This is a genomic window from Mariniluteicoccus flavus, assembly GCF_054776655.1.
The window spans coordinates 334,242-443,732 of sequence record NZ_BAAHBN010000001.1 but is presented as its reverse complement, the minus strand read 5'-3'; the positions used below and the strand labels follow the sequence as shown (position 1 = coordinate 443,732).

Sequence of the window (109,491 nt, the reverse complement as noted above, 5' to 3'; positions counted from 1 at the left end):
GGTGAAGGCGTCGTCGGTCGGGTTGCCGGCCGAGGAATACCGCGCCGACGGCGTGGTCGAGACCGGGTTCACCGGCATGACCGAGATCGACGTCGCGCCGCAGGTGATCGACGCGCTCTATGAGCACGGCACCGCCGACCTCGACGAGGTGAAGGACCTGCCGGCCAACACCGGCGTGGTGCTGCTGGGAGGTGGCGGCTCCGCGCTCGGCCGCGTGATGGCCGACAAGCAGGTGCGGCTGATCAAGTCCGACCGCGAGGCGTTCGGCCTGCACGGCCGCTCGGCCGAGCAGCGCGTCGCGCTCGACCTTCTGCTCGACCAGAGCGTCGGCATCGTGTCGCTCGGCGGCCGGGCCGGCACCGGCAAGTCTGCGCTCGCGCTGTGTGCGGGGCTCGAGGCCGTCCTCGAGCGGCGGCAGCACTCGAAGGTGATCGTTTTCCGCCCGATGTACGCCGTCGGCGGCCAGGACCTCGGCTATCTGCCCGGCAGCGAGCACGAGAAGATGTCGCCCTGGGCGCAGGCCGTGTTCGACACCCTCGGCGCGGTCACCAACAAGAACGTCATCGACGAGGTGATGGACCGCGGGCTGCTCGAGGTGCTGCCGCTGACCCACATCCGCGGGCGCTCGCTCCACGACGCGTTCGTGATCGTCGACGAGGCCCAGTCGCTGGAGCGCGGCGTCCTCCTGACGGTGCTGAGCCGCATCGGCCAGAACTCGCGTGTCGTGCTGACCCACGACGTCGCCCAGCGCGACAATCTCCGCGTCGGTCGCCACGACGGTGTCGTGGCCGTGGTCGAGAAGCTCAAGGGACACCCGCTGTTCGCCCACGTCACGCTGACGCGGTCGGAGCGCTCGCCGATCGCCGCGCTGGTCACCGAGATGCTCGAGGACCAGCCGAGCTGACCCCAGGCCGTGGCCGGGGAGGGGTGAACGATTCCCCCTCCCCGGCCACTTTCACGAACGGGTGGGCCCCGGGGGCCCAACTTGTGCACCCGGGTGCGCAAGTTGGGGCGACACGCCGGGGCGAAAACGCAACTCGTGCACACGCGACGAGTCGTGCGATTCATCCAGGGGGAACCTCGCGAAAGACCGGGGTACGCGGACTCAGGTCCCGAACTTCACGACACCGGGTACGCGGACTCAGGCCCGCGCGCAGTAGATCGCGTACTCGATCTGGTGTCCCTCGCGCTCGACCGGCACGATGACCTCGCGTACGCCGGGGGCGAGCCGCTCGAGTGTCGCCGCGAGCTCGGGGGCGCGTCCCTGGCACCACACCGCGAGCAGCCCGTCAGGAATGAGCCGCGCCAGCGCAGCCTCGAGGAGCGGGGCCGCGTACAGGTCGGCGTTGCCGGCGTGGATCAGGAAGTCCGGGCCGTTGTCGACGTCGAGCAGGATCGCGTCCCACGGCCCGTCCGGGCCGGTCGAGCCCCGCAACACCTCCGCCACGTCGGCCGCGTGGAGCGTCGCCCGCCGGTCCCCGGCGACCCGCTCCAGCATCGGCGTCAGCCCCTGTCGCGCCCAGTCGAGCAGTGCCGGCTCGAGCTCGACCACGTCGAGGTGGCGTACGCCGTGTTCCAGCAGCCGCGCCGACGTGTAGCCCAGGCCGAGCCCGCCCACCAGCACGCGCCGGGCGTCGGCGGCGCAGTCGGCCAGCGCGATCTCGCTGGCGACCTCACGGCTGTCCATCGCGAAGGCGCCGTTGACGATGAGCTCGTGGACGACCTGCCCCGAGTCGAGCCGCCGTTCGCGGAGCGCGACCTCGTGGTCGCCGCGGCGGGCGCGCCCGAGCGTACGCAGCCCCTCGTCGGACTTCCCGAACCACCTCATGGCCGCACCCTAGCGATGTCGCCGCAGATTTCGCCGTGCCGCGGCGTTCTGTGAGGATGGGGCCGTGGCCGACCAGCAGCGATCCGCGACCGCGGGGGACATGATCCGTTCGATCCTCGTGGTGCTGGTGCCCGTGCTCCTGCTGATGGCGCTGCTCACCCAGACCCCCGACGAGCCCGAGGTGCCCACGGTGCCGTGGCAGCCCGTGCTCGCCAAGGCGCGCTCCGAGGCGCCGTGGCCGGTGGTCGCCCCCGCTGGCCTGCCCGAGGGCAAGAGGCAGTGGCGGCCCACCCGCGCCCACTGGTCGAAGGCCGGCCAGCCCGGCCCGCTCGGCGGTGCGCCGTCACCGCGCAACCAGTGGCTGCTCGGCATGATCGGGCCGGACGGCATCCACTACGCCGTCAATCAGGCCGACGGCGACGTCCCGTCCTTCGTGGCGGAGACGACGCGGGCCGCGATGCCGGCGGGCGACGAGACCATCGCCGGACAGAAGTGGGAGCGGTTCGAGACGGGGGACGGGCGTACGCGGGCGCTCGTGCGCCGCGGCGGCAAGGACGTCGTGACGGTCGTCGCCGACACCGACTTCGGCCACCTCAATCAGTTCGCGCGGACGCTGTCACAGGGCTGAGTGCGGCCGTCGACTCCCGCACCACCAGGTGCGTCGGCAGGAGCCTGTCGCCGGGGGCGGGTTCGGAGCCCACCAGCAGCGCGGCCATCGTCTCGGCGGCGATCCTGCCCGCGTCCCGGCGGGGGAGCTCGACGGTGGTGAGGGGCGGGCGCACCACGGCAGACACGGGAATGTTGTCGATGCCGACCACGGACAGTCGTTCGGGCACCGGGACGCCATAGGCGATCAGGCGGTGCAGCAGGCCGATGGCCATGATGTCGTTGTAGACGATGACGGCGGTGACGCCAGACCCGAGGACCGCGTCCGCGGCGCCCATGCCGCCCTCGAACGTCGGCGGGAACTCCCCGAGCAGCTGGCCGTCGACCCCGTCGGGCCGTTCGGCGCAGGCCGCGACGAAGGCGTCCCGGCGCTGGCGCGCCGAGCGGCTGAGGAGGTCGCCGCCCACGTGGCCGAGGCGACGGTGCCCCAGACCGGTGAGGTGGCTGACGGCCTCGCCGACGCCGCCCTCGTTGTCGAAGCTGACGTGGGGCAAGCCATCCACGCGACGCGACGCGCACGGTTCGCCGAACTCGGCGGTCTCGCCACCGACCACGGGCACCTGTCCGCCGACACGACCCCCCTCCCCGACGCGGAGGCGGCCGCGATCTTGAACGCCGGACCTCCGGGGGCGAGGTGACCGAAGATCAGGTGCACGCCTTCGCCGCCCACATGCTGTTCCAGATGGCGAAGATGAGCGCCGACGACGGGCTCGTGATGCAGATCCACCCCGGCGTCCTGCGCGACCATCACAGCGGCACCTACCGCGCCCACGGCCAGGACAAGGGATTCGACATCCCGGTGGCCGCCGAATACACCCGGAACCTGCGGCCCATGCTGGACGCGTTCGGCGCCGATCCCGCCTTCCGCTGCATCGTGTTCACCCTCGACGAGGACGTCTACACCCGCGAGCTGGCCCCGCTGGCGGGGGCGTACGCGTCCCTGCGGCTCGGCGCCCCGTGGTGGTTCATCGACTCGCCCGAGGGCATGCTGCGGTTCTTCGAGGGCGCGACCGAGACCGCCGGATTCTCCAACATGTCGGGATTCGTCGATGACACCCGGGCCTATTGCTCGATCCCCGCGCGCCACGACCTCTATCGGCGCATCAGCGCCCACTACCTCTCGCGCCTCGTCGCGGAGCACCGCCTCACCGAGGACGAGGCGATCGATACCGCCGCCGACCTCGCCTACCACCTGCCGAAGGCCGCGTACGCCGCCCGCGGCTGAGCGCACGGACCAACACGGGAGTCGACGATGACCACCACCACCCCCGACCTCACGGCCGACCTGACGCGTGCCGGCCTGCGAAGGCTGACGTTCAAGGAGAAGCTCAGCTATGGCCTGGGTGACTTCGGCAACGGGTTCATGTTCGATCTCGGGCAGGCGTACCTGCTGTACTTCTACACCGAGATCGCCGGGATCACGCCGATCGCCGCCGCCGGAGTCTTCGCGTTCACCAAGATCTTCGACGCCTTCATGGACCCGGTCGCGGGGACGTACGTCGACGGCCGCACGAAGGTCGGCAAGCACGGTCGCTTCAAGCCGGTGATGATGTATGCCTCCATCGCGCTGGCCGTCCTGACAGTGTTCACGTTCCTCAGCCCGAGTGGGTCCCACGACGTGAAGCTGGCGTACGCGTACTTCTCCTACGCCGCGTGGGGCGTCCTCTACAGCTTCACCAACGTCCCGTACGGCTCGCTGGCCTCGGTGATGACGCAGGACTCCGAGCAACGCGCGCAGTTGGCGGCGTTCCGCCAGGCCGGGTCGGTGGGCGCGCTGCTGGTCACGGGTGTGGCCTTCATGCCCATCGTCGTGGCCGTCAGCGGGGGCGCGGGCCAGCTCAGCCAGACGGGGTACGCGGCGGCCGCCGCAGCCATGTCGATCGTCGGCGTGTTGGGCTTCCTCGCCTGCTTCCGCGGCACCACGGAGGACGTGCCGGTGGTGCGCAACCCGCAGGAGAAGATCACGCCGGCGACCTTCGCCCGCACCGTCTTCACCAACCGGGCGCTCCTGACGCTGGTGCTCATGACCGTGTTCTCGATCTCCGCCTACAACATCATGCCGGCGATGATGGCGTACTTCTCGAAGTACAACCTGCGCAACATCGAGCTGCTGAGCTACATCAACTTCTTCGGCATCGGCGCATCGGTCATCGCGATCCTCTCGATCCCCTTCCTGGTCAAGAAACTCGGCAAGCGCAACACCGCGCTGCTGGGGTTCGCGATCGCGGCGGTCGCCTCTCTCGTGAACTTCCTCATCCCCACGAATCCCTACGTCTTCACGGTTCTGTACGCGCTGACCTTCGTGGGCGTGGCCCTCCCCAACGGTGTGACGTGGGCGATGGTGTCGGACGTGATCGACTACGTACACTGGCGGACCGGCGTGCGCCGTGAGGGCATCACCTATTCCATGTTCAACTTCTCCCGCAAGATCGCCCAGGCGCTCGCGGCAGGCCTGGCCGGTGTGGGGTTGAACGTCATCGGCTACCACAATGGGTTCACCACCGACGGCACGAGCCCCGAGCAGGTCGCGGGGATCCTGAACGGCATCAAGGGGCTCCAGACGCTCTATCCGGCGGTGGCGCTGACGTTGGCGGCGCTCACCCTGCTCCTCCTCTATCCGCTCACCGAGCATCGGCTGAAGGAGATGCTGGTGGAGATCCACGCACGCGACGCGGCGGAGATCGAGGGCGGGACCGCCGAGCGCGTGGACGGCCGCACCAACAGCACCAATCCGACCAAGGAGTGACATGTCCGACACCACACCTTCGATCCTCGTGCTCGACCGCGGCGACGACGTCGCCGTGGCGATGCGTGACCTGGTGGCCGGTGAGGCGTTCACCGGACCCGACGGGACCATCACCGCGCGATCCGACGTGCCCCGTGGTCACAAGGTGGCGCTGAAACCGGTCGCCGAGGGCGATCGCGTCCACAAGTACGGCCAGTCCATCGGGCTCGCGACCGTCGACATCACGCCCGGAGAGCACGTGCACGTGCACAACCTCGGCTATGTCGAGGAGGTCGGCGGCTACGAGTTCGCGACCGTGACGGCCGAGCTGCCGGAGCCACCGGCCGGGCGTACGTTCCGCGGGTTCCTGCGCGCCGACGGGCGGGTCGGCACCCGCAACTACATCGGGATCCTGACCTCGGTCAACTGCTCGGCGTCCACCGCGAAGATGATCGCGGAGCAGGCCAAGCCCCTGCTCGCCGACTTCCCCAACGTCGACGGCGTCGTGGCGCTGACCCACGGCAGCGGCTGCGGGATGATCCCCGCGTCGCAGGGGGGATCCACGCTCCAGCGGACCCTGCGCGGCTATGCCGCCCACCCCAACTTCGGTGGGCTCTTGGTGGTCGGGCTCGGGTGCGAGGTGTTGCAGGTCGACGACCTCGCCGCGTCGAGCCCCATTCCGTCCGACACCCTGGTGGAGGAGATGACGATCCAGGCGGAGGGCGGAATCCGCGCGACCGTGCGCGCGGGACTGGACGCGCTCGCGCGCATGCTCCCCGAGCTCGACGCCCGCGAGCGGACCGACCAGCCGCTTTCGAAGCTGGTCCTCGGGCTGAACTGCGGCGGCTCCGACGGCTATTCCGGCATCACGGCCAACCCCGCACTCGGGTACGCGTCCGACCTCCTGGTCGCCGCGGGCGCCAGCTCGGTGCTGGCCGAGGTGCCGGAGGTCTTCGGGGCAGAGGCGCTGCTGACGCGGCGCGCCGTCTCGCGCGACGTGGGCCAGAAGCTGCTCGACAGGCTCGAGTGGTGGCGTGACTACGTGCAGCGTGGGGGTGGCAGCCTCGACAACAACCCGTCGCCCGGCAACAAGGCGGGCGGGCTGACCACCATTCTCGAGAAGTCGCTCGGCGCGGTGGCGAAGGCCGGCCGGGCGGACCTGACCGATGTGATCGACTATGCGGAGCCCATCCAGGGGCCGGGGCTGAAGCTCATGGACACCCCGGGCTATGACCCCGTCTCGGTCACCGGCCTCATCGGGGGCGGCGCCACGGTGGTGGTGTTCACCACCGGTCGCGGGTCGGTCATCGGCTCCCGCCCGAGCCCCATCATCAAGGTCTGCACCAACACCGAGACCTTCGACCGGCTCGTCGACGACATGGACATCAACGCCGGCCGCATCGCCGACGGCACGGCCGGGCTCGAGGAGGTCGGCCGCGAGATCTTCGAGGCCATCATCGACGTCGCGTCGGGCCGGCGCACCGTGAGCGAGGAGCTGGGCCTCGGCCAGGAGGAGTTCGTCCCCTGGCAGCTCGGCGCCGTCACCTAGGAACAGGAGCACCCATGACCCCCACGCCCCGTCCGCTCGACCGGACCACCCACACCGTCCCGGCGCGCCCCATCACGATCCTCCAGTTCGGCTCCGGCAACTTCCTGCGCGGCTTCGCCGACTGGATGGTCCAGCAGTCCAACGACGCGGGCCTCACCGACCACGGCATCGCCATCGCGTACGCGACCCACCGCGCGGACCGGCCCGCCGAGCCGCTGGTCGACCAGGACGGACTGTTCCAGGTCTGCCTGGAGGGCATCCGTGACGGTCGAGCGCATCGCCGCGTCGACCTCGTGGACGCGGTTCAGACCGTGATCGACCCGTACGCCGACCCCGAGGCGTACCAGGAGGTCGCCCTGTCGCCCGACCTCCGCGTCGTGATCTCCAACACCACGGAGGCGGGCATCGTCTATGTCGAGGACGACCTCGAGCGGCGTCCCGCGCCGAGCTTCCCGGCCAAGATCGCCCAACTGCTCCACGACCGGTTCGACTCCTTCGGGGGCGACCCGGCCGCCGGGTTGTCGATCGTCTGCTGCGAGCTGATCGAGGACAACGGCACGACCCTGCGCCGCATGGTCCACCAGCACGCCGCCCGGGCCGGGTGGGGGAGTGACTTCACCACGTGGCTCGACGAGCACAACGAGTTCTGCGACATGCTCGTCGACCGCATCGTCTCGGGGTTCCCCGCCGACGAGGCCGACGCCATCGCCGCCGAGACCGGCTGGGACGACCGGGCGCTCGTGAAGGGTGAACTCTTCTCGCTGTGGGTGATCGGGGGAGGGCCGCGCCTGGCTGGGCTGTTGCCGCTGGACCGCCTGGACCTGGGCGTGCGGTTCGTCGATCGCGCCGAGGTTGGCCCCTTCCGCGACAAGAAGGTGCGCGTCCTGAACGGCTGCCACACCGCGATGGCGCTCCTGGGGCTCCAACTCGGCCACGAGACCGTCGACCAGCCGTTCGGCGACCTCGACCTGCGGGCCTGGCTGCAGACCATGATCGACACCGAGGTGCTGCCCACGATCGACGGTGACGCCGCCGAGCTGCGGGAGTTCGCCGCCGCCATCCTCGAGCGCTTCGACAACCCGTCGCTCCACCACCGGCTCGCCGACATCAGCCTCAACTCGGCCGCGAAGTGGCGCTCGCGCAACCTGCCGGTCGTGCTGGACCGGTGGGCGGCCGGCGAGGGGGCACCGCTGTCGGTGACCTCGCTGGCGGCGCTGCTGGTCCTGTACGCGCGCGGCGCGGCGAACCCGGACTTCGTGGCGCGTGACGACGCCGAGGTCCTGGTGGTGCTCCGCGAGGGGTTCGCCCCGGACGACGTGCGGGGCTGGGTTTCGCGCTGCCTTGAAGTGTTGGGACTCGACGGGCTGCCGGAGGCCAGCCGGCTGCGGGACGAGGTGACCGAGGCCGTCGAGGCACTGCTCGGCGACGGGGCCCGGTCGGTGGTGCAGGGATCGCTGGAAAGCCGCCGCCGCTGATTCAGTCGCTCGCCGCGTCCTTCGCCCGCGCCTCGTCGATGCGGGCCTTGGCGCCGTCGAGCCAGCGCTGGCAGATGTCGGCGAGCTTCTCGCCGCGCTCCCACAGCTCCATCGACTCCTTCAGCGTGGTGCCGCCCGACTCGAGCCGGCGTACGACGTCGACGAGCTCGTCGCGCGCCGCCTCGTAGGTGATCTCGTCGGCCTGGCCGGCCTTGGGGTCGGCCTTGTTGACCTGGCTGGACTGGGGCTCACTCATCGCTCTCTCCTTCGTCGCCCTGGCGGGCCTCGCTCGCGTGGATGTCGCGGACGGCGACGACGAGCTCGCCGTCGCCCAGATAGACCTGCAGGTCGTCGTCGACCTCGACGTCGTCGACCGAGGTGATCGAGTCGCCGGCGCCGTCGACCAGGATCGCGTAGCCCCGCTGCAGCGTCGAACGCGGCGACATCGCGCGGACGCGGTTCAGGTCGCTCGTCAGGCCCTGCTGCTCAGAGCGGAAATGGGCGTCGAGCGCACGGTCGGCCCGCGCGGCGAGGTCGTCGATCTGCTGGTGGCGGATGGTGAACGCGTGCAGCGGGTCACGCAGCGCCGGCCGCGAGCGGAGGTCGGCGAGCTGTTGCTGGTCGCGGCGTACGCGCTCGACGACGCGGGAGCGCAGGCGGTCGCGCGCCTGGCGTACGCGGTCGAGCTCGTCGCGCACGTCCGGCACGACGCGCTTGGCGGCGTCGGTCGGGGTCGAGGCGCGCAGGTCGGCGACGAGGTCGAGGATCGGGGTGTCGACCTCGTGGCCGATGGCGCTGACGACCGGCGTGCGGGCCGCGAAGACCGCGCGGGCGAGCCCCTCGTCGGAGAACGGCAGGAGGTCCTCCAGCGAGCCGCCGCCGCGGGCGACGACGATGACGTCGACCTCGTCGGCGCGGTCGAGCTCGGCGACGGCGTCCATCACTTGTTGGGCCGACTGGGGGCCCTGCATCAGCACGTGGCGGGTCTCGAACACCGCGCCCGGCCAGCGGTCGCGGACGTTCTCGACCACGTCGCGCTCGGCGGCCGAGCCGGCGCCGGTGACCAGCCCGATGGCGCGGGGGAGGAACGGCAGCCGCTTCTTGAGCTCGCGCGCGAACAGGCCCTCGGCCTGGAGGCGCCGCTTGCGCTGTTCGAGCTCGGCGAGGAGGCGGCCCTCGCCCGAGGGTCGCAGCTCGTCGCAGGCGAACGAGAACGAGCCGTTCTTCTCCCAGATCCTCGGGTGGAGGTGGGCGGTCACGACCATGCCTTCGGTGAGCGGGCCGGCGAGGTCGAGGACCGAGCGTGGGACGCTGACCGACACCGACATCTCGGCCAGCCGGTCGCGCAGCGTGAGGAATTGGATCTCGGCCTGGCGCCGCTTGATCTCGATCACCTGGGCCTCCACCCAGATCCAGCCGCAGCGGTCGACATAGGCCGACATCGCCCGCAGGACGCGGCCGAGCGGCTGCGGCGAGTCGGGGGAACTGTCGAGGGCCATGGACTCACCCTAGCCACGTAGACTGACACGCATGACTGCTGAGAAGACCACGACCGTCAAGCGTGTCGCCGTCGCCGCCCCCCGGGGTTATTGCGCGGGTGTCGACCGCGCCGTGGTGACCGTCGAGAAGGCGCTGGAGCACTATGGCGCGCCGGTCTATGTCCGCAAGCAGATCGTCCACAACAAGCACGTCGTCGAGACGCTCGAGGAGCGCGGCGCGATCTTCGTCGACGAGCTGAACGAGGTGCCGGAGGGCTCCATCACCGTCTTCTCCGCCCACGGCGTCTCGCCGATGGTCCACGAGGAGGCCGGCCGCCGCCACCTCCAGACCATCGACGCCACCTGCCCGCTGGTGACGAAGGTCCATCACGAGGCGAAGCGCTATGCGCGCGAAGACCTCGACATCCTGCTCATCGGCCACGAGGGCCACGAGGAGGTCGAGGGCACGTCGGGCGAGGCGCCGGAGCACATCACGCTGGTCCAGTCGGTCGACGACGTCGCGTCGGTGACCGTACGCGACCCCGAGAAGGTGGCGTGGCTGTCGCAGACGACGCTGTCGGTCGACGAGACCATGGCGATCGTCGCCGCGCTGCGCGCGAAGTTCCCGAAGCTCATCGACCCGCCGTCGGACGACATCTGCTATGCGACGTCGAACCGCCAGGCCGCGGTCAAGCAGATCGCCGGCCACTCCGACCTCGTCATCGTGGTCGGGTCGGCCAACTCGTCGAACTCCGTACGCCTGGTCGAGGTCGCGCTGGAGGCCGGGGCGAAGTCGGCGTACCGGGTGGACAACGCGGCCGAGATCCGCGAGGAGTGGCTCGACGGCGTCGAGTCGGTCGGCATCACGTCGGGCGCGTCGGTGCCGGACGTGCTGGTGCAGGGCGTCATGGAATTCCTGCAGGAGCGGGGATTCCCGGCGGGCCAGGAAGAGGTGCTGACCGAGGAGACGCTGACGTTCGCGCTGCCGCCGGAGCTGCGGAAGATCATGAAGAAGGAGAAGGGCGGGCGCTGAGGGGAGCGTCAGTTCTTTTGTGCAAACGCCTGCGCCGACGCTGACCGGGGAGGATGATCGTCCCTGACGACGAGGCGGGGGAACAGCGATGCGCAGGACTGTGGTTGTGGGTGTGGCCGTGGCGATCACGGGAGCGGCGGTGGTGGGCTGCGGTCCTGAGGTGCCGAAGGCGGCGCCGACGCCGGTGAAGGTTGCCGCGGGGGTGCCTGCGGCGTCAGCGCCGGCGCCCGTGACCAGTCCCAGCGAGGTGCCCACTCCCAGTGCGGCTCCGGCGGCGCCGTCGCGTACACCCGAGCCCACGCCCGTCGCCACGGCCAGCCGGTCGGCCGCGACCCCGCGTACGACGTCGGCGCCCACGCCCGCCCGGACCACGGCCGTACGCACGACCGCGGCGGCCCCGCGTACGACGGCGCCGCCGACGACGCGCTCGGCGGAACCGCCCGAACCGGCGCGCGCCGCTGGTGGAGGCGCTGTGGCGCCGGTGGGGAAGGACTGTCCGGCGAGCGCGCCGATCAAGGGCAATCAGGGCAGCCGCAGCACCAAGGAATGGATCTATCACCGCCCGGGTGGGGGCTCCTACAAGGTGACGGAGCCGGAGGAATGCTTCGCGAGCGGGTCGGACGCCGAGGACGCGGGCTATCGGGCGGCGAAGAACTGATCACTGCGCGGCGTCATGGACGATGTGCAGAGATCGGCCGTCTGACGGCCCAGATCGGCTCGAAACGTCCGATCTCCGCAGATCGTCCAGCGAGCCGGCTAGCTCAGCTTCGCGTTGACCAGCACCGGGATCGCCTCGCGCGCCCGGTCGGCCTCGGCCGGATCGATGTCCACCACCAGCAGTTCCGGGGCACCCTCCGCCTTCGCGAGCACCTCACCCATCGGCGACACGACCTGGCTGTGGCCGATGCCGGTGGGGGCGCCCTCCTTGGCCTCGACACCCGACTGCGCCGGATCGGCCTGGCCGCACGCGACCACGAACGACGTCGAGTCGAGCGCGCGGGCGCGCACCAGCAGGTCCCACTGCTCGGCCTTGCCCCTGCCCGAACCCCAACTCGCGCACACGATCTGTACGCGGGCACCCGCCCGCGCGTGCTCGATGAACAGCTGCGGGAACCGCACGTCGTAGCAGGTGGCCACGCCCACCGTCTCGCCGCCGACCTCGAACCGCGTCAGCCCTTCACCCGGGTCGACGGTGTCGGACTCCTTGAACCCGAAGGCGTCGAAGAGGTGGACCTTGCCATAGCTGGCGTCGGCGTCCGGCCCGGCGATGAGCAGGGTGTTGCGTACCTTCTCGCCGTCGCCGGGGGTGAACATGCCGAGCACGACGGTGATGCGGTGCTCGCGCGCGAGGGCGCGTACGCGGGTGGCGAACGGTCCGTCGAGCGGCTCGGCGATCTCGGTCAGGTTGTGGCCGAAGGCCCGCATGGTGGCCTCGGGGAGCACGACCAGCTCGGCCCCGGCGTCGGCGGCCTCGGCGACCTTGGCGGCGACGAGGTCGAGGTTCGCGGCGACGTCACGGTCGGTGCAGACCTGGGCGACGGCGATCTTCATGGGAGTCCTCCTGGGTTGCGCTGCAGGATCATGGAATCAGGTCGCGCACGCTGGAAGGCGTCTGGTCGCATCTCGAGAGCGAAAGGTGACCGTTGACGCGCAGGTGCCGAACACGCACGCTTGATTCATGACCGATGAGCAGACGTCCGTGGGCGCGCCTGCCGAACGTACTTTTGGCGTCATGGACTTCGAGGTTCCTGACGATTTCGGTGATCCTCTGCCCGACGACGTGGTGGCACTCTGGGAATGATGCCGAACTACACCAAGAACCGATAGAACGGTCCGTCCGGGTCCACCGGCTCGACCTGCATCGGCGACCGCTCCATGCGGTCCAGCAGGCCCGCCAGGTCGTCCGCGGACCCCAGCTCCACGCCCACCAGCGCCGGGCCGGTCTCGCGGTTGGACCGCTTCACATACTCGAACAGCGCGATGTCGTCGTCGGGGCCCAGCACCTCGTCGAGGAACCGGCGCAGCGCTCCGGGCTCCTGCGGGAAGTTCACGAGGAAATAGTGCTTGCGGCCCTCCCACACCAGGGAGCGCTCGACGATCTCGGAATAGCGTGAGACGTCGTTGTTGCCACCCGAGACGATCGCGACGACGGTCTGTCCGGGCTCGACGTCGACCTGACGGCCCAACGTCGACGCCGCGAGGGCGCCCGCGGGCTCGGCGATGATGCCGTCGGTCTGATACAGCTCCAGCATCTCGTGGCAGATCTGGCCCTCGGGCGCCGCCGTCAGCTCGATCCCGGCGTCGGCGATGATGCGGTGGGTCAGGTCGCCCGCGCGGCTGACGGCGGCGCCGTCGACGAACGTGTCGATGCGGTCGAGGCTGACGGGACCGCCCGCGCGTACGGCCGCGCCCATGCACGCCGCGCCGGCCGGCTCCACGCCGACGATGCGCGTCTCGGGGTGGTGGGCGGCGAACCAGGTGGCGCACCCGGCGAGCATGCCGCCGCCGCCGACCGGGATCACGATGACGTCGGGGGCGCCGCCGAGTTGCTCGACGACCTCGGCCGCGAGGGTGCCCTGGCCGGCGATCGTGCGGGGGTCGTCGAAGGCCGGGACGATCGTGGCGCCGGTGGTGGCGGCCTCGGTCGCGGCGGCGGCGGCGGCCTGGTCATACGTGTCGCCGGTGACCACGAGCTCGATCTGTCCTCCGCCGAGCTTGCGCATGCGGTCGCGCTTCTGGCGCGGCGTCGTGGCCGGGACGAAGATGCGGGCGCGGATGCCAAGGGCCGCGCACGCGTACGCCACGCCCTGGCCGTGGTTGCCGGCGCTCGCACAGATCACGCCGGCTGACTTCTCGGCGTCGGAGAGCTGGCTGATGAGGTTGTACGCGCCCCTGATCTTGTAGGAGCGGACGGGCTGGAGGTCCTCGCGCTTCACCCAGACCTGGGCGCCCGTGCGCTCGGACAGGCGAATGTTGTGCTGCAGCGGGCTGTCGGCGATGACGCCGTCGAGGCGGGACGCGGCGGCGTCGACATCGGCGGCGGAGGGGACAGTCAACTGGTCAGGCACCTGCCCCATGGTGCCGCAGGGGGCGGAGGCGTGGGCGAGAGTCCGGTGCGCGGGATGCCTGACCGGGTGGATGGCGGAGTTGAGCCGCATAGTCACGGCTCAACTTCGCCACCCGAGCGGTCAGGACCTGAGCGGGCGCCAGCGAGACGAGGAGTCAGGACTGCGGCGTCCGCGCCAGCACGTACAGGTTCGGGTCGGCCTCGCCGAGCACTGGCCCCCGGACATACCACTCGTGGATCTCGAATCCGGCCGACGCGACGGCGGACCGCACCTCGTCGGGGTCGTGCAGCACGAGGTCGACCGCGAACGGCTGGTCCCACAGCGTCTCGAAGCGGCGCACCTCGGCCCCGACGTGGACCGCCAGCGCCAGCCATCCGCCGGGGGCGAGGACGCGCGCGAACCCGGCCAGCGTGGGGACCAGCTCCGACGGCGCGAGGTGGACCAGCGACTGCCAGGCCGTGATGGCCCCCCACGCCGACGCGTTGCGGGGCCGCAGCAGTCGGGTCAGGTCGCCGACCGCGAAGGTGACCTCGGGGTGGCGCCGGCCGGCCTCGTCGACCATCGCGGGCGCCAGGTCGAAGCCCGTCACGTCGGCGCCCGTCTCGGCCAGGGCCGCGGTGGTGGCGCCCGGCCCGCAGCCCACGTCGGCGACGGGACCCTCGGCGCGGTCGGCCACGCGCCCGAGCAGCCAGGCGTCGAAGGCCGGGAGTCCGGCGGCCTGCTGGTCGGCGTACGCCGTGGCCACCGAGTCGTACGCGGCCACGACCTTCTGGTCGCGGACCGAAGGGCCGTCGGCGATGACAGGCTCGCGATCGACGGTCGGTGTGGCCTCCGGGGCGGCGACGGCGGGCGACTCGACCGGGCCGAGGAGATGGATCCAGCGGGGGTCCTGCTGGCCGGGGCGCCGCTCGAGAACCCGGACGAGCGGGGTCTCGCGCTCGGCCAGGCGCTGCAGGCAGGCCTCGGCCTCGCCCTTGTCGGCGAAGGGGTGAAGCCGTTCGGTGCGGACCTTCAGCTCGCCGGCCGACTGGGGGCCGCGCAGGAGGAGCACCGTGACGAGCGCGCGCTCGTCGTCACCGAGGGAGAGGTGCTCGTCGAGCCGCTGGTGGTATTTGATCGCCCGCGACCCCTTGCCGGCCCACACGAACCGCACGAGCTCGCGGTCCTTCAGCCCGCGCAGGGCGGTCTCGATGGCCTGCTCGTCGTGGTCGGTGACGGGCTCGCGGCTGCTGGTCTGGTTGCAGGCCGTACGCAGGGCGTTGAGCGACAGGGGATAGGAGGCCGGAACCGTGCGCTGTTTCTCCAGGAGGCTGCCGAGGATGCGCTGCTCGATGGCGTCCAGCACGAGGTCGGTCATGGGAGACAGCCTAGATCCAGTTGGCTGAGCGAGGCCGCCTGCGGCCGAGTCGAAGCATGAACCGGCCCCGGACAGGGCGGTGTCCGGGGCCGGAGTCTGGATGAGCCGGTCGTTCAGCTCGTGCGGCGGTCGCGCTTCGGGCCGATGGGCGGGTCGGCCCATTCGAGCAGGTCGGGCTCCGAGCGCTGGAGCTCCGAGCGCTCCGGCAGCCCCTTGCGGCGTTCGCGGCCGATCATCGGCTCGACCTGGACCGCGTCCTCCACCAGCTCGGGCGCGGCGATGTCGCGCGTCGACTCGTCGACGGTGGTGTAGGACGTCAGCTCCTTGTCGGTGACCTGGAGGTCGCGGAACCGGCGCGCGGTGACCAGCACGCGCGACTCCATCGAGCCGACCATCTGGTTGTAGGCGTTCACGGCCGCCTTGAGCGAGCGGCCCGTCTTGTCGACGTGGCCGCCCATCGCGGCGAGCCGGTCGTGGAGCTCGCGCCCGAGCGTGAACACCTCGGCCGCCGACTCCGCCAGCGCCGCCTGCTTCCAGCCGTAGGCCACCGACCGCAGCATCGCGATCAGCGTGTTCGGTGTGGCCACGACGACGTCGCGGTGGGCCGCGTACTCCTGCAGGTCGGGGACCTGCTCGAGCGCCGCGAACAGGAACTGCTCGTTGGGCAGGAACAGCACGACGAACTCGGGGGTCGCCGAGTCGGCCTTCCAGTATTGCTTCGACGAGAGCTGGTCGACGTGACCCTTCACGTTCTTGCCGAACAGCACCATCTTCTCGGCGCGCGCCCGCTCGTCTTCGGTCTCGTGGGCCTCGAGGAAAGCGCTGAGCGGCACCTTCGAGTCGACGTAGAGGAACTTGCCGTCGGCGAGGTTGACCCGCATGTCGGGCCGGATTGTGCGGTCCTCGCTCGTCGTGGTGGTGGCCTGGAGGTCGAAGTCGCAGCGCTCGACCATGCCGGCGTACTCCGCCACCCGCTTCAGCTGCATCTCGCCCCACGAGCCGCGGACCTGCGGCTTGCGGAGCGCCGTCGCCAGCGCATGGGTCTCGCGGCGCAGGTGTTCGCCGGTGTTCTGGACCATCTGCACGTGGTTGCGCAGCTCGGTCGACATCTCGACGCGGTCCTTCTCGACCGACGCGAGGCGATCGGAGAACTTCACCATCAGCTCGGTGAGCGGGTCGATGATCGCCTTGGTCTTCTCGAAACGCTGCTCGGCGGTCACGTCGGCAGCCTTGCCCTGGCGCTCGAGCGTCTCGCCCGACAGCACCTTGAACTCGTTGACCAGCGCGACCCGGTCCTCGGCGAGCTTCTGGGCGCGGTCGCGGGCGGCGTCGCGCTCGGCGCGCGCGGCGGCGAGCTGGGACCCGACCTCGGCGGCCTCGGCCTGGGACTTGGCGGTCTCGGCGCGGGCCTCGGCCACGTCGCTGCGGACGTCGGCCGCGACGGCCTCGGCGCGGGCGATCTCGGTGCGCAACGTGGCGACCTCGGACCGCGCGTGGGCGGTCTCGGCGCGGGCGTCGGCGGCCTGCGTCCGGGCGTCGGCGGCCTCGGCCCGAGCGTCGGACGCCTGGGCCTGGGCACGCGCTAGCTCGGCCTGGGCGGCGAAGGCGGTCGCGCGGTCGTCGGCGGCGGTCGAGAGGCCGCGGGAGCGCAGCGCGAACCACGCCCCGGCGGCGCCCAGGGCGAGGCCGATCACGAGCATGAGGACAGCGGTGGGATCCATGGTTTCGATCTTGCAGGAGGGGTCTGACAATTTCTGAGTGCCGCTCCGGGGACCCCCTCGATGCCTACCCTCGATGGATGAATGCAGCGGTGGCCGCGCAGCGGCAACACGACGTCGAGCCCCACACCATGCGCCATCTCGGCGTCCTTGCGCTGGGTGCCTTCGCCACCCTTTGCGCCTTCATCGCCCTGCGTCAGTGGACCGTGCTGGTGCGCCTCCCCGAGGGCCCCCGCGACGCGGTGCCGCTCTTCGCGGTCTCGTCGGGGCCCATCACGGCCTTCGTGATCGTCGTGGCCACGGCCGCGCTCCTGGCCGAGGCGGTGTTGGTGTCCCGCCACGTGGTGTTCCGCTGGCTGGCCCTCGCGGCGGGTCTGGGCGCGGTGGTGGCGTGGGTGGCCGCGTACGCGAGCCAGCTCGCCCAGGTCGAGTCCGCACTGGTCGCGGCCCGCCCCTGGATCGGCCGGTGTTCGCCGGCCGCGCTGTATTGCCCGTCGTATCGGATCGGTGACGGCGCGATCTATGCCCGGGGTGCTCTCGCCGTGGCCGTCGCCACGGTCCTGCTGGCGGTGTTCGGCTGGGGTGCCGCGACCCTGGGTGGCGCGGTCGTCGCCAGCATCCAGGGCATGGCGCCCCACATCGTGGGCCATGAGGTCACCGCCACAGACGTACGCGGGGTCTGGTTCTGGTCGGACACCATGATGGTGGCCAGCCTGTTCCTCGTCGTCCTGCTGGGGTGGTGGGCGCTGGGGCTGGCCATGGGTCCGAAGTGGTGGTGGCTCGTGGTCGCGATGGTCATCTGGGCGGTGCTGTTCTTCGTCATGGTCACGTTGGGCTCGGATCGGCCGGAGCAGGAGCAGGTGCTCACCGCCGTGCAGGGGCTCGGGGTGCTCGGCGACCGCGACTGGATGTTGGCGTTCGTCCTGCTGTACATCCTGTGCCCGGTGGGGCTGCTGATCACGTGGCTGACGGAGCGGCGGCGTACGCCCGCCCCGGCTGTCGTGGTGGCCTGACGAGCACGTTCCGCCGATCCGGGCGTTTGTCGGCCACCAGTGGTTGGATGGGGGCATGCCCCACGCCGAGTCGTCCAAGCACGTCACCGATTTCGCCGCCTTCGTGCAGGCGTCGCCCAGCTCCTACCATGCGGCCGCCGAGCTCGCCCGCGTGCTGACGGAGGCGGGCTTCACCCGCCAGGACGAGACCGAGCCGTGGGACGCGTCGCCCGGCGGCCACTTCCTTGTCCGCGACGGCGCGCTCATGGCGTGGCGCGTGCCGAAGAAGGTCGACGTCGAGCGCGTCGCGTTCCGCATCGTCGGCTCCCACACCGACTCGCCGGGCTTCAAGGTGAAGCCCGACCCCGCGTACGGCTACGCCGGCTGGCAGCAGATGGGCGTCGAGGTCTACGGGGGCCCGCTGATCGGCTCGTGGACCGACCGCGAGCTCGGTCTGGCCGGCCGCATCGTGACACCTGCCGGCGCGCAGCGCCTGGTGAAGACCGGCCCGCTGATGCGCATCCCGCAGCTCGCGATCCACCTGAACCGGTCGGTCAACGACGAGGGCCTCAAGCTCGACAAGCAGGCCCACACCCAGCCCGTCTATTCGGTGGGGCGCCCCGACCTGCGCCCCCTCGACGTGATCGCGTCGTACGCGGACGCCGACGGCGGTCCCGAGCTGACCGGCGACGACATCGCCGGCCACGACCTCATCTCCTATGACTGCCAGAAGCCGCGCGTGTTCGGCGCCGACGACGAGTTCCTCGCCTCGGGCCGCATGGACAACCTGACCGGCGTCCACTCCTCGCTGATCGCGCTGACCAACACCGAGGCCGGCGACGACATCCAGGTCATGGCGTGTTTCGACCACGAGGAGATCGGGTCGGCGACCCGCTCCGGCGCGGCCGGGCCGATCCTCGAGGACGTGCTGCTGCGTACGGCCGCGGCCCTCGGCGCCGATGTCGACCAGACCCACCGCATCATCGCGCGCTCGACCTGCGTGTCGATCGACGCGGGCCACGCGGTCCACCCGAACCACGCCGGCATGCACGACCCGGTGAACCGCCCGCTGCTCAACGAGGGCCCGCTGCTGAAGATCAACGCCAACCAGCGGTACGCGACCGACGCCATCGGCTCACAGCTGTGGCGCAAGGCCTGCGCCGTCGCGGGCGTGCCCACGCAGCCGTTCGTGTCGAACAACGCGGTGCCGTGCGGCTCGACGATCGGCCCGATCACCGCGACGCGCCTCGGCATCACGGTGGTCGACGTCGGCGTACCCCTGTTGTCGATGCACTCGGCGCGCGAGATGGCTGGGGTCGACGACCTGTACTTCATCACCCGGGCGCTGCAGGCGTACTGGCAGGGAGCCTGAACGCCCGGCCTCAGACGCCGCAGTCGGACAGCTTCGCGAAGGTGACGCCCCTCGCCCTCATCTGGGGGAGGGCGACCTTCATCCCGTCGAAGGTGGGGTGCTTCGGCTGGTTGAAGTGGCCGATGATGATCGACCCCGGGCGGGCCTTCGCGGTCTCGCGGGTGACCTGGGTGGAGACCGGCCATGGGCGTGAACTCGCCGTTGCTCCACTGGGACGGCGCCCGGCCCGAGAAGCGGCGCACGATCTCGTCGCGGGAGACGACCGGGGGCGCGGTGGGGGTGGGCGACGGGGGAGGCGGGGCGGGGATGCCGGGTGTGGTCGGGGGCGCACCGGCTGGAGTGGGCGGTGTGCTCGATCCACTCGCGGGGACGGGCGCGCAGCCGGTGAGCACCGTCGCGGCCAGGCCCGCGATGAGATCGCGGCGCGACACGGGCCGCCCGGTGGTTTCGAACACGAGCCCAGCGTACGCGTGATTTGGGGCAGTTGACCGAAATATATTCGGTGGCGGGAGGCGTGTGGTGGCGGAAGAGTGGTGCCCATGAACCCCGCCTCTGGAGAACTTTCCGTACGCCGCGTCACCGACTGGTTGGTCGACGGCCAGCCCAACCCCGATCTCGTCGCGGCCTGCGACCTGAACCGCCGGCAGTCGCGCCACGACTACGGTCACGAGGACTTCTGTTCCACGCCCGAGGTCGTGGCCAGGAACCTGTCGACGCCGGTGAAGCCGCACGCCTACTACGTCGCCGTGGACGGCGACCGGGCGCTCGGTGCGGTGCACATCGTGATGCCGGACAAGGACAACGTCACGACCGCCGAGCTCGACATGGTCATCGACCCGGAGGCGGACGCCCCGGCGGTGTTCGGCGGGTTGATCGAGGCGGCCGAGCCGATGCTGCGCGAGGCCGGGCGTACGGTCTGGATGGCCTGGACCGGATCGCCCCAGGACGCCAAGGGGGAGCCGCTTGAGGCGGCGACCGGTTCGGGGACCATCCCGAACACCCCCCAGCACGCGTCGATGTTGGCGAACGGGTGGCGGTTGGAGCAGGTGGAACGCAACAGCGTGCTGGAGGTGCACGCGGAGCGCGACGTCACGGGGCTGCGGCGCGAGGCCGAGGACAAGGCCGCCGGGTATGAGGTCGTGAGCTGGGAGGGCGCGACGCCCGAACACCTGCTCGACTCGATGGCTGTCATGCGGGCGCGCATGTCGATTGACGCGCCGATGGGTGAGATGGCCTTCGAGATGGAGAACTGGGACGCCGACCGCGTCCGCGAGCACGACCGGGTGAGCGCCGAACGGGACCGCACGATGCTGTGGACGGCTGCCCTATTCGAGGGGGACGTGGTGGCGTACACGCTGCTGGACCTGCCGCCGGACAACCTCGAGGTGGCCTATCAGGGCGACACCGTCGTGCACGGCGACCATCGCGGCCATCGGCTCGGCATGCTCGTGAAGCTGGCGAACCTCGACCAGCTGCGGGCGGCGCGCCCCGGCGTACAGAGGGTCCACACGTGGAACGCGGACGAGAACCAGTGGATGCTCGCGGTGAACGTGGCGATGGGGTTCGAGGTACGCGCACTCGAGGGCTGCTGGCAGAAGAAGGTGTGACGAGCTTCCCGTTGGCTGAGCGAGCGAAGCGACCCTGCACGTTGGCTGAGTGAGCGAAGCGACCCTGCACGTTGGCTGAGTGAGCGAAGCGACCCTGCACGTTGGCTGAGTGAGCGAAGCGACCCTGCACGTTGGCTGAGTGAGCGAAGCGACCCTGCACGTTGGCTGAGCGAGCGAAGCGACCCTGCACGTTGGCTGAGCGAGCGAAGCGACCCTGCACGTTGGCTGAGCGAGCGAAGCGACCCTGCACGTTGGCTGAGCGAGCGAAGCGAGTCGAAGCCTATAGAGTGGGCCGACGTGGCACTCACCATCGGAATCGTCGGCCTCCCCAACGCCGGCAAGTCGACCCTGTTCAACGCGCTGACGCGCAACGACGTGCTCGCTGCGAACTATCCGTTCGCGACGATCGAGCCGAACGTCGGCGTCGTCGGCGTGCCGGAGCCGCGGCTCGCGAAGCTGGCCGAGATCTATGGCTCGGCGGTGGAGCTGCCGGCGACGGTGTCGTTCGTCGACATCGCCGGCATCGTCAAGGGCGCGTCACAGGGTGAGGGCATGGGCAACGCGTTCCTCGCCAACATCCGCGAGGCCGACGCGATCTGCCAGGTCACGCGCGTGTTCGAGGACGCCGACGTCACCCACGTCGACGGCAAGGTCGACCCCGGCAACGACATCGACACCATCACGACCGAGCTGATCCTCGCCGACGTGCAGACGCTCGAGAAGGCGCTGCCGCGCTTGGAGAAGGAAGCGCGCATCAAGAAGGACGCGCAGCCGAAGTACGAGGCGTGGAAGCAGGCGCTCGACGTTCTCTACACCGGCAAGGGCGTGTACGCGGCCGGCCTCGACCGCGAGCCGCTGCGCGAGCTGTTCCTGCTGACCGCGAAGCCGTTCATCTATGTGTTCAACTGCGACCAGGACGAGCTGGCGAACGAGGAGTTGAAGGACCGCATGCGGGCGCTCGTCGCGCCGGCCGAGGCGATCTTCCTCGACGCGAAGATCGAGTCGGAGCTGGCCGAGATGGAACCCGACGAGGCGCGGGAATTCCTTGCGGACATGGGCATCGACGAGCCTGGCCTCGACGTGTTGGCCCACGTGGGCTATCGCACGCTGGGTCTGCAGAGTTATCTGACGGCCGGGCCGAAGGAGGCCCGTGCGTGGACGATCCCCAAGGGCGCGACGGCGCCGCAGGCGGCGGGCGTCATCCACACCGACTTCGAGAAGGGCTTCATCAAGGCCCAGATCGTGAGTTTCGACGACCTCGTCGCGGCGGGATCGGAGCAGGCGGCGAAGGCGGCGGGCAAGGTGCGGCTGGAGGGCAAGGACTACGTCATGCAGGACGGGGACGTGGTGGAGTTCCGTTTCGCGCTTTAACCTCTGGCTGCTGTGCCACACCAGGTTGGCACTAGTCCACGACGACCCGTACGAGCCTAGCCCGTAGGGTGACGCCGTCACGTGGTCTTAGAACCGCTCCGACATCGATCTCCTCGTGGAGCTTCCGCGACGCGCTTCCCAAGCTGAAATGGACGCAATTTGGAATCTTGAACCGTATCTGGACGTCTTTGAACTAGACAATGGGCGGGCGAGGAGCCTCGTCAACGAATCTGAGCTCCGCGCCGACACGAACGATGACCTCGTAGCCAAACTCGGCGCTGTCTGCCTAATGCAAGACGGCGACTGGCGGACAGACGCTAATGTGTTTCGTCAGCAGACTGTTCTGGCTGAACGGAATCCTGCCGCTACGCTCGTGCCCCTGTACGAACTCGAGGATGCTGTGCCGGCAGAGCGTGCTGACCTCCTGGTGGTCACTGCGCTCACCGAAGAATACGACGCCGTGCTCACGGCGCTGGACGTGGAGACAACCGAGCCCTCGTTACTCACGGTGCTTCTTGACGACAAGGGCTCACCGTGGAAGATGCGTGTGCTGAATCTACACGAGATGGGTTCGGTCGGGGCTGCACTGAAAACCGCGGATGCGATGCGACGCAGCAAGCCGTCACATGTCGTCCTCGTCGGTATCTGCGGAGGGATTCCTGGACGGAGCAACCTCCTTGATGTCGTCATTCCGCAGTCTGTCATCTACTACGAACCTGGCAAGACCACTCCCGATGGGGTGAAGAGCGGACATGCTAGTCATCAATGCGACACTGATGCTCGCAACCGGATCTCCGTCCTGGCCAAGAATCTCGATGGCCTAAGTATCCTCGCGGACGGAGAGCTGATGGCTTGCGGAGAAAAGGTGATCGCCGACGGCTCCGGTCGTGATGCTCTTGTCGATATCCACCGCAAGCTTGCTGCCATCGATATGGAATCTTACGGAGTGATTCGGGCAGCGGAGACTAGGAAGACCCCTGCGACCGTGATCAAGAGTGTCTGCGATCTCGCGGATGCGGATAAATCGGACGACTTGCATAATCGAGCCCGAGAGGCAGCCGCCCGAGTGTTTGTTGAGGCTGTCCGGGCCGGGGTGTTTCGCGCGGAAAAATAGAGGCGATGGCATTTGCCGTGGCGCTCGCATGTCGCGGAGCCAGGGGAGCGTCCTATCGGAGGCGGCGCAAAAGTCCGTTGCGGGCACGAGTGACGGTGCAGCCAAGTAGGCTCAGGAGCGTTCACACAGACGTGAGAAAGAGGTCGCATAGTGAAGCTGAAATCGTTCCGGGTGTCCCGGTACAGGAACGTGCTGGACTCGGGCGAAGTGCTGGTGGAAGGCGACGTCACCACCCTGGTCGGCATGAATGAGTCGGGCAAGTCGACGATGCTCGACGCCCTCTATCGGCTCAATCCGGTCTACGGCGACAAGTTCGTCGAGCTCGACGACTACCCGCGCTGGCGACGCAGCCGCGACAGCCGCAACGAAGACCTGCAGGCGATGTCGCCGATCGACGCGACCTTTGAGTTAGACCAGGAGGACCTCGAAGCGTTGGAGGAGGCCCTCGGGGAGGGCGTCGTTACACCCGGGACAGTTCAGGTCGGCCGACGCTACAACGACAGTCATTGGGTGAGGGTCGAGGTTGATGAACGCCGTTTCGTGCGCAATGTGCTCGATGGGCATCGCGATGCCGCGGCTCTTGCCGAGGCACATGAGACGGTCGCGTCACTGAAGACGGCTCTCACGGCTCTCGTCAAGGAGGAGGCGGCTGCGGCCGCCGCCGCCACAGCCGCCGCCGAAGCTTCAGAGGACGAACCAAGCCCGGCTAAGGAAGTTCCCGGCACGCCCACCGGCGAGGTGCTTGATCGCATCGCTGATTCCCTCGGCGCTGGTGGAAGTCCTGGTTCGGTGGCCGAATCTGCGATCTGGTCGCGGCTGCCGAAGTTCTTCCTGTTCACCGACTACCAGAGCCTCGAGGGTCGGGTAGACGTTGCTGAGCTGAAGACGCAGTCGGATGAGCATCCGGGGGCCTCGCCGAGGCAGACCGCTCGCGCGCTGCTGAAGCTCGCGAACACCGACGTGAACGCCATGACCGACTCGAACTTCGAGTCGAGCACGGCAGAGCTCGAGTCGGTCTCCAATGACCTCTCCCGGGAGATGAAGGAGTACTGGAGCACGAACCCGGAGCTGCGCATCAAGATTATGACCGAGCCGGAGACGGTCTCTAATCAGCATGGTCAGCACAGCGTCGTGCGGTACCTGAACTTCCGTGTCGAGGATCGGAAGCACGACTTCACCAACAACTTTTCGCGCCGCTCCTCGGGCTACCGGTGGTTCTTCTCGTTCCTTGCCGCGTTCAGCGAGTTCGAGACCCGTGAGAGCAACGTGGTCATCCTGCTCGACGAGCCGGGTCTCACGTTGCACGCAAAGGCCCAGCGCGACTTCCTGCGCTTCATCAACGAGCGACTCGCGCCGGCAGGCCAAGTGCTCTACACCACTCACTCGCCGTTCATGGTCGACCAGATTGAGCGAGTTCGCGTTGTCGAGGACCGCGGCGAGGACGTCGGCTCCGTGACTACGTCGGAGGCTCTGGAAGTCGGGGACGACAGTGCGTTCCCTCTCCAGGCGGCCCTCGGCTACGACCTGACGCAGAACCTCTTCATTGGTGAACGGAACCTACTTGTCGAGGGACCGTCTGATCTGGCGTTCCTGGACCTGGTCAGTCGTCGGCTGCGCGATCTCGGACGCGAGGGCGTGGACGAGCGATGGCGCATCTTGCCGGCAGGCGGATCATCCAACGTGCCAGCGTTCGTCTCTCTTCTCGGACGCAAAGTGTCGGTCACTGTGCTGCTCGACTCCGGGACAGAGGGCGGCGGAAAGGTCGAAGCCGCCATGAACGCGAACAAGATTGACAGCGAACGCATCGTTCTCGTCAGCTCTGTCCTCGAGCAGAAGCACGCCGACATCGAGGACCTCTTCTCCGTCGACGACTACATCGCGCTCTACAACGCGGCGTTCGGCAAGAAGCTCAAGGCCAAGGACTTGTCCAACCACCATGAGCGCATCTTGAAGCGCTTGGAGAACTCCGGCGAGCCGAGGTTCGACCACTGGCGTCCGGCCGAAGTCCTCCTGCGTGACCCCGCTCGTGTCGAGAAGCTCTCCGACGCTACGTTGGCCAATTTTGAGGCGCTGGCGAGAAAGATCAATGCCACCCACGCGTGACCCTCTGACTGCCACAGGTTGGTATGTGCCGGAAGGCGGTGGAGTTTAGGTTTAACGTCTAGCGGTATTGACGCGCATCGTCATACACTCGTCTCGTGATCAGGTCGTTCGGAGACAAGGACACCGAGCGGCTGTGGCGTCGTGAGCGTGTGCGGTCGATCGATCCGAGGATCCATCGAGTCGCCTTGCGCGAGCTTCGTCAGGTGGGGGCTGCGGAGTCGCTCGACGATCTTCGTATCCCGCCCGGCAACCGGCTCGAAGCGCTCAAAGGCGATCGGGCCGGCCAGCACAGCATCAGGATCAACGACCAGTGGCGGATCTGCAACGCGCGAGACCGATGCCGGACCGGAGGAGGTGGAGATCGTTGACTACCACTGACAAGATCGCGCCGATTCACTCGGGTGAGGTGCTCATGGAGGACTTCATCGAGGGCTTCGGCATCACCCAGAACAAGCTGGCCGTCTCGATCGGGGTTCCGCCCCGGCGCATCAACGAGATCGTCCACGGCAAGCGCGCGATCACGGCGGACACCGCTTTGCGGCTCGCGAAGTACTTCGGCACGACGGCGCAGTTCTGGCTCAACCTCCAGGCGTGCTACGACCTTGATCTCGCCGAGGACCGTGTGGCTGAGCAGATCGAGGCGATCAAACCCCTGCAGGTGGCCTGAGTGGCCGGCACGGCGGCCACGTGTGGCTACGCGACGCCCGGCAGCCGGCGCGTCGTCGTGTCGCCGGTGAGCCGCATCGGACGGCAGTGGGCGCGCTTCGTGGGGCCGGAGGCGACGCGTTTCAATAATGCGCTTGCGATCGGCTCGGCCATCGCCGGAGCCGTGGCTGCCGGCCTCTGGGCGCGACGCCGTGGGGGCGGGCTCGGCACCGTGGGGCTGGTGGCCGTCATGGCTGCCGATCTGGTCGGCGGGGCCTATGTCAACAACACCCGCGCCTGCGTCCGCTGGTATGAGCGGGCGGGCCAGGGCGATCGCGAGCACCTGGCCTTCGCCGCTTTACATGCGCACCCCGTCCTGGTGGCGTGGGTCGACCGCCGCCTCGGTGCTCGCGAGCACGCACTCGCCTGGGCGGTGGCCCAGTACGGCTACATGATGGTGGCAACGGTCATTATCCGTTCTTGCCCTGTGCGGCGGCGGATACTCGGCGTCGCGCTGACCGCTGGAGGTGTAGCCCTCGACCGCACCCTGGGCCCCTCGACGTCGGTCCCGTGGTTCTCATGGACCTACTACCCGAAGCTCCTGATGGGCCATGCTGCCGGATCCTTTCGGCCGGACGAGGACTTCGGCGCGGACTTCGCCCATCTCGAAGGGGTGCGGAAGCCGTGGCCCACGAGATCTGCTGTAAGTCAGTAGTTCGGCTGCGGATTCGCCGCAGCCCGAACGTAGCACGGGTGCTACCATGTTCTCATGAGCGTTGAGTCGCAGAGCGAGAGTCTCTCGCAGCGTGAGCTGCGCAATGAGTCCGGTCGTGTGCTCCGTGCCGTGAGTGAAGGGCGCTCCTTCGTGTTGACCAACAGCGGGGTACCCGTGGGGCGGATTGTTCCGCTGGACGCCCCGGCACCTCCGTTGCCGATCGCTCGTCCGGCACGGCGGCAAGGTGGATGGGCGGCACTGGCTGCCGATCGTCGCCCCCCCGCCGGGCGGAGCCTTGCGGAGGCCCTCGACGACCTTCGTGGAGACCGTTGGTGACCTCGACTCCTGTCGTCTACGTTGACACTTCGGCTCTGGGCGCGTTGCTGGTCGATCAGCCTGAGAGCTCGGCTCTCGTGGACTGGCTGGATCAGGAACCGGCCGTGTTGGTCTCCAGTGATCTTCTCGAGACTGAGCTGCGCCGTGTCGCGGTTCGCGAGGGGATCGACCAGGCGGACGTCAGTCGTCTCCTCGACGGCGTTGCGATGGCGGCTCTCGACCGGGCCGTCTACCGCAGCGCCGGCTTCCTGCCCATGCCCTACCTGCGCACCCTCGACGCTCTGCACCTGGAGGCGGCTATCCGGCTCGATGTCTCAGCGATCCTCACCTACGACCGCAGGCTCGCCGAGGCAGCCCTCTCCGTGGGCCTCGAGGTGATCGCTCCGGGCACCGAGAGTGTGACCTGAGTCAGATGGTCCTATGTGCCGGAACGCGGTTGAATTTCGTTTCGCCGTATAATCTCTGGCGTCCGCGACAGGTCGTGAACGGCCTGTTGTACAGACGAACTGAAGCGCCAGCCAACAACATTCCTGTGTGAAGGCATCGGGACTGCCGCCCAAATGGGTGACATCCAATCTGGCTTGCCCGTTGGGAGGCCAAGAAGGATGCGCGCCACGGCTGCTCCCTACCCGAGTGAGTTCCGCGAGTGCGTCGTGCGCGTGGTTCGGCCCCGTGAAGACGGCGTTTCCCTCGCTCAGATCATTAAGGACTCCGGCATCCACGGGACGACGATCCACAAGTCGTTCCGTCAGGCCGACATCGACGGCGACCACCGTTCCGGAGCTACTCGTGAGGAATCCTCCGGGCTATGGGATCTCCACCGCCGGAACCGCCAGTTGGAGCAGGAGAGCGAGGTCTAGCGCCGCGCGATTGCCTACCTCTTCTCGCAGGCACGCTGCTGGAATAGGTTCTACCCGCTCGTAAGGGAGCCCACTGCCGATGGGATTCGTGCCGCGTTGTCCCTTGCAGATACCTGACCGCATAACAGTCCCCTTCCCGCAACGTAGCGCTTCGCGATGCTGCTGTGCGGTCGATCGGAAGATGCCCGCATGGACGTTGCCGCCTTCGTAATCTCCTGCCTCTCACTTGTCGTTGCCGGGCTCGGCACCTGGTTGGCGAATGCTCGCGCCAAGGAAGCGCTTGAGGAGTCTCGGCGTGCGGCTGCCGATGCGTGCTGGTCCAAGCTCCAGGAGGCGGTGCAGCGCCTCGTCGGCTTCGATCCCGCAGCTGAGCCAATCAACGATCGCCTGACAAATCCTCGCATCGCGATGATGGAGCTCGTCGAAAAGCTCGGCGACGAGTGGAAAGGTCTCGATCTATGGCTCGACTCCGAGCGGACCCTCGGCGCTACCTTCGGCCGGCTAGTCATGGAGCAGGCGAGGCCGGACGACTCGATCGACCGGCGACTGAAGAGCCTCGAACCTCTCATGTCCTGGGCGCAGGTGCTCGGCCAAAACCTCCGCTACCTCCGGTCAAAGGGTCATGACGGACCGGAGCTCAGCGAGCTCACCGTGCACGCCACGAGCATGACCCTCAGCGTTCACGAGCAGCAGGGCTGGGAGCCGCCTCGTACGTCCAACCCACGGATCCGTCCGCTCGACGAGGACCTCCCACGGTCATGAAGGCGGGCTCGGGTTGATGCCCACGATGAGCAGGCGCACCAGGCCCGCGGACTCGGCATCGCCGGGCAGCGGCGGGGGCCGGCGCCAGGGCCGCCAGGCGGCGGGCAGGCGGGATTCGGAGCCGAGGGGAGCGGTGGGCGATATGAGACCAGCCCAGGCGCGCCTCGGGACCGGCCCGAGGCGCACCCGCGGTGGGCGGGGCTCAGATGAGGCCGTGCTCCTCGAGGAGCTGGCCGATCTCCCCGTGCTCGAGCCTGCCGCGCAGGTAGCCGCGCAGCGCGGCCGGGCCGGGCATCTCCACCTTCTTGCCGTCGCGCATGCGCGACGAGGCCTCGAGCAGGTCGCGCACATCGTACGTGGAGCCCCAGGTCTCCGGCACGCCGCGCTCCACGTCGAGGAGTTCGTAGACGGCCTCCATGCCGGTGCGCACCGAGTACTCGGTCGTGAAGATCGTGTCGCGGCCGGTCTCCGCGAACTGCCCGAGGAACGCGAAGTTCGCCGCTCCCTCCGGCACGACCTGCGGCCGGTCACCCGCGCGGCGGGGCATGAAGAAGCTCGTCACGTAGGGCATCATGACCGGCACGCACCGGGCGCCGGTCGCCGCGAGCTCGGGGATCTCCTCGACGGGCACGCCCAGGTGGTAGAGCCACTCCTGGGTGATCTCCTCGCCGGTGCACTGCGCCAGGGGCTTCTTCACGTAGTCGCCGTCGACGTCGACGAACAGTCCGTAGACCCAGACGACGATCTGATCCTTCGGCTGCTTCTTGAAGTGCGGCTGGCGATTGACCGTCCAACTCAGCAGCCAGGAGGAGTCCTCGGCAGTGACGATGCCGCCGGTGACCACGCGGCCGCTGAACGGATCGCGCTGGGCGATGCGCTCGATGTAGGCGGGGATGCGCTCATCAAGCGTCGTGACGGTGGCCGATTCCCACTTCGTCTCCTCGATCGAGGAGCAGAAGACCTCCGGGCGCCCGAACGCCGTGTCCTTCTTCGCGATGCGCTTCCACAGGTCCCAGGCCGGGGCCGGGCCCTCGTTGAGGGCGGCGGGCGTGTGGTGGTCGCCGTCATCGGAGTTGTCCACGAGCGAGCCGATCGTCATGAGCGCGAGGTCGTGCGCGCCGAGCTCGATGGTCTCCTCGGCGCCGTCGCGGCGGCAGCGGATCGCGGTGGCGCGGATCTCGCCGTTGCGGTGGGCGAAGTCCACATCGAGGACCTCGGTGCCGGAGCGGAAGACGACGCCGTGCTCGGTGAGGTAGTGCATGAGCGGCAGGACGAAGGACTCGTACTGGTTGTACTTCGTGAACTTCAGCGCCGTGAAGTCGGGCAGCCCGCCGAGGTGGTGGATGAAGCGGTGGAGGTAGAGCTTGAACTCGAGCGCGGAGTGCCACTCCTCGAAGGCGAACAGCGTCCGCCAGTACATCCAGAACGGCGAGTCGAGGAACTCGCGGCCCATCACCTCGTCGATGCGCTTGCCCTCCATCTCGGAGCGCTCGGCGAGGAAGATCTTCAACAGGTCCTTCTGCGCCCGCTTCGGCAGGTCGAAGCGGCCCTCGTGGCCGGCGTCCTCGCCCCGGCGCACGGTGGCGCGGCGCAGCGGTAGTTGGGGTCGTCCTTGTTGAGCCAGTAGAACTCGTCGAGCACGGAGGCGTCCTCGAGCTCCAGGGAGGGGATGGAGCGCATCATGTCCCACAGGCACTCCATGTGGTTCTCCAGCTCCCGGCCGCCGCGGATGACGAAGCCCTTCTCCGGGACGTCGAGGCCGTCGAGCGCACCGCCGGCTATCCCGCCCTTCTCGAGGATCGTGACGTTGGCGCCGGGGACCCCGGCGTCGCGGATGAGGAAGACGGCCGCCGCGAGCCCGGCCAGCCCGCTGCCGACGATGTAGGCCTTCGTCTCCTGGGCGTGCCGCGCGGGGCGGGGGCGCGCGAATGCCTCGTAGTTGCCTGCCGTGTGTTCCATGGTCCGTCCTTCCCGGCGCGTGCCGGACGGCGGTCATCCGGCCTCGTAATTGAGTGTACTCAATAATGAGTCGACTACAATCGCGGTATGAGGACTCAAGATGCCATGCGGCACGGGCAAGCGGCGGCGCCGGGCAGGCGCGAGCGGGCGAAGGCGGACAAGCGCGCCCGCATCCTCGCCGCGGCGCGCGCGCTGTTCGAGGAGCGCGGGTTCGAGCGGACCTCGATGAGCGAGGTCGCGCGCGCCGCGGATGTGGCGCAGGGGACCGTCTTCCAGTACGCGGCCACGAAGGCGGAGCTGCTCATGATGGTCGCCGAGGCGCTCTGGGACGCCCACGAGCAGGCGAACACGGCCCCGCCGCGCTCCGCGCCGGCGGCGGGGGAGCGCGCGGCCCAGATCGCGGCCCTTATCTCGCCGTTCGTCGCCGCGATGCGCCGCTGGCCCGAGCCCACGACGTGGGTCGCCCGCGAGATCCTCTTCGGTGCGGATATGCCGCACCGCCAGCGGGTCCTCGGCCGCGTCGAGGGGCTCGAGGAGCAGATCGCCGCGCGCCTGCGCCACGACCGGGCCGGCGCCCCCGGCGCGGCTGCGGCAACCGGCGCCCGGCTCATCGTCACCGGGGTGCTCGCCGAGCTCAACCGCTCCCGGCAGGGGCGCATCGACGGCGAGGACGTCGATCTGGTGCTCCGCCGGCTCATCGACCTCGTGGTGGCGGGGGCGGGCGCCGCCCGGTGACCCGGAAGCCGTTCGGGCCGTTCGGGCCGCCGCTGGCACCGGCCGGCGCCGCCGCGATTGCCCACCGCGCGGCCGGCAGGCGCGTGCCCGCCACGGTCGTGTAGGGCCCCACGGTCAGGTCCTCGCCCAGCAGGGCGGGGGCGATGGCGCCATCGGAGAACTCCACTGCCGGAGATGTCGTTGTCCTCGTAGACCCCTGCTGGAGTCCATCCTCTAGCCTTGATGAGCGCCTCGGCGTCCTCCCTGTGGCGGTCCACACCCAGGCGACGGTTCTCGCGATCCTGAGAGATCCGCAGGTAGACGGCGGCCCGCCGAGGCTCAGCACTCATGGAGCCAATGGACGTCAAAGGTTATTCGGCTACGGAACGTGGTGGAATTCCGGCACGCAACATAATGGTTGGGGAATGCAGCCAAGGCGATGATCGAGTGCGATACCCGGCCCAGGCGTCTCGCCAAGAGAATCGCCGATCCAGCGCCTGAGTGCGCACGGCCAACTATGCTCTAGACATGGCTTGCAGGGTGTGCGGTCTCGACGGTCACAACTCTCGCACGTGTCCGACGGCAGAGATCTGTCCCGGTTGCGGTGAACCAGTGATAGATGAGGACTTCGATTTCAACGGGCAGCAGTGGCACGAGGCATGCTTCGAGGTCAGCGGTGGCCCTACCTACTGCTGCGGGATGATCTACGAGGAGGGCGAGGCTACCTGCCTTAGTTGCGGGGACCCCCTCTAGCCGCCACTGCTACGACTTCTTCTCCTTGGACTTCTTCAATTTCGCCAACTTCTCCAGATAGTTGGCCTTCTCGTTGAGCCGCTTCGCCTCGGCGCGCAGCTCACGAGGTGTCCGGTTCCTAGCGCCTGGGGTCCTTGCCATGGTTCGCCGCACTCTCGTTCTAGGAAATGATAAATGTATGATACTGGGAGTCCGGGTTCAGGTGTCAAGAACTGCATGCCAGTGCAGGCTCTTGACGTGTCCATTGAAGCGCCCTGGGGTTCGTTCTGTGGCCAGGGCGCAACGGGCGCTACGTAGTGGTCATGAGTGTAGGGCGAGACGCCGCCTAGGGCCTCGCCCGCCGCGGTGCAGGCGACCGGGCCGAGCACTGCTCGACCCGGATCCTCATCCTCGATGAGCTGCAGGGCACAACCCTTGAACTGGGGGGTGACTTCTGGAGAATGATCCGATCCTCCTTGAGGAAGTAGGCCGAGACGAAACCCAGGGCGCTTCAGAACGGAAGTGAGAACCCGTCATCGTTCTATCCATCGGAACTCGGTGGAGTTCAGGTTTAACACGTAACGTTATTGACGCACCGCGTTATGGATGAGACGCTGGACGCGTGATTCGATCCTTCAGCGACCGTGACACGGAGCTGGTCTGGCTTCGTGAATCGGCGCGAAGAATCGATCCACGGATCCACAAGGCGACGAACAGGAAACTGCGCCAACTGGATGCTGCGACCTCGCTCAACTCGCTTCGGGTTCCGCCAGGAAACCGGCTCGAAGCGTTGAAGGGTGACCGGAAAGGCCAACACAGCATCCGGGTCAACGACCAATGGCGTATCTGCTTCGTGTGGACCGACGCGGGCCCAGAGAACGTGATCATCGAGGACTACCACTGAGGTGCACCATGACCGAGAAGCTCTACCCGCCGATTCATCCTGGCGAGATCCTTATGGAGGACTTCATCGAGGGGTTCGGTATCACCCAGCACAAGCTCGCCGTGTCCATCGGCGTGCCGCCTCGCCGCATCAACGAGATCGTGCACGGCAAGCGGGCGATCACGGCTGACACGGCGCTGCGGTTGGGCCGCTACTTCGCGGTGGAGCCTCAGTTCTGGCTCAACTTGCAGTCGCGCTACGAATTGGAGCTCGCGGAGGACCGAGTCGCGGAGCAGGTCGCGGCGATCTCGCCGATCCAGGCAGCCTCGTGACTGAGGTCCGCCCCTACCAGAATGAGGACAAGGGGACTCTGCTGGCTCTGTCGCTGCGTTCTTGGGAGCCCGTCTTCTCGGCGCTGGAAAGCGAAGTGACCTCGTTCGTGTACGAGTGCTTCTATCCACGCGGCTGGCGCATTCGTCAGGAGGCGGACCTTGCCGAGGTTCTTGACCGAGAGGCCGGGCGCATCGACGTTGCGGTGATCGACAGTCAGGTCGTCGGTTGAGGGTGCACTCGATTGCATCCGGAAGACGACATGGGTGAGGCGTTCCGTCAAGAAGGTGGTCGCGTACGTCGTTCATCGAAAGAAGTTGCTCGTCTTCACACATGACGATTTTCCGATGGAGATCACCGGTGTGCAGGTGCCGGCTGGATCGATCGCCGAGGGTGAGTCGCCTGAGGATGCCGTCATCGCGAGGTGTTCTCTGCGCAGGCTTGATGGCACGCCTTGGAGGCATTGAGACCGATGGCGGACTCAAAGGTGGCGAAGCGGTGATCCGCCCGTATCGCAGCGAGGACGCTCTGGCGACTCTCGACGTCTTCGAGCAGGCCATCCGTCGCGCTGCGGCGGCGTTCTACGAGCCGGAGCAGATCGCCGCCTGGGCTTCGGGTGGGGCCGATCTGTCTGCATGGGATGCCCCGCGTTCTGCGGCGTGGACGGTCGTGGCCGAATCGGACGGCCGCGTGGTGGGCTTCTCCGACCTCGCTGCCGACGGATTGCTGGACATGCTCTTCGTCCATCCCGATCACGGCGGTCGTGGTGTGGCTCGCGCCCTTGTCGAGGCTGTGCTCGCGCGGGCTCAAGACACCGGCGTCCGTCGTGTGGAGACCCATGCCAGCCGGGCGGCGCGGCCTGCGTTCGAGAAGTTCGGCTTCGTTGTCGACGCCGAGAACCCGAACAACATGGTCCAGGGCGTGAAGATTCCGAACTTCGACATGCACATCGACCTGTAGATCCGACGGCCTCAACAGCATCTGCCATTTACCATTCCTTGGTAATCTTGCCGCATGCCCTCGAACACCTCGATCAGCCTTGATGATCACTTCGCCAGCTTCCTTGCTGACCAAGTCGATGCCGGTCGTTACCGGTCGGCGAGTGAGGTCGTCCGCGCCGGCCTGCGCCTGCTGGAGGAGAGGGAGGTCCACCTGGAGGCCCTGCGGGCGGCGCTCCTCACGGGTGAGGCGAGCGGCGAGGCCGAGGCCTTTGACTTCGACTCCTTCGTGGCCTCGAAGACCTCGTGAGCCAGTACTGGTTAACTCCGGCCGCGCGTCGGGATCTGTCCTCGATCTGGGACTTCACCGAAGAGCGCTGGGGAATCAGCCAGGCGGAGAAGTACATTCGCGAGATCCAGGCGGCCGTCGAGCGCGTGGCGGATGACCCTGACCGCGGGCGCTTCCGGGAGGACGTTCGCGAGGGGTATCGGAGCTATGCGATTGGCAGTCATGTCGTCTTCTATCTGTGGCGCGCAAGTCATATCGAGGTGGTCCGGATCCTGCACCAGCGGATGGACTTCGACCGGTATCTGTGACATCGCGCATCGAGTCGAGGGTGGCCCGGGGGTGTCACCCTTCGCGATCCCTGATCAATCCAGTGACGCCAGGATGAAGGTCACGACCAGCACGACACAGCCGACGCCGGAGATGATCCAGGTCGGGCGCATGGTGTCCTGACGGTCGAGCCAGGGCCATCTCGAACGTTGCGCCAAGCGTGCCGGCGCGTCGCCGATCAACATGTGCCGGCGCTTGATCACCAGGAAGACGAGGTAGGGCAGACCCAGCCACAGGATGCTGGCGCTGAACAGCAATGACTGCAGCTTCTCCAACAGCACGTCGCCGTGGTCCTTGAGTTCCTCGACCACGAACCAGAAGCTGAAGCTGAGCATCTGCACAGCCAGCCCCAGGGCAAGCAGCACTCTGGCGGGTCGGGGGAGCGAGGACGACGAGCGCGACGCGAAACGGGAGCCCAGGCTGAACAGGGATAGCGCGAACATCACGATGAACAACAGCATCGGTGGAAGCGGGCCGGCGGCCTGCAGTCCCGTGCCCCACAGATCACTCAGGTCGTATCCGCCCATCGAGGCCACGATCAAACCCGCCGCGAGGCTGAAGGCCAGCCCGGCGGAGAAGGTCAGCATCACCGGTGCGGTTCGCCAGCGTCCGGCGATGGCCAGTCCCAGCATGACCAGAAGGGTCGGGACGGCGACCACCATCTCGATCATCAGGATGGCGCTGATGACGAACTCCGGCGTCACATGGTCTTCCCTGTCGAAGCCGGGCCTGACCCCCGCCAACACGGCAAAGGCAGCAACAGCGACGACGGGCCGGAGGAACGTCAGGCCCACCAGGACCGTGCAGAACGGGCCGGAACGCAGTCGCTTGGCCAAGGCGGTGTTCACCTTGGTGGTGATGCCACCGGCAAAGTCGATCACGGCAAATCCAGAGGTCGCCCCCACTGCCCATATCGCCGGCAGTACCCACAGGACGGGGAGGACCTGGGCGACCTGTCGGCCCTCATCCCAGACGGTCAAGATGGTGGTGGTCACTCCGATGCAGGCCACCAGTAGCGGTAGCCACAAGGGCGTGCTCTGCCCCGCCCGTCGCGCGTCGCTCCCTCGTGAAGGTGACGGTCCCGCCCCCGGCTGGTCCACTTCTTTGGTACCACGAGGATGGTCCGTTCTCGGCGGAAATGCGTGCGCGAAGGACGGCGGGGATCGACCCGGATCAGTGTTCTCCGGACGGTCCGGGGTGCCGGTATGTCCACGAGGTCAGCGCCGTCGCCACCATGGCGATGAGTACGCCGAGAAAGATGTGCACCGCCGTCTCCCCGGCCTCGCCCAGGGCGTACTGCACGACCGTCGCCGCAGCCAACACCAGCGACAATCCGAGGTTCACCGGCCCGCCCGAGCGGCGCAGGACCGCGTACGCGATGGCCGCGAGGACGCAGACGGCGACGGTCACCATGGCGCCCACCGAGTGGTACGCGCGGTAGCGCGGCTCGCCGCCGAGGAACGCCGCGGCCCAACCCGCCTGTCCGATGACGGCGCTCAGCGCGAGCGTGGCGACGCAGCGCAGGATGATCAGGTGCGGGTGGGGCAGGGTCACGTGGCCCATCATGCCCACTGCTCCTCGGGTGCGGTGGACGCGCTGGCCGCGGCGACCGTTGTAGACTCATTGATCTACACGGCATAGCCTTGGTCCATGGCCGAGACGACAACGATCCGTATCAGCAGGGAAACCCATGCTCGCGTCACCCGATTGGCGGCTGAGCGACACGAGACGATCGATCAGACGGTGAACAACGCCCTTCGCGCGCTCCGACAGGACGCCATGGCGCGGGATCTTCAGGCGGAGGTCACCAAGGACGAGACTGCGTGGCTCGATGCTGACGCCAGGTGATGTCGTCGAAATCGACGTGGGAGTGCCTCTCGGCAGCGAAGCCGGGCTTCGTCGACCGGGAGTCGTGGTGACGGCAGGGAGGATTCTCGCGGGACGGCCGAACGTCGTGCAGGTCGTGCCGTTGACCCGCACCCTTCGTCACCGCACGGTCGAGGTGGTGCTCGATCCCGACGAGGAGAACGGGCTCGTCTCGCCCTCGTCGGCGCAGTGCCAACACGTGCGCTCGGTGGCCATGGCTCGGATCCGCAATCGATCCGGGAATGTGGGACCGGTGGTGCTGGCCGAGATTCGGGAGACGCTCGCGCTGCTGCTGGACGTCTAGCTTCTCCGCCGCAACGCTGAATCCATCACGTGTTTGCACGCTGCCGCGTACTCACGGCACGGTGCAACCATCTATCGCTGCGAACTACTCAGTCGAGCACTTGGCCCGTTGGCGTCTCTCCGGCGCGATAGGCCTTGACCGTCCGGCGGGCGAGCACCAGCCAGCACCCCACCGCGAAGGCCGCGAACCCGGCCGACACCCACTCATGCATGATGCTCGACGCCGTGGTCGCGCAGACGAATGCCAGCAGGTTGGCGATCACGTCGTACGCGGGGGCGATGAAGCGGCGATTGATGACGTGGGCGGCCGCGATCACGAGCCCGCAGGCGAACGTCACGGCGAGCAGGACACCGACCATCTGGCAACTATCGCACAGGGACGCCGCGGTTCCGGCCGGCGGAATCGTCAGAGGCTCCTCGTAGCGTCATCGCCATGACCACATCCAGCAGCTCAGCACACATCACCGCGTGGAACGACCAGCAGGAGCGGAGGGTCGCGACGATCGTCCGCCATCACGGATGCTGCGTCCAGTCGGTTCATGGCGACGAACATGGGTCGTCCTTCTCCTACACCGTCGGCCTGTTCGGACTCAGCCACCCCGAACTGATCGTGTTCGGGCTTGACCACCTCTCGGCGGGCGGGACCCTCAACTGGTTCTTCGACCGGATCCGAGGCGGCGACGACCTGACTGCGGGCGAGGTCGTCCACGCGCCCAATGGTGGACCCCGGTTCCTGGTGGAGGAGTTCCCCAACCCGAAAGACGCGCTTTACGTGGCCAACCATCACTACCGACGGCCTCGAAAATCCTCGGTCCCGGCATACCAGCTCACGTGGGACGTGAACGGCGCCTTCCCCTGGGACGCGGGGTATCCCTATTCGGCGTCGATGCAGCCCCGACCGGGGGATTACGTGAAACACCCCCGGCACTGATCGGGGTGCTCCTTCAGATCTGGTGCGACTCATCACAATGACGCGGCTGGAACTCGGCTCGGTCGCTCTGCACGTGAGTCGTTGAGCAAGGACCCACGAGCTTGAGCGCGGCCGCCCGACGTCAGTCGCGGTCCCTCAGCCGCTCGTTCTCGGCGATCACCTTGCGGTGCGTCTCGCGCTCGGTCACCAGCCACTGCGGCGGGTCGGCGATCAGTTCGCCGATCTGGTCGGCGTTCAGCGGCTCGGTGATGCCGCCGCGGGCGAGGCCCGAGTTCGACACCCCGAGCTTCGCCGCGGTCACGTCGCGCGGGAACGGCCCGTTGCGACGCAGGTCGACGAGCCACTCCGGCGGGTCGGCCCGCAGGTCGTCGAGCTCCTGCCGGGTGATGGGGGTGGACTGGAAGCTCTCCGGCGTCGCCGTCAGCAGGACTCCCAGCTTCTGGGCGGCGGTCACGGGCTTCATGGTTTGGCTCACCCCCGCATCGTAGTCGTCCGCGCTACCGTGCAGGCGTGACTGACTCCCCGCCCCGGCCCGTCCTGCGCGTCGGCCACGTCCCCGGCGCCACCCTGACCAAGTGGCGTACGCGGTGGCGCGAGCGCCTGACCGCCGGACTCGACGTCGTCGAGGTCGACCAGTCCGGCGCCCGGCGCGCGCTCGGCGCGGGCGAGGTGGACATGTGCTGCGTACGCCTGCCCTTCGACACCGACGGCCTGCACGCCATTCCGCTGTATGACGAGGTGATGGTCGCCTGGGTCAGCAAGGACCACCCGATCGCCGCGTTCGACACCATCGCGGAGGCCGAGCTGTCCGACGAGACGGTGCTGACCGACGTGGACGCGGTGGCGATCGACCGCGTCAACGGGGGGGCCGTGCTGCTGGTGCCGATGTCGGTGGCCCGGTCGGCTAGCCGGCGCGACCTCGCGTACACACCGGTGGACGACGCGGAGCCAGTGCCCATGGTCCTGGCCTGGCGCACCGACAACGAGGACCCGCTGATCCAGGAGTTCATCGGGATCGTGCGCGGGCGCACGGCCAACAGCTCCCGCACCGACCAGGAACGGGCATCGCGCAAGGCGCCGGCAAAGCGGGAACGCAGCGGGGGACAGGGGCGCTCCCGTGCGGGGAAGCGACGCCGATAGGTTCGATCCGTAGCGCCATCGAACCGCACCAAGGAGGCAGTCATGGACATCACCGAGATCATCCTCGACCAGCACGATCAGCAGCGCCGACTCTTCGCCCAGATCGAGGAGTGGCCCAAGGACGACACCGAGGGCCTCGCTGCGCTCTGGAAGCGGCTCGCGATCTTCCTCGAGACGCACGCCGAGGGGGAGGAGCGCTATTTCTATCCCCACCTCCTGAAGAAGGGCAAGGGCGCGGCCGACGCCGACGACGGCACGGTCGAGGGCGAGGTCGAGGACGCGATCGACGACCACAACGACATCCGCGACGCCGTCAAGCGCGCCAACGCGGCGAAGACCGGCTCCGATGAGTGGTGGAAGGCCGTGACGGACGCCGACGTGGCGAACTCCAACCACATGGGCGAGGAGGAGCGGCAGGACCTTCGCGACTTCCGCGCCAACGCCGGCCTGCAGTTGCGTCACGACATCGCCGTGGAGTTCCTGAGGTACGAGGCGCTGACCGCGGCCGAGGGGATCGAGCCGGTCAACAAGGACGCCGAGGACTATGTCGAGGACCCGAAGGCCGAGCTGAAGAAGACCGAGGGCTGACTTCGCGTGGCCGTGACGCAGAGCATCGTCGCCGACGACGGCGTACGCCTGGACGTCGCCGAATCAGGGGATCCCGGTGGGCCCCCCGTGGTGCTGGTGGCGGGCTTCAAGGCGCCCGCGACATCGTGGCGCTCTCAGGTCCAGGCATTGGAGCAGGCGGGGTTCCGCGTGCTCGCCGTCGATCTCCGCGGACACGGGGCGACCGAGCCGTTGACGTCGGGCGTGACGATGCGCCGACGCGCGCTCGACCTGCGCGAAGTCCTTGTGCAGTTGGATCTGCGCGACGTCGCCGTCATCGGCGGGTCGATGGGCGCCAACACGGTGTGGGCGTATGTCGACGAGTTCGGGACGGACCGGATCGGACGCATCGTGGTCGTCGACCAGACCCCGACGATGCTGAACTCGCCGGACTGGCCACATGGGTTCTACGGCTACGAGGAGTCGAATCGCGACACCTATTTCGCGACGGGCATCCCGCCGACGGGCCACGGCACGCCGCTGTGGCGGCGCGGCCGCCGGCTGGTGCGCCTGCTCGGGGCGATGCGGGGCGGCAGCCGGACGATCTCCCGGCCGAGCTGGAGTTGCTCCACGACCACGCGACCGCGGACTGGCGGCCGGTCATCGCCACGGCAGACGCGCCGGTCCTGTTCGTGGCGGGTGAACACAGCGAGTTCTGGCCGGCGTCCCACGCGGCGGCGTCGGCGGAACTGGCTCCCCAGGGGGAGTTCGCGGTCATCACCAACGCCGGCCACGCCACGAACATCGAGCAGCCCGAGGTCTTCAACCGCGGCGTGCTGGAGTTTCTGGGTCGATGAGCCGAGGCAGACGGGCCGTCGTTCGCAGCACGGCGATCGTCGTCTGACTACACCCGATGATCGTCATGTCCTCTTGCGGAGGCTAGCAAGCACATGAGGATCGTCGGGCATACACACCCAACGGTGACCACCTTGCTTCAGGGGCGGCGTGAGATCGCCACCCACAAGGTCAGTCCCGCGCCCATATCGAAGGGGTGATCAGGCGCTTACCATGTAGGTACGTGACTACACGGCGTGCTCGGCAAAGGACGAGGGCCATGACGACTGTTTCCGCGCGTGACTTCAATCAGGATGTCAGCGGCGCCAAGCGGGCCGCGGCGGCTGGGCCCGTCGTGGTCACCGATCGCGGCGAGCCTGCGTTCGTCCTGCTCACGCGCGCCGATCGGCCACCCAGCGCGTCGAGATCGCCTGCGGCGGGGGAGTCGGGCGCACCGGGACCGTGCTTGTCGCCCTGGCCATGCGCGACGGTCTCGCGTACGTCGACGCCCTCCGTTTCGTCCGCACCCACCACCACCCGCGCGCCGTCGAGACGCCATCGCAGCAAGCCTGGCTCAGGGCCGCCGACCGCCCCCAGAATCGCCCCGCTTACGCTCCTTGCGTGACCACCCCCGAATCCCGCGCCACCGGCGCCATGCTCGCCGCCCTCGGCCTGTTCCAGGCCGCCCTCGCCGCCGGTGCACCGTGGGGGAGGGCCGCGTACGGCGGTTCCCACCCCGGCGTGCTCCCCGCCAATCTCCGTGCCACCAGCGCGGTGACCGCCGTTGCCTACATCGCGACCGCGGCCCTCCTCGCCACCGACGCCGGCCCGCTCGCCCGCATCACCCCGCGCACGCAGGGGCGCGTCCTCACCGGCGTCATGGTGCTGATGGCCGTGTCCACCATCCCCAACGCCATCTCCCGATCGCCCGTCGAACGCGCGATCTGGACCCCGTTCGCGGCGGTGACCGCCGTGCTCGCCCATCGCGCCCGCGCGCGACACCGCCGACTCCACCCCGCCGAGTAGCCTTCGTCCATGACCCGCGTCGGTGACCTCGTCCAGAACGCCGCCCACGCCCGGCTCCGCGCGCTGGTCGCCGGCCCGGACGCGCGCCGCGCCGCCGAGCGCATCTGGCAGACACCCGGCCCCCGCTGGTTCACCCCCGACGACCCGATCTGGCGCGTCCACGCGCACGCGAGCATGTTCCCCGGCGGCGTCGCCGCGCTCCTGCTGCAGTCGCTCCACCCGCGCGCCATGGCCGGCGTCGCCGCCCACAGCGGCTATCGGGGTGACCCGTGGGGCCGGCTCCAGCGCACGAGCAACTACCTCGCCGTCACCACCTTCGGCACCATCGACCACGCCGAGCGCCTCATCACCGCCGTCCGCACCCGCCACCTCGCCGTCACCGGCGCCGACGACCGCGGCCAGGCGTACTCCGCCTCCGACCCGGAGCTGCTGCGCTGGGTCCACCTCGCGGAGGCGTACAGCTTCGTCGTCGCCCACCGACTGTACGCCGCCGACCCGCTGACCCCGCCCGAGCGCGACCTCTACGTACGCCAGGCCCAGACCGCCTCGAGCAGGCTCGGCGCCACCGGCCTGCCGGACACGTGGGGCGAGCTGTGCGCCCAGCTGCAGGAGTTCCGCGACGAGTTGCGGCTGACCGACGCCGCGGTCGACGCCTCGGAGTTCCTGCTCGACGAGCCCCCGCTGCCGCGCCCGGCGCGCCCCGCCTACCAGCTCGTCGCCCGGGGCGGCCTCGCCTGCCTGCCGGAATGGGCGACGACGATGCTCGGCCGCCGGAGCCGTCCCGCTGATCGGCTCGCCGGCCGTGCCGCGACGCGCTCGATCGGCTGGATCATGCAGGCCGAACGCCGCTGACACCACCGTGCGCCCTAGGGTCGTCACCATGAAGGTCTGGGTGAGCGGCGCGCGCGGCAACCTCGGCGGCGAGGTCTGCCGCCAACTCGACGAAGCCGGCCACACCGTGGTCCCCGTCGACCTCAAGCCTGGCGACGACGCGATGGCGGTCGACCTGCTCGACCGCCACGCGGTGGCCGACTCGATCGCCGGCTGTGACGCGATCATTCATTGCGCCGGCATCCCGAGCCCCGAGGACATCGAGCCCGCCGACCTGGTCGGCATCAACACCCTGTCGACGTTCAACGCGCTCGAGGAGGGGTGGAAGGCCGGCGTACGCACCGCCGTCCTCGCCTCCAGCGGCTCCATCTATGGCACCGCGTGGTCCGACGACGTGCGCCACGAGGCGGTGCCCGTCGACGAGGACACCCCCCTTTGCTACGTCGACCCGTACGCCCTGACCAAGGACTTCCTCGAGCGCATGGGCCAGATGTACGCCCGGCGCGGCATGACCGTCACCGCACTGCGGTTCCACTGGATCCTCGACCCCGAGGGCCTGCGCGAGTGGGCGTTCCCCATGGCCGAGGCCGATGGCGCGAACAACCTGTGGGGCTACGTCGACCGCACCGATGCGGCGCGGGCGTGCGTGCTCGGGCTGACCCCGCGCCTTCCCCGAGCCGGCACGCTGCCTGAGCGAGCGCAGCGAGTCGAAGGCGCCTACCACGCCCTCCTCATCGCGGCCGCCGACACGGTCAGCCACACGCCCACCGCCGAGTTGCTCGCCCGCCACCTCCCCGACACCCAGGTGCGCGCGCCCCTGCCCGGCCACGTCGGCGGCTTCGACTGCAGTCGCGCCCGCGACGTGCTCGGCTGGGAGCCGCGTACGCGGTGGCGCGCCGAGTGAGCAGCCTGCTGCCGACGCCCGTCGGGGAGGGCGGGGCGCCGCTGCCGTGCGAACCCCGCTGGCTCCGCGACCTCCGGGCCGCCGGTCCGGACGCCGTCCTCGCCCACTGGCGCCGCGGCGATCCCACGCCGGTGACGGGTGACCGAGCCACCATCGCGGGCGTCGCGATGGTCGAGACCACCTTCCTCGCCGAGGAATCCGACCCGGCGACCGAGGTCATGGTCCACCTCAACGGCCTCACCGACGCCCATCGCGACGACCTCGACCCGGCCTTCCTGCCGCCGATCCCCGGCACGCCGGTCCGCGCCCTCAGCGTCCTCCTCCCGACCGACGGGACCTATGGCTATCGACTCGTCCACAGCGATCGGCTCGACCGGGCCGCCGGGCGCACCCGCGACGGCTGGACGGCGATCCATCGCGCGGGGCGTCCCGACCCGCGCAATCCCGACCGCCTCCCGCACGCCCACGGCGAGGCCTCGTCGGTGTGGACCGGGCCCCACGCCGTGACGACCGAGCGATGGGGGACCCCCGACGATGGCCTCGCCGATCTCGGCGTCACCCACGCCGACGGGTCCACCCGGCAGGCCTGGGCCTCGCCCGGCGACCTAGACCGCTGGCTCGTCGTGCACGACGGGCAGGTGTGGCGCCAGTTCGGCCTCGGCGCGGCCCTCGAAGCCCGGCTCGGGTCCCGACCCGGGCTGGTCCTCGTCGACTCGGGCGACCAGGCACGCCGCGCCGCCGACCTTCCCCACGCCGCGCGCACAGTCCCGATCACCGCCGACGTGCTCGCCGCCGTCTCCCGCCGCCACGGTCCGCTCGACCCGGCCCGCACGACCATCGCCGGCCAGTCCTTCGGCGGCCTCGCCGCGGCGCTCACCGTCGCCGCGCGGCCCGACCTCGCAGCCACGGCGATCGTCCAGTCAGGCTCGTTCTGGTTCGATCCCGCGCGGGATGCGCTGCGCGCCGCAGGGCACCTCGCGGGGAGACGGTTCATGCTCCAGGCCGGAACCGACGAGGCCCGCGCCGGCGTACGCATGGCCGACCTGGCGGCCGCGGCCGCCGAGGACCTTGGCGCTGCCGGAGCCGGCGTACGCATGGCCGACCTGGCGGCCGCGGCCGCCGAGGACCTTGGCGCTGCCGGAGCCGGCGTACGCCTGGACCAGTGGCGCGGCGGCCACGACTACGCGTGGTGGCGCCACGGCCTCGTCACCGCGTACGCCGAGCTGCTCGGACGCTGATTCAGCCGAGCGCGCGCTCGACCGCGGCCGCGATGACGCGGACGCGTACGCCTCCGCGAGGTCGACATAGGTCGCCCCCGACGCCGCAGCGCGATCGCGGATGACCCCGTTCACGCAGTCCGTCATCACGCGGCCGCGGCGACATAGTCGGGCCCGATCTCGTCGGCGGCCTCACCGGCGATGCCGACGTTCCAATAGCCGGTGACCACGATGCGCGCGGCGGGCGCCGCGGCGCGGACCCGGGACAGCGCGGAGTCGAGGTTGGCGGCCAACTGGCGCAGGACCTCCGACTGGTCGCCGGCCTCGGGGTCGTCGACCGCGACGTCGTTGGCGCCGATGGTGATCACGACGATGTCGGCGTCGGCCAGCGTGTCCGTCGCCTCGGGCTCGGCGAGCTGGTCGACCAGCTCGCCCGACGTCTGGCCGCCGACGGCGATGTTGGAGACGACGGTGCCGCCGCGGGTCTTCGCCAGGTCGTCGCCGAGCACCTGCCCGTAGTCATCGCAGTCGCAGTTGGAGCCGGCAGCCACCGAGTCGCCCGCAACCACGATGCGCGTCGCGTCGTCGGGGGAGCCGTAGGTCGACACCTCGGTCCAGCCCCGGGCCGCGTGCGCGCCGCCCAGCCCGCCTATGGCGAGGGTGGCGACCGTCGCCAGGGTGGCGACGAGGCGGCGTACGAGGATCGGCATGGTTCCATTCCAGCAGATGGGACTGTGGGGGACCTGTGAATGATAACGGGGGATTGACATCGACGACCCCAGCCCTAAAGTAAGGCATGCCTAACTTCAACGAGGGAGCCTTCAGTGACCGATGTCGTCCTGCGCCCCGGCAACCCACCGGCCGCGCCGCCCTCCCCGAGCGATCCCCGTTCCGCCCGCCGGGTCCTGCCCCTGGTCACCTCGCTCTACGTCACGCAATACCTGGGCGTGGGCTTCATCTACGTCGGTCTCACCGCCATGCTGCGGTCGAAGGGCGTCGCGCTCGAGAGCCTCGCGGCAGTCAGCCTCGCCGGCATCATGTGGGCGCTCAAGCCGCTGTGGGCCCCGCTGATCGACCGCTTCGGCCGCACGCGACACGGGCACTACCGCACCTGGCTCCTCGGCCTCCAGCCCCTGTTGGCGCTGGCGGGCCTCGCGCTCATCGCCATCCCGTCGCCCGAACGCCACCTGGGCCTGCTCGGCGCGGTCATCGCCGTCTACACCTTCGTCAGCGCCACGCAGGACATCGCGGCCGACGGACTCACCGCCCGCGCGGTCGACGACGCCACGCGTCCGCTCGCCAACGGCATCGCCAACGCCGCCCAGTGGCTGGGCAACGTGCTGGGCGGCGGGCTCATCGTCCTCGTCTACGACTCCTTCGGCTGGGTCCCGGCGATGGTCACCCTCACCGCCCTATCGCTGCTGCCCCTGCCGCTGGTCCTGCGCCACCGCGAGGCTCGCGCGTCGGCACAGGCGGCCCGGCTGGGGACCGCGTACGCCGCCCTCGCCCGCGTCTTCCGCCAGCCCGGCGGGGCCATGTGGGGCTTCCTCGTCATGCCGCTGTTCCTGGGCGGCGCGACCGCGGCGTACGGGCTGCTCAGCCCGGCGCTGACCGACGCGGGCTGGTCGCTGGGTCGGTTGGGCTGGGTGCTCGGCATGTATCTCGCTGCCCCCGCCGCCCTCGCCTCGCTCGCCGTCGGCCCCTGCATCGCACGCTTCGGCCGCACCGCCTGCGTCGCGGTGACCGGCGCGCTCACCGTGGTCGCGACGCTCGGCCTGCTTCCGCTCGCCGGCGGGTCGGCGCCGCTGGTCGCCACTGTCGCGGTCCTGAGCGTCTATGTGGCCGCGATGGCGGCGGCGTCCACCGTCGTCTACACCGTCAACATGTCCATGGCCCGTGCCGGTTCCGAGGCCACCGACTTCACCACGCTGGCGGCGGTCGCGATGGTCGCGAGCTATCTGCTGGGGGCGGCGCTGTTGTACGCGGCCGGCTCGCTCGGCTATCCCACGGTCGTCGCCATCTGCGCCGCGCTCGCCCTGGTCGGCACCGTCGCTGCCGCGCTGCACACGCGCCGGACCGCCACCGCCGCGACAGCCGGAACGACGCAGGAGCAGCCCGCATGAGCAACATCAGCGTCACCCACGCCGACAGCGGCGTCATGCGGGCCGAGGTCGTCCGTTCGGTGCGCCTGTCGCCGCACCTCCAGCGCGTCACCGTGCGCGGTGCCGACCTCGCACGCCTGCACTGGCGCGGTTTCGACCAGTGGGTACGCCTGGCCCTGCCGGCGAACGACCCGTCCGACCTCGACCGCCTCCCCGCTCGCGTGACGACCGGCTCCTACCTGCGCCTGCAGGCCATCCCGGCCCACCGACGCCCGACGATCCGCAGTTACACGCTGCGGGCCTGGCGGCCGGAGGCCAACGAGCTCGACCTCGACTTCGTCGTCCACGGCACCGAGGGCGTGGCCGGCCCGTGGGCGCTCGCGACCAGGCCCGGCGACGCCGTCGCGCTCATCGACCAGGGCTGCGGCTGGGCGTTCCCGACCGCGGGCTGGTCGCTGCTGGCCGCCGACGAGACCGGGCTCCCGGCCGTGGCCGGCATCCTGCGCGACCTGCCGCGCGACGCCCGTGGCGTGGCGCTGGTCGAGGTCACCGACGAGGCCGACGCGCAGGAGGTCGAACCGCCCGAGGGGTTCCGCGTCGTCTGGCTGGTGCGTGCACCCGCCGAGGCGCCCGGCGCGCGCGTCCTCGCCGAGCTCGCGACCCTGGACCTGGCGGCCGACGACCATCACGCGTTCGCCGTGGGGGAGTCGGGACTGGCTACGGGCGTCCGCCGCCACCTGGTCCGTGAGCGCGGCTGGGCCAAGGGTGACGTGACGTTCTGCGGCTATTGGAAGCGGTGAGCGGAATCAGCGCGCCAGGTCGGCGAACACGGCCTGGTTGAGCTCGAACGCGGTGACGGCCTCGGCCACCAGCCGGTCGCGATCGGCGTCCGACAGGTCGAGCCCGTCCAGCGCCGCCCGGTAGGAATCCTTGTAGGGCTTGGATTTCCCGAGCTCGCCGAAGTCATAGAACGTGACCGCCTCGGTCACCCCGTAGTGCCGCCCCATCATCGTCGCCACCACCTGCCCGCCCGACAGGTCGCCGAGATAGCGGACATAGTGATGGGCCACGAGCGCCACCGCGTCGGCCTCGCCGAGCCGCGCCGCGTACGCCGCCGTCGCCGGGAGCGCCTCGACCGAGCCGGGGTCCAGCCCCAGCGCCCGCAGGTCGGCCTCCAGCCGCTCGACGCGCTCGAGCCGCGCGTCGGCCAGCGGCGCCACCACGGGGTCGGCCGCGTGGGCCCGTACGCCCGCCTCCAGCGCGCGATAGACGTGCAGCAGCTGCCCGGTCAGGGCGGCGTACGCCTCCACCGATCCCCGGCCCGACATCAGGTCGGTCATGAAGGGGGAGTGCTCGGCGGCCTCGTGGGCCGCGTTGGTGGCGGTACGCAGGGCGTCGCTGAGGGGCTGGGAGGTGCGTGGCTCGGCCGTCATGACCCCAGCATCGCGCATCACCGGGCCTCCGCCGCGGTCCGATCGGACCGTTGTCACGGAGCGTCCGCCCGCGGGGCGCCCGTCACGCCTGGTTGTCACGCACCTGCTGGGCGAAGCCCTCGGCGATCGTGCGGCAGGAGCGGGCCAGTTCCTCGTCGACCTGCCGCATGCGGTCCAGCATTGTCGTCGACTTCCCGCCGTTTCGGCGCTGCCACCAGTGCTGCATCAGCTCGGGCGACGCCTCGGGGTGGAACTGCACCCCGAGCGCGGAGCCGATCCGGAACGCCTGATTGCCGTACGCGTCGGTGCGCGCCAGCTCGACGGCACCCTCGGGCAGTCTCGTCACCGCGTCGTGGTGCGACATCGGGACCGGCCCGTCGCCGAGCGCGACCATGCCGCCCAGCACGGGGTCGTCGGCGGCGCCGTCGAGCCACTGCAGCCGGTACGCCCCCTCCTCGGGTCCGCGCGGGTCCCCCACGGTCACCTCGCCGCCGAGGGCGTCGGCGAGGAGCTGGTGGCCGAGGCAGATCCCGAGCACCGGCACCCCCATGTCGTACGCGTCCGCCATCGCGTCCTTGACACGGGCGAGCCAGGGGTGGGTGGCCTCGTCGAGCGCGTTCATGCGGCCGCCGAGCACCAGCAGCCCGTCGCCCATGGTCTCGAGGTTGGGCACGTCCTTGGAGGCCAGCTCGATGACGGTCATGCGCAGGCCCTCTTCGACCAACCACTCCTCGAAACGGTCGAGGGGCACGTCATTCTCGGGCTGCAGGACGGTGATTCGGGGTTTCTTGGCCACCGGAGCAGCGTAGTGGAACCGCAGCCATGAACTTTCCATGAATCTGCGCGTCACAATCGTCCGCGGACCCGTTGGCCGCCTAGCCTTCGGCCATGGGAGAGCACCGGATGGTCGTGGAGCAGGCCTGGCGCATGTTCCAGGCCGGCGAGCGTGATCGCGCCTATCAGGTCGCCGACGAGGTCCTCGCCCTCGACCCGTTCGACTACCGGGCGAGCGAGCTGCGCCTCGCGCAACTCCTCGACCACGGCGCGTACGCCGAGGCGCGCCGCCTGTGCCTTCAGTTGCAGGCCGCGAACCCGGTCTCGGGTTGGCTGTGGGAGCGGCGCTGCGAGATCGCGGCGGGGCTCGAGAAGGGCGACGAACTCGTGGAGGCGGGCCAGGCGTGGCTCCGGTCCGAACCCGACGAACCGCGCGCCCACCTCGAGATCGCCCACGGACACACCCTGTCGGGCGATGACGGCGCTGCCCGCCGCGCACTGGAGGACGCGATCGAGGCCCTGCCCGGGGAGGCCGACCTCCACGTGGCGCTCGGCGACTGGCACGTCGACCACGACGACCACGCGAGCGCGCGCCGCGCCTATCGCGAGGCCCTCGAGCTCGAACCCGGCCTCGAGGTCTCCCACGCCCCGCGCGTCTTCGACGGCTATCTCGACCTGACGCTGCGCACGCTGCTCACCTGCATGGTCGCCGCGCTGGCCATCGCCGTCCCGGCCCGGCTCGGACTGGGCGGCCTGTGGGGCGGACTGGTGGCGATCGGGCTGGTCGGGGCTGCGTTCTGGGCCCACCGCGAATGGTTCGGCCGCATGCGGGCCGAGGTTCCCGAGGACCACCTGAGGTCGTTCGCCGAGCGTCACCGCCTCCTGGTCGGAGCCGACGTCGGGGCGCTGGTCGCCGGAGTGATCGCCGTGGTCCTCGCGTTCGTGACCGACCTCGCCGCCCAGCAGGTCGGCGTCGCGCTCGTGCTCGCTGCGCTCGCCATCGGGGCGGGAGTGGGCCTGCTCCGGCGGAACCCGCGCCCGTGATCAGCAACACCCTGCTGGTCGTCGACCCGGGCACGGTCTTCCACGCCCTCGGCCGCAACATCGCCCTCGAGGTGTGCCGCGTCCAGAAGGACACCCAGCACAACCCGCTCCTGGTCGAGGAGTTCTTCGCCGACCCGCCCAAGCGGTGGGAGGCGCGCTACGACAACGCCTACCCCAACGTCGTCTACGACCCGCGCGACTTCATGTTCAAGATGTGGTGGACGGTCTTCGTGACCGACCCGTGCGCGGTGACCACGCCGCTGGCGGATCGGCCGACGACCCCCTATCGGGCGGAGCACGGGCGGCGGGCCGCCCTCGCGTACGCCGAGTCCACCGACGGCATCGTGTGGACCAAACCTGAGCTCGGGCTCGTGGATTTCGAGGGCAGCACCGCCAACAACCTGGTGATGCCGATCTCCCACGGCGGCGGGGTCACGCTCGACGTGGACGACCCCGACCCGAACCGGCGCTACAAGCTGTTGACGCGCCTGGACTGGGGCCCTGACAACCACATCCTGGCGGTGGCGTTCTCCCACGACGGCATCCACTGGACCGAGCCCCGCCGTCTCGCGGGGTTCAACCCCGACGCCGACACCCACAACTTCGTGTTCCGCGACCCGCTGACGCGCCGCTATGTCCTGGTCACGCGGGTGTGGCGCGACGGCGTACGCGTCAGCGCGGTCTCGTTCAGCGACGACTTCACGTCGTGGACCGACCCGGTCGAGATGATGCGCGGCGGCGGCCCAGCCAACCAGATCTATTCGATGCCGGTGTTCCGCTATCACCAGCACTATGTCGGGCTGGCCTCGATGATCCACGAGGGCGATCGTGACGCCGACGACCACGACCTCGTCGACGCGGTGTTGACGATCGCGTGGGATCTCGACTCGTGGGAGTTCGTCCAGGGGTTCACGCCGGTGATCGAGCGCGGGACGGGCAGCTATCCCGACGGGGAGTGGGACTGCGGCTGCGTGTATGCCTCAGCTCCGCCGATCGAGCGTGACGGGAAGCTCTGGTTCTATTGGATGGGCGGCAACGGCCCCCACGGCGCCTTCCGGGAGACCTCGCTCGGTCGGGGCTGGCTGGAGGTCGACAAGCTCGGCTTCTACGCGCAGCGCGACCCGTCGCGCCCAGGCACCGTCGCGCTCGGCCCCCACAGCGTCCCGGCCACCATCGACGCGAAGCCGATCGAGATCCTCGTGGACGTCCCCGAGGGCGGGTCGATCACCTATGAACTGTGGTCGGACCGCCAACGCCAGCCCATCGAGAACCTCGGCGCCGACGCCTGCCGACCCATCACCGCCTCGGGATGGCAGCGCATCGACTTCCCCGACAAGCCGTGGCGGGCCGAGAACCCGCTGGCGGTCATCATCGTCTGCCACCTGACGGGTGGGGCGAAGATCTACGCGATCCGCGGCGGCCTGCAGCCGCGACGCATCGGCAACTGAGACAGCGGTGCGGGTACGCGGCCCCGCTCGGTGTCCACGCTCTCCGAGCGAGGCGGGTATGCGGCCCCGCTCGGCGTGAACGTTCTCCGAGCGAGGCGGGTATGCGGCCCCGCTCGGCGTGAACGTTCTCCGAGCGAGGCGGGTATGCGGCCCCGCTCGGCGTGAACGTTCTCCGAGCGAGGCCGCTTGCGGCCGAGTCGAGGAGCCGCCCTCAGCTCACTTCTTCAGCGCGTCGATCACCTTGTTGAACGACTCCGACGGGCGCATCACGGCGAACGCCTTGGCGTCGTCGGGGCGGAAGTAGCCCCCGATGTCGGTCGCGCTTCCCTGGGCGGCGATCAGCTCGGCGTCGATCGCGTCCTGGTTGCCCTTCAGCTCATCGGCGACCGGGCCGAAGACCTGCGCGAGCTTGGCGTCCTCGGTCTGCTTCGCGAGCTCCTGGGCCCAGAAGTTCGCCAGCCAGAAGTGGCTGCCACGGTTGTCGATCTGGCCCAGCTTGCGGGCCGGCGACTTCCCCTCGTTCAGCAGGCGCTCGGTCGCCGCGTCGAGGGCGTCGGCGAGGACGCCGGCGCGCGCGTTCGACTCGACCTCGGCGAAGTGGCGCAACGACTCGGCCAGCGCGAGGAACTCGCCCAGGGAGTCCCAGCGCAGGTAGTTCTCCTGCTGGAGCTGCTGGACGTGCTTGGGCGCGGAGCCGCCGGCGCCGGTCTCGAAGAGGCCGCCGCCGTTCATCAGCGGGACGACCGACAGCATCTTCGCCGACGTGCCGAGCTCGAGGATCGGGAACAGGTCGGTGTTGTAGTCGCGCAGCACGTTGCCGGTCACCGAGATGGTGTCCTCGCCGCGGCGGATGCGCTCGATCGACTTCTTCGTCGCGTCGGCGGGCGCCATGATCTCGATCGAGAGGCCCTCGGTGTCGTGCTCGCCCAGGTAGTCCTTCACCTTCGCGATGAGGTTGCGGTCGTGGGCCCGGTTCTCGTCGAGCCAGAAGATCGCTGGGGTTTCGGAGGCGCGTGCGCGCGTCACGGCGAGCTTCACCCAGTCGCGGATCGGGGCGTCCTTGGTCTGGCAGGCGCGCCAGATGTCGCCGGCCTCGACCTTGTGCTCCATCAGGACGTCGCCGGCGGCGTTGACGACCTGCACGGTGCCGTCGGCGGGGATCTCGAACGTCTTGTCGTGGGAGCCGTACTCCTCGGCCTTCTGGGCCATCAGGCCCACGTTCGGCACCGAACCCATCGTCGACGGGTCGTACGCCCCGTTGGCCCGGCAGTCGTCGAGCACGACCTGGTAGATGCCGGCATACGACGAATCGGGCAGCACCGCGAGGGTGTCGGCCTCCTGGCCGTCCGGGCCCCACATGTGGCCGGACTGGCGGATCATGGCCGGCATGGAGGCGTCGACGATGACGTCGGAGGGGACGTGGAGGTTGGTGATGCCCTTGTCGGAGTTGACCATCGCGAGCTCGGGGCCGTCGGCCAGGCCCTTGTCGATGGCGGCCTTCACGTCGTCGCGGACGTCGGCGTCGAGCTTCTCGAGGCCGCCCAGGATCGCCGCAAGGCCGTTGTTGGCCGACAGGTCGGCGGCGGCCAGCGCGTCGGCGTGCTTGGCGAACACGTCGGGGAAGAAGGCCTTCACGACGTGGCCGAAGATGATCGGGTCGGAGACCTTCATCATGGTCGCCTTGAGGTGGACCGAGAACAGCACGCCCTCGGACTTGGCCCGGGCGATCGCGTCGGCGAGGAACGCGTCGAGCGCCTTCGCCGACATGAAGGTCGCGTCGACGACCTCACCGGCGAGGACCGGCAGCTTCTCCTTCAACACCGTGGTCTGGCCGTCGGACCCGACGAGCTGGATCTTCAGGGTGTCGTCGGACTCGAGCACGACCGACTGCTCGTTCGAGGCGAAGTCGTCGTGGCCCATCGTGGCGACATTCGTCTTCGAGTCGGCGGTCCACGCGCCCATCGAATGGGGGTGGGACTTCGCGAAGTTCTTCACCGCGAGGGGCGCGCGGCGGTCGGAGTTGCCCTCGCGGAGGACGGGGTTCACGGCCGAGCCCTTGACCGAGTCGTAGCGCGCCTGCACGTCGCGCTCCTCGTCGTTGTCGGGCGACGCCGGATAGTCAGGCAGGTCGAAGCCCTGGGCCTGCAGCTCGGCGATGGCCGCGCGCAGCTGGGGGACCGACGCCGAGATGTTCGGCAGCTTGATGATGTTGGCCTCGGGCTTCTTGGCGAGCTCGCCGAGCTCGGCCAGGGCGTCCGCGGTCTTCTGTTCGGCGGGCAGCCGATCGGCGAAGGCGGCCAGGATGCGACCCGCCAGCGAGATGTCACGCGTCTCGACCTCGACACCGGCCTGCGAGGTGAAGGCCTCGATGACCGGGAGGAGGGAATACGTCGCCATCAACGGCGCTTCGTCGGTCTTGGTGTAGATGATCTTGGCCATGTGCGGGCGGCTCCTGGTTCGTGTCCGGGGACGGTGCTGCGTACCCATGGAATCTATCCGATGCCACCGACAGGCCGCGTCCGCGTGGGCTACTCGTCGGTCACGTCGGCGTCCCGCGGCTGCGCGCCGATGTGGCGTACGCGCCCCCGGGTGCGAAGATGGTGCGGTTATGTCGAACCCCACCAGCCATTCCCTCGGCCACGTCGTCCGCGCGTGGCTCGTCCACGCCTTCACCATGACCGGCATCGCCTGGGCCTCCCTGGCCGCCATCGCGCTGGTGCGCGGCGACGTGCTGGCCATGTGGGGATGGCTCGGCGTGGCCCTTGTGGTCGACGGACTCGACGGGACCTTCGCGCGCCGCGCGGAGGTGAAGAAATATGTGCCCTGGTTCGACGGTTCGGTCCTCGACCTGATCGTCGACTACCTCACGTGGACGTTCATCCCGGCGCTGTTCATGTATCTCCACGTGCCCTTCGGCCCCGGCCCGATGCCGCTGATCATGATGATCACGATCTGTGCGACGTCGATGTTCTGCTACTGCAACACCGGAATGAAGTCCTCCGACAACTATTTCGTCGGGTTCCCGGCGGCCTGGAACATCGTCGCGGTCTATTTCTGGATCCTCCAGACCGGTCCGGTCTTCAACGTCGTGGCGTCGATCGTGCTCGCCGCGCTGACGCTGGCGCCCATCGTCTTCCTCCACCCGTTCCGCGTGCGCCATCTCATGCCGGTGAACCTCGTCGCGGTGGGGGCCTGGTTCGCGGCCACCGTGGCGCTCGTGGTGATGCACCCCGTCAAGCCCCTGTGGATCCTGGCCGTGTGGTGGCTCGGGATGGGGTGGTGCGCCGGGATCAGTGTGTGGCGGACGCTGCGCGGGCGACAGGCGCGGTCGTCTCGACCAGTTGACGCCTGATGCGGCGATCGCGCGAGATCTTCCAGGCCTCGAGCGCCACACCGCCGATGACCAGTCCGGCGATCACGACCGCCACGTAGGGCGGGTAGTGCTTGCCGTGGAACCAGAAATAGACATACGGCAGGCAGAAGGTCACTGAGGTGACGACGATCCCGGCAGCCCGAACGAGGAACCGTTTCGCCGTGACCATCGCGATCACGCCCCACGTGTAGGGGAGGGCGGTGACGATGTCGATCGTCCACAGCATCACCAGACTGCCGTGGAACTGCTTCACGAACGACACGGGCAGCGCGCGCAGCGCGGAATAGAGCAGCACCACCACGTAGGCGATCACGGTGGGATTCTTGACGGCGCGCTCGAACCAGTGATGGCGCACGAAGTCGACCCCGCCGGCGTCGAGCGCGTTGACGACACGGCGGGGCAGGCGTACGGCGTCGAGGCCCTCGAGCGCACGGCGCAGGAAACCCTGGTGACGCGGATCGTGGGCCCACGCCTCCACCACCGTGTTGGGATTGAGCGCGATCGGCACCATGCCGGCGCGCTCGGCGCCGACGACGTGGACGAGCCCCTCCCCGAACAGCTGGTCGAGCTCGACGCGTCGCTCGGGCGTGACGTGGGTGAGCCACAGCACGCACCCGTCGGTCAGCGCGGTCTCGAGCAGGTGGCCCAGCACGCTGACGTCGCCCTCGACGAGCTCCCCCAGGTGGCGCATCGCGAGCTCCGGGACCTCGCGTACGTGGTGGGGTCGCAGGTCGGACTCGCGATTCGTGCGGGCCACGGCGAGGACGGTCTCGGGGTCGAGCGCGAACTGGTGGGCGGTCTGCAGCCCTGCCACCCCGGTCGCTCCGAACATTCGACCAGCGTACAGGGGAGGAGGGAACCTTCCGGCGCTCTGGGGATGCCGAAGCCCCCTCGGTCTCCCTACGGTGAAAGCACCTCGCCCGATCAGGAGACTCATCATGGCCCGCATCACCCGCAAGTCCCTCGCCATCGCCGCAGCCTTCGCCGTCATCGGCGCCCCCGCCGCGGCGGTGCCGTTCGCGATGACGGCCGATGCGGCGACCCAGGGGTCGACCGCCTACAAGAACCTGACGAACGAGCAGAAGGCCAACGCGAAGAAGATCATCGCGACCGCCCAGAAGCACAGGATGAGCAAGCGGGCGATGGAGATCGCGATCGCCACCGCGCTGCAGGAGTCGATGCTCAAGAACCTCGACTACGGCGATCGTGACTCGGTCGGCCTCTTCCAGCAGCGTCCCAGCATGGGCTGGGGCTCGGTCGCCCAGTGCCGCAACCCCGAGCTCGCCACCGAGGCGTTCTTCGGCGTCGCGAAGCACACGAACAACCCGGGCCTGACGGACATCAAGGGGTGGGAGAAGATGCCCCTCACCGTCGCCGCCCAGAGGGTGCAGCGGTCCGGGTTCCCGGACGCGTACGCGAAGTGGGAGACGCTCGCCAAGGAGATCGTGGCGAAGAACACCGCCGCCTCGACCCCGAAGCCGATGACCCCGGGACCGACGAAGACGCCCACGAAGAAGCCGACGGCCACGAAGTCGCCGACGAAGTCTCCGACGGCCACGAAGTCGCCGACGAAGTCTCCGACGGGCAAGCCCTCGCAGACGCCGACGGGCAAGCCGACCGGCAAGCCCACGAAGACGCCCACCGGCAAGCCCACGGTGACGCCCACCGGCAAGCCCACGGTGAAGCCCACCGGCAAGCCCACGGTGAAGCCCACCGGCAAGCCGAGCTCCACGCCGACCAGGTCGCCCGGCACCCCGAAGGCGACCACGCCGGCCCCCCTGCCCACCGAGACGATCGAACCCACCGAGACCCCACTCCCCACCGAGGAGCCCACCACGGAGCCCGCACCCACCACGGAGCCCGCACCCACGACCGAGCCCGCACCCACGACCGAGCCCGCACCCACGACCGAGCCGGAGCCCACGACCGAGCCGGAGCCCACCCGGCCCCCCGCCGATCCCCAGTCGGGCGAGTCACCCGGTGACGAGGTCGTTCCCCTCCCCGCCGAGGACAACGGCGCCTACGATCCCAAGGCCGACTACGACACGAAGGGCGGGCTCGCCGACACGGGCGCCCCAGTTCCGCCGGCCCTGATCGGTGCCGGCCTCGCCTCGGCGCTCGCCGGCACGGTGCTGCTGGTCCGCCGCGGACCCCGCCGCCGCTGAGTCCCGCGTACGCCGACGCCCGTCCCCGGATCGGGGGCGGGCGTCGCCGCGTCACCCGGCGAGCTGCAGGCTCACGGCCATGACGAGCATGCCGAGCACGACGGCGCGTACGACCACGTCGTGGTTGCCGTGTTCGCGCGCGGTCGGCAACAGCTCGTCGAACGAGATGTGGACCATGATCCCGGCGACGGCGGCGTACGCGGCCCCCAGCAGCGCGTCCCCCATGAACGGGCCGAGGACCACCGCCGCGGCGAGCGCACCGACGGGCTCGGCGAGCCCCGACGCGAGGGCCCACCCCACGGCCTTCGCGCGACTACCGGTGGCGTGGAGGATGGGGACGGCCACGGCGATGCCCTCAGGAATGTTGTGGATGGCGATGGCGACGCCGATGGGGATGCCGAAGCGGGGATCGTGCAGCGTGGACAGGAACGTCGCGAAACCTTCAGGGAAGTTGTGGAGGCCGATGACGATCGCGGTGAGCACGCCGGTCCTCATCAACGCGGTCCTGGGGCGGCCGGCGCGTTCCTGCGGCTCGGACGACTCCGCCACCCCGTGGTGGGGGAGGAGGCGGTCGAGGGCCGCGACGACCACGATGCCCGCGAGGAAACAGAGGATCGCCATCCAGCCGCCCAGCGGGCCCGAGCGGGTCAGGACCACAGCCCGCGGCATCATCTCGACCAGCGACACATAGAGCATGACGCCCACGGAGAATCCGAGGCTGGCGGCCAGGAACCTGGCCCGCGTCGATCCGCGCCAGAGGGCCGCGAGACCGCCGAGCCCGGTGCAGAGTCCTGCGATGGTGGTGACGGCGAACGCCAGAGTGAGGTTCATCGGAGCGTCCGATCCACCCACGCGGTGCCCTGGGCGTCCGGCCGGCCGCCTGCGGTGATGGCGGCGAGCCGGGCGTACGCCTCCGTGAGCTCCGCGTCGGTGTCGGGGACGGCCAGGCGCAGCGTCACCACCCCGGCGTACGCGGTGTCGTGGACGACGAAGCCCTCGTCGCGGATGGCGGACTCGATGCGCGCGGCGTCGGCGTGGTCGAGCTCGAGGGCGAGGATGCGCAGGCGTTCGCGCGAGACCAGTCGCGCTCCGTCGAGGGCGGCGGACACGGCATCGGAATAGGCGCGCACGAGGCCGCCCGCGCCCAGCTTGATGCCGCCGAACCAGCGCACCACCACGGCGCAGACGTCGGTCAGGTCGGCCACGTCGCCGCGCGTGCGCCGCAGCGTCAGCGCCTCCAGCATCGGGACGCCTGCGGTGCCGGCCGGCTCCCCGTCGTCGGACGAACGCTGCACGTCACGGTCGGGACCGAGCACGAAGGCGGAGCAGTGATGGCGGGCGTCGTGATGGGTGCGTCGCAGCTCGGCGACGAACGCGCGGGCGCCCTCCTCGTCGTCGACACGGAGCAGGTGGGCCACGAAGCGCGAGCGCTTGATCTCCAGCTCGGCGACGTGGGGCGAGTCGGCATACGCGGCCGCCAGCGTGGTGCAGCGTGTCGCGCGCGTCTCGGCCATGCGCGTCACCGTAGCGGTCAGCGGCCCTCGCCGTCGCAGACCTGGCGCGTCGCGACGGGACCGCCGAACTCCTGACCACCGAAGATGTTCTTCTTCACGTAGTCGTAGTAGGGAGTCTTCTTCGCGTCCGCGTACGGGTTCTCGGCCGCGCAGCGCGCCACGTAGTAGCCCACGGCGTCGGCGAACGCCTCGGTCTCGGTGGAGCCGTAGTCGGTCGGTTTGCCGTTGGCCTGCCAGACGCCGTGGAACCGCTGCCAATAGGCCGGCTCGCCGCCGCGGTCGGCGTTCAGCGAGTGGGCCATCTCGTGGACGATGAGGCGCACGAGCCGGCCGCGGTCACCCTCGTTGTAGCCGTTGAGGAACTTGGTGAAGTCGAGCGTGAGTACGCCGGCCCGCGTCAGCCCGTAGTCGCCCCAGGCCCAGGACCTCGTCGAGCCCGAGTTGATCTCGAGGCGTCCGCCGTTGCCGGCCTTCACGCGGTCCAGGTAGTCGGTGCAGTCGACCGCGTCCATGGTCTCGGAGAAGATCTTGACGATCGGGCGATAGCGCTCGTCGCGCCACTGCGCACCGGCGAGTTGGAAGCTCCACTGGCGCTGCATGCGGTCGACGTGGGCGGACAGCGAGCCGGTCGCGGGGAAGGGCAGGTCCACCGAGCAGGGCTGGGGGATGCCGGTGACCGGGCGGGGCGCCTGGGGCGCGGGCAGCATCGGGGCGGGTGCGGGCGGCTGGACCAGGGGAGCCGCCGGGGCCTCGACGGTGGGCTGGGGCGTCGGGGCGGGCTCGGGCGTGGAGGTGATGAGCGGGAGCGCCGGCGGCGCGACCGCCGCGGTGGCGGTGCCGGCGGCGTTGCCGAACACGCCGATGGCGGCGGGAATGCCGGCCACCATGACTGCCGCGGCGGCGGTCACGACGGTCAGGCGCGGACGCCAGAGGCCGCGGTTGCGCGGAGGAGTGGGGGCGTCGGGGACGGGGGCGTACGGGTCGGTGGCCCAGACATCGGCCCACACGGAGTCGGTGGCGGGGGACCAGGCGTACGCGTCTTCACGTTCTCCGAGCGAGCGCCAGCGAGACGAGGAGTCCTCCTCCTCCAGGAATCCCAGCCCCCGCGCCGGAACGGGATCGCCGTCATCGTCGGCGTACTGGTCGTCCGCGTACAGATCATCCGCGTACTGGTCGTCGTCGTACAGGTCTTCGTCGCCCTCGTCCGCGTACCCGAGTCCGCGTCGGGGCGCGTCGTCGTCGTCGACGAAACCGAACGAACGACGCGGCGGGGCCTCGTCATTCGCAGGCGCGGCGCGGCGGGGGGTGTCGAACATGGGGGACTCTCACAGCGGGGGTGGCGAACGCTCGTCATCCTACGACCCGATGGACGTGGAGAAAACATGTGCAAGTGACGCTAAAGTGAACCTGTCACCACGAAAGGACGACGATGTCGACCACCGATCCCGCTGTTGTCGAGCCGCAGACGCTGACCCGCTCCGAGCGTCTCGACCGGCTGCCGTTCACCCGCGCCCACCGCAACCTGCTGGTCGGGTCGGGCATCGGCTGGGCCCTCGACGCCATGGACGTCGGCCTCATCTCGTTCGTCATGGCCGCGCTCGCCAAGGAATGGAAGCTGGACCAGCAGACGCTGGGTTGGATCGGGTCGATCGGCTTCGTCGGCATGGCGATCGGCGCGTCCGTCGGTGGCCTCCTCGCCGACAAGATCGGCCGCCGGCAGGTGTTCGCGCTGACCCTGCTCGTCTATGGGCTGGCGACCGGCGCCTCCGCCCTCGCCGGCACGGTCGCGGTCCTCATGGCGCTCCGGTTCCTGGTGGGCCTCGGCCTGGGCGCCGAGTTGCCCGTCGCGTCGACCCTCGTGTCGGAGTTCGCGCCGCGCCACATCCGCGGCCGCGTCGTGGTGGCGCTGGAGGCGTTCTGGGCACTGGGCTGGATCCTGGCGGCGCTGCTCGGCTATTTCCTGATCCCGAACGTGCCGAACGGGTGGCGCTGGGCGCTGGCGGTCGGTCTCGTCCCCACGCTGTACGCAGCGGTGGTCCGCTTCGGCCTGCCCGAGTCCGTACGCTTCCTCGAGTCGCGCGACCGTGACACGGAGGCCGAGGCCGCGGTGCGCAAGTTCGAGGAGTCGGCCGGCGTGGCCGCGGTTCCGTCGCCCCCGTCGGCGGCCGCCCCGGCCGAGCGGGCCCCGTCGATCTGGTCGCGAGCGCTCCGCGCGCGGACGGGGGCCCTGTGGGTGGTCTGGTTCTGCATCAACCTCAGCTACTACGGCGCGTTCATCTGGCTGCCGACGCTGCTGGTGAAGGAGGGCTTCTCCCTGGTGAAGTCGTTCGAATACACGCTGATCATCACGCTGGCCCAGCTGCCGGGGTACGCGGTGTCTGCCTACCTGATCGAGAAGTGGGGCCGCCGCCCGACCCTCGCGTCGTTCATGGTCGGCTCGGCGATCTCCGCCGGCCTGCTCGGCCTGGCACACACGCCGGCGACGATCATCGCGGCCGGCTGCGCGCTGTCGTTCTTCAACCTGGGGGCGTGGGGAGCGCTGTACGCGGTGGGCCCGGAGCTCTATCCGACCGCCACGCGCGGCACGGGCACGGGCGCGGCGGCGGCGTTCGGGCGCATCGCGTCGATGATCGCGCCGTCGCTGGTGCCGCTGCTGATCACCTGGGGCGGCGGTACGAACTGGCTGGTGTTCACGGTCTTCGCGGTGGCGTTCGCCATCGGGGCGGTGGCTGCGTACACGCTTCCGGAGCGGCGGGACACGGCTCTGGAGGAGTGACGCGAGCGCGCCGACTTCTGCTCTTGGGACGCGCGCGAGGCCGATCGCATCGCGGAGCGACGCAACTTACGACGGGTGGGTCATGTCCATCGGCACGACCCAGCGGTCGAAGTCCTCGCCCGAGAGTTTGCCCGAGGCCACCGCCGCCTCGCGCAACGTCGTGCCCTCCTTGTGCGCCTTCTTCGCGATCGCGGCTGCGGCGTCATAGCCGATGTGGCGGTTGAGCGCCGTCACGAGCATGAGGTTCTGCTCGAGGTTCGCGGCGATCTTCGCCCGGTTCGGCTCGATGCCGACGGCGCAGTGCTCAGTGAAGGACCGACACCCGTCGGCCAGCAGTCGGATGGACTCCAGCGCCGCGTGGGCCATCACCGGCTTGAACACGTTGAGCTGGAAGTTGCCCTGCGACCCAGCGAACGCCACGGTCGCGTCGTTGCCGAACACGCGCGCGGCAACCATGGTCAGGGCCTCGCACTGGGTCGGGTTCACCTTGCCCGGCATGATCGAGCTGCCGGGCTCGTTCTCGGGGATCAGCAACTCGCCGATGCCGTTGCGCGGGCCGGACGCGAGCCAGCGTACGTCGTTGGCGATCTTGAGGCAGGCCCCCGCCAGCGTACGCAGGGCCGCGCTGACCTGCACCAGCGCGTCGTGGGCCGACAGGGCCGCGAACAGGTTGTCGGCCTGGGTGAAGTCGAGGCCGGTGATCGCCGAGATCTTCTTCGCCGCAAGGGATCCGAAGTCGGGATGGGCGTTCAGGCCGGTGCCGACCGCGGTGCCGCCGATGGCCAACGCGCGCGCCCGCTCGTCGGCCAGGCGTACGCCGTCGAGGGCGAAGTCGAGTTGGGCGACCCAGCCGCCGATCTCCTGTCCCAGCGTGATCGGGGTGGCGTCCTGCAGGTGCGTACGCCCGACCTTGACGACGTCGGCGAACTCCTTCGTCTTGTCCGCAAGGGTTTCCCGCAACTCGGTCACCGCGGGGACCAAGGTCTCGACGACCTCGCAGGCGATCGCGATGTGCATCGCGGTGGGGAACGTGTCGTTGCTCGACTGGCCGCGATTGACGTGGTCGTTGGGATGCACGGGATCCTTGCTGCCCATCGTGCCGCCCGCCAGTTCGATCGCGCGGTTCGAGATGACCTCGTTCGCGTTCATGTTCGACTGGGTTCCCGACCCGGTCTGGAACACCACCAACGGGAAGTGGTCGTCGAGGTCGCCCGCGATGACCTCGTCGGCGGCGCGGACCACGAGATCGGCGACGTCGGCGGGCAGTTGGTCGAGTTCGGCGTTGGCCTGCGCGGCGGCCTTCTTCAGCACGCCCAGGGCCCGCACCATCGGCCGCCCCCACACGAACGTGTCGCGCCCGATGTCGAAGTTGCCGAGGCTGCGCTGGGTCTGCGCGCCCCAATAGCGGTCGGCGGCGACGTCGATCTCGCCCATGCTGTCGCGCTCGGTGCGGGTCTGGCCCGCCGTCTGGTCGGCCTGCGAAGTCATGCCCCCACCGTACGCGGGGCGCCGCGCCGCACCGGTCGGCGGTAGCCTGCGCACATGCTCGCCCTGCTCTCCCCGGCCAAGTCGCTCGACCTCACGACCAAGCCGCCCACGCGTACGCACACCCAGCCGCGCCTGCTTGACGAGGCCGCGGAGCTGATCGACGTCATGCGTACGCGCACCGCCGACGAGGTCGCCGACCTGATGGACGTGTCGGAGGAGATCGCCGAGCTCAACCTGCAGCGCTATCGGGACTTCGCCGTGCCGTTCACGCCGAAGAACGCGCGGCCCGCGGTGTTCACGTTCGACGGCGACGTCTATCGCGGCATGGACCCGCGCGGCCGCTTCGACACCCGGGACCTGACCGAGGCCCAGAAGACGGTCCGCATCCTGTCCGGCCTCTATGGCCTGCTCCGCCCGCTCGACCTGATGCAGGCGTACCGGTTGGAGATGGGCACCGGCCTGGTGACCGACCGCGGCCGATCCCTGTACGCGTGGTGGGGCGATCGCATCACGTCGCTCGTCCGCGACGACCTCGACGCATCGCCGGGGGCTCGCGTGCTGGTGAACCTCGCCTCCGACGAGTACGCGCGGGCGGTTGACCTCGATGCGCTTGACGCGACCGTGGTGGCTCCCCGGTTCGAGGACCAGGGGCCGAAGGGCGACTGGAAGGTCATCTCGTTCAGCGCCAAGCGCGCCCGCGGGGAGATGGCGGCGTGGCTGGTGAAGCACCGCGTACGCTCGGCCGCGAAGCTGAAGGACTTCGACTTCGGCGGCTACACGTACGCGGAATCGCACTCCAGCAAGGAGATGCCGGTGTTCCGGAGGTCGCGGGGCTGACCCCTGGGTCGTCGAGGGGTGGTGCCCGCGTAGTGTCGACATATGAGCAACGACAATGACACGAAACTGACCGTGACCCGCTCCATCAACGCCGCGGCGGGCGACATCTTCGACCTCCTGTCGAACCCCGAGCGCCACGCCGACTTCGACGGCTCCGGCTTCGTGCAGTCGGCCGACCGCCACGCCCAGCGCATCACCGAGACCGGCCAGATGTTCCGCATGAACATGCGCGGCGACCACATGGGCGGTGACTACCAGACCGACAACCACGTCCAGACGTTCCACGAGAACAAGCAGATCGGCTGGAAGACCGCCCCGGCCGGCACCGAGCCGAAGGGCTGGAGCTGGACCTACGTGCTCGAGCCGAAGGACGCCGGCACGACCGACGTCACCCTGGAGTACGACTGGTCGCAGGTCACGGATTCCGACCTGTTGAAGAAGGTGAAGTTCCCGCTCGTGTCGAAGGAGCAGCTCGAGGATTCCCTGTCCTCGCTGGCATCAGCGGTGGAGTGAGGTCTGCGCCTGGCCCTTTGGTGTCCGATGATGGCGTCATGAGCCTCGTACTCGATGTCCTCACCCCGTTCTCCGACCACTACCGGGACTGTGCGAGGGGGCTCGGCTGCGGCCTTCGGGTCGACGCCGCCTTCCTCGCCGGGTCGGCGAGCGGACCCATGGTGTACGCGTACGTCGGCGTGGACGCGCCCGCGGGTGATCCGGTCGGAGACGGTGCCCCTGACACCTTCGACGTCATGGGCAGGGTCCCCCCGCAGACGGCCGTCGAGTGGGTGGTCGATGCAGCCGGACAGGGTGAGCTCCACTGGTTCACCAATCCGTCGCTGGACGTCGTCTCGGGCCGGATCGGCACCCACGTGGTTGGCCGGCGCTCCAAGCGGGCGGCGCCCCCGGTCCCGTTGAGTGACCGTGTCGTCACGAACGACCTCGGTGAGATCGAGGCGTTGCTCCGTGCACGCGGTCACGCCGCCGGCTTCACCGAGAAGCAGATCGCGGCGGCCGAGAAGAAGCGCGGGGTCGAGTTCCCGCCGGAACTCCGCCTCCTCTTCTCGCTCGTCAAGGAGGGCGAGATCCTTGGTGGCGATTACGATGGCGACGACGAGGACGGCGTACGCGCGGTGGTGCGTGATGGACTCGTCGGTGGCACCGGCAAGATCGGCAATGTCGTCGACGCCACCAAGCGATGGGGTCGCAGGGACGCCCTGCCTGCGATGCCGGCGGCGAGCCCGAATGACGTGGTCCAGCCGGCGTACGCGTCTCCGTTGTGGATCGTGTTCGCCGACGACTGGGGTGGAAATGCGTACGCATTGGATCTGGTGCCTGGCCCGCACGGTGCCCGTGGGCAGATCGTGCAGTTCGACCATGAGCGCGATGAGCCTCCGGCGCTGGTCGCGGACTCACTGACGTCCTTCCTGCGTGGCGAGCTGCACGACCCGGAGCCGTGGGGTCCGCCGGCCGACCAGGCCCCGCGCCTGGTCCACACCGACTCCGACCGTGTCGCAGAGGAGAAGCGCCTGACCGCGGCCAATGCCCATCTGGCCGGGGAGTTGTCCGTCGCTTCGTCCGTGGAGCCCCTCGACCTCACTCCGCTACGCGGATCGCGCACGCTGAAGGCGATCGATTTCAGCCAGTACAACCGACACCCGGACTATGACCTGTCGGCGCTGACGACCATGCCGGCGCTGCAGGACCTCTTTGCGCCAGAGGCCGTCTGGGCCCAGATCGTTGATCAGCAGGCATTTCCGCCCAACCTTGCGGCGGCGTCGTTCACCGAGTCGCGGGAGATGCCCCTGGCCGAGGCGCTGGAGGTCGCCAACGCGGTGCTTGCACACTACGGCCGCGAGACGTTCACGCTCGAGCGGGAACGGTTCGCCTGAGGCCGCCTCGGACGCTCTCCGAGTGAGGCCGCCCGCGGCCGACTCGGGGAGCAGGATGTCCGGGTTCTTTCACATTCCGGTTCCAGCGACCTAGTGTCGATGATGTCAGAGAAACCCGACACCCCTTGGAGGAGACTCATGAAACCGCTCGGACTGCTGTCCCGCACCAACGCTCTCATCGCCTGCATCCCCATCGGCCTCGTCCTCGGCGCCCTCTGTGGCTGGATCGCCATGACCCTCCAGGGCGGGGGCTGGGTGACCTTCGGGCTGTTCGGTGCGGGGATCGGCCTACCCTTCGCGGCCCTGGCCGCCGCCCTGCTCGGTCCCAACACGATCAGCGACGAATCCGCGGAATGGGATTGGAGCCAGCGGGCCAGGTCAGGCGCGTTCGTCGACCTCGTCCTCTTCCTCGGCATCGCGGGCCTTGTCTTCGGTGTCTCGGTCCAGCCCGCTGTGCTTCCGGTGTTCGCGCCCATCACTGTGGGCATGATCAGCCTGCTGATCCGCACCCTCGTCATCCGCGGCCGTCAGTCCTGACCATGCCCGGCCAACCCAATCGCGTACGCGAGTTCCGTGAGCTCGCCGGCCTCAGCCAGGGCGAGTGCGCCGCCCGCCTCGGCGTCACGCGCCAGACGGTCATCTCGGTCGAGAAGGGTCACTTCGACCCGCGCCTTTCGCTGGCGATCCGCATGGCCGACCTGTTCGGACGGAGTCTGGACGAGATCTTCCGGGTGTAGGAATCGAAGCCACCCGCTCAACGCTGGCTGAGCGAGGAACGAGTCGAAGCCCTCACGTTGGCTGAGCGAGGAACGAGTCGAAGCCACCCGGGGGGTCACGCTGGCTGAGCGAGGAACGAGTCGAAGCCCCTCCGGTTGTCACGTTGGCTGAGCGAGGAACGAGTCGAAGCCCTCACGTTGGCTGAGCGAGGAACGAGTCGAAGCCACCCGGAGGTTCACGTTGGCTGAGCGACGCAGGAGTCAAAGCCACCCCCCCGGGGGCACGTTGGCTGAGCGAGGAACGAGTCGAAGCCACCCGCGCGCGATCACCTTCCAGGCAAGCAAAAAAATGGTTCGAGATTCTTTTCCCGAGGCCCCGTTCTGGGCCCGAAATTGTCAGTGGGTCTTCCTAGGCTGGAACCATCACCACACCCCAGGGGGAACCATGGACGATCTCATCGAACACCTTGTTGGAAAGGGAAAACCCGACCGCACCGCGGTCATCCTTGGCCTCAAAGACGCCGCCGACCGCCAACGCCAAGCAGAGATCGACCAGATCGCCCTCGTCGCCGCCGCGGCGGAGGCGTACTCCTGGATCGACGCACCCCTCGATGACCACCCTGACAACAACTCCACGCCATCGGTCCTCCACGGCGAACGGCTGATGGTGCTCGGCGGTGATGGTACGCCGGAGGTCGCCGAGTTCTGCACCCTTGAAGTCGGTCCGGCGCTCGGGATCTCGCCGGACGCCGCGGCCCAGCTCATCGCCGACGTCCTCGACCTTCGTCATCGTCATCCGAAGTTGTGGGCGCTGGTGATCGGCGGGTTCGTCCGCGTGTTCGCCGCCCGGAAGGTCGCCCAGCTCACTCGGGCTCGTGAGCTCACCCACGACATGGCCGGGGAAGTGGACCGGAAACTCGCCCCGTTCGCCCCGCAATACACCGTCACCCGGCTGCTCAACCAGGCCGAAGTCCTCTGTGATGTCGTCGACCCCGACGGCGTTGAGGCCCGGCGGAAGGCCGCGCTGGAGCGGCGGTTCGTCACCGTCCGTGGTGGAGAGGCTGGGACCGCGCTCGTCACGGGTCAGGTCGATGGTCCCGCCGCGCTGCGGCTCGACAAGACCATCACCGAGCTCGCCGGGATCCTGCGCGGCAGCCGGGAATCCGAGGAAGGCACGGAGTTCGAAGTGCTGCGGGCCGAAGCCCTCGAGCTGCTGGCCGACCCGGCGCGCGCCGGGCGGGTCCTCGGCGCCGGCACGCTCGACCTCGATGATGCAGAAGGGAATGCGGGCGCTCTGCCCTCGAGGAAGGATCTCCTCGAGCTCGTGGTCCACGTCCGCCCCGAGCAGGTCGATCGCGGCGCCGGCGGTGAGGTCACCGGCCTCGGCTCGGTCGCGCGCTCCCAGCTCGATGCACTCCTTGCGAATGCCGCGAAGGTGACCGTGCGGCCGGTTCTGGATCCCGAGACCCCGCACGCGACCGTCGGCTACGAACCCACTGAAGCGCAGCGACGCGAGGTGCTGCTGCGGGACGAGTACGAGGCGTTCCCGTTCTCCACACGGCGCTCGGCCGGGAAGTTCATCGACCTCGATCACATCGTCGAGTTCCCGATCGGCCAGACCTGCACCACGAACCTGACCCCGCTGTCGAAGAGGGTCCACCGGGCCAAGACGTTCGGCGGATTCACCTCCACCCCGGTCCGCCCCGGCGTGAAGCACTGGAGAACCCCGACAGGACAGGAGTTCTGGACCACACCCCACGGCACCTACGCCCGCAACCCCGACACCGACCTGATCATCGACCCGACAGGAACCAGACGACGCATCCGCCAAGCCACCCGCCGAGCCGCCGATAGACATACCGACCAGAAGATCCGCGACGAATCACAAGCCGCCGCAGCACGACTGTTCGCCCAGATGAGCCCTGCCCTCATTCCCCTGGTGGAGGAAGCCGTCGCCTGACACACTGCCAAGAACGCCTGCGCGCGACCACGCCTGCGCGTGACCGCCCCAGACTGGCCCGTCCCCTTCGACCTGCTTGCCGACCCGCCGGGAGGTCCCTCCCGGCGGGCGCGGAGCGCGCCCAAGAGCGGATCCCTTGCAGCACAACAGGCGGGAAGCTCATGGCCTCACCTGGGCCATCAACGGTGACGTGGCGCAGTTTGGACGAGGTGTTCCGCCTCCAGTGGGCGCCGACAGACCAGGCCGACCACTGCCGACGGGCGGCAGTTCTGGACTGGCCGTCGTCCTGCGTCGAACGCGGGCTCACAACCCCGACCCCACCCGCCCCAACTTCGCCGGGTTCGACTGGATGCAGACCTGCGCGATGCGGTCACCGCGCATCACCACCCAGCCCACCCGGCGGATTCCCTTGCGAGACAGGGCTTCCACCCCGGGGCGTCCGTTGAGCGAAATCCCCGCCACGTCCCCCGCCAGTGACGTCGCCAACAGGAACCGCGCGCACTTGTCCGGCCCCAGGATCGGCCGGCGTGCCGCCGACACGACCCCGCCGCCGTCGGTCCAGATCTGCGCGTCGTCGGTGAGCAGGCCCGCGACGGTCGCCACGTCCCCGGTGGCCAGCGCCTCCGTCAGTCGTCCCAGCGCCGCCGACTCCGCGTCGACCGAAGACCGCGCCTCGTCGACCGCGAGTCGCCGCCGCGCCCGCGTCGCGTGCTGCCGCGCCGTCGCCTCGGCCACCCCGAGCATCGCGCCGATCTCGCGGAACGGCAGCGCGTACGCCTCCCTGAGCACATAGACGGCCCGCTCGACCGGCGACAGCTGCTCGCACAGCGCCAGCAGCCCCAACCGCAGCGACTCGCGCTGCACCGCCGTCTCGTCCGGCAGCAGCGCCGTGTCGATCGGCTCCGGCAGCCACGGCCCCACGTACGCCTCGCGGCTCCGTGCCCGCAGCCGGTCGATCGCGAGCCGCGTCGTCACGGTCGTCAGCCAGGCGGCGGGGGAGTCGGGCTCGTCGGTCGCGACCAGCCGCGCGTACGCCTCCGCCACCGCATCCTCGGCGTCGGCCCACACGCCGGTCAACCGGTACGCGAGCCCGAGCAGCCGCCGCCGCTCCGACGCGTACGCCCCCTCGGCGACGCCCGGCCGATCGTCGACGCTCACGCGCTCAGGGTCGCCGGGTCCAGCCGGGTCGTGATCGCGAGGCGGTTCCACACATTGATGGTGGCGATGGTCATCAGCAGATGTCCAGCCCCGTCGGAGCCGAACTCGGCCATGACGCGATCCCACAGTGCGTCGGGAACCGACTCCTCGCCGTGGATCTTCGTCACCGCGTCCGTCAGCTCGAACGCCACGCGCTCGCGCTCGGTGAACAGGTCACCCTTGGCCTGCCACTCGGCGACGGCGTCCAGCCGCTCCAGGGTCTCCCCGTGCTTCAGCGCATCGCGCCGGTGCATCGCGATGCAATACGTGCAGTCGTTCACCAGCGATGCCCTCAGGACGACGAGCTCCTTCAGCCGGGTGTCCATGGTGCGGCGACAGTACGCCTCCAGGCCAGCCACCGCTGCGTACGCCATCTTGTGGGTCTTGAACATCTCGAATCGGGTCATGCAGATCTGACGGTGGAGCCACGGATTCGTGACAGGCGTGCTCAACAGAACAGCAATAGCACTTGCTATAGTCGACCCATGGTCAACCTTGCCGACGTCGCGCGCGAGTCCGACGCGGCCGTCGCCAATGCCCGGCGCTCCCTGGTGGAGGCGGTCCGGGCGGCCAGCCGTGCCGGCATGACCCAACAGGAGATCGCGCGCCAGATCGGCCGCAGTCAGCCCGAGGTGTCCCGGCTCCTGCGGTTTCACGGCACGAGCCCGCTCGCCATGCGGCTGCGGCGCCACCGCGCCGAGGTCATCGCGGCGGTCGAGGCGACGGGTGGTTCGAACGTGCGGGTCTTCGGCTCGGTCGCGACAGGCAGCGATCACCGGGGGTCGGACATCGACCTGCTGTTCACGCCGGGGCCGGGGTTGGACCTGATGGAACTCGAGCGTCTCGAACAGGTGCTGCGTGCGATCGTCGGCGCGGACGTCGACCTGGTCCCCGACACCTCGATCCTGCCGATCCTTCGAGATCGCATCCATGGTGAGGCGATGCCGCTATGAGCCGGAGCACTGAGGAGATCCTCACAGTTGCCCTGTTCCACTTCGAGATCGTGGAGGAGTATGCCGCCCGCGACACCTCTGATCAGCTGGTGCTGGATGGCATCAGCATGCGACTCTCCTCCGGAATCGACGCGCTCTCGAACCTGGAAGCCACGGAACGCGATCGCCTGCTGGGGGAGGAATGGCCCTTGATGTGGGGGATGCGAAATCGCATCGCCCACGGCTACATCGCCGTGGATGCCGACATCATCCGCGCAACAGCGGAGCGCCGCGTGCCCGTCCTTGTCGAACGGATCCGCGGCGCCCTCGCCGATTGATCTCAGCCCTTCAGTGCCGGGATGACCTCGCGCTCGAAAAGCTCGATGCCGGACTGGTCGTACGCCGCCTCCGGGAAATACGTGATCGCGTACGTCATGCCCTGCTTCTCCAGCCCCTGCAGGTTCTCCACGATCTGTTCCGGCGTCCCGCAGCCCGGCATGCCGTCGAACCCCTTCAGCTGGGCGGCGAGTTGGTCCTCGCTCAGGTGGGGCTTCACCCGATCGATGTACGCCTGCCTGCGCTCGGCGACCTCCTTCTCGTCGCGCCCGATGAACACGTTGTAGTTCGAGGAACGCGTGATCGCGTCGAAGTCGGTCCCGACGTCGGAGCAGTGATCGGCGAGCAGTTGCGACTTGTGGGCGAACTCGTCGGGAGTGCCCGCGAAGTTCGTGTACTGCGCATATTTCGCCGCGATCTTCAGCGTCACCTTCTCGCCGCCGCCGGCGATCCACAGCGGGATGTGGGGCTTGCCCTCGTGTTGCTGGATCGGGTGCGGATGATTGAGCGCGCCGTCGACCTGGTAGTACTTCCCGTCGAGCGTCGCCTCGCCGGATTCCCAGGCCTGCTTGAAGATCTGGACGCCCTCGTCCAACATGCCGAGGCGTACGCCGGCCCGCGGGAACCCGTAGCCGTACGCGCGCCACTCGTGTTCATACCAGCCGCCGCCGATGCCCATCTCGAGCCGCCCGTTCGACACGTGGTCGACGGTGGTGGCGAACTTCGCCAGATACATCGGGTTGCGGTAGGCCATGCACGTGCACATCTGGCCCAGGCGTACGCGCTCGGTCACACCGGCGAACGCCGCCATCAGCGCCCACGCCTCGTGGGTCGCCTCCTCCGAGTGGATCGGGGTGGTATGGAAGTGGTCGTACACCCAGACGCTCTCCCAGTCGGGATTCGCATCCGCGCGCTGGGCGAGCGACTTCATCACGGGCCAGTGCTTGCGCTGGTCGAGGCCGACGAGGTCGAAGCGCCAGCCCTGGGGAATGAAGTGTCCGAATCGCATATGTCGACTCTAGGGCACTCAGAAATAGTCCCTGATGTGGACCTGTCGACCGCCGGTCAGCGCGTCCAGGTCCCGGTCGTACGCCGGGTCCCCACCCCGCAGCAGCCCTGCGAACCGCAGGTTCTCCGCCGACTGGGCACCGGCGTACCAGAGGGCCAGCCCGCGCGCGGTGAACACCGGCACGTCCACCCCGTCCGACAACGATCCCGTCCGCCGGCACTCGCCCACCCCGTCGCCGACCTCCAGCTCGAACAGCCCGTTCGCCCGGTCCAGGAAGTCGCCCTCGACGCCGAACCGCAGGCCGCCGCGCAGCAGGGGAGCGAACCGCACCAGCGAGACGGCCCCGGCCGGGTCGAGCACCTTCAGCATGTACGCCGAGCTGTCCACGACCTCCCAGTGCTTCGTGGGCACCACGTAGCGCGCCAGGTCGGCCCCGGACGTGTCGATGCGGACCTGCCCCGCGACGGCCGAGAACGACCCCAGCACCGACAGCAGCGCCGGCCACGCCTCGCCGTCGACGGCGACGAGGTCGGCCACGGTGACCCGCGCGTCGTCGCCATAGCCCGACCCCCGCGTCCACGAGCAATAGCCGATGCACTCCTCACCCCGCCACGCCAACGTGACGCCGGAGAACCCGTCGACGTACTTCTCGGCCGTCGCCGTGAACAGCGGCCCCGTGCGCGTGAGCGGTCCGTTCTGGGCGCCCGCCCATCGCGAATACACGCCGCGGATCGTCGCGAAGTCATCGGGGACCGCCCGCGTCACCCGAATCCCTTCCGGGCAACGGATCCCCGCGATCGCGTGCATCGGCACCGCCACCGTCTCGTACGCCCCCACGACCTCGCACCCGAAGCGCCGATAGATCTTCGGCGCCGTCGGGAAGAACGTCGAGATGACCGCGCCGCGCTCGAGCCCGTGTTCCAGGCCCTGGCGCATCAACGGCTCCAGCAGACCCGCCCCGCGATATTCCGCCGCGATCGTCACGCCGCCCAGCCCCGACGTCGGCACCTCCACGCCGCCGAACCACGAGCGATAGTCGCGCTCCGCGAACCGGGCCACGAGCCGGTCGCCGTCGAACGTGCCCAGCCAGTGCTGGCCGCGGGTCGCGAGGAATGCCTTCTCCTCCCGCTTGCGCGGCGTGCCGAACGCCTCGTGGCGCAGGATGCGCGACGCCTCGGCGTCGTCGGGAACCAGGGTGCGGGTCTCCATGCCAGCATCCTTGCCATCCGGGGGGTTACGTCGCAAACGCCGCGATACCGTGCACCCCATGGCGACCCTCACCCTGGCCGAGGCCCGTGCCCGCGCCGAACTCCTCGACGTCAGCGCGGTCCACGTCGACCTCGACCTCGACCCCAGCGAGCCGACGTTCTCGTCGTCCACCACGATCACCTTCTGCGCAAGGAATCCCGGCGAGGACACCTGGGTCGACGTCGCCCCCCACGCCCTGGTGGCCGTCACCCTCAACGGCGACGACCTCGACCTCGACACACTGGTCGACGGCCGCTTCCCCCTGCCCGCGCTCGCCGCCGAGAACACCCTGACGGTGTCGTCGCTGATGGACTGGTCGTCCGACGGCGAAGGGCTCCACCTCCACGTCGACCCCGCCGACGACCGGGCCTATGCGTACGCGATGTCCTTCCTCGACGCCGGTCCGCGGTGGTTCGCCTCGTTCGACCAGCCCGACCTCAAGGCGCCCTACACGATGACGGTGACCTGCCCCACCGACTGGACCGTGCTCGGCAACGGCGAGTTCCACCAGACCGACCCGGGCCGCTGGGAGATGGCGACGACGCCTCCGCTGTCGACCTATTTCGTCACGCTCGTCGCCGGCCCCTACGCCTCGGTCACCGCCGTCCACGACGGCATCCCCCTCGGCCTGCACGCGCGGCGCTCGCTGGCCGCCGAGCTGGAGCGCGACGCCGACGACCTGCTGACCGTCACGCGGCAGTGCTTCGACGCCTACCACGCGCTGTTCGGCACGCGCTATGCCTTCGGCTCCTACCACCAGGTGTTCGTCCCCGACTTCAACGCGGGCGCGATGGAGAACCCCGGCTGCGTCACCTTCCGCGACCAGTTCCTGTTCCGCGGCCAGTCCACCCACTACGAGCGCGCCACCCGTGCCGGCACCATCGCCCACGAGATGGCCCACCAGTGGTTCGGCGACCTCGTCACCATGCGCTGGTGGGACGACCTGTGGCTCAACGAGTCGTTCGCCGAATACATGGCCCAGTGGGTCGCGACCGAGCACACCGCGTACGCACTGTGGGTCGACTTCGGCATGAACCGCAAGGACTGGGGCGCCGTCGCCGACCAGGGGCCGTCGACCCACCCGATCGCCGGCAACGGCGCCGACGACACCGTCACGGCTCTCGCGCAGTTCGACGGCATCTCGTACGCCAAGGGCGCGGGCGTCCTCAAGCAGCTCGTCGCGACCCTGGGCCGGGACGCCTTCCTCGGCGGCCTGCGGGACTACTTCGCCCGGCACGCCCACGGCAACGCGACCTTCGACGACCTCGTGGCGGCGTGGGAGCGGGCCTCCGGGCGCGACCTCGGTCCCTGGACCGCGTCATGGTTGCGCACCGCCGGCATGGACGTCCTGCGCGCGCACCGCGACGCCGGCGCCGTCACGATCACGCGCGAGTGCGCCGACCGCCCGCGCCTCGACGACGCCGCCGACGACGAGGCCCTGGCCGCCGCGTCCGATCGCACCCACGCCGTGACGTTGGCGGCGTACGCGGCCGACGGCACCGAGGCGGGTCGCGCGACGGTGGAGGTCGGCGCCGAGCCCGTCACCGTCGACCTCGCCGGCACCCTCGCCCTGCCAGACGCCGCCGACGAGTCGTGGGTGCGCGTACGCCCCGACCTCCCGGCCGAACGCTGGCCCGACATCGACACGATCGACGACCCGCTGGCCCGCGTCGTGCTCTGGAACTCCCTGCGCGACCAGGTGCGCTCGAGCGAGCTCGACCCCGAGGTCGCGATGACGATGCTCGACACCCACCTCGATCGCGAGCCCGACCCGGTGATCCTGCGCGCCATGCTGGTCTGGTCGGCCAACGAGCTCGTCGGTCCCTACACCGCGCCCGAGCAGCGCCCCGAGCGGGCCGGGCGCCTGTCCGACCTCGCTGCACGTGTGCTCGACGCGGCCGAGGCGGGTTCCGATCGCCAGCTCACGGCCTGGCGCACCCTGATCGCGACAACCGCCGACGACGGCCTGCTGCGCGGCTGGCTGGCCGGCGTACGCCTCCCTGCGGGCCGCGAACTCGACAGCGAGCTTGCCTGGTCCATCGTGATCCGGCTCGCGGGACTGGTGGGGGAGCGCGACCTCGTCGAACGGCAATACCAGGGTGACCACTCGGCGTCCGGGCGCAGTCATCGCGCCCGGGCGCTCGCCGCCATCCCGACGCGGGCGGCGAAGGACGCGGCCTTCGACCTGCTGATGGATCCGAGCGAGGCGTCCGCCTACGAGCTGTACGCCACCGCCGAGGGCTTCTTCCTCCCCGGCCAGGTCGACCTCACCGAGCCCTATGTGGAGCCGTTCTTCGAGCGCATCAACGCGACGGCGGAGTTCCGTCGGGGGTGGTCGCTGGGCCGACTGGTGCTGCAGGCGTTCCCGCTCGCGGTGACCACGCCGCGCACCCTCGAGCTGGCCCGCGGGCTCATCGAGCGGGACGACCTCGACCCCGGCGTACGCAGGTCCCTCGTGGACGCGACCGACCTGCTGCGGCGAGGCGTGGAGTCGCAGAGGCGGTACGCAGCTTGAGCGAGGCCGCCCGGGCCCCCCGTTCGTTGCTTGAGCGAGGCCGTCTGGGCCACCCCGTTCGTTGCCTGAGCGAGGCCGTCTGCGGCCGAGTCGAAGGTGGCTTCGACTCCTTCGTCGCTCAGCCAGCGTGAACCGGGTGGCTTCGACTCCTTCGTCGCTCAGCCAACGTGAGCCGGGTGGCTTCGCTCAGCCAGCGTGGTCCTGACCCCTCGTGAATTCCTTCACAAGAGGGATTGTTGCGACCGAGTGTCGTGCAGGTCACAAAAGGGTTGCGCTTTCGCGCGCCACTTGTTTACCCCTGTACCAATGCCATAGGAATGGGCCAACCTCGTGCGGCGCAGCCAACAGGGATGCGCCGCGCACCTGTCCGCATCGCGGGCGATCACGATCGGGAAGGGCAACGATGCCCGGCCCCAATGTCTAGGAGGACATCCATGCGAGGACGCACTCGCCTGATGACCGCTGCCGCGTCGACCGGCATCGTCGCGATGCTGTTCAGCGCCTGCGGCGGCGGCGGAAGCACCGGCCCCGGCGCCACGAGCGGCCCGGCGAAGACCGGTGGCGCCATCTCGATCCGCGGCTGCACGCCGCAGAACCTGCTGATCCCGGCCAACACCAACGAGGTGTGCGGCGGAAACGTGCTCGACGCGATCACCGCGAAGCTCGTCCACTACAACGCCGACACCGCGGCCCCTGAGAACGACATCGCCGAGTCGATCCAGACCACGGACAACCAGAACTTCACGGTCAAGATCCGCAAGGGCGTCAAGTTCCACGACGGCACCGAGGTCAAGGCCAAGAACTTCGTCGACGCCTGGAACTTCTCGGCGGCGTGCAAGCAGGGCTTCGTCTCCGGCTACTTCATGGAGCCCATCGAGGGCTACAAGGACGTCTATGGTGACGGCGAGAAGTGCGACGGCCTCAAGACCGAGATGTCCGGCCTGAAGGTCACCGACGACACCACGTTCACCATCAAGACGACCGAGCCCGTCTCGAACCTCCCGGTCCGCCTCGGCTACACGGCCTTCTCGGCCCTGCCCGACGCGTTCTTCAAGGACCCCGAGGCCGCGGCCAAGATGCCGATCGGCGCCGGCCCGTTCAAGGTCACCCAGAACAACGAGCAGGCGATCATCCTCGAGAAGTTCGCCGACTACTCGGGCAAGAACGTGGCCAAGGTCGACAAGGTCACCTACAAGATCTACAACGATGCCAACGCGGCCTACAACGATGTCGTGGCCAACCAGCTCGACTTCACCGACATCATCCCCGCCGACCAGCTCGTGGGCGACGCGTGGAAGGCCCAGCTCGACGGGCGCAACACCGTCCGCGAGTCGGGCGTCATCCAGGCTCTGGCCTTCTCGCCCATGGACGAGCAGCTCAAGGACGTCCGCAAGCGTCAGGCGCTCTCGATGTCGCTCAACCGCGACCTGATCACCAAGCAGATCTTCAACGGAACCCGTGTCCCCGCCACCGGCTGGGTCTCGCCCGTCGTCGACGGCGCCAAGGCCGGCCAGTGCGGCGAGGCGTGCAAGTACGACGAGGCCAAGGCCAAGGAACTGTGGACCGCCGCTGGCGGCTACAACGGCCCCCTGACCCTGACGGTCAACGGTGACGGCGGCCACAAGCCGTGGGCCGACGCCGCGTGCAACAACTGGCGCAACGTCCTCGGCGTCGACTGCCGCGTGGTCATCACGCCCGACTTCAAGACGATCCGCAACCAGATCAGGAAGCGCGAGCTCAAGGGCATGCACCGTTCGGGTTGGCAGATGGACTATCCGTCGATCGAGAACTTCCTGACCCCGATCTACAAGACGGGCGCCTCCTCGAACGACTTCAACTACTCCAACAAGGACTTTGACGCCAAGCTCGTGGCGGCCGACAAGTCCACCAACCCGGCTGAGGCCAACAAGCTCTACCAGGAGGCCGAGGCGATGATGGTCAAGGACCTCCCGACCGTCCCGAAGTGGTATTCGGCTACGCCGGCCGGCTGGTCGACCAAGGTGGCCAATGTGAAGGTCAAGCCGTTCGGAACGCTCGACCTGTCGTCGATCACCACCAAGTGATCACCCTGGCGGCACACGCCTGACCCCGAAGCGGCCCGCCGGCTCCTCGCCGGCGGGCCGCCTCATGTCCCCGCTTGACGACGCGCCGCTGGCCGATAGATTCGGCAGCGCTTCTCAGGCCAATGACGGAAGGGAGCCCGGATGATCACCTACATCGTCCGACGGTTGCTGCAGATGATCCCAGTGATCCTGGGAGCAACCTTTCTCATCTACGTGCTCGTGTATGCGCTCCCCGGTGAACCCTGGGAAGGGCGCTGCGGCGAGCGGCCGTGCGACGCGGCGTACATCAACAAGTTCAAGGCCGACTACAACCTCGACAAGCCACTCCTGGTGCAGTACGTGCTTTATCTCGGCAATCTCCTGCAGGGCGACCTCGGCACCAACTTCTATCGCAATGAGGTCTCCGACGAGCTCGCGCAGCGCTTCCCGACCACGGCCATCCTCGCGCTGATGGCCATCGCGCTCGAGATCATCATCGGCATCGCCGCCGGTGTCCTCGCCGGCATCAACAAGGGCAAGCTGCCCGACATCGTCATCACGATCATCACCCTGGTCCTCATCTCGATCCCGGTCTTCGTGATCGGCGGTCTGTTCCAGATGATCTTCGGCCTGAAGCTGCAATGGTTCCCCGTGACGGCGGCCAATGGCGACATCGGCCCCGAGCTGATCTATTCGCTGATCATGCCAGCCATGGTGCTCGCCTCGCTCCAGATCGCGTACATCACCCGCCTGACGCGCACGAGCCTCGTCGAGAACCTCCGCGCCGACTACGTGCGCACGGCGAAGGCCAAGGGTCTCAGCAAGAGCCGCACCATCGGCGTGCACACCCTCCGCAACTCGCTGGTGCCCGTCGTGACCCAGATCGGCATCGACTTCGGCGGCCTCATGGGCGGTGCCATCGTCACCGAGACCATCTTCAACATCAACGGGGTCGGATTCTTCATCTTCCGCTCCATCCGCCAGCAGGACGGCGTCTCCGTCGTCGGCGCGGTCACGGTGCTGGTGCTGATCTATCTGCTGGCCAACCTCATCGTCGACGTCCTCTACGCCTTCCTCGACCCCAGGATCAGCCATGACTGACGTGTCCCTGACCGAGACCCAGCCGGCGGGGCAGCCGGCCGAGAACAAGCCCGCCAAGGAGCGCATCAGCTCCCTGTGGGGCGACGCGTGGCGCGAGCTCCGCACGAGCCCGATGTTCTGGATCGCGGCCGCCCTCATCACCACGGTTGTGCTGATGGCCGCCGTGCCCCAGCTGTTCACGCGGGCCGACCCCCTGTTCTGCGACCTGAACAAGGCCCGCCAACCACCAGGCCAGGGGGCCGCGTTCGGCTACGACCTGCAGGGGTGCAACGTGTACGCCCGCACGATCTACGGCGCCCGCGCCTCGGTGCTCGTGGGCGTGCTGGCCACGCTCGGGACCCTGCTGCTCGGCTCGTTCATCGGCATCATCGCGGGCTTCTTCGGCGGCTGGGTGGACGTGCTCCTGTCGCGCATCGGTGACGTGTTCTTCGCGATCCCGCTGCTCCTCGGCGGCATCCTGATCCTCTACACGTTCCCGAACAAGCTGGAGACGCCCTACCTCGTGGTGATCCTCAAGGTCGTCGCGGCCATCGTGGTGCTGGGCTGGCCGTCGATCGCGCGCCTGATGCGGTCGTCGGTGCTGCAGGTCAAGCCGACCGACTACGTGCAGGCCGCGCGTGCCCTCGGGGCCACCCCGGGCCGGTTGATCTTCTCCCACGTGCTGCCGAACGCGTTCGCGCCGGCCGTCGTCGTGGCGACGATCAACCTCGGTGCCTACATCGCCACCGAGGCCACCCTGTCGTTCCTCGGCATCGGCCTCCAGGCACCTGTGATCTCGTGGGGCGTGGCCATCTCGGAGGCGTCCGGCATCGGCTACATCGCCGCGGCGCCCCACATGCTCCTGTTCCCGTCCCTGTTCCTGTCGCTGACGGTGCTCGGCTTCATCCTGCTGGGTGAGTCGATCCGTGACGCGCTGGACCCGAAGAACCGCTGAGAAGGAAGGAGACGACATGGCATTCCCGAAGAAGTCCGGCTCCGAGACCCTCGACGAGGCGGGCACGATCAAGCCGGGTCACCAGCGCTCCAAGTGGCAGCCGACGAACGGCCGCCTGCTGGAGGTCGAGAACCTCCAGGTCGAGTTCCGCACCCGCGACGGCGTGGCCAAGGCCATCAACGGCGTCGACTTCACCCTCGACCAGGGCGAGACGCTGGCGATCCTGGGTGAGTCGGGCTCCGGCAAGTCGGTGACCGCCCAGGCGATCATGGGCATCCTCGACACCCCGCCCGGCTATGTGACGGGCGGCCAGGTGCGCTATTGCGGCACGGACCTGCTGACGATGCCCGAGAGGCAGCGGCAGGGGATCCGCGGGGCTGAGATCTCGATGATCTTCCAGGACGCGCTGTCGTCGCTCAACCCGGTGTTCCCGGTGGGCTGGCAGATCGCCGAGATGTTCCGCCGCCACCGCGGCCTGAACAAGGCCGATGCCCAGGCCCAGGCCGTCCGGCTGATGGAACGGGTCAACATCCCGGGCGCGGCCCAGCGGGTCAAGGCCTACCCCCACCAGTTCTCCGGGGGCATGCGCCAGCGCATCATGATCGCGATGTCCATCGCGCTCGACCCGGCGGTCCTCATCGCCGACGAGCCGACCACCGCGCTCGACGTGACCGTCCAGGCCCAGATCATGAGCCTGCTCAAGGAGCTCCAGGAGGAGCGCAAGATGGGGCTCATCCTCATCACCCACGACCTCGGCGTCGTCGCCGACGTCGCCGACCGCATCGCGGTGATGTACGCCGGTCGCCTCGTCGAGACCGCCGACGTCCACGAGCTGTACGCGAACCCGGCCCATCCGTACACCAAGGGCCTGCTCGAGTCGATCCCCCGACTGGACCAGAAGGGCCAGGTGCTGTCGGCCATCGGCGGCCTCCCGCCGAACCTCATGCGCATCCCCGCCGGGTGCGCCTTCAACCCGCGCTGCCGCTATGCCCAGGACGTCTGCCGCACCGGCGAGCCGCCGGCGCTGTATGACCTCGGCGGGCGCCGCAGCGCGTGCCACTTCGCGAAGGAGGTGCTGAACGATGAGCTCACAGTTCGATGAGTCCAAGCGGGTCGATGAGTCCAAGCGCGTCGATGAACCGCGTACGCCGGCCCCGACCGGCCCGGTGAACCGCAGCGAGGTCGTCCTGTCGGCCCGCGACCTGGTGAAGCACTACCCGATCAAGGCGGGCGTGCTGAAGCGCACCGTCGGCCACGTCAAGGCCGTCGACGGGGTCTCGTTCGACCTCTACCGTGGCGAGACCCTCGGCATCGTGGGCGAGTCGGGCTGCGGCAAGTCGACGCTCGGCCGCCTGCTGATGCGGCTCGAGGAGCCGACGGCCGGCACCGTCAACTTCGACGGCGTCGACATGTACGCCCAGCGCGGCGCCGCCATGCGGCGCCTGCGCCGCGACATCCAGATCGTGTTCCAGGACCCCTACACCTCGCTGAACCCCCGCAAGACGGTCGGCGACATCGTGGGGGAGGCGTACGAGATCCACCCCGACGCCGTGCCGAAGGGAGGGGCGCGGAAACGCGTCCAGGAACTCCTCGACCTCGTTGGCCTCAACCCCGAGCACATCAACCGCTATCCCCACCAGTTCTCCGGCGGTCAGCGCCAGCGCATCGGCATCGCTCGCGGCATCGCGCTGAACCCCAAGGTGCTGATCTGCGACGAGCCCGTCTCCGCGCTCGACGTGTCGGTGCAGGCGCAGGTCGTCAACCTGATGGAGAAGCTGCAGGACGAGCTGGGGCTTGCGTACATTTTCATCGCCCACGACCTGTCGGTGGTGCGCCACATCTCCGACCGCGTTGGCGTGATGTATCTCGGGAAGATGGTCGAGCTCGGCGACGAGGACCAGATCTATTCGAACCCGACCCATCCCTACACGCAGGCGCTGCTGTCGGCCGTGCCGGTGCCCGATCCCACCCTGCGCGGCAAGCGCGAGGAGATCGTGCTGTCCGGGGACGTGCCGTCGCCCGCCAACCCGCCCAAGGGGTGCCGCTTCCACACGCGCTGCTGGAAGGCGCAGGACATCTGCAAGGTGGAGATCCCGCTGCTCGAGGACCGTCCCGACGGGCGCTCCGCGCACCCGTCGGCGTGCCACTTCGCCGAGCCGCGCGACGTGCTGGTGCGGGGCTGACCCCGCGTACGCCCGGCCCCGGCGGAACCTTCTGCCGGGGCCGGGCGTGTCACCTGTGTCAGGATGGCCCGATCAGGGCGAGACGCGGGACGAGGTGGGCTGATGGGTGCGGTGCGAGGGTGGCGACGCGCGTCCGCATACGCCCTGACGGCCTCCCTCGTCGCCGGGACCCTCGCCGGTTGTGCCCCCGAGACCGTCCCCGGCCCCGACGGTACGCCGACGCCGCGGCCGAGCGGTGACATCGGCATCCAGGGCTGTCAGCCCGCGCGCTCGTTGATCCCCGGCAACACGACCGACGCCTGCGGCCTGCGGGTCATGGAGGCGATCACGGCGCGGCTGGTGCGGGGCGACACCTCGACCGGCAAGCCCGTCCCCGACCTCGCGACCGCGATCGAGACGACCGACAACCGCACCTTCACCGTGCGCCTCGCGCCGGGCCGCCGGTTCCACGACGGCACCGAGGTGAAGGCCCGCAACGTCGTCTCCGCGTGGAACTGGGTCGCGTACGGCCCCAACAAGATGGCCGGGGCGACGTTCTTCGACCCCATCGAGGGCGCCGCCGCGATGCACTGCACCGAGCGCTGCGAGAGCCCGCGGCCGACCGAGATGTCGGGGCTGAAGGTCGTCGACGACCTCACCTTCACGATCCGGACCACGCGCCCGGTGACCGACCTGACGACGCGCCTGTCCCACCCGGTGTTCGCCCCCCTGCCCGAGGCGTTCTTCGCCGAGGGTGGGGCGAAGCCCGAATTCGCGGCGAGGCCGATCGGTGCGGGACCGTTCCGGTTCGCCGAGCGCGCCGACGACCGACTCGTCCTCGAGCGGGTCGAGGACTACACGGGACCGGCCCCGGCGAAGGTTCGCCGGGCGACGATCTGGTTCTACGACCAGCCCGCCAGGGGACTCGACGCCCAGAAGGCGTACGACGACGTGGTCGCCAACCGCCTCGACTTCACCGGCGTCATCCCCACCGACATGCTGTTGGACGAGCAGTGGAAGACCGACCTGAAGGACCGCCAGTCCCTCCAGGAGACCCACTCCCCGAACATGCTCACCTTCATGGCCGCCGACCGCCAGCTGGCCGACAACGTCCTGCTGCGCCAGGCCATCAGCCGCGCCATCGACCGGGGCACCCTGACCCGCCGCATCTTCCAGGGCACCCGCGTGCCCGCCACAAGCTGGGTGTCGCCCGCGGTCAACGGCTATGCGACCGACGCGTGCGGTGAGCTCTGCCGGTTCGACCTCGACGAGGCGAAGGAGCTGTACGCGGCCTCGGGCGGCTACACCGGCGAGCTCGACGTCACGGTGAACGCCGACGGCGGGAACAAGGAGTGGGCCGACTCGCTGTGCAACCAGCTCAAGACGAACCTCGAGATCGACTGCCAGGTCACCGTGCTGCCGAACCAGAAGGCGGTGCTCGACGCGGTCGAGGCGGGCAGGGTGACCGGCCTGGTCCGTCAGGGCTGGGGCGCGGACTACCTGTCGCCGGAGGCCTACCTGACGATCTATCGCCGCGGGGCCCGCGCGAACTACGCCAACTATCGCGACCAGAGGTTCGAGGACCTGATGGATCGCGCCGGCTCGGCCGCGACGCCCGAGGAGGCCCAGCGCCTCTATCGGGAGGCCGAGGGGCGCCTCGCCGACACGCCCCCCTCGCTCCCGCTGTGGTATGCCTCCACCCCGGTCGGGTGGTCGACCCGCGTCACCGACGTACGCCTCACCCCCTTCGGGACGCTCGACCTTAGCCAGGTGCGGGTGCGCTGACCGGGGGACCGGAGGTCGCCGGGATGCTGAGGCGTGGACCTGTGGACCTCGAGTGTGGTTGAAAAGTTAGTCTGTCCCTCGTGCCTCACCCACGCAGACTGATGCTCGTCCACGCCCACCCCGATGACGAGGTCACCACCACCGGCCTCACCATGGCCCGCCACGCCGCCGCCGGCGACCAGGTCACGCTCGTGACCTGCACGCTCGGCGAGGAGGGCGAGATCGTCGCCGACCACCTCTCCCACATCGGAGAGGAGGGGCGACTGGCCGAACATCGCATCACCGAACTCGCCCAGGCCATGGAAGAGCTCGGCGTGACCGACTATCTCCGCCTCGGCGGTGACCACCGGTTCCGCGACTCCGGCATGCGCTACGGCGAGAACGGCGAGGTGCTCCCGGCCGACACGCTGCACGACGACTGCTTCTGGCGCGCCGACCTGCTCGCGGCGGCGAACGAACTGGTGCCGCTCATCCGCGACCGTCGGCCCGAGGTGCTGATCACCTACGACGAGTTCGGCAACTACGGTCATCCCGACCACATCATGGCGCACCGCGTCACGATGTACGCGGCCCAGCTCGCGGCCGTCCCGGCGTACCGGCATGACCTGGGCGAGGCCTGGCAGGTGCCCCGAATCCTCTGGTCGACGACGGCCGAGTCGTGGTTCCGTCACGGCGTACGCGTCATGCGGGACGCCGGGCTCACCGAGGGCTTCGGCGAGATGGACCCCGACGGCCCCATGCCCCCGATGGTGAAGGCCGATGCCGATGTCGCCATCACCGTCCACGCGCCGGAGCTGATGGACCGCAAGCTCGCGGCGTTCCGGGCCCACGCGAGCCAGATCGCCACCGACGGCTGGTTCTTCAAGATGGCCGATCTCGTCGGCGTCGACGCGTGGTCGCGCGAGTGGTTCGTCCTGGCCGCCGGGGCGCCCGTGCCCGACGGCGCCGACGACGTGTTCGCGGGCCTGTGAGGCCCGAGCCCACCATCCCGGGGCCCGCGGGTCGCGAGCCCCGGGACGACCTCGTCGCCGCCGGCGCCGAGGACCTCCGTGCGGCCATGGCGAACTTCGCCACGGGTGTGACGGTCGTGACCTGCCGGGTCGGTGACGAGCTGTTCGCCATGACCGCGAACTCGTTCACCTCCATCTCGCTCGATCCGCCGCTGGTCATGGTGTCGATCTCCCAGCGGGGGCGCTTCCTGGAATCGATCCGGGCGGCGGGGACGTGGGCCGTGTCCCTCCTCGCGGCGGGCCAGGCCCCCGTGGCGCGTCACTTCGCCGATTCGCGGCGCGATCGCCACACCCAGTTCGACGGCGTGCGGGTGGAGATGTCGGCCCACACCGGGTCGCCGCTGTTGCACGGAGCGCTGGCCTGGCTCGAGTGCCGCACCGAACGCACGATCACCGCGGGGGACCACGAGCTCTTCCTCGGCGCCGTCATCGCGTCGCGCCACTCCGACGCGGCGGCGGCCGAGCCCCTGACCTATTTCCGCGGGCGGTTCGCGGGGGAGTGATCCCGGTCCCGTCTCGGATTCCTTCGAGCGTGGGAAACGGGCCCCCTTCCCGTAGTATGTGCGGGTCCGATCGACGTGAGGTGACGTGTGAACAAGAAGACGGGACGCCGCTGGGGAGCTGGCCGCATTCTCGGTGTGTTGGCCGGCCTGCTGGTCCTCATCGCCGGAGGCGTGTACGCCGCGGGCTATGCCATGGCGGGGGAGACCCTCCCGCGGAAGTCCACCGTCGCGGGCGTCGAGATCGGCGGTCTGAACCATGCCGAGGCCGTCGCGAAACTCAAGGAGCAGTTCGCCCAGCGCGCGAACGCGCCCATGACGATCGTGGTCGAGGGCCAGCGTCACGACGTGGTTCCGGCGAGCGCCGGCCTCGCGGTCGACTACGACGCGACGGTCGAACAGGCCGGCGCCGGCAAGAGCTGGAAGCCCTCCCACATCTGGAACGTGCTGACCGGCGGCGGTCCCATGGACCCCGTGACCAGGGTCGACCGGGCCGCGCTCGCCCGCGCCGCCCAGGGCGTCGCGGCGCAGGTCGACAAGCCCGCGAAGGACGCCACGGTGGCGATCGCGGGGGTCGAGATCAAGCGCACGGACGGCGAACAGGCGGTGGCCCTGCGCCAGCCCGACGTCACCACGGGGCTGGAGTCGGCCTATCTGAAGCGCACCGAGGTGCCCGCCGGGGTCCAGCGCACGGACCCCCAGATCACCAACGCCGAGGCCGACCAGGTCATCGAGACCTTCGCGAAGCCGACACTGTCCGGACCCGTCAAACTCGACACCGGACGCGGCGTGTTCGAGGTGTCGCCCGCCATGATCGGTTCGGCGGCGACCATCACGCCGACCGACGGCAAACTCGTCGGCGCAGTGAACCCCGACAAGCTCTATGAGGCGTCGAAGCCCGCCCTCAAGAAGCTCGACCTCAAGGGCGCCAAGGACGCGACCTACAAGCGTGAGGGCAACGGCTTCGTCGTCGTTCCCGCCGTCGACGGCGCCGAGGTGAGCAAGGAGAACTTCACCAAGGTCGTCATGCCCGTCGTGTCGCAGGCCCAGGGCCGCGAGGTGAAGGTGGAACTCACGGGCGCGAAGGCCAAATTCTCGACCGAGGAGGCCGAGAAGCAGAAGCCGAAGGAGGTCATCGGCGAGTTCACGACCTCCTACCCCCATGCGGACTACCGCAACACCAACCTCGGCATCGCGGCGTCGCGCATCAACGGCAACACGATCGCCAAGGACGAGAAGTTCTCCCTCGACGCGGCGCTGGGCTCGCGATCGTCGTCGGGCTATGTCGACGGCTGGGTCGTGGCCGGCAGCAAGCTGAAGAAGGAGAACGCCGGCGGCGTTTCCCAGAGCGCCACGACGCTGTACAACGCGGCGTGGTTCGCCGGGCTCAAGATCCTCGAGCACCAGCCCCACACGATGTATTTCGACCGCTATCCCGCCGGCCGCGAGTCGACCATCTATTCCGGCTCGATCGACGTGCTGATCCAGAACGACTCCGACGCCCCCATCTATCTGGAGGCTGTGCGCAGCCCGTCGAGCGGCGGCGGCAAGGGTTCGATCACGGTGAAGATCTGGGGCACGAAGAAGTGGGACATCGAGTCGCCCGAGCCGACGAAGTCGAACTTCTACAACGGCAAGTCGGTCACCGATGACGCGCCGGACTGCAACCCGCAGTCGGCGTCGCCGGGCTTCACGGCAAGCTACTACCGCATCTTCAAGCAGAACGGCGCGGTCGTGAAGCGCGAGGACAAGTCGTGGAAATACTCGGCGACCGACGAGATCAAGTGCGTGAAGAAGCCCTGACCCCGGGGTTACGTTCTCCGAGCGAGCGCCAGCGAGTCGAGGAGCTGGCCCGCTTCCCCGTCAAAGGCTTCGCCCCCGAACGCCGCTCCACCCTGACGGTCCGCGACGGACGCGCCGTCGGCGACCGCGTCCTGGGCCTGCGGTATGCCGACGCCGAGGCCGACGACGGCTGGGGGACCAAGCGCGACATGGTCGTGCTGATGAACACGCCGGCGATCGCCCGGCTCTCGCTGACGTACGCCGGCGGCCGCGTGCGCCTCGCCCGCGGTGGCGAGGTCCTCGCCGATGTGCCCCTCGACGACGCCGGCCGCGCCGAGGTCGCCCGCGTGGCGGCCCAGCAACCCGAGCTGAACCTGGCCCCCGGCTCTCGCCACCTCCCGCTGCGCCTGGTCGGCGACGGCGTCACCCCCCAGCTGCAGGACCGCAGGGCGGGCTATGTCTCACTCCACTCCCGTGCCAGTCTCGAGCGCCTCGCGGACGCCCTGGGCGCCCCCGGTCTCGACGGCGCCCGCTTCCGCTCCAACGTCGTCATCGACGGCATCGAGCCGCTCGCGGAGCTGGGCTGGGCCGGCCGCAGGCTGACCATCGGCGGCGTGCGCTTCCGCGTCCACCAGCCGCTGGTGCGCTGTCTTGCGACCCATGCGAACCCGACGACGGGGGAGCGCGACCTCGCGATCATGAAGGCGCTGACGCGCGACCTCGGGCTTGCCGAACCGGTGTTCGGGGTGTCGCTGGTGGCGCTGGACGACGGGGAGATCGCGGTGGGCGACGAGGTCACGCTGGGCTGAATGGCGTGATCACCGTCGACGGTAGATGTCACGCCGATGGCCCACGGCGATGACGAGAACGAGGAGGACTCCGTCGTGAATCTCGTAGACGATGCGGTGATCGCCGGTGCGCACACGCCACTCGCCAACGCCGCCCACCAACTTCTTCGCTCCCTTTGGTCGCGGCTCATCCTGCAGCAGTTCGATGGCTGCCTGGACCCGACGGCGAGCGCCCGTGTCGAGCTTGCGCAGTTGGCGGGCCGCTGCCGGAGCGATCTCGATCCGATAGCTCATGTGAGGCCGAGGTCGGCCTTGACCTGGGCCCAGGGGATCGGGCTGGCAGTCTCCATCTCTTCACGCGCCGACCGCGCGGCCATGATGTCGGCCAGATCCTCGGCGTCCTCGATCAGGCGTGCCAGGTCGTCAGCATCGATGACCGCCGCCACGCGCTGGCCGCGGCGAGTCAGATAGACGGGGGCGTGCTGGACACGGGCGTTGTCAACCACGTCGGCCAGTCGCGCCCGAGCATCCGTCACGGTCATCTCAGTCATGCCCCCATGATGCGCGAAGAGCGCCGAAATGTACATCACAGCCGTTCGAGACCCTGCACCCCTTTGGTGCCCGGGCCCGTCACCGCGATATTGCGCGCGTCGTGGCGCGCCGCCCAGGCCGCCAGCCCGGGCAGGTCTTCCGGCGCCTCCAGGCGCACGGCCGCCCATTCCCCGAACACCCGCGCCACGGAGCCCCCGGACCGCGCCGGGTCGCCGTCCACCACGCCCACGGTGTCCAGCGACGTCACCAGCTCGGCCAGCCGACCCACCCAGACCGGCCCGGAACCGCCGACACCCGCGTCGTGCGCGAGTTCCCGCACCTGATCCGGGTCGAAGTGGCGCGGGTTGCGGCCGCGCGCGACCAGCGGCACGACACGTGCGGCGACCACGTCCCCCCGGGCGATCGTCACGACCGTCCCGCCCCGCCGCTCGAGCACCACGACGGCCTCGTCCAACCCCGTCACGAGGCCCACCACGTCCGACATCCCGTCAGGCGTCCTCGCCCGCACCGACACGCGTACGCCGGTCTTCGCGCCACACCGAGCAAGGGCATCCACGGCGGCGGATCCTCCTCTTCCAGGTAGTAGAGTGACCCCGCGACAACGCACCCGTTCGACCGAGGAGTCTGAAGTGACCTACATCATCGCGCAGCCCTGCGTGGACCTGAAGGACCGCGCCTGTGTCGAGGAGTGCCCCGTCGACTGCATCTATGAGGGCAACCGGATGCTCTACATCCACCCCGACGAGTGCGTCGACTGCGGTGCGTGCGAGCCGGTCTGCCCGGTCGAGGCGATCTTCTACGAGGACGACACCCCCGACGAGTGGAAGGACTACTACGACGCCAACGTGAAGTTCTTCGAGGGTCTGGGTTCGCCCGGCGGCGCGTCGAAGATGGGCGTCATCGACAAGGACCACCCCCTCATCGAGGCCCTGCCGCCGCAGGAGCACGACGAGGCCTGAGAGCGGAACGTGCCACCCCGTTCCGGCCGATAGACTCGCGATCATGTCTACGCCACCTTCGGGGACCGTCCTGCTTTTCGACGCGAACGAGTCGCAGCGAGCCGTCAGCCAGGTGGTGGCCCGCCAGCGCTGGGGGCGCCCCGAGCAGCTGCTCCCGGTCACCCACACCGGCGCGATCTTCCAGACCGCCGACGCCGCGCCCGACGTCGTCGGCGTCGTCCGTGTCGGTGCCGTCGACGGCCCCGAGGTCACGGTCCTGCGCGCGCTGTCCGACTCCGCGTCGGGGCTCCTGGTCGACTCGATCGGCTGGGCCTCGCCCCGCTGGGTCCTCTGCGGCTCCGAGGAGGCGCGCGAGCTCGTCCTGCGCCGCTCGGCGATGCGCGACCTCGAGGACTACGTCCTGGGCCTCGGCCTGAAGACCGTCGTCCTGCCCGACCAGGCCCGCCCCGAGGAACTCGTCGCCGCCTGCCAGTCCGGCAGTGCGGCCATCCTCGGCGTCGAGGAGCGTCCCGAGTCGCTCCCGATCCGTGAGCACTGCGGCGCCTCGGTGCTGTTCGGCAAGGTGTCGCGTACGCCGTCTCCCGACGCCCACTACCTCTGGTTCGTGCTCACGTCGCCGACTGAGCGCCCCGGCTCGCTCGCGGGCGCGCTCGGCGTCTTCGCCGCGTTCGACATCGACCTGAGCTTCCTGTTGTCGGACAAGCAGCCCGACGGCTCCCACCGCTTCTTCGTGGGCTTCGAGTGCCAGGACCTGTCGGTGATGGACTACCTGCCGCAGCGCCTCAGCGGCGTGAACTTCCACTGCCGCACCATCGGCGCGTTCGCCGTGGGCCTGACCATCGCCTGACGCGTCACCGCCCCGCCGCCCCGCACCCACCCGGAAAGACCCCATGACTGAATCCGTCGCCTTCCTCGGCCCCGAGGGCACCTTCACCGAGGTGGCCGCGCGCGAGCTCTTCGAGTCCGCGGAGCTGACCGCCGCCGCGACCGCCGAGGCCGCGGCCGGCCGCGTACGCGCCGGTGACGCGACCGCCGCCGTGCTCCCGTTCGACAACTCGGTCAACGGCATCGTCGTCCCGACGATCGACCTGCTCCTGGGGGAGCCGGGCCTGTGGATCACCGACGACACCGTGCGCCTGGTCCGCTTCAACGCCTATGTGCGCGACCGGTCCGCCCGTCCCCACACCGTGGTCTCCCACCCCCACGCGCTGGCGCAGTGCCGCCGGTTCGTCGCGAGCCTCGGCCCGGAGACCCGCGTACGCGAGGTCGAGTCGACCGCCGAGGCGTGCCGCAGTCTGGGGACGGGCGAGGTCGCGCTCGCCTCGCCGGGCCAGGAGGGTCGCTTCGACGTGACGCTGTTCCGCGCGCAGGTGCAGGACCACGAGCGCGCGGCCACCCAGTTCGTCGCGGTGTCGGCCGAGCCGCCCGTCGCGACCCGGCGTACGCAGCGCTCGGTCGTCCTGTTCTCGCCGTCGGCCCATGGGCGCGGCGTGATCCTGCAGGTGCTGGGCGTGCTGACGGAGCTGGGGCTGAACCTCGCGAACCTCATGACGCGGCCGGTCCCCGACGAGCCGAACCATTTCCTGTTCGTACTGTTCGTCGACATCGATCGCGGCGACGCCCAGGTCCGGGAACTCCTGACGAGCCTCGAGCGACTCGGCGTCGGTGACGTCCGCGAGCTGGGCCGCCTGACGAAGACGCTCGCCGACGGCCACTGAGCCGCCTCAGGCCTCGCTGATCCTGGCCGCGGCCGCCTCGGCCTTCGCGTCGGTGCAGGTCAGCGCGATGCGGACGTGGGTGTCGTCGTCGCCATACAGCCGGCCGGGCGTCACGATGATGCCGCGCTCGGCGAACCAGCGGGCGAGTTCCTGGTCGCTGCTGCCGGGGCGGGCGATCCAGAGATAGAGGCCGCCCTGGCTGTGGTCGATCCGGAACCCGGCGGCGGTGACGGCGTCGGCGATGAGCTGGCGCCGGCGGCGATAGCGATCGCGCTGCTCGTCGACGTGGGCGTCGTCGCCCAGCGCGGCGATCATGGCGGCCTGGATGGGCAGCGGCATGATCAGGCCGAGCTGGCGGCGCCACTCGATCAGCGTCGACACGAGGTTCGGGTCGCCCGCGATGAAGCCCGCCCGATAGCCCGCCATGTTCGACCGCTTCGACAGCGAGTTCACCGCGAGGACGTTGGTCAGGTCGCCGCCGGACACGCGCTCGTCGAGCACCGAGATGGGCTCGCCCTCCCAGCAGAACTCGAGATAGCACTCGTCGCTCAACACCACGCCGTCCGCCGACCGCACCCGGTCGACCTCGGCGCGGAACTCGTCGGCGGTCACCATCGCGCCCGACGGGTTCGCCGGCCAGTTCAGCCACTCGATGGCCGGGCCGGAGTCGAGGTGGGAGAACTGGGCGCCGACGCCGTAGGTCGGGTAGGCCGTGATCGGCCAGGACACCGCATCGGTCGAAGTCGCGAGGATGGCCGGCGCCGTCGCGATGAACTCCTTGGTGCCGACGACGGGCAGGACCTGCTCGGCCGTCACTTCGACGTCGAACCGGCGCGCGAGATAGCCCCGGATCGCCTGGTTGAGCGCCGGCGTGCCGGTCACCGCGGGATAGCCCGGCGCGTTGCCGCCCTCGACCAGGGCGTCGATGACGAGCTGGGGCGTCGGGTCGACGGGCGAGCCGATGGTGAGGTCGATGACCTCCTGGCCGCTGGCCTCGGCGACGCCCAGGAGGGCCTTCGCAGCGAGCCACGGGATCTGCGGGAGCGATGAACTGGTCACCCGCGCCACCCTAGTGGGGCAGAGCTTGCGGCAGAGCCCGCCGAAGCACCAGAGCTTCTTGATCACCAGCCAGCGTTGGTTGGGCTGGCGGGTGAGGCGGCGGTCAGCGGAACGTGACCACCACGGTGGTCGCGTCGCCCGAGGCGCCGGCCGCGGACCACGCCGGGACGCTCCACGGCGCCGCGCCCGGGGCCGCCGACCACGTACGGCCGCCCGCGATGACCCCGGTGATGCCGTGCTGGCCCGCGACCGCCACGGCGTGATGGGCCACGGCCCATGCCCGCTCGGGCGAGCCGGCGGACACGCGTACGGTCTTGCCGGAGGTGTTCACCGGCAGGCGGCCGAGTGAATTCTCGAGTGCGGCCGCGTACGCCGCGGGGTCGCCGGCGGGCGTACGCCGGTCGACGCACGCCACGCCCGCCCCGCGCTGGCCGGTGAAGGCCTCGGCGAGGACGCGTGCCTTCGCCTCGTGCTTGCGATAGGCGTCGGGGTGGCCGGAGCGCTGCACCGCCTGAGCGGTGTCGTTGATGTCGCCGGTCTGCCACCCGGGCACCTTCACCAGCGCGTCATAGAACGCGTTGCTCGCATAGAACGGGTCCTGCAGCTGGGCGGGCGTACCCCAGTTCTTGGACGGCCGCTGCTGGAACAGCCCCAGCGAGTCGCGATCGCCGTGGTCGAGGTTGCGGATGCCGGACTCCTGATAGGCCGTCGCCATCGCGATCGTCGCCGCGCGGGGGTTCAGCCCGCGCTGCACCGACGCGCCCACGATGATCGCGGTCAGCGACGCCTGCTCGCGCGTGAGCACCACGGTGCCGGTGGAGCCCGTCACGACGCAGCGGTCCTCGACCGGGAGGGGTGGGAGCTGGTCGATGCTGCGCAGGTACGCGGCGCCGGCCACCCCCGCGCCCCCGACCAGGACCACGGCCACGCCGAGGCAGCCGAGCGCGCGCGACCGGCGTCGTGGTCGGGTCATGGGTCGGTCTCGGCCTGAGGGAGAGGGGCCGAGTCAGTGGGCGTGCAGGTCGGCGTTGAGCTCGACCGTCCGGCCCTCGCGGCCGCGCACCTCGACCTCGCCGGTGAGCGAGTTGCGGAGGAACAGCAGGCCCGGCTGGCCCGACAGCTCGGCGGCCTTGACGACCTGGTCGTTCACCTTGATCTTGGTGCTGGCGGTGACATAGAGCCCGGCCTCGACGACGCAGTCGTCGCCCAGCGAGATGCCGATGCCGGCGTTGGCGCCCAGCAGGCAGCGCTTGCCGACCTTGATCATCTCGGTGCCGCCGCCGGAGAGTGTGCCCATGATCGAGGCCCCGCCGCCGACGTCGGAGCCGTCGTCGACCACGACGCCCTGCGAGATGCGACCCTCGACCATCGACTGCCCGAGCGTGCCGGCGTTGAAGTTCACGAACCCCTCGTGCATGACGACGGTGCCGTTGGCGAGGTGGGCGCCCAGGCGTACGCGGTCGGCCTCGGCGATGCGTACGCCGGAGGGGAGCACGTAGTCGATCATGCGCGGGAACTTGTCGACGCCCCACACCGTGATGCGGCCGTGCTCGCGGGTCAGGCGGGCGCGGGTGAGCTCGAAGTCGTCGGTCGCGCAGGGTCCGGCGGACGTCCACACCACGTTCGTCAGGACACCGAACAGGCCCTGCAGGTTGATCGTGTTGGGGGCGACGAGGCGGTGGGAGAGCAGGTGGAGACGCAGGTAGGCGTCCGGCACCGAGGCCGGCGCCGCGTCGAGGTCGATCGTCACGAGCTGGGTCGCGAGGATCACTTCGCGCGCCTCGTCGGACCCCTGCAGCGCGGCCAGCTCGGCGGGCGCCTCCGCGGTGTCGGGCGTCCCCAGGGCGGGGGCGGGGAACCAGGTGTCGAGCACCTGTCCTGCGGCGTGGGTCGTGACGATGCCCCAACCCCAGGCGGGGCGGCTGATGCTCTGCTCGGTCATGGGCGACAGGCTACCGGGTCGGGCCCACACCCATCCTCGGCTAACGATTGACGATAATATCGAGAAGCGATAACATCGAAGAACGATAAGCACGCCGAACACGACGGAGGTTGATGATGGCGACCAAGAAGACCGACTGGCTCTCCAAGGACATGACGGGCAAGGACCTGTGGATCACCCGGGTGGCGACCGTGCTGCTGGGCTTCCTCGCCCTGACCAACCTGGTCCTGGGGGCGATCGTGCCGCGCGTCGGCGCGTGGATCACGGGTGCGCCGCTGGTGTTCACCTCGGGCGCGGAGCACGCCGGACCGCCGGTGGACGAGGCGCTCCGGGCGGGGGCGAGCGCGCGCTGGGCGGGTGAGGTCGAATACACCGTGACGAACCCGACCGCACTGCAGCGCTTCGGTGACCTCATCGCCCCGGTCGTCCTGTTCGTGCTGATCCTGGTCGGCTTCGCGATGGTGTGGCGCCTCCTGGATCGGGTCGCCGCGGGGGACCCGTTCCACGCCGATGCCATGCGTACGTTCCGGGGGTTGTCCCTGCTGCTCGGCCTCGGCGCCATCTGTCTCCCGCTGGTCGCGTTCGCCGGGCGATTCTTCGCGCTGGCGGACAGCCAACAGCTCCCGCACGTCTATTCCCATGTCGCCCCCGAGACGGTGGCGGTCGCCCTCACCGGACTCGCCGGAGCGGGACTGGTGGAGGTGCTGGGCCTGGTCTTCCGTCGTGGCGCCGAGCTGCGCCGCGACACCGAGGGGCTGGTCTGATGCCGGTCGAGGAGCCCCACCGCGTCGTCTGTCACCTCGACGCCCTGCTCGCCGCCCGCGGCATGACCCTCACAGCCCTCGCCGACGACGTCGGCGTCTCGCTGGTGAACCTGTCGGTGCTGAAGAACAACCGCGCGAAGGCCATCCGGTTCTCCACGCTCACCGCGGTCTGCGACGTCCTGGGCTGTACGCCGGGGGAGCTGTTCTCGGTGGAGCGCGCGTGACTCCGGCCACCCCCTAAGGTTGGGCCCATGACCTCTCTCGACCTCACCGGCGACGTCGTCGACCTCCTCCAGGCGCTCGTCGACATCGAGTCCGTGTCCGGCAACGAGCGCCAGATCGCCGACGCGATCGAAGCGGCGCTGCGTACGCAGGCGCCCCACCTGGAGGTCATCCGTCACGAGGACAACGTCGTGGCGCGGACCGACCTCGGCCGGCCGAGCCGCGTCGTGATCGCCGGCCACATCGACACCGTCCCGCTCGCGGCGACCCCGAACCTGCCCTGCCGCGTCGAGGGCGAGGGCGACGACCGCCGTCTCGTCGGCCGCGGCACTTGCGACATGAAGGGCGGGGTCGCGGTCCAGCTGAGCGCCGCGGCCGCGCTCACAGAACCCGCCCGCGACGTGACGTGGATCTTCTATGCCAACGAGGAGGTCGAGGCCGAGAAGAACGGGCTGGGCCACATCGCCCGGGACCTGCCCCACCTACTGGCCGGCGACTTCGCCGTGCTGTGCGAGCCGACCGCGGGCAACATCGAGGGCGGCTGCCAGGGCACGCTCCGCGTCCGCGTGACCACGACCGGCACCGCGTCCCACTCCGCCCGCTCCTGGATGGGCCACAACGCGATCCACGACGCCGGTGAGGTGCTGCGCCGGCTGGCGGCGTACGAGCCGGCCGAGCCCGTGGTCGACGGCCTGCGCTACCACGAGGGCCTGAACGCCGTCGGCATCACCGGCGGCATCGCCGGCAACGTCATCCCCGATCGCTGCGCCATCGACGTCAACTATCGGTTCGCGCCCGACAAGTCGGTCGACGAGGCGTACGCCCACGTCCGCGAGGTGCTGGACGGCTTCGAGACCGAGTTGGCCGACGGGGCGGAGGGGGCCCGCCCCGGGCTCGACCAGCCCGCCGCCGCGGAATTCCTCGCAGCCGTCGGCACCGAGGCGAAGCCGAAGTTCGGCTGGACCGACGTGGCGACGTTCTCCGCGCTCGGTGTCCCGGCGGTCAACTTCGGCCCCGCCGACCCGATCCACGCCCACACCGACGACGAGTTCTGCCCGGCGTCCGACGTGTACGCCTGCCGCGACGCCTTCGTGCGCTGGCTCGGCACGGGCGAGGAAGCCTGAGATGGCGACGCCCGCCACGCCCGGACAGCACGGGCCCGAACCGCGCAACCCCGACACCGCCCCCGAGAAGGCGCGCTCGGTCCACGAGCGCCGCCAGCAGGGACCCGTCATGCGGTCCCGCGACATGGTGCTGCCGACGACCACCGACCAGCGCCTCCTCGAGTCGCGCGGCACCACCGACTGGGTCCACTCCGACCCCTGGCGCGTGCTGCGCATCCAGTCGGAGTTCGTCGAGGGCTTCGGCACGCTGGCCGAGCTCGGCCCCGCGGTGTCGGTGTTCGGCTCGGCCCGCACCAAGCCCGACCACCCCATGTACGCCGCCGCCCAGGAGATCGGGACGCGCCTGGCGCGCGCCCGGTTCGCGGTGATCACCGGCGGCGGACCCGGCATCATGGAGGCCGCCAACAGGGGCGCCTGTGAGGCCGGGGGAGTGTCGGTCGGCCTCGGCATCGAGCTGCCCTTCGAGTCGGGCCTCAACGACTTCGTGACGCTCGGCATCAACTTCCGCTATTTCTTCGCCCGCAAGACGATGTTCCTGAAGTACTCGCAGGGGTTCGTCGTCATGCCGGGCGGCTTCGGCACGTTCGACGAGCTGTTCGAGGCGCTGACCCTGGTGCAGACCAAGAAGGTCACCGACTTCCCCGTCGTGCTGTTCGGCTCCGACTACTGGGGCCCGCTCAAGTCGTGGATCGTCGACACTGTGCTCGGTGAGGGTTACATCGGGGAGGCCGACGTCGACATGCTCCACATCACCGACGACATCGACGAGGTCATCGCGATCATGGTCGAGAGCAACATCCCGTCCGAGCCCCCGGCCCACCGGGCCGAGTGAGTCACCAGGAGAGCCCGCCCCATGGAGATCATGATCGTCGTCGTGGCCGTCCTCGTCCTCGGCGCCGCCGCGGTCGCGTCGGCCGGTGCGCTCGGCCAGATGAAGTCCGAGCCCGTGCGTGACACGTACGCCCCGGCGCTGCCCGCCGATCGGGCGATCGCGGCCGACGACCTGCGGGACGTGCGGTTCGGGGTGGCCACGCGCGGCTATGACATGGAGGAGGTCGACGCCGTGATGGCGCGCATGGCTCGAGAGCTCGACGGGCGGGGCCGCGAGTCGGCGGAGACCGGGGAAGTCGTCACGCCCGAACCCGCCAAGGACCCCCAGGTCGAGGAGATCGACGCCCGTCCGCTGGAGCCCACCCGGCGTACGCGCACCGAGCCGACCGTCACCGAGAAGGCCAGCGCGTGGCGCGGGCGCGAGAAGCGTCCGGCAGGCGACGCCGAGGCGGCCGACGAGGCCGAGGCCTGGCGCCCCGAGTCGCGCTGACCGGTCGGGACTCAGCTTCCCGTGAACCGCGGCTTCTCCTTGCGCAGGAAGGAATCCACGGCGTCGCGGTGATCGGCCGTCGCCCCGGTGCGGGCCATCATCCGGGCCTCGAACTCGAGCGACTCGTCCAACGAGTGGGTGGCCGCGTACGCCACGGACTGCCGCATCGACGCGTACGCCAGCGTCGGCCCCTGGGCCAACCGCGAGGCCACTTCCGCCACCCGGGTCTCGAACGCGTCGTCGGGCACCACCTCGGTGGCGAGCCCGAGCTCGAGCGCCTCGTCGGCGCCGATCGTGCGCGGCTCGAACAGCAGCTGCAGCGCCTTCGCCTGGCCCACCAGCCGCTGCAGCGTCCACGACGCGCCGGTGTCGCAGGACAGGCCGATGCCGGCGAAGGCGAGGTTGAACCCAGCCGATGCGGCCACGATGCGCAGGTCGGCGAGGAAGGCGAGTGATGCCCCGGCGCCGGCCGCCACGCCGTTGACCGCCGCGATCACGGGCTTGTCCAAGGCGGCGACGGCGCGGGCGATCGGGTTGTAGGAGTCCGGCACGACCTGCCACACCTCCTCGATCGGTGACTCGCGCAGTGACGTCGCATGTTCCTTCAGGTCCTGCCCCACGCCGAACGCGCGGCCCGATCCGGTCAGGACCACCGCGCGTACGCCCGGGTCCGATCCCACCTCGTCCAGCGCGGACAGGAGGGCCGCGCGCGTAGCCCGGTCGAAGGAGTTCATGCCGTCCGGCCGGTTCAACCGGATGGTGGCGACGCCGTCGGCGACGCGGGTGACGACGGGCTCATTCATGGCCGAACCCTACTGAAGGGGACGTGTGGTCGCGCACACAGGCGCCCGATCCGACGTCGGCGGCGGGCCGCTGCCGCGTCGTGGGCCGCCATGCGGAATAATGGGCCCGGTCGAACACTACGGCGGCCGGGCCGCCCGGGAGAGATGAGGATACGCATGGCAGCAATGAAGCCGCGGACGGGCGATGGACCCATGGAGGTCACCAAGGAAGGTCGCGGGATCGTCATGCGTGTTCCGCTCGAGGGTGGCGGTCGTCTCGTCGTCGAGATGAACGCCGCCGAGGCCGAGGAGCTGCGGGACGCACTCAAGGGCGTCGTCGGCTGAGCCGACGCGCTGACCACCACGAACCATGCGGGCCCCGGATCACTGATCCGGGGCCCGCTGCTCGTGGTGAGGGGGCGTTCAGCTCCCTTGCGACGCGATCGCCCGCTGATAGACATCCAGGGTCTCCTGGGCGATCTTCGCCCAGGAGAACTCGTCGATCGCGCGCTGGCGGCCCGCCGTCCCGTACGCCTCCGCGAGCCCCGGGTCGCGCGTCAGCGCGTTCACCTTCGCCGCGAACTCCGACTCGAAGCCGGCCACGAACGCCGGGTCGTCGGCCCGCTTCGGGTCGTACGCCACCAGTGACCCCGTCTCGCCGTCGACGACGACCTCCGGGATGCCGCCCACCGCGGACGCCACGACGGCGGTCTCGCAGGCCATCGCCTCCAGGTTCACGATGCCGAGCGGCTCATAGACCGAGGGGCATGCGAAGACGGTGGCGTGCGACAGGACCTGGCGTACGGACGCGCGCGGAAGCATCTCCTGGACCCAGGTGACGCCGCCGGACCGCACCCGCTCGAGGTGGGCGAAGGCCTCGTTGAACTCCGCGGCGATCTCGGGGGTGTCCGGCGCACCGGCCAGCAGCAGCAACTGGGTGTCGGGGTCGAACTGCTCGGCGGCCCGCACCAGGTGCACGAGGCCCTTCTGGCGCGTGATGCGGCCGACGAAGGTGACCAGGGGGCGGTCGAGGTCGACGCCGAGGCCCGTCACGACGTCCGAGGCCTCGACGGGCGCGAACTCGTCGGTGTCGATGCCGTTCTTGACGACGTGGACCTTCGCGGGGTCGAGGTCGGCGTACGACTCCAGGACGTCGCGGCGCATGCCCTCGCTCACCGAGATCACGGCGTCGGCGGCCTCGTACGCCGTCTTCTCCGCCCACGAGCTCAGCCGATAGCCGCCGGCGAGCTGTTCGGCCTTCCATGGGCGGTGGGGTTCGAGGGAGTGGGAGGTGACGACGTGGGGGATGTCCTGGAACAGGCCCGCGAGGTGACCGGCGAGGTTGGCGTACCAGGTGTGGGAATGGACGAGGTCGACCTCGGGGATCGCGGTGACCATCGAGAGGTCGGCTCCGAACACGCGCAGCGCGGCGTTGGCGTTCGGCGGGAAGGTCTCGGCGTGGGCCGTGGCGCCCTCGCGCGGCTCGCCCATGCACTGCACGTCGACCTCGCAGAGCTTGCGGAGCTGGGGGACGAGTTGGGCGACGTGGACGCCGGCACCGCCGTAGATCGCGGGCGGGTACTCGCGGGTCAGGATCGAGATGCGCGGGCTCATGCGGTGATCGTCGCACAGGGCTGCGTCTCGCGCCGGAGAGGGGGTGACGCGCGCGCTGACGGGGCTGGATAGGGTGGGCGCACAGCGACTGGAAGGGTTCCGACATGGCGGTCCGACCGAAGGTGTTGTCCATCGTCCTGGCCGGCGGCGAGGGCAAGCGGCTGATGCCGCTGACCGCTGACCGCGCCAAGCCGGCGGTGCCGTTCGGCGGCACCTACCGGCTGATCGACTTCGTGTTGTCGAACCTGGTGAACTCGGAGCTGCGCCAGATCTGTGTGCTGACGCAATACAAGTCCCACTCGCTCGACCGCCACATCTCGCTGACGTGGCGCATGTCGACGATGCTCGGCAACTACGTGACGCCGGTGCCGGCCCAGCAGCGCCTCGGGCCGCGGTGGTATCAGGGGTCGGCCGACGCGATCTTCCAGTCGATGAACCTGATCCGCGACGAGGACCCCGACTATGTCGTGGTGTTCGGCGCCGACAACATCTATCGCATGGACGTGTCGCAGATGCTCGACCAGCACATCGACTCGGGCCTCGACTGCACCGTCGCCGGCATCAGGGTGCCCCGGAAGGAGGCCTCGGCGTTCGGCATCATCGACGCCGGCGAGGACGCCAGGATCAAGCAGTTCCTCGAGAAGCCGGCCGACCCGCCCGGCCTGCCCGATTCGCCCGACGAGTCGTTCGCCTCGATGGGCAACTACATCTTCACGCGCAAGGCGCTCGAGGAGGCCCTCGAGGCCGACGCCGCCGACGCGACCGCGCGCCACGACATGGGCGGCGACATCATCCCGCGGTTCGTGAACCAGGGCGAGGCCCAGGTCCACGACTTCACGCTGAACACCGTGGCCGGCGCGACCGAGAAGGACCGCAACTATTGGCGCGACGTCGGCACCATCGACGCCTACCACGAGGCCCACATGGACCTGGTCTCGGTTGACCCGAACTTCTCGGTCTACAACAACGAGTGGCCGATCTGGACCTACGTGCCGCAGCGCCCGGGGGCGAAGTTCGTCCTGCGCGGCAACGCGGAGGACTCGATCGTGTCGGCCGGCTGCATCATCTCGGGCGGCGACGTCGACGCGTCCGTGCTCTCACCGAACGTGCTCGTCGACAAGTGGGCCAACGTCGAGCGCTCGGTGATCATGGACAACGTCCGCATCGGCCGCAACGCCGTGGTCCGCAACGCGATCCTGGACAAGAACGTCGTCGTCGACGAGGGCTGCGAGGTGGGCGTGAACGCCGAGCACGACCTGGCCCGGGGATTCACGGTGTCGCCGACGGGCGTGACGGTGGTCGGCAAGGGCGTACGCATCTCGCGGGACTGACGCCCCGGGCTGCTCGCGCCTGGCGCGATCAGACAGCGATGACCACCAGCGGGTCCCCGTCGCGCACCACGTCACCCTGCGCCACGACGACCTCGCGTACGGTGCCTGCCCGCTCGGCCAGCACCGGGATCTCCATCTTCATCGACTCCAGCACCACGACAGGATCGGTCTCGGTGACGCGATCGCCGACGGCCACCTCCACCTTCATCACGGAGGCGACCAACTCGGCGGTCACGGTGTGGGCGGAGCGGTCGGGGGTCTGGGCAGTCACGGGCGCTATGGTAGGCCCTGTGAACGCTCCCCATGGCTCCCTGACCTCGACGAAGCTGGCCCCGAAGGCCGCGTCCTGGGTGTACGCGGAGGACTTCCGCGCCGATTCCGCGGCGGCCGCCGAGGGCCGCGAGAGCGCGTCGGGCCTCGGCCAGACCCCGCTCGGTCGCGGCACGTCCGCGCTGCTGACGGTGCTCGCGAAGTCGATCGACGCGAAGGCCGTCGTCGAGGTCGGCACGAACGCCGGGGTCTCGGGGCTCGCGCTGTTCGCCGGCATGAACCCGAACGGCATCATCACCTCGGTCGACTCCGACCACGAGAACCAGAGCGAGGCCCGCCGCCTCTTCCAGTCGCAGAAGATCCCGGCCCGGCGTTTCCGCCTCATCGCCGGCACCGCGCTGGACGTGCTGCCGAAGCTGAGCGATGGGGCGTACGACCTGGTGTTCGTCGACGGCGACAAGCTGGAATACGGCGAATACATCGAGCAGGCGCTGCGCCTGCTGCGCCACGGCGGGCTGATGATCGTGAACAGCTGCCTGTGGTCTGACAAGATCGCCGACGCCGCCAACGAGGAGGACGAGACGATCGTCATCCGCGAGGCGCTGGAGAACGTGCAGGAGAACGAGGACCTGGTCGCGACACTGCTGCCGGTCGGCGACGGAATCCTCGTCGCGGTCAAGAACTGACTGGACGGCCGAGCGACCCGGGAACGTTCTCCGAGCGAGCGCCAGCGAGACGACGAGTATCGCGACAACATTGTGCGCGAGACCCCAGCGCGCCGCGATAATGTTTCGCCACCATGCGTACGCGGGGTCTCTCCACTACGATTTGTCGCATGTCCCTCGACTCCGCCACGCCCTTCGGCCGCCTGTTGACCGCCATGGTGACCCCCTTCGACGACGCGGGTGCGGTGGACCTGGGCAAGGCGCAGGAGCTCGCGGCACACCTGGTCGACGACCAGGCCAACGACGCGCTCGTCATCTCCGGCACCACCGGGGAGTCGCCCACGACCAGTGACGCCGAGAAGGCCGACCTCGTGCGGGCGGTGAAGGAGGCCGTCGGCGATCGCGCCCAGGTGCTCGCCGGCGTCGGCACGTTCTCGACCGCCCACACGCAACACCTCGCCGCGCAGGCCGCCGAGGCCGGCGCCGACGGCCTCCTCGTGGTGACGCCCTACTATTCGAAGCCTCCGCAGGCCGGCATCCTCGCCCACTTCCGGGCCGTGGCCGACGCGACCGAGCTGCCGATCATGCTCTATGACATTCCCCACCGCGCCGCGGTCCCGATCACCTCCGAGACCATGCTGGCGATCGCGGAGCACCCGCGCGTCGTCGCGGTGAAGGACGCCAAGGGCGACCTCGTGGCCTCGGCCGACATCATGGCGCGCACCGACCTCGCCTACTATTCCGGCGACGACGCCATGACCCTCCCGTTGATGTCGGTCGGCGGCGTCGGTCTCGTCGGCACGTCCACCCACTTCACCGGCGCGGGCGCGAAGCAGATGATCGAGGCGTTCGTCGTGGGTGATGTGTCCACAGCACTCGAGCTCCACCGCCGCCTCCAGCCCACGTTCACCGGGGTCTTCGCGACGCAGGGTTGCATGCTGGTCAAGGCGGGCCTCGCACTGCAGGGCCGTCCGGTCGGGGGGCTGCGCGCCCCGCTGCTGGAGGCCTCGGAGGCCGAGACGCAGGCGTTCGCCGACTGCCTCAGGAGCTCCGGCCTGCTCTGACCTGGGGGTGGACTCCTCGACCCGTGGGATGAACGCGGGGTTGAGGAACATCCGGGCCAACCCGGACGTTTCCCGGGCTGTGGACGGCTCACAGGTTTTTGACAGGGTCGTCCGGCAGACTGTTCCGAGCAACCGCGAACCGATGAACGAGGGAGACCCGTGCCGATCACTCCGTGGCGCACTCGTGAGCGCACCCCGACCGAGGTCGGCGTGCGGGGCGAGGACGCGCCGGGGGAGGTCTCGCCCGTTGACTCCGTCGACCCGGCCGCGGCCACGGGCTGGACGCCCCCCACGTGGGAAGAGGTCGTCCGCGACCACTCCGCGCGGGTCTATCGGCTGGCCTATCGCCTCTGTGGCGATCCGCACGACGCCGAGGACCTGACGCAGGAGGTCTTCATCCGGGTGTTCCGCTCGCTCCACCGCTTCCAGCCCGGCACGTTCGAGGGCTGGCTCCACCGCATCACCACGAACCTGTTCCTCGACCAGGCGCGGCGTCGTCAGAAGATCCGCTTCGACGGGTTCGCCGACCAGGCCGAGGAGCGCCTCGAGAGTCGCGACGCCCCGCCGGCCGAGCTGATGGCCGACGTCGACCTCGACCACGACGTCGAGGCGGCCCTGTCGGCGCTGTCGCCCGAGTTCCGCGCGTGCGTGGTGTTGTGTGACATCGAGGGTCTCACCTACGAGGAGATCGCCGAGGTGCTGGACGTCAAGATCGGCACGGTCCGCAGCCGCATCCACCGCGGGCGGGCCCAGCTCCGCGACGCCCTGGCCCACCGCCGCCCAACCGGTGATCGCGAGCGCTACCTGGGGGTCGAGTCGTGAACCACCCGTCCGCCGAGCGGCTGTCGGCGTACGTCGACGGCGCCCTGGGGCACCGCGACCGCGAACGCGCCGCGAGCCACCTCCTGGCGTGTGATGCCTGCCGCGACCGCGCCCGCGACCTGCGCTCGGTGCGTGACCGCGTACGCAGGGCCTCGTTGCCCGCCAGCGCGCCGTCGGACGACCTGGCCGCGCGGTTGGTCGGCATCGCCGGCGACGATGCGTCGGCGCCGCTGCATGCGCGCCCGTTCGACGCGCACCGCCGGGGAGCCGGCCGCACCGCCATGCCGAGCCGGCGCCGGTCCCTGCGTCGAGCGGTCGTGACGACCGGCTCGGGCGCCTCGGCGCTCGCGCTGATCCTCGTGGCGATCGGCTGGGTCGCGGCCCCACCCACGCGCACGCCGGCGGTCGACCCCACGGCGCTGGCCCTCAGCGAGTTCGCCGCAGCCCTCGGCGCGGAGCCCCTCGCCAACCCCGCCGTCACCGCCGCCATGGCCACCGATCCCGCCGAGACCACCGAGCAGGCCGTGGCCCCGGCGGCGCCCGAGGCCACCACGTCCGACCTCGCGTACGCGAGGCTCGAGCGTGCCGAGCAGGCCGCGGACACGGTGGCGTACGCCGGCACCCAACTCGTCCAGGTCCGCCACCTCGCGGGGTTCTGGACGTCGCGGGTCGACGTCCTCGCGCGGCCCGGCCGTGGCGTCGAGGTCACGGTCAACCCCGGTCGCTCGGCCAGCAGCACCCGCGCGTTCCTGCCCGACGAGGACTCGCTGGGTGTCGACCTGCTCGGCGCCAACCATTCCCTGACCACGGGTGACGGACCGCAGGTCGCCGGGAGGCCCACCCACGTGGTGGAGGCGTACGCGGGCGGCAGCCTCGCCGCGCGCTGGTGGCTCGACCGGGAGACCGGCGTGCTGCTGTGGTCGCAGTCGTTCGAGGGCGGGCGCACGGTGCAGAGCGCCGGTTTCGAGACCATCCGGGTCGGGTCGGCCGCGGTCGGCGGTGGCCATGTGGCGCCCCGGCTGACCATGCCGGTGCCCGTGACGGCGCTGACGATCGGCGCTGCCCCCCAGCTGGTCGCGCGCGGGTTCTCCTGCCCGTCCCGCATGGGCGGTCTCGACCTTATCGGGGTGCGCGACGCCGACGGGGTGCTCCACTCGTCCTACGGCGACGGCATCGAGACCCTGAGCGTCTTCGAGTCGCGCGGTGCGCTGGCCAAGGCCCCGGCGGGCTCGGTGTGGGATCCGGCGCTGAAGGCCTATCGCAGCCAGGACCTGCCCACCATGATCACGTGGCAGTCGCGCGACCGCGTGTTCACCGTCGTCACCGACGGGCCGGCGGAGCGCGCCGCCGCCGCGGTGCGGGCGCTGCCCCACGATCCGCCGGTGTTGAGGACGCGCACCGACCGTGTGGTCGACGGTTGGCGCCACCTGCTCGAGGTCGGCTGATGAGCCACGACGATGCGGGCCTGCGCCGCTGGTTCGGCCGCGACGCCGACGACGAGCCCACCCAGCAGATCGACCAGCCCGAGCCGACACGCCGGTTCGGTGACCAGCCGACCCAGCACCTGGGGGATCACCCCAACCACAGGCCCACTCCCGCCTGGCCGGAGACCCGGCCGGAGCAGGCGTACGGGGGCCAGGCCTACGCGGGCCAGCAGGAGTTCGGAGGCCAGCAGGCACACGCGGGCCACCATGCCCAGCACGGGCCACCGACCGCCCACGGGAACCACGCCCAGGCGTACGCGCCCCTGCACCAGACGCCGTTCCCGCCCCCGCAGCCGCACTTTTCCCCGCAGGGCTCCCACCCTGCGCCGGCCGCCACCAGGCCCCGCGCCCGCGTGCTCCCGGCCGTCGCCGCGAGCGCCCTCACCGCGCTGGTGATCGGGGGAGCGGCCGGCTACGGCGGTGCGCGACTCGCTGACGGGCCGACGGCCACCGGCGGCGGACCGATCGTCGCGCCGACCGTGGCCCGCGCGCCCGTGCCGCCCGCCCAGGGCCAGGCCGACAACGTCAAGGTGGCCGAGCGCGTGCTGCCCAGCACCGTGACGATCGCCTACAGCAGCGGAGGCCGCTCCGGCACCGGCTCCGGGTTCGTGATCGACGACCGCGGCCACATCATGACCAACAACCATGTGGTCGAGGGCGCGCCGGGTGGCCGCGTGACGATCCAGTTGCAGGACGGGTCCGAGCGCCCCGCGACGGTCGTGGGCCGCAGCCCCGGTTATGACCTCGCGGTGATCCGCGCCGAGGGCTCCGGCCTGCCGGCGGTCGATCTCGGCGACTCCGCCGCCGTCCGCCCGGGCCAGCCCGTCGTCGCCGTCGGCGCGCCGCTGGGACTCGGCGGGTCCGTCACGGCCGGCATCGTGTCGGCCGTCGATCGTCCGTTGAGCGTGGGCGGCCAGAACGGCACCGACGAGTCGGTGGCCTATATCAACGGCATCCAGGTCGACGCGCCCATCAACCCCGGCAACTCGGGTGGCCCGCTCGCCGACGGTGCGGGCCGCATCATCGGGGTGAACTCCGCGATCCTCACGCTGGGTGGCGCGACGCAGGACACCCAGCAGGGCAACATCGGCCTGGGCTTCGCCATCCCGATCAACCAGGCCGTTGACATCGGCAACCAGCTCATCACGAAGGGCAAGGCCCAGGTCCCCATCATCGGCGCGTCGGTGAGCGGCGACCGCACGGGCGGGGGCGTACGCCTGTCGGCCGTGACGCCGGGCGGGCCGGCGGCCGCTGCCGGGCTCACGGCCAACGACCTCGTGGAGGCCGTGGACGGACGCCCGGTCCGCACCGCCACTGAACTGATCGTCCGCATCCGCACCCACAGGCCCGGGGAGGTCGCGACGCTGAAGATCGCGGGTCGCGGCGACGTGCGCGTCACCCTCGGGTCGAGGGACGGCTGACCGTCCGGGAGGCGGTCAGCGAGACGGTACTCTGTCAGCCATGTTCGATGTCGGTCCAGCTGAGCTGCTCACGCTCGTCGTCCTGGCCGTCATCCTCTTCGGGCCCGAGAAGCTGCCCGAGCTGGCGCGCAAGGCCGCCCGCGTCCTGCACTACCTGCGCGGCATCGCGAACAACGCCCAGACCACGCTGAGCCAGGAGCTCGGCACCGACGTCGACCTGCGCGACCTCAACCCGCGGGCCTTTGTGCAGAAGCACCTGCTCGACGAGGTCCAGCCCGTCATTGACGACGTGAAGAAGGACCTGCAGGCGGCCGACGCGACGCTGCGCAGCGAGATCGAGGACGCGAAGTCGAACATGGCGGGCCTCGACGCGGTTCCGGCCGGGCGTACGCCGTTCGACACGGAGGCGACCTGATCGAACGGCCGGGATCGTTGCACGATGCCGTGAGTACGCGGCACGGTGCAACGATGTTCAGTCCTGAGCAGTTCCAGCTTCGCGAGCACGAGCCTGCGTACGAGGTCGGGCGGCAGCGGTCGCTCGGCGGTGAAGTGGAGCGCGCTCCTGGTCTGGTTGTACGCAGCGGTCTCAACCGCGAACAGCGGCAGCACCGAGCCGGAGTGGGGATAGAACGAGCCACCGTGCTTCCAGGCGGCGAACCCGCAGACCACCTTCGGCTTGAGCTTCCAGTCGTTGTCCTTGCGGAGGCGAAAGCCCGGCATGGCGTACGACATCACCTCGTCGCAGGGACCGAGCACGTCGAGGATCGTGCGCCGCAGGTCGTCCAGAGCCGGGCGGATGGCCGGGTCGATGCCGTCGAGGTAGTCGTCGACGGGCGTACGCCTGGCACCGCCCCCGGTCACGTCAGCGCGGGGTCGGGGTGAGACCGAGGTGGAGGCCGGCCAGCGACCGCCGCTTCGCGCCGATCTTGTCGGCGAGCTCGGCCAGCGCGATCGCGGCCGGGTGGTCGGGCTCGGCGATGACGACCGGCGAGCCCTCGTCGCCGCCGGAGCGCAGGCTCGGGTCGAGCGGCACCTGGCCGAGCAGGGGGACCTCATAGCCGAGGCGACGGCTCAGGCCGGCGGCGACCTGCTCGCCGCCGCCGGTGCCGAACAGGTCGATGCGGTGGGTGGTGCCGGTGTCGGGCGCGGTGAAGTCGAGGTAGGCCATGTTCTCGACCACGCCGATGACGCGCTGGTTCATCATCGACGCCATGGTGCCGGCGCGCTCGGCGACCTCGGCGGCGGCCTGCTGGGGCGTGGTGACGACGACGACCTCGGCGTTCGGCAGCTTCTGGCCGAGCGAGATCTGGACGTCGCCGGTGCCGGGCGGCATGTCGACGACGAGATAGTCGAGGTCGCCCCAGTGGACGTCGGCGAGCATCTGCTGGATCGCGCGGTCGAGGATCGGGCCGCGCCACGCGACGACCTGGTCGCGGGTGGGCTTGAGCATGCCGATCGACATGGCCTTGATGCCCATCACGGGGACGGGCAGGATCATGGCCTCGTTGTCGTCGCCGATCGAGGTGGGGCGGGCGTCGGCGATGCCGAGCATGGCGGGGACGGAGTGGCCATAGATGTCGGCGTCGAGGATGCCGACCGAGCGCCCCTGCGCGGCGAGCGCCATGGCGAGGTTGACGGTGACCGACGACTTGCCGACGCCGCCCTTGCCGGACGCGACGGCGATGACGCGGGTCAGCGAGCTGGATTTCGCGAACGGGATCTCGCGCTCGGCGCGGCCCCCGTTGAGGCCCTTGCGGAGCTCGGCGCGCTGCTCGTCGGTCATCACGCCGAGGTTCACGGTGACGTCCGTGACGCCGGGAACGGCGGCGACGGCCTTGGTGGTGTCGGCCTGGATCGGGCCCTTGAGGGGGCAGCCGGCGGTCGTCAGCAGCACGTCGACGGTGATCTCGCCGGCATCGCCGATGGTGACCCGGTCGACCATGCCCAGGTCGGTGATCGGCTTCTTGATCTCGGGGTCGATGACGGTGGCGAGGGCGGCCTTGACCGGCGCGAAGAGCGCGTGGTCAGGGACGTTGGACGTGATTTCGGGCATGGGGGCGAGTGTACGCGGGGTGGGCGGGTGGGCCCGAATCGCGAAACCCGAATCGTGAAAAGTGCACAGGTGTGCGCAACACGCTGGGGTGTCGCCGGGAGCGGGGGTGTTTCGGGCACGGGCGCTTCACGAAGCCCGGGTCGGGGGCGTTTTGGGCACAGGTGTGCGCATTTCGCGGGCGGGGCCCCGGATCACGGGTGTTCTGGGCACAGGTGTGCGCATTTCGCGGGCGGGGCCCCGGATCACGGGTGTTCTGGGCACAGGTGTGCGCATTTCACGACCCGGCAGACCCTCAGCGCTCTGCGCGCTCGTCCCGCTCCCTGCCCGATCCGTCCCTGCCCGATCCGTCCTCCATCGCCTTCCGCAGCTCACTGCGGATGAAGTCGCGCGTCGCGAGCTCGCCCACGTTCATGCGGACGCTCGCGATCTCGCGCGCCAGGTAGTCCATGTCGGCGCGCGACTGGGCCGCCTGCTTGCGGTCGCTCTCGGCCTGGATGCGGTCGCGGGCCTCCTGCCGGTTCTGCGCCAACAGGATGAGCGGGGCCGCGTACGACGCCTGGAGCGACAGCATCAGCGTCAGGAAGATGAACGGGAACGGGTCGAACCGGACGCTCGCGGGTGCCCAGATGTTCCACGCGATCCAGAGCAGGATGAACACCGTCATCCAGATCAGGAACCGCGCGGTGCCCATGAACCGGGCGAATCGCTCGGCGAAGACGCCGAAGGAGTCGGAGTCGAGCTTCACCGTGGGCAGCAGCGAGCGCTCCCGCCCCGGCGTCGACAGGCGATCCTCGACGCGGCGGGTGCGTTCACGCGCCACGGGTCACCTCCTCGGCCAGGTCGTCGGTCGGCTCGACCGAGTCCATCTGGTCGCCGCGCCAGTCGTCGGGCAGCATGTGGTCGAGCACGTCATCGACCGT

118 protein-coding genes and 3 pseudogenes (2 of these 121 running past the window's edge) are annotated in these 109,491 nt (G+C 69.7%); 81 read left to right on the top strand and 40 right to left on the bottom strand.

All coding sequences use genetic code 11. The annotated features are described in order from the left end of the window. Positions 1-904, top strand: partial view of a PhoH family protein gene (locus ACYVAG_RS02260; RefSeq protein ID WP_460765920.1) — the 3' portion only. 401 nt of this gene lie to the left of the window's left edge; only the last 904 of its 1,305 coding nucleotides appear in the window; its start codon lies off the left edge, out of view; the stop codon is at positions 902-904. Between the two features lie 237 nt (positions 905-1,141). Here the strand turns inward: ACYVAG_RS02260 and ACYVAG_RS02255 are convergent, their stop codons facing one another. After that, on the bottom strand, positions 1,142-1,828 hold the full coding sequence (locus ACYVAG_RS02255; protein WP_460765917.1) for a hypothetical protein: 687 nt from the start codon (positions 1,826-1,828) through the stop codon (positions 1,142-1,144). A 64-nt stretch (positions 1,829-1,892) separates the two neighbouring features. Between ACYVAG_RS02255 and ACYVAG_RS02250 the strand changes: the two genes are divergently transcribed. Next, positions 1,893-2,456: a DUF4245 domain-containing protein gene (locus ACYVAG_RS02250; protein ID WP_460765914.1), complete on the top strand. Its 564-nt coding sequence runs from the start codon at positions 1,893-1,895 to the stop codon at positions 2,454-2,456. Here ACYVAG_RS02250 and ACYVAG_RS02245 read toward each other — a convergent pair. After that, positions 2,422-2,988: a LacI family DNA-binding transcriptional regulator gene (locus tag ACYVAG_RS02245; protein WP_460765911.1), complete on the bottom strand. Its 567-nt coding sequence runs from the start codon at positions 2,986-2,988 to the stop codon at positions 2,422-2,424. The genes ACYVAG_RS02250 and ACYVAG_RS02245 overlap by 35 nt on opposite strands. 140 nt (positions 2,989-3,128) lie before the next feature. Here ACYVAG_RS02245 and ACYVAG_RS02240 point away from each other — a divergent pair, with 140 nt between their 5' ends. From ACYVAG_RS02240 to ACYVAG_RS02225, 4 genes are read left to right on the top strand one after another with little or no spacing between them, the layout of a single operon-like run. Beyond that, positions 3,129-3,719, top strand: coding sequence for a glucuronate isomerase (locus tag ACYVAG_RS02240; protein WP_460765908.1), 591 nt, complete (start codon positions 3,129-3,131; stop codon positions 3,717-3,719). A gap of 27 nt (positions 3,720-3,746) precedes the next feature. Next, complete coding sequence (locus tag ACYVAG_RS02235; RefSeq protein ID WP_460765905.1) at positions 3,747-5,240, top strand: glycoside-pentoside-hexuronide (GPH):cation symporter; 1,494 nt, start codon at positions 3,747-3,749, stop codon at positions 5,238-5,240. 1 nt (position 5,241) lies between these two features. Further along, the gene (locus ACYVAG_RS02230; RefSeq protein WP_460765902.1) at positions 5,242-6,768 is read left to right on the top strand and encodes a UxaA family hydrolase; all 1,527 of its coding nucleotides are present in this window, start codon (positions 5,242-5,244) and stop codon (positions 6,766-6,768) included. A gap of 14 nt (positions 6,769-6,782) precedes the next feature. Then, the gene (locus ACYVAG_RS02225; protein WP_460765899.1) at positions 6,783-8,243 is read left to right on the top strand and encodes a tagaturonate reductase; all 1,461 of its coding nucleotides are present in this window, start codon (positions 6,783-6,785) and stop codon (positions 8,241-8,243) included. Position 8,244: 1 nt separating this feature from the next. On the opposite strand, the gene ACYVAG_RS02220 is transcribed toward ACYVAG_RS02225, so the two are convergent. Both ACYVAG_RS02220 and xseA read right to left on the bottom strand, forming a co-directional pair. Beyond that, a complete protein-coding gene (locus tag ACYVAG_RS02220; protein WP_460765896.1) occupies positions 8,245-8,499 on the bottom strand; it encodes an exodeoxyribonuclease VII small subunit in 255 nt (84 codons plus the stop codon). Then, on the bottom strand, positions 8,492-9,742 hold the full coding sequence (xseA, locus tag ACYVAG_RS02215; protein WP_460765894.1) for an exodeoxyribonuclease VII large subunit: 1,251 nt from the start codon (positions 9,740-9,742) through the stop codon (positions 8,492-8,494). Before xseA ends, ACYVAG_RS02220 begins: the two co-directional genes overlap by 8 nt. A gap of 31 nt (positions 9,743-9,773) precedes the next feature. On the opposite strand from xseA, the gene ACYVAG_RS02210 reads away from it, so the two are divergent. Further along, positions 9,774-10,754 carry a 4-hydroxy-3-methylbut-2-enyl diphosphate reductase gene (locus ACYVAG_RS02210; protein ID WP_460765891.1) on the top strand — a complete coding sequence of 327 codons (981 nt, stop codon included), beginning with the start codon at positions 9,774-9,776 and terminating at the stop codon, positions 10,752-10,754. 118 nt (positions 10,755-10,872) lie between these two features. After that, positions 10,873-11,412: a sunset domain-containing protein gene (locus ACYVAG_RS02205; protein WP_460765889.1), complete on the top strand. Its 540-nt coding sequence runs from the start codon at positions 10,873-10,875 to the stop codon at positions 11,410-11,412. 98 nt (positions 11,413-11,510) lie between these two features. On the opposite strand, the gene ACYVAG_RS02200 is transcribed toward ACYVAG_RS02205, so the two are convergent. Then, positions 11,511-12,305, bottom strand: coding sequence for a carbon-nitrogen hydrolase family protein (locus tag ACYVAG_RS02200; protein WP_460765886.1), 795 nt, complete (start codon positions 12,303-12,305; stop codon positions 11,511-11,513). A 127-nt stretch (positions 12,306-12,432) separates the two neighbouring features. Between ACYVAG_RS02200 and ACYVAG_RS02195 the strand changes: the two genes are divergently transcribed. Next, positions 12,433-12,555: a hypothetical protein gene (locus tag ACYVAG_RS02195; protein WP_460765883.1), complete on the top strand. Its 123-nt coding sequence runs from the start codon at positions 12,433-12,435 to the stop codon at positions 12,553-12,555. Between the two features lie 7 nt (positions 12,556-12,562). Here ACYVAG_RS02195 and ilvA read toward each other — a convergent pair whose 3' ends face one another. The 3 genes from ilvA to ACYVAG_RS02180 all read right to left on the bottom strand — a co-directional run bounded on the left by ilvA (position 12,563) and on the right by ACYVAG_RS02180 (position 16,900). Continuing rightward, entirely contained in the window at positions 12,563-13,822 is a 1,260-nt protein-coding gene (ilvA, locus tag ACYVAG_RS02190; protein WP_460765880.1) for a threonine ammonia-lyase IlvA, read from the bottom strand. A gap of 154 nt (positions 13,823-13,976) precedes the next feature. Further along, the gene (locus ACYVAG_RS02185) at positions 13,977-15,179 is read right to left on the bottom strand and encodes a DUF480 domain-containing protein (protein WP_460765877.1); all 1,203 of its coding nucleotides are present in this window, start codon (positions 15,177-15,179) and stop codon (positions 13,977-13,979) included. A gap of 113 nt (positions 15,180-15,292) precedes the next feature. Beyond that, a complete protein-coding gene (locus ACYVAG_RS02180) occupies positions 15,293-16,900 on the bottom strand; it encodes a DNA recombination protein RmuC (RefSeq protein WP_460765874.1) in 1,608 nt (535 codons plus the stop codon). 77 nt (positions 16,901-16,977) lie between these two features. On the opposite strand from ACYVAG_RS02180, the gene ACYVAG_RS02175 reads away from it, so the two are divergent. The 12 genes from ACYVAG_RS02175 to ACYVAG_RS02120 all read left to right on the top strand — a co-directional run bounded on the left by ACYVAG_RS02175 (position 16,978) and on the right by ACYVAG_RS02120 (position 28,774). Further along, complete coding sequence (locus tag ACYVAG_RS02175) at positions 16,978-17,910, top strand: hypothetical protein (protein WP_460765871.1); 933 nt, start codon at positions 16,978-16,980, stop codon at positions 17,908-17,910. A 55-nt stretch (positions 17,911-17,965) separates the two neighbouring features. Beyond that, on the top strand, positions 17,966-19,261 hold the full coding sequence (locus tag ACYVAG_RS02170) for a M18 family aminopeptidase (RefSeq protein WP_460765868.1): 1,296 nt from the start codon (positions 17,966-17,968) through the stop codon (positions 19,259-19,261). Between the two features lie 539 nt (positions 19,262-19,800). Then, complete coding sequence (locus ACYVAG_RS02165; RefSeq protein ID WP_460765866.1) at positions 19,801-20,868, top strand: GNAT family protein; 1,068 nt, start codon at positions 19,801-19,803, stop codon at positions 20,866-20,868. A 297-nt stretch (positions 20,869-21,165) separates the two neighbouring features. After that, entirely contained in the window at positions 21,166-22,239 is a 1,074-nt protein-coding gene (gene ychF, locus ACYVAG_RS02160) for a redox-regulated ATPase YchF (RefSeq protein WP_460765863.1), read from the top strand. 115 nt (positions 22,240-22,354) lie between these two features. Continuing rightward, complete coding sequence (locus ACYVAG_RS02155) at positions 22,355-23,353, top strand: 5'-methylthioadenosine/S-adenosylhomocysteine nucleosidase family protein (RefSeq protein ID WP_460765860.1); 999 nt, start codon at positions 22,355-22,357, stop codon at positions 23,351-23,353. A 150-nt stretch (positions 23,354-23,503) separates the two neighbouring features. Beyond that, positions 23,504-25,456 (top strand): AAA family ATPase, encoded by a 1,953-nt coding sequence (locus ACYVAG_RS02150; RefSeq protein WP_460765857.1) that lies wholly within the window; start codon positions 23,504-23,506, stop codon positions 25,454-25,456. A gap of 95 nt (positions 25,457-25,551) precedes the next feature. Continuing rightward, on the top strand, positions 25,552-25,824 hold the full coding sequence (locus ACYVAG_RS02145; protein WP_460765855.1) for a type II toxin-antitoxin system RelE/ParE family toxin: 273 nt from the start codon (positions 25,552-25,554) through the stop codon (positions 25,822-25,824). After that, the gene (locus ACYVAG_RS02140) at positions 25,794-26,123 is read left to right on the top strand and encodes a HigA family addiction module antitoxin (RefSeq protein ID WP_460765852.1); all 330 of its coding nucleotides are present in this window, start codon (positions 25,794-25,796) and stop codon (positions 26,121-26,123) included. Before ACYVAG_RS02145 ends, ACYVAG_RS02140 begins: the two co-directional genes overlap by 31 nt. Further along, positions 26,124-26,816: a hypothetical protein gene (locus tag ACYVAG_RS02135; RefSeq protein ID WP_460765849.1), complete on the top strand. Its 693-nt coding sequence runs from the start codon at positions 26,124-26,126 to the stop codon at positions 26,814-26,816. 54 nt (positions 26,817-26,870) lie between these two features. Then, positions 26,871-27,152, top strand: coding sequence for a type II toxin-antitoxin system prevent-host-death family antitoxin (locus ACYVAG_RS02130; protein ID WP_082805748.1), 282 nt, complete (start codon positions 26,871-26,873; stop codon positions 27,150-27,152). Next, positions 27,149-27,559, top strand: coding sequence for a type II toxin-antitoxin system VapC family toxin (locus ACYVAG_RS02125; RefSeq protein ID WP_068494595.1), 411 nt, complete (start codon positions 27,149-27,151; stop codon positions 27,557-27,559). The genes ACYVAG_RS02130 and ACYVAG_RS02125 overlap by 4 nt, the downstream gene beginning before the upstream one ends. Positions 27,560-28,201: 642 nt before the next feature. Beyond that, complete coding sequence (locus ACYVAG_RS02120; RefSeq protein ID WP_460765845.1) at positions 28,202-28,774, top strand: hypothetical protein; 573 nt, start codon at positions 28,202-28,204, stop codon at positions 28,772-28,774. Positions 28,775-28,976: 202 nt separating this feature from the next. On the opposite strand, the pseudogene ACYVAG_RS02115 reads toward ACYVAG_RS02120, so the two are convergent. Then, positions 28,977-30,704, bottom strand: a pseudogene (locus tag ACYVAG_RS02115) (oleate hydratase); the annotation flags it as partial. 116 nt (positions 30,705-30,820) lie between these two features. Between ACYVAG_RS02115 and ACYVAG_RS02110 the strand changes: the two are divergent. Beyond that, on the top strand, positions 30,821-31,468 hold the full coding sequence (locus ACYVAG_RS02110; RefSeq protein ID WP_460765842.1) for a TetR/AcrR family transcriptional regulator: 648 nt from the start codon (positions 30,821-30,823) through the stop codon (positions 31,466-31,468). Positions 31,469-32,209: 741 nt separating this feature from the next. Here the strand turns inward: ACYVAG_RS02110 and ACYVAG_RS02105 are convergent. Further along, positions 32,210-32,341: a hypothetical protein gene (locus tag ACYVAG_RS02105; RefSeq protein ID WP_460765840.1), complete on the bottom strand. Its 132-nt coding sequence runs from the start codon at positions 32,339-32,341 to the stop codon at positions 32,210-32,212. 460 nt (positions 32,342-32,801) lie between these two features. On the opposite strand from ACYVAG_RS02105, the gene ACYVAG_RS02100 reads away from it, so the two are divergent. The 6 genes from ACYVAG_RS02100 (at position 32,802) to ACYVAG_RS02075 (ending at position 34,927) form a co-directional block, all read left to right on the top strand. Then, the gene (locus ACYVAG_RS02100) at positions 32,802-33,083 is read left to right on the top strand and encodes a type II toxin-antitoxin system RelE/ParE family toxin (RefSeq protein WP_460765837.1); all 282 of its coding nucleotides are present in this window, start codon (positions 32,802-32,804) and stop codon (positions 33,081-33,083) included. Positions 33,084-33,091: 8 nt separating this feature from the next. Further along, entirely contained in the window at positions 33,092-33,394 is a 303-nt protein-coding gene (locus tag ACYVAG_RS02095) for a HigA family addiction module antitoxin (RefSeq protein WP_460765834.1), read from the top strand. Then, positions 33,391-33,624, top strand: coding sequence for a hypothetical protein (locus tag ACYVAG_RS02090; protein WP_460765831.1), 234 nt, complete (start codon positions 33,391-33,393; stop codon positions 33,622-33,624). Before ACYVAG_RS02095 ends, ACYVAG_RS02090 begins: the two co-directional genes overlap by 4 nt. A 212-nt stretch (positions 33,625-33,836) precedes the next feature. Next, complete coding sequence (locus tag ACYVAG_RS02085; RefSeq protein WP_460765828.1) at positions 33,837-34,352, top strand: GNAT family N-acetyltransferase; 516 nt, start codon at positions 33,837-33,839, stop codon at positions 34,350-34,352. 54 nt (positions 34,353-34,406) lie between these two features. After that, complete coding sequence (locus ACYVAG_RS02080; protein ID WP_460765825.1) at positions 34,407-34,640, top strand: type II toxin-antitoxin system ParD family antitoxin; 234 nt, start codon at positions 34,407-34,409, stop codon at positions 34,638-34,640. Continuing rightward, positions 34,637-34,927, top strand: coding sequence for a type II toxin-antitoxin system RelE/ParE family toxin (locus ACYVAG_RS02075; protein WP_460765822.1), 291 nt, complete (start codon positions 34,637-34,639; stop codon positions 34,925-34,927). Before ACYVAG_RS02080 ends, ACYVAG_RS02075 begins: the two co-directional genes overlap by 4 nt. Before the next feature lie 54 nt (positions 34,928-34,981). Here the strand turns inward: ACYVAG_RS02075 and ACYVAG_RS02070 are convergent, their stop codons facing one another. After that, a complete protein-coding gene (locus ACYVAG_RS02070) occupies positions 34,982-35,941 on the bottom strand; it encodes a hypothetical protein (RefSeq protein ID WP_460765820.1) in 960 nt (319 codons plus the stop codon). 178 nt (positions 35,942-36,119) lie between these two features. Beyond that, a complete protein-coding gene (locus tag ACYVAG_RS02065) occupies positions 36,120-36,500 on the bottom strand; it encodes a hypothetical protein (protein WP_460765817.1) in 381 nt (126 codons plus the stop codon). Positions 36,501-36,596: 96 nt separating this feature from the next. Here ACYVAG_RS02065 and ACYVAG_RS02060 point away from each other — a divergent pair, with 96 nt between their 5' ends. Continuing rightward, entirely contained in the window at positions 36,597-36,794 is a 198-nt protein-coding gene (locus tag ACYVAG_RS02060; protein ID WP_460765815.1) for a hypothetical protein, read from the top strand. Next, on the top strand, positions 36,778-37,116 hold the full coding sequence (locus ACYVAG_RS02055) for a type II toxin-antitoxin system PemK/MazF family toxin (protein WP_460765813.1): 339 nt from the start codon (positions 36,778-36,780) through the stop codon (positions 37,114-37,116). Before ACYVAG_RS02060 ends, ACYVAG_RS02055 begins: the two co-directional genes overlap by 17 nt. Before the next feature lie 88 nt (positions 37,117-37,204). Here ACYVAG_RS02055 and ACYVAG_RS02050 read toward each other — a convergent pair whose 3' ends face one another. Continuing rightward, positions 37,205-37,474: a hypothetical protein gene (locus ACYVAG_RS02050; RefSeq protein WP_460765810.1), complete on the bottom strand. Its 270-nt coding sequence runs from the start codon at positions 37,472-37,474 to the stop codon at positions 37,205-37,207. A 74-nt stretch (positions 37,475-37,548) separates the two neighbouring features. On the opposite strand from ACYVAG_RS02050, the gene ACYVAG_RS02045 reads away from it, so the two are divergent. After that, positions 37,549-38,046 carry a DUF4262 domain-containing protein gene (locus ACYVAG_RS02045; protein ID WP_460765808.1) on the top strand — a complete coding sequence of 166 codons (498 nt, stop codon included), beginning with the start codon at positions 37,549-37,551 and terminating at the stop codon, positions 38,044-38,046. Between the two features lie 121 nt (positions 38,047-38,167). On the opposite strand, the gene ACYVAG_RS02040 is transcribed toward ACYVAG_RS02045, so the two are convergent. Further along, positions 38,168-38,521: a DUF5997 family protein gene (locus ACYVAG_RS02040; RefSeq protein ID WP_460765805.1), complete on the bottom strand. Its 354-nt coding sequence runs from the start codon at positions 38,519-38,521 to the stop codon at positions 38,168-38,170. Between the two features lie 35 nt (positions 38,522-38,556). On the opposite strand from ACYVAG_RS02040, the gene ACYVAG_RS02035 reads away from it, so the two are divergent. The 8 genes and pseudogenes from ACYVAG_RS02035 to ACYVAG_RS02000 all read left to right on the top strand — a co-directional run bounded on the left by ACYVAG_RS02035 (position 38,557) and on the right by ACYVAG_RS02000 (position 44,565). After that, positions 38,557-39,186: a LysR substrate-binding domain-containing protein gene (locus tag ACYVAG_RS02035; RefSeq protein ID WP_460765803.1), complete on the top strand. Its 630-nt coding sequence runs from the start codon at positions 38,557-38,559 to the stop codon at positions 39,184-39,186. Positions 39,187-39,228: 42 nt separating this feature from the next. Beyond that, entirely contained in the window at positions 39,229-39,774 is a 546-nt protein-coding gene (locus ACYVAG_RS02030) for a hemerythrin domain-containing protein (RefSeq protein WP_460765801.1), read from the top strand. Between the two features lie 6 nt (positions 39,775-39,780). Further along, positions 39,781-40,314 (top strand): annotated as a pseudogene (locus ACYVAG_RS02025) (alpha/beta fold hydrolase); the annotation flags it as partial. 41 nt (positions 40,315-40,355) lie between these two features. Further along, positions 40,356-40,589, top strand: coding sequence for an alpha/beta fold hydrolase (locus ACYVAG_RS02020; RefSeq protein WP_460766840.1), 234 nt, complete (start codon positions 40,356-40,358; stop codon positions 40,587-40,589). Between the two features lie 598 nt (positions 40,590-41,187). Continuing rightward, positions 41,188-41,592: a hypothetical protein gene (locus tag ACYVAG_RS02015; RefSeq protein WP_460765798.1), complete on the top strand. Its 405-nt coding sequence runs from the start codon at positions 41,188-41,190 to the stop codon at positions 41,590-41,592. A gap of 9 nt (positions 41,593-41,601) precedes the next feature. Beyond that, positions 41,602-42,444, top strand: a complete 843-nt coding sequence (locus ACYVAG_RS02010; RefSeq protein ID WP_460765796.1) for an oxygenase MpaB family protein — start codon at positions 41,602-41,604, stop codon at positions 42,442-42,444. Positions 42,445-42,472: 28 nt separating this feature from the next. Beyond that, positions 42,473-43,327, top strand: a complete 855-nt coding sequence (locus tag ACYVAG_RS02005) for an NAD-dependent epimerase/dehydratase family protein (RefSeq protein WP_460765793.1) — start codon at positions 42,473-42,475, stop codon at positions 43,325-43,327. Further along, a complete protein-coding gene (locus ACYVAG_RS02000) occupies positions 43,324-44,565 on the top strand; it encodes an enterochelin esterase domain-containing protein (protein WP_460765790.1) in 1,242 nt (413 codons plus the stop codon). Before ACYVAG_RS02005 ends, ACYVAG_RS02000 begins: the two co-directional genes overlap by 4 nt. Before the next feature lie 125 nt (positions 44,566-44,690). On the opposite strand, the gene ACYVAG_RS01995 is transcribed toward ACYVAG_RS02000, so the two are convergent. Further along, positions 44,691-45,254: a GDSL-type esterase/lipase family protein gene (locus ACYVAG_RS01995; protein ID WP_460765788.1), complete on the bottom strand. Its 564-nt coding sequence runs from the start codon at positions 45,252-45,254 to the stop codon at positions 44,691-44,693. A 114-nt stretch (positions 45,255-45,368) separates the two neighbouring features. On the opposite strand from ACYVAG_RS01995, the gene ACYVAG_RS01990 reads away from it, so the two are divergent. Further along, positions 45,369-46,667, top strand: a complete 1,299-nt coding sequence (locus ACYVAG_RS01990) for an MFS transporter (RefSeq protein ID WP_460765784.1) — start codon at positions 45,369-45,371, stop codon at positions 46,665-46,667. Next, positions 46,664-47,446 (top strand): siderophore-interacting protein, encoded by a 783-nt coding sequence (locus ACYVAG_RS01985; protein WP_460765781.1) that lies wholly within the window; start codon positions 46,664-46,666, stop codon positions 47,444-47,446. Before ACYVAG_RS01990 ends, ACYVAG_RS01985 begins: the two co-directional genes overlap by 4 nt. Positions 47,447-47,452: 6 nt before the next feature. Here ACYVAG_RS01985 and ACYVAG_RS01980 read toward each other — a convergent pair whose 3' ends face one another. Beyond that, positions 47,453-48,079, bottom strand: coding sequence for a biliverdin-producing heme oxygenase (locus tag ACYVAG_RS01980; RefSeq protein ID WP_460765778.1), 627 nt, complete (start codon positions 48,077-48,079; stop codon positions 47,453-47,455). Between the two features lie 82 nt (positions 48,080-48,161). Then, entirely contained in the window at positions 48,162-48,875 is a 714-nt protein-coding gene (locus tag ACYVAG_RS01975; RefSeq protein WP_460765776.1) for a type 1 glutamine amidotransferase, read from the bottom strand. 92 nt (positions 48,876-48,967) lie between these two features. On the opposite strand from ACYVAG_RS01975, the gene ACYVAG_RS01970 reads away from it, so the two are divergent. Both ACYVAG_RS01970 and ACYVAG_RS01965 read left to right on the top strand, forming a co-directional pair. Next, a complete protein-coding gene (locus ACYVAG_RS01970) occupies positions 48,968-49,897 on the top strand; it encodes a tetratricopeptide repeat protein (RefSeq protein WP_460765773.1) in 930 nt (309 codons plus the stop codon). After that, positions 49,894-51,345 (top strand): hypothetical protein, encoded by a 1,452-nt coding sequence (locus ACYVAG_RS01965; protein WP_460765770.1) that lies wholly within the window; start codon positions 49,894-49,896, stop codon positions 51,343-51,345. Before ACYVAG_RS01970 ends, ACYVAG_RS01965 begins: the two co-directional genes overlap by 4 nt. 216 nt (positions 51,346-51,561) lie before the next feature. On the opposite strand, the gene ACYVAG_RS01960 is transcribed toward ACYVAG_RS01965, so the two are convergent. Beyond that, complete coding sequence (locus ACYVAG_RS01960) at positions 51,562-53,784, bottom strand: NADP-dependent isocitrate dehydrogenase (protein ID WP_460765768.1); 2,223 nt, start codon at positions 53,782-53,784, stop codon at positions 51,562-51,564. A gap of 169 nt (positions 53,785-53,953) precedes the next feature. Between ACYVAG_RS01960 and ACYVAG_RS01955 the strand changes: the two genes are divergently transcribed. Then, positions 53,954-54,697: a CDP-alcohol phosphatidyltransferase family protein gene (locus tag ACYVAG_RS01955; RefSeq protein ID WP_460765765.1), complete on the top strand. Its 744-nt coding sequence runs from the start codon at positions 53,954-53,956 to the stop codon at positions 54,695-54,697. Here the strand turns inward: ACYVAG_RS01955 and ACYVAG_RS01950 are convergent. Further along, complete coding sequence (locus tag ACYVAG_RS01950; protein WP_460765762.1) at positions 54,636-55,550, bottom strand: hypothetical protein; 915 nt, start codon at positions 55,548-55,550, stop codon at positions 54,636-54,638. The two genes, ACYVAG_RS01955 and ACYVAG_RS01950, sit on opposite strands and share 62 nt — an antisense overlap. 106 nt (positions 55,551-55,656) lie before the next feature. On the opposite strand from ACYVAG_RS01950, the gene ACYVAG_RS01945 reads away from it, so the two are divergent. Then, positions 55,657-56,883 (top strand): hypothetical protein, encoded by a 1,227-nt coding sequence (locus tag ACYVAG_RS01945; protein WP_460765759.1) that lies wholly within the window; start codon positions 55,657-55,659, stop codon positions 56,881-56,883. A gap of 51 nt (positions 56,884-56,934) precedes the next feature. On the opposite strand, the gene zupT is transcribed toward ACYVAG_RS01945, so the two are convergent. The 3 genes from zupT to ACYVAG_RS01930 are packed head-to-tail and all read right to left on the bottom strand — an operon-like array spanning position 56,935 to position 59,713. Beyond that, positions 56,935-57,714, bottom strand: a complete 780-nt coding sequence (gene zupT / locus ACYVAG_RS01940; RefSeq protein WP_460765756.1) for a zinc transporter ZupT — start codon at positions 57,712-57,714, stop codon at positions 56,935-56,937. Next, positions 57,711-58,397 (bottom strand): YigZ family protein, encoded by a 687-nt coding sequence (locus ACYVAG_RS01935; RefSeq protein WP_460765753.1) that lies wholly within the window; start codon positions 58,395-58,397, stop codon positions 57,711-57,713. The genes zupT and ACYVAG_RS01935 overlap by 4 nt, the downstream gene beginning before the upstream one ends. Before the next feature lie 17 nt (positions 58,398-58,414). Next, on the bottom strand, positions 58,415-59,713 hold the full coding sequence (locus ACYVAG_RS01930) for a hypothetical protein (RefSeq protein ID WP_460765750.1): 1,299 nt from the start codon (positions 59,711-59,713) through the stop codon (positions 58,415-58,417). A 113-nt stretch (positions 59,714-59,826) separates the two neighbouring features. Between ACYVAG_RS01930 and ACYVAG_RS01925 the strand changes: the two genes are divergently transcribed. Further along, positions 59,827-61,173: an MFS transporter gene (locus tag ACYVAG_RS01925; RefSeq protein ID WP_460765747.1), complete on the top strand. Its 1,347-nt coding sequence runs from the start codon at positions 59,827-59,829 to the stop codon at positions 61,171-61,173. Positions 61,174-61,239: 66 nt separating this feature from the next. Here ACYVAG_RS01925 and fumC read toward each other — a convergent pair whose 3' ends face one another. After that, a complete protein-coding gene (fumC, locus tag ACYVAG_RS01920; protein WP_460765744.1) occupies positions 61,240-62,661 on the bottom strand; it encodes a class II fumarate hydratase in 1,422 nt (473 codons plus the stop codon). A 54-nt stretch (positions 62,662-62,715) separates the two neighbouring features. On the opposite strand from fumC, the gene yaaA reads away from it, so the two are divergent. The 6 genes from yaaA to ACYVAG_RS01890 all read left to right on the top strand — a co-directional run bounded on the left by yaaA (position 62,716) and on the right by ACYVAG_RS01890 (position 68,063). Then, positions 62,716-63,498, top strand: a complete 783-nt coding sequence (gene yaaA / locus ACYVAG_RS01915; RefSeq protein WP_460765741.1) for a peroxide stress protein YaaA — start codon at positions 62,716-62,718, stop codon at positions 63,496-63,498. A gap of 42 nt (positions 63,499-63,540) precedes the next feature. Further along, entirely contained in the window at positions 63,541-64,011 is a 471-nt protein-coding gene (locus tag ACYVAG_RS01910; protein ID WP_460765738.1) for an SRPBCC family protein, read from the top strand. Between the two features lie 38 nt (positions 64,012-64,049). After that, positions 64,050-65,387 carry an SMI1/KNR4 family protein gene (locus ACYVAG_RS01905; protein ID WP_460765736.1) on the top strand — a complete coding sequence of 446 codons (1,338 nt, stop codon included), beginning with the start codon at positions 64,050-64,052 and terminating at the stop codon, positions 65,385-65,387. Positions 65,388-65,525: 138 nt separating this feature from the next. Beyond that, positions 65,526-65,924, top strand: coding sequence for a hypothetical protein (locus ACYVAG_RS01900; protein ID WP_460765733.1), 399 nt, complete (start codon positions 65,526-65,528; stop codon positions 65,922-65,924). A gap of 2 nt (positions 65,925-65,926) precedes the next feature. Next, positions 65,927-66,124 (top strand): helix-turn-helix transcriptional regulator, encoded by a 198-nt coding sequence (locus tag ACYVAG_RS01895; RefSeq protein WP_460765730.1) that lies wholly within the window; start codon positions 65,927-65,929, stop codon positions 66,122-66,124. A gap of 424 nt (positions 66,125-66,548) precedes the next feature. Further along, positions 66,549-68,063 (top strand): DUF222 domain-containing protein, encoded by a 1,515-nt coding sequence (locus tag ACYVAG_RS01890; protein WP_460765727.1) that lies wholly within the window; start codon positions 66,549-66,551, stop codon positions 68,061-68,063. Between the two features lie 303 nt (positions 68,064-68,366). On the opposite strand, the gene ACYVAG_RS01885 is transcribed toward ACYVAG_RS01890, so the two are convergent. Beyond that, positions 68,367-69,221, bottom strand: coding sequence for a sigma-70 family RNA polymerase sigma factor (locus tag ACYVAG_RS01885; protein ID WP_460765724.1), 855 nt, complete (start codon positions 69,219-69,221; stop codon positions 68,367-68,369). After that, positions 69,218-69,667, bottom strand: a complete 450-nt coding sequence (locus ACYVAG_RS01880; RefSeq protein WP_460765722.1) for a carboxymuconolactone decarboxylase family protein — start codon at positions 69,665-69,667, stop codon at positions 69,218-69,220. The genes ACYVAG_RS01885 and ACYVAG_RS01880 overlap by 4 nt, the downstream gene beginning before the upstream one ends. 78 nt (positions 69,668-69,745) lie before the next feature. Here ACYVAG_RS01880 and ACYVAG_RS01875 point away from each other — a divergent pair, with 78 nt between their 5' ends. Continuing rightward, positions 69,746-70,213 carry a nucleotidyltransferase family protein gene (locus ACYVAG_RS01875; protein WP_460765719.1) on the top strand — a complete coding sequence of 156 codons (468 nt, stop codon included), beginning with the start codon at positions 69,746-69,748 and terminating at the stop codon, positions 70,211-70,213. Further along, complete coding sequence (locus ACYVAG_RS01870; RefSeq protein ID WP_460765716.1) at positions 70,210-70,530, top strand: HepT-like ribonuclease domain-containing protein; 321 nt, start codon at positions 70,210-70,212, stop codon at positions 70,528-70,530. The genes ACYVAG_RS01875 and ACYVAG_RS01870 overlap by 4 nt, the downstream gene beginning before the upstream one ends. Before the next feature lie 2 nt (positions 70,531-70,532). On the opposite strand, the gene ACYVAG_RS01865 is transcribed toward ACYVAG_RS01870, so the two are convergent. Next, entirely contained in the window at positions 70,533-71,537 is a 1,005-nt protein-coding gene (locus tag ACYVAG_RS01865; RefSeq protein WP_460765714.1) for an LLM class F420-dependent oxidoreductase, read from the bottom strand. Positions 71,538-71,555: 18 nt separating this feature from the next. Beyond that, positions 71,556-72,746: a GNAT family N-acetyltransferase gene (locus tag ACYVAG_RS01860; RefSeq protein ID WP_460765711.1), complete on the bottom strand. Its 1,191-nt coding sequence runs from the start codon at positions 72,744-72,746 to the stop codon at positions 71,556-71,558. A 58-nt stretch (positions 72,747-72,804) separates the two neighbouring features. Here ACYVAG_RS01860 and pepN point away from each other — a divergent pair, with 58 nt between their 5' ends. The 11 genes from pepN to ACYVAG_RS01805 all read left to right on the top strand — a co-directional run bounded on the left by pepN (position 72,805) and on the right by ACYVAG_RS01805 (position 87,425). Beyond that, entirely contained in the window at positions 72,805-75,300 is a 2,496-nt protein-coding gene (gene pepN, locus ACYVAG_RS01855) for an aminopeptidase N (RefSeq protein ID WP_460765708.1), read from the top strand. 434 nt (positions 75,301-75,734) lie between these two features. Beyond that, positions 75,735-77,363 (top strand): peptide ABC transporter substrate-binding protein, encoded by a 1,629-nt coding sequence (locus ACYVAG_RS01850; protein WP_460765703.1) that lies wholly within the window; start codon positions 75,735-75,737, stop codon positions 77,361-77,363. A gap of 141 nt (positions 77,364-77,504) precedes the next feature. Next, complete coding sequence (locus tag ACYVAG_RS01845; protein WP_460765700.1) at positions 77,505-78,443, top strand: ABC transporter permease; 939 nt, start codon at positions 77,505-77,507, stop codon at positions 78,441-78,443. Next, complete coding sequence (locus tag ACYVAG_RS01840; protein WP_460765697.1) at positions 78,436-79,377, top strand: ABC transporter permease; 942 nt, start codon at positions 78,436-78,438, stop codon at positions 79,375-79,377. Before ACYVAG_RS01845 ends, ACYVAG_RS01840 begins: the two co-directional genes overlap by 8 nt. A 16-nt stretch (positions 79,378-79,393) precedes the next feature. After that, positions 79,394-80,479, top strand: coding sequence for an ABC transporter ATP-binding protein (locus tag ACYVAG_RS01835; protein ID WP_460765695.1), 1,086 nt, complete (start codon positions 79,394-79,396; stop codon positions 80,477-80,479). After that, positions 80,460-81,560 carry an ABC transporter ATP-binding protein gene (locus tag ACYVAG_RS01830; protein ID WP_460765692.1) on the top strand — a complete coding sequence of 367 codons (1,101 nt, stop codon included), beginning with the start codon at positions 80,460-80,462 and terminating at the stop codon, positions 81,558-81,560. Before ACYVAG_RS01835 ends, ACYVAG_RS01830 begins: the two co-directional genes overlap by 20 nt. A 102-nt stretch (positions 81,561-81,662) precedes the next feature. Continuing rightward, positions 81,663-83,324, top strand: a complete 1,662-nt coding sequence (locus ACYVAG_RS01825) for a peptide ABC transporter substrate-binding protein (RefSeq protein ID WP_460765690.1) — start codon at positions 81,663-81,665, stop codon at positions 83,322-83,324. A gap of 80 nt (positions 83,325-83,404) precedes the next feature. Then, positions 83,405-84,295 carry an N-acetyl-1-D-myo-inositol-2-amino-2-deoxy-alpha-D-glucopyranoside deacetylase gene (gene mshB, locus ACYVAG_RS01820; protein WP_460765687.1) on the top strand — a complete coding sequence of 297 codons (891 nt, stop codon included), beginning with the start codon at positions 83,405-83,407 and terminating at the stop codon, positions 84,293-84,295. After that, on the top strand, positions 84,292-84,837 hold the full coding sequence (locus ACYVAG_RS01815; RefSeq protein WP_460765684.1) for a flavin reductase family protein: 546 nt from the start codon (positions 84,292-84,294) through the stop codon (positions 84,835-84,837). The genes mshB and ACYVAG_RS01815 overlap by 4 nt, the downstream gene beginning before the upstream one ends. Positions 84,838-84,924: 87 nt before the next feature. Next, the gene (locus ACYVAG_RS01810; RefSeq protein ID WP_460765681.1) at positions 84,925-86,637 is read left to right on the top strand and encodes a VanW family protein; all 1,713 of its coding nucleotides are present in this window, start codon (positions 84,925-84,927) and stop codon (positions 86,635-86,637) included. Then, positions 86,619-87,425 (top strand): MOSC domain-containing protein, encoded by an 807-nt coding sequence (locus ACYVAG_RS01805; RefSeq protein ID WP_460765678.1) that lies wholly within the window; start codon positions 86,619-86,621, stop codon positions 87,423-87,425. Before ACYVAG_RS01810 ends, ACYVAG_RS01805 begins: the two co-directional genes overlap by 19 nt. 9 nt (positions 87,426-87,434) lie before the next feature. On the opposite strand, the gene ACYVAG_RS01800 is transcribed toward ACYVAG_RS01805, so the two are convergent. The 3 genes from ACYVAG_RS01800 to ACYVAG_RS01790 are packed head-to-tail and all read right to left on the bottom strand — an operon-like array spanning position 87,435 to position 88,512. Beyond that, positions 87,435-87,698: a type II toxin-antitoxin system RelE family toxin gene (locus ACYVAG_RS01800; RefSeq protein WP_460765675.1), complete on the bottom strand. Its 264-nt coding sequence runs from the start codon at positions 87,696-87,698 to the stop codon at positions 87,435-87,437. Next, complete coding sequence (locus ACYVAG_RS01795) at positions 87,695-87,955, bottom strand: type II toxin-antitoxin system Phd/YefM family antitoxin (protein WP_460765670.1); 261 nt, start codon at positions 87,953-87,955, stop codon at positions 87,695-87,697. Before ACYVAG_RS01795 ends, ACYVAG_RS01800 begins: the two co-directional genes overlap by 4 nt. Before the next feature lie 35 nt (positions 87,956-87,990). Further along, positions 87,991-88,512 (bottom strand): putative acetyltransferase, encoded by a 522-nt coding sequence (locus ACYVAG_RS01790; protein ID WP_460765667.1) that lies wholly within the window; start codon positions 88,510-88,512, stop codon positions 87,991-87,993. A gap of 73 nt (positions 88,513-88,585) precedes the next feature. Between ACYVAG_RS01790 and fdxA the strand changes: the two genes are divergently transcribed. Genes fdxA through ACYVAG_RS01775 form a run of 3 tightly spaced genes read left to right on the top strand, consistent with a single transcriptional unit; the run spans position 88,586 to position 90,633 of the window. Continuing rightward, positions 88,586-88,915 (top strand): ferredoxin, encoded by a 330-nt coding sequence (gene fdxA / locus ACYVAG_RS01785; RefSeq protein WP_460765664.1) that lies wholly within the window; start codon positions 88,586-88,588, stop codon positions 88,913-88,915. A gap of 43 nt (positions 88,916-88,958) precedes the next feature. Next, positions 88,959-89,762 (top strand): ACT domain-containing protein, encoded by an 804-nt coding sequence (locus ACYVAG_RS01780; RefSeq protein ID WP_460765661.1) that lies wholly within the window; start codon positions 88,959-88,961, stop codon positions 89,760-89,762. Between the two features lie 43 nt (positions 89,763-89,805). Then, positions 89,806-90,633, top strand: a complete 828-nt coding sequence (locus tag ACYVAG_RS01775; RefSeq protein WP_460765658.1) for a prephenate dehydratase — start codon at positions 89,806-89,808, stop codon at positions 90,631-90,633. Positions 90,634-90,639: 6 nt separating this feature from the next. Here ACYVAG_RS01775 and dapC read toward each other — a convergent pair whose 3' ends face one another. The 3 genes from dapC to dapD form a co-directional block, all read right to left on the bottom strand. Continuing rightward, the gene (dapC, locus tag ACYVAG_RS01770; protein WP_460765656.1) at positions 90,640-91,692 is read right to left on the bottom strand and encodes a succinyldiaminopimelate transaminase; all 1,053 of its coding nucleotides are present in this window, start codon (positions 91,690-91,692) and stop codon (positions 90,640-90,642) included. A gap of 103 nt (positions 91,693-91,795) precedes the next feature. After that, positions 91,796-92,665, bottom strand: coding sequence for a hypothetical protein (locus tag ACYVAG_RS01765; RefSeq protein WP_460765653.1), 870 nt, complete (start codon positions 92,663-92,665; stop codon positions 91,796-91,798). A 33-nt stretch (positions 92,666-92,698) separates the two neighbouring features. Further along, complete coding sequence (dapD, locus tag ACYVAG_RS01760; RefSeq protein WP_460765650.1) at positions 92,699-93,634, bottom strand: 2,3,4,5-tetrahydropyridine-2,6-dicarboxylate N-succinyltransferase; 936 nt, start codon at positions 93,632-93,634, stop codon at positions 92,699-92,701. Between the two features lie 116 nt (positions 93,635-93,750). Here dapD and ACYVAG_RS01755 point away from each other — a divergent pair, with 116 nt between their 5' ends. The 5 genes from ACYVAG_RS01755 (at position 93,751) to ACYVAG_RS01735 (ending at position 97,065) form a co-directional block, all read left to right on the top strand. Beyond that, a complete protein-coding gene (locus ACYVAG_RS01755; protein WP_460765647.1) occupies positions 93,751-94,398 on the top strand; it encodes a DUF2975 domain-containing protein in 648 nt (215 codons plus the stop codon). Then, positions 94,398-94,622 (top strand): helix-turn-helix domain-containing protein, encoded by a 225-nt coding sequence (locus ACYVAG_RS01750; RefSeq protein WP_460765645.1) that lies wholly within the window; start codon positions 94,398-94,400, stop codon positions 94,620-94,622. The genes ACYVAG_RS01755 and ACYVAG_RS01750 overlap by 1 nt, the downstream gene beginning before the upstream one ends. 27 nt (positions 94,623-94,649) lie before the next feature. Beyond that, entirely contained in the window at positions 94,650-95,744 is a 1,095-nt protein-coding gene (dapE, locus tag ACYVAG_RS01745) for a succinyl-diaminopimelate desuccinylase (RefSeq protein ID WP_460765642.1), read from the top strand. A 109-nt stretch (positions 95,745-95,853) separates the two neighbouring features. Next, a complete protein-coding gene (locus ACYVAG_RS01740; protein ID WP_460766803.1) occupies positions 95,854-96,576 on the top strand; it encodes an LOG family protein in 723 nt (240 codons plus the stop codon). Between the two features lie 21 nt (positions 96,577-96,597). Next, positions 96,598-97,065, top strand: a complete 468-nt coding sequence (locus ACYVAG_RS01735) for a DivIVA domain-containing protein (protein WP_460765639.1) — start codon at positions 96,598-96,600, stop codon at positions 97,063-97,065. Between the two features lie 11 nt (positions 97,066-97,076). On the opposite strand, the gene ACYVAG_RS01730 is transcribed toward ACYVAG_RS01735, so the two are convergent. Further along, positions 97,077-97,868 (bottom strand): enoyl-CoA hydratase/isomerase family protein, encoded by a 792-nt coding sequence (locus ACYVAG_RS01730; RefSeq protein ID WP_460765637.1) that lies wholly within the window; start codon positions 97,866-97,868, stop codon positions 97,077-97,079. Between the two features lie 156 nt (positions 97,869-98,024). Between ACYVAG_RS01730 and ACYVAG_RS01725 the strand changes: the two genes are divergently transcribed. Continuing rightward, positions 98,025-98,192 carry a DUF3117 domain-containing protein gene (locus ACYVAG_RS01725; protein ID WP_460765634.1) on the top strand — a complete coding sequence of 56 codons (168 nt, stop codon included), beginning with the start codon at positions 98,025-98,027 and terminating at the stop codon, positions 98,190-98,192. A gap of 78 nt (positions 98,193-98,270) precedes the next feature. On the opposite strand, the gene glgA is transcribed toward ACYVAG_RS01725, so the two are convergent. Further along, positions 98,271-99,461 carry a glycogen synthase gene (gene glgA / locus ACYVAG_RS01720; RefSeq protein WP_460765632.1) on the bottom strand — a complete coding sequence of 397 codons (1,191 nt, stop codon included), beginning with the start codon at positions 99,459-99,461 and terminating at the stop codon, positions 98,271-98,273. 104 nt (positions 99,462-99,565) lie between these two features. Between glgA and glgC the strand changes: the two genes are divergently transcribed. Next, positions 99,566-100,792, top strand: coding sequence for a glucose-1-phosphate adenylyltransferase (gene glgC / locus ACYVAG_RS01715; protein WP_460765629.1), 1,227 nt, complete (start codon positions 99,566-99,568; stop codon positions 100,790-100,792). Between the two features lie 28 nt (positions 100,793-100,820). Here the strand turns inward: glgC and ACYVAG_RS01710 are convergent, their stop codons facing one another. After that, positions 100,821-101,063: a biotin/lipoyl-binding carrier protein gene (locus ACYVAG_RS01710; protein WP_460765627.1), complete on the bottom strand. Its 243-nt coding sequence runs from the start codon at positions 101,061-101,063 to the stop codon at positions 100,821-100,823. A 19-nt stretch (positions 101,064-101,082) separates the two neighbouring features. Here ACYVAG_RS01710 and ACYVAG_RS01705 point away from each other — a divergent pair, with 19 nt between their 5' ends. The 6 genes from ACYVAG_RS01705 (at position 101,083) to ACYVAG_RS01680 (ending at position 106,933) form a co-directional block, all read left to right on the top strand. Further along, a complete protein-coding gene (locus ACYVAG_RS01705; protein WP_460765624.1) occupies positions 101,083-101,748 on the top strand; it encodes an O-methyltransferase in 666 nt (221 codons plus the stop codon). 149 nt (positions 101,749-101,897) lie between these two features. Then, complete coding sequence (gene dapA, locus ACYVAG_RS01700; protein WP_460765622.1) at positions 101,898-102,791, top strand: 4-hydroxy-tetrahydrodipicolinate synthase; 894 nt, start codon at positions 101,898-101,900, stop codon at positions 102,789-102,791. Between the two features lie 159 nt (positions 102,792-102,950). Beyond that, on the top strand, positions 102,951-103,613 hold the full coding sequence (sigE, locus tag ACYVAG_RS01695; RefSeq protein WP_460765619.1) for an RNA polymerase sigma factor SigE: 663 nt from the start codon (positions 102,951-102,953) through the stop codon (positions 103,611-103,613). Beyond that, positions 103,610-105,058, top strand: a complete 1,449-nt coding sequence (locus tag ACYVAG_RS01690; RefSeq protein ID WP_460765617.1) for an anti-sigma factor family protein — start codon at positions 103,610-103,612, stop codon at positions 105,056-105,058. Before sigE ends, ACYVAG_RS01690 begins: the two co-directional genes overlap by 4 nt. Further along, on the top strand, positions 105,058-106,518 hold the full coding sequence (locus tag ACYVAG_RS01685; protein WP_460765614.1) for a S1C family serine protease: 1,461 nt from the start codon (positions 105,058-105,060) through the stop codon (positions 106,516-106,518). The genes ACYVAG_RS01690 and ACYVAG_RS01685 overlap by 1 nt, the downstream gene beginning before the upstream one ends. A 40-nt stretch (positions 106,519-106,558) precedes the next feature. Continuing rightward, positions 106,559-106,933 (top strand): sec-independent translocase, encoded by a 375-nt coding sequence (locus tag ACYVAG_RS01680; RefSeq protein ID WP_460765611.1) that lies wholly within the window; start codon positions 106,559-106,561, stop codon positions 106,931-106,933. A gap of 95 nt (positions 106,934-107,028) precedes the next feature. Here ACYVAG_RS01680 and ACYVAG_RS01675 read toward each other — a convergent pair. From ACYVAG_RS01675 to ACYVAG_RS01660, 4 genes and pseudogenes are all read right to left on the bottom strand, one after another. Further along, positions 107,029-107,379: pseudogene (locus tag ACYVAG_RS01675) on the bottom strand (iron chaperone); the annotation flags it as partial. Between the two features lies 1 nt (position 107,380). Further along, positions 107,381-108,571 carry an Mrp/NBP35 family ATP-binding protein gene (locus tag ACYVAG_RS01670; RefSeq protein WP_460765608.1) on the bottom strand — a complete coding sequence of 397 codons (1,191 nt, stop codon included), beginning with the start codon at positions 108,569-108,571 and terminating at the stop codon, positions 107,381-107,383. A gap of 292 nt (positions 108,572-108,863) precedes the next feature. Beyond that, positions 108,864-109,391 carry a DUF1003 domain-containing protein gene (locus tag ACYVAG_RS01665; RefSeq protein ID WP_460765605.1) on the bottom strand — a complete coding sequence of 176 codons (528 nt, stop codon included), beginning with the start codon at positions 109,389-109,391 and terminating at the stop codon, positions 108,864-108,866. Continuing rightward, a protein-coding gene (locus ACYVAG_RS01660) for a magnesium transporter MgtE N-terminal domain-containing protein (protein WP_460765603.1) crosses the window boundary here: on the bottom strand, positions 109,381-109,491 show its 3' end. Its footprint extends 1,182 nt past the window's final position; 111 of the gene's 1,293 nt are visible here — the last part of the coding sequence; the start codon falls outside the window, past its right edge; the stop codon is at positions 109,381-109,383. Before ACYVAG_RS01660 ends, ACYVAG_RS01665 begins: the two co-directional genes overlap by 11 nt.

What these genes read in the sequence shown, in the direction of transcription:
- ACYVAG_RS02255 (WP_460765917.1), bottom strand. Translation starts at nt 1,828, where the DNA reads ATGAGGTGGTTCGGGAAGTCCGACGAGGGGCTGCGTACGCTCGGGCGC.
- ACYVAG_RS02235 (WP_460765905.1), top strand. Translation starts at nt 3,747, where the DNA reads ATGACCACCACCACCCCCGACCTCACGGCCGACCTGACGCGTGCCGGC.
- ACYVAG_RS02230 (WP_460765902.1), top strand. Translation starts at nt 5,242, where the DNA reads ATGTCCGACACCACACCTTCGATCCTCGTGCTCGACCGCGGCGACGAC.
- ACYVAG_RS02225 (WP_460765899.1), top strand. Translation starts at nt 6,783, where the DNA reads ATGACCCCCACGCCCCGTCCGCTCGACCGGACCACCCACACCGTCCCG.
- ACYVAG_RS02220 (WP_460765896.1), bottom strand. Translation starts at nt 8,499, where the DNA reads ATGAGTGAGCCCCAGTCCAGCCAGGTCAACAAGGCCGACCCCAAGGCC.
- xseA (WP_460765894.1), bottom strand. Translation starts at nt 9,742, where the DNA reads ATGGCCCTCGACAGTTCCCCCGACTCGCCGCAGCCGCTCGGCCGCGTC.
- ACYVAG_RS02210 (WP_460765891.1), top strand. Translation starts at nt 9,774, where the DNA reads ATGACTGCTGAGAAGACCACGACCGTCAAGCGTGTCGCCGTCGCCGCC.
- ACYVAG_RS02200 (WP_460765886.1), bottom strand. Translation starts at nt 12,305, where the DNA reads ATGAAGATCGCCGTCGCCCAGGTCTGCACCGACCGTGACGTCGCCGCG.
- ACYVAG_RS02195 (WP_460765883.1), top strand. Translation starts at nt 12,433, where the DNA reads ATGACCGATGAGCAGACGTCCGTGGGCGCGCCTGCCGAACGTACTTTT.
- ACYVAG_RS02185 (WP_460765877.1), bottom strand. Translation starts at nt 15,179, where the DNA reads ATGACCGACCTCGTGCTGGACGCCATCGAGCAGCGCATCCTCGGCAGC.
- ACYVAG_RS02180 (WP_460765874.1), bottom strand. Translation starts at nt 16,900, where the DNA reads ATGGATCCCACCGCTGTCCTCATGCTCGTGATCGGCCTCGCCCTGGGC.
- ACYVAG_RS02175 (WP_460765871.1), top strand. Translation starts at nt 16,978, where the DNA reads ATGAATGCAGCGGTGGCCGCGCAGCGGCAACACGACGTCGAGCCCCAC.
- ACYVAG_RS02170 (WP_460765868.1), top strand. Translation starts at nt 17,966, where the DNA reads ATGCCCCACGCCGAGTCGTCCAAGCACGTCACCGATTTCGCCGCCTTC.
- ACYVAG_RS02165 (WP_460765866.1), top strand. Translation starts at nt 19,801, where the DNA reads ATGAACCCCGCCTCTGGAGAACTTTCCGTACGCCGCGTCACCGACTGG.
- ACYVAG_RS02140 (WP_460765852.1), top strand. Translation starts at nt 25,794, where the DNA reads ATGCCGGACCGGAGGAGGTGGAGATCGTTGACTACCACTGACAAGATC.
- ACYVAG_RS02130 (WP_082805748.1), top strand. Translation starts at nt 26,871, where the DNA reads ATGAGCGTTGAGTCGCAGAGCGAGAGTCTCTCGCAGCGTGAGCTGCGC.
- ACYVAG_RS02120 (WP_460765845.1), top strand. Translation starts at nt 28,202, where the DNA reads ATGGACGTTGCCGCCTTCGTAATCTCCTGCCTCTCACTTGTCGTTGCC.
- ACYVAG_RS02110 (WP_460765842.1), top strand. Translation starts at nt 30,821, where the DNA reads ATGAGGACTCAAGATGCCATGCGGCACGGGCAAGCGGCGGCGCCGGGC.
- ACYVAG_RS02105 (WP_460765840.1), bottom strand. Translation starts at nt 32,341, where the DNA reads ATGGCAAGGACCCCAGGCGCTAGGAACCGGACACCTCGTGAGCTGCGC.
- ACYVAG_RS02095 (WP_460765834.1), top strand. Translation starts at nt 33,092, where the DNA reads ATGACCGAGAAGCTCTACCCGCCGATTCATCCTGGCGAGATCCTTATG.
- ACYVAG_RS02085 (WP_460765828.1), top strand. Translation starts at nt 33,837, where the DNA reads ATGGCACGCCTTGGAGGCATTGAGACCGATGGCGGACTCAAAGGTGGC.
- ACYVAG_RS02080 (WP_460765825.1), top strand. Translation starts at nt 34,407, where the DNA reads ATGCCCTCGAACACCTCGATCAGCCTTGATGATCACTTCGCCAGCTTC.
- ACYVAG_RS02060 (WP_460765815.1), top strand. Translation starts at nt 36,597, where the DNA reads ATGGCCGAGACGACAACGATCCGTATCAGCAGGGAAACCCATGCTCGC.
- ACYVAG_RS02055 (WP_460765813.1), top strand. Translation starts at nt 36,778, where the DNA reads ATGCTGACGCCAGGTGATGTCGTCGAAATCGACGTGGGAGTGCCTCTC.
- ACYVAG_RS02050 (WP_460765810.1), bottom strand. Translation starts at nt 37,474, where the DNA reads ATGGTCGGTGTCCTGCTCGCCGTGACGTTCGCCTGCGGGCTCGTGATC.
- ACYVAG_RS02045 (WP_460765808.1), top strand. Translation starts at nt 37,549, where the DNA reads ATGACCACATCCAGCAGCTCAGCACACATCACCGCGTGGAACGACCAG.
- ACYVAG_RS02030 (WP_460765801.1), top strand. Translation starts at nt 39,229, where the DNA reads ATGGACATCACCGAGATCATCCTCGACCAGCACGATCAGCAGCGCCGA.
- ACYVAG_RS02010 (WP_460765796.1), top strand. Translation starts at nt 41,602, where the DNA reads ATGACCCGCGTCGGTGACCTCGTCCAGAACGCCGCCCACGCCCGGCTC.
- ACYVAG_RS02005 (WP_460765793.1), top strand. Translation starts at nt 42,473, where the DNA reads ATGAAGGTCTGGGTGAGCGGCGCGCGCGGCAACCTCGGCGGCGAGGTC.
- ACYVAG_RS01995 (WP_460765788.1), bottom strand. Translation starts at nt 45,254, where the DNA reads ATGCCGATCCTCGTACGCCGCCTCGTCGCCACCCTGGCGACGGTCGCC.
- ACYVAG_RS01985 (WP_460765781.1), top strand. Translation starts at nt 46,664, where the DNA reads ATGAGCAACATCAGCGTCACCCACGCCGACAGCGGCGTCATGCGGGCC.
- ACYVAG_RS01980 (WP_460765778.1), bottom strand. Translation starts at nt 48,079, where the DNA reads ATGACGGCCGAGCCACGCACCTCCCAGCCCCTCAGCGACGCCCTGCGT.
- ACYVAG_RS01970 (WP_460765773.1), top strand. Translation starts at nt 48,968, where the DNA reads ATGGGAGAGCACCGGATGGTCGTGGAGCAGGCCTGGCGCATGTTCCAG.
- ACYVAG_RS01960 (WP_460765768.1), bottom strand. Translation starts at nt 53,784, where the DNA reads ATGGCCAAGATCATCTACACCAAGACCGACGAAGCGCCGTTGATGGCG.
- ACYVAG_RS01955 (WP_460765765.1), top strand. Translation starts at nt 53,954, where the DNA reads ATGTCGAACCCCACCAGCCATTCCCTCGGCCACGTCGTCCGCGCGTGG.
- ACYVAG_RS01950 (WP_460765762.1), bottom strand. Translation starts at nt 55,550, where the DNA reads ATGTTCGGAGCGACCGGGGTGGCAGGGCTGCAGACCGCCCACCAGTTC.
- ACYVAG_RS01945 (WP_460765759.1), top strand. Translation starts at nt 55,657, where the DNA reads ATGGCCCGCATCACCCGCAAGTCCCTCGCCATCGCCGCAGCCTTCGCC.
- zupT (WP_460765756.1), bottom strand. Translation starts at nt 57,714, where the DNA reads ATGAACCTCACTCTGGCGTTCGCCGTCACCACCATCGCAGGACTCTGC.
- ACYVAG_RS01935 (WP_460765753.1), bottom strand. Translation starts at nt 58,397, where the DNA reads ATGGCCGAGACGCGCGCGACACGCTGCACCACGCTGGCGGCCGCGTAT.
- ACYVAG_RS01930 (WP_460765750.1), bottom strand. Translation starts at nt 59,713, where the DNA reads ATGTTCGACACCCCCCGCCGCGCCGCGCCTGCGAATGACGAGGCCCCG.
- ACYVAG_RS01925 (WP_460765747.1), top strand. Translation starts at nt 59,827, where the DNA reads ATGTCGACCACCGATCCCGCTGTTGTCGAGCCGCAGACGCTGACCCGC.
- fumC (WP_460765744.1), bottom strand. Translation starts at nt 62,661, where the DNA reads ATGACTTCGCAGGCCGACCAGACGGCGGGCCAGACCCGCACCGAGCGC.
- yaaA (WP_460765741.1), top strand. Translation starts at nt 62,716, where the DNA reads ATGCTCGCCCTGCTCTCCCCGGCCAAGTCGCTCGACCTCACGACCAAG.
- ACYVAG_RS01910 (WP_460765738.1), top strand. Translation starts at nt 63,541, where the DNA reads ATGAGCAACGACAATGACACGAAACTGACCGTGACCCGCTCCATCAAC.
- ACYVAG_RS01905 (WP_460765736.1), top strand. Translation starts at nt 64,050, where the DNA reads ATGAGCCTCGTACTCGATGTCCTCACCCCGTTCTCCGACCACTACCGG.
- ACYVAG_RS01900 (WP_460765733.1), top strand. Translation starts at nt 65,526, where the DNA reads ATGAAACCGCTCGGACTGCTGTCCCGCACCAACGCTCTCATCGCCTGC.
- ACYVAG_RS01895 (WP_460765730.1), top strand. Translation starts at nt 65,927, where the DNA reads ATGCCCGGCCAACCCAATCGCGTACGCGAGTTCCGTGAGCTCGCCGGC.
- ACYVAG_RS01890 (WP_460765727.1), top strand. Translation starts at nt 66,549, where the DNA reads ATGGACGATCTCATCGAACACCTTGTTGGAAAGGGAAAACCCGACCGC.
- ACYVAG_RS01880 (WP_460765722.1), bottom strand. Translation starts at nt 69,667, where the DNA reads ATGACCCGATTCGAGATGTTCAAGACCCACAAGATGGCGTACGCAGCG.
- ACYVAG_RS01875 (WP_460765719.1), top strand. Translation starts at nt 69,746, where the DNA reads ATGGTCAACCTTGCCGACGTCGCGCGCGAGTCCGACGCGGCCGTCGCC.
- ACYVAG_RS01870 (WP_460765716.1), top strand. Translation starts at nt 70,210, where the DNA reads ATGAGCCGGAGCACTGAGGAGATCCTCACAGTTGCCCTGTTCCACTTC.
- ACYVAG_RS01865 (WP_460765714.1), bottom strand. Translation starts at nt 71,537, where the DNA reads ATGCGATTCGGACACTTCATTCCCCAGGGCTGGCGCTTCGACCTCGTC.
- ACYVAG_RS01860 (WP_460765711.1), bottom strand. Translation starts at nt 72,746, where the DNA reads ATGGAGACCCGCACCCTGGTTCCCGACGACGCCGAGGCGTCGCGCATC.
- pepN (WP_460765708.1), top strand. Translation starts at nt 72,805, where the DNA reads ATGGCGACCCTCACCCTGGCCGAGGCCCGTGCCCGCGCCGAACTCCTC.
- ACYVAG_RS01850 (WP_460765703.1), top strand. Translation starts at nt 75,735, where the DNA reads ATGCGAGGACGCACTCGCCTGATGACCGCTGCCGCGTCGACCGGCATC.
- ACYVAG_RS01845 (WP_460765700.1), top strand. Translation starts at nt 77,505, where the DNA reads ATGATCACCTACATCGTCCGACGGTTGCTGCAGATGATCCCAGTGATC.
- ACYVAG_RS01840 (WP_460765697.1), top strand. Translation starts at nt 78,436, where the DNA reads ATGACTGACGTGTCCCTGACCGAGACCCAGCCGGCGGGGCAGCCGGCC.
- ACYVAG_RS01835 (WP_460765695.1), top strand. Translation starts at nt 79,394, where the DNA reads ATGGCATTCCCGAAGAAGTCCGGCTCCGAGACCCTCGACGAGGCGGGC.
- ACYVAG_RS01830 (WP_460765692.1), top strand. Translation starts at nt 80,460, where the DNA reads ATGAGCTCACAGTTCGATGAGTCCAAGCGGGTCGATGAGTCCAAGCGC.
- ACYVAG_RS01825 (WP_460765690.1), top strand. Translation starts at nt 81,663, where the DNA reads ATGGGTGCGGTGCGAGGGTGGCGACGCGCGTCCGCATACGCCCTGACG.
- ACYVAG_RS01800 (WP_460765675.1), bottom strand. Translation starts at nt 87,698, where the DNA reads ATGAGCTATCGGATCGAGATCGCTCCGGCAGCGGCCCGCCAACTGCGC.
- ACYVAG_RS01795 (WP_460765670.1), bottom strand. Translation starts at nt 87,955, where the DNA reads ATGACTGAGATGACCGTGACGGATGCTCGGGCGCGACTGGCCGACGTG.
- ACYVAG_RS01780 (WP_460765661.1), top strand. Translation starts at nt 88,959, where the DNA reads ATGTCTACGCCACCTTCGGGGACCGTCCTGCTTTTCGACGCGAACGAG.
- ACYVAG_RS01775 (WP_460765658.1), top strand. Translation starts at nt 89,806, where the DNA reads ATGACTGAATCCGTCGCCTTCCTCGGCCCCGAGGGCACCTTCACCGAG.
- ACYVAG_RS01765 (WP_460765653.1), bottom strand. Translation starts at nt 92,665, where the DNA reads ATGACCCGACCACGACGCCGGTCGCGCGCGCTCGGCTGCCTCGGCGTG.
- dapD (WP_460765650.1), bottom strand. Translation starts at nt 93,634, where the DNA reads ATGACCGAGCAGAGCATCAGCCGCCCCGCCTGGGGTTGGGGCATCGTC.
- ACYVAG_RS01755 (WP_460765647.1), top strand. Translation starts at nt 93,751, where the DNA reads ATGGCGACCAAGAAGACCGACTGGCTCTCCAAGGACATGACGGGCAAG.
- ACYVAG_RS01750 (WP_460765645.1), top strand. Translation starts at nt 94,398, where the DNA reads ATGCCGGTCGAGGAGCCCCACCGCGTCGTCTGTCACCTCGACGCCCTG.
- dapE (WP_460765642.1), top strand. Translation starts at nt 94,650, where the DNA reads ATGACCTCTCTCGACCTCACCGGCGACGTCGTCGACCTCCTCCAGGCG.
- ACYVAG_RS01740 (WP_460766803.1), top strand. Translation starts at nt 95,854, where the DNA reads ATGCGGTCCCGCGACATGGTGCTGCCGACGACCACCGACCAGCGCCTC.
- ACYVAG_RS01735 (WP_460765639.1), top strand. Translation starts at nt 96,598, where the DNA reads ATGGAGATCATGATCGTCGTCGTGGCCGTCCTCGTCCTCGGCGCCGCC.
- ACYVAG_RS01730 (WP_460765637.1), bottom strand. Translation starts at nt 97,868, where the DNA reads ATGAATGAGCCCGTCGTCACCCGCGTCGCCGACGGCGTCGCCACCATC.
- ACYVAG_RS01725 (WP_460765634.1), top strand. Translation starts at nt 98,025, where the DNA reads ATGGCAGCAATGAAGCCGCGGACGGGCGATGGACCCATGGAGGTCACC.
- glgA (WP_460765632.1), bottom strand. Translation starts at nt 99,461, where the DNA reads ATGAGCCCGCGCATCTCGATCCTGACCCGCGAGTACCCGCCCGCGATC.
- glgC (WP_460765629.1), top strand. Translation starts at nt 99,566, where the DNA reads ATGGCGGTCCGACCGAAGGTGTTGTCCATCGTCCTGGCCGGCGGCGAG.
- dapA (WP_460765622.1), top strand. Translation starts at nt 101,898, where the DNA reads ATGTCCCTCGACTCCGCCACGCCCTTCGGCCGCCTGTTGACCGCCATG.
- ACYVAG_RS01685 (WP_460765614.1), top strand. Translation starts at nt 105,058, where the DNA reads ATGAGCCACGACGATGCGGGCCTGCGCCGCTGGTTCGGCCGCGACGCC.
- ACYVAG_RS01680 (WP_460765611.1), top strand. Translation starts at nt 106,559, where the DNA reads ATGTTCGATGTCGGTCCAGCTGAGCTGCTCACGCTCGTCGTCCTGGCC.
- ACYVAG_RS01670 (WP_460765608.1), bottom strand. Translation starts at nt 108,571, where the DNA reads ATGCCCGAAATCACGTCCAACGTCCCTGACCACGCGCTCTTCGCGCCG.